110 protein-coding genes and 11 pseudogenes (2 of these 121 only partly in view) are annotated in these 113,288 nt (G+C 51.8%); 69 read left to right on the top strand and 52 right to left on the bottom strand.

All coding sequences use genetic code 11. The features are described from left to right. Positions 1–844, bottom strand: partial view of a lysylphosphatidylglycerol synthase transmembrane domain-containing protein gene (locus ACYJL1_RS21130; RefSeq protein ID WP_460899083.1) — the 5' portion only. It extends 83 nt beyond the left edge of the window; 844 of the gene's 927 nt are visible here — the first part of the coding sequence; it begins with the start codon at positions 842–844; its stop codon lies beyond the left edge, outside the window. Positions 845–1,004: 160 nt separating this feature from the next. On the opposite strand from ACYJL1_RS21130, the gene ACYJL1_RS21125 reads away from it, so the two are divergent. Then, on the top strand, positions 1,005–2,618 hold the full coding sequence (locus ACYJL1_RS21125) for a sulfatase-like hydrolase/transferase (protein WP_460899082.1): 1,614 nt from the start codon (positions 1,005–1,007) through the stop codon (positions 2,616–2,618). Positions 2,619–2,644: 26 nt separating this feature from the next. Here ACYJL1_RS21125 and ACYJL1_RS21120 read toward each other — a convergent pair whose 3' ends face one another. The 8 genes from ACYJL1_RS21120 to ACYJL1_RS21085 all read right to left on the bottom strand — a co-directional run bounded on the left by ACYJL1_RS21120 (position 2,645) and on the right by ACYJL1_RS21085 (position 10,965). Beyond that, positions 2,645–2,800 carry a hypothetical protein gene (locus ACYJL1_RS21120; RefSeq protein ID WP_460899081.1) on the bottom strand — a complete coding sequence of 52 codons (156 nt, stop codon included), beginning with the start codon at positions 2,798–2,800 and terminating at the stop codon, positions 2,645–2,647. A 135-nt stretch (positions 2,801–2,935) separates the two neighbouring features. Continuing rightward, positions 2,936–4,162 carry a phenylacetate--CoA ligase family protein gene (locus ACYJL1_RS21115; RefSeq protein ID WP_460899080.1) on the bottom strand — a complete coding sequence of 409 codons (1,227 nt, stop codon included), beginning with the start codon at positions 4,160–4,162 and terminating at the stop codon, positions 2,936–2,938. A gap of 23 nt (positions 4,163–4,185) precedes the next feature. Beyond that, on the bottom strand, positions 4,186–4,977 hold the full coding sequence (locus tag ACYJL1_RS21110) for an ABC transporter ATP-binding protein (RefSeq protein ID WP_460899079.1): 792 nt from the start codon (positions 4,975–4,977) through the stop codon (positions 4,186–4,188). A gap of 2 nt (positions 4,978–4,979) precedes the next feature. Then, entirely contained in the window at positions 4,980–6,221 is a 1,242-nt protein-coding gene (locus tag ACYJL1_RS21105) for an ABC transporter substrate-binding protein (protein WP_460899078.1), read from the bottom strand. A 40-nt stretch (positions 6,222–6,261) separates the two neighbouring features. Further along, positions 6,262–7,335 carry a branched-chain amino acid ABC transporter permease gene (locus ACYJL1_RS21100; protein WP_460899077.1) on the bottom strand — a complete coding sequence of 358 codons (1,074 nt, stop codon included), beginning with the start codon at positions 7,333–7,335 and terminating at the stop codon, positions 6,262–6,264. A 1-nt stretch (position 7,336) separates the two neighbouring features. Then, the gene (locus ACYJL1_RS21095) at positions 7,337–8,215 is read right to left on the bottom strand and encodes a branched-chain amino acid ABC transporter permease (RefSeq protein ID WP_460899076.1); all 879 of its coding nucleotides are present in this window, start codon (positions 8,213–8,215) and stop codon (positions 7,337–7,339) included. A 4-nt stretch (positions 8,216–8,219) separates the two neighbouring features. Beyond that, positions 8,220–10,178: an AMP-dependent synthetase/ligase gene (locus ACYJL1_RS21090; protein WP_460899075.1), complete on the bottom strand. Its 1,959-nt coding sequence runs from the start codon at positions 10,176–10,178 to the stop codon at positions 8,220–8,222. Continuing rightward, entirely contained in the window at positions 10,168–10,965 is a 798-nt protein-coding gene (locus ACYJL1_RS21085) for an ABC transporter ATP-binding protein (RefSeq protein ID WP_460899074.1), read from the bottom strand. The genes ACYJL1_RS21090 and ACYJL1_RS21085 overlap by 11 nt, the downstream gene beginning before the upstream one ends. Before the next feature lie 246 nt (positions 10,966–11,211). Between ACYJL1_RS21085 and ACYJL1_RS21080 the strand changes: the two genes are divergently transcribed. Beyond that, positions 11,212–12,117: a LysR family transcriptional regulator gene (locus tag ACYJL1_RS21080; RefSeq protein ID WP_460899073.1), complete on the top strand. Its 906-nt coding sequence runs from the start codon at positions 11,212–11,214 to the stop codon at positions 12,115–12,117. Between the two features lie 42 nt (positions 12,118–12,159). Here ACYJL1_RS21080 and ACYJL1_RS21075 read toward each other — a convergent pair. Together ACYJL1_RS21075 and ACYJL1_RS21070 are read right to left on the bottom strand one after the other, a co-directional pair. Further along, positions 12,160–12,243, bottom strand: a pseudogene (locus tag ACYJL1_RS21075) (dehydratase); the annotation flags it as partial. Between the two features lie 181 nt (positions 12,244–12,424). Beyond that, a pseudogene (locus tag ACYJL1_RS21070) lies at positions 12,425–12,652 on the bottom strand (tyrosine-type recombinase/integrase); the annotation flags it as partial. A gap of 163 nt (positions 12,653–12,815) precedes the next feature. On the opposite strand from ACYJL1_RS21070, the gene ACYJL1_RS21065 reads away from it, so the two are divergent. Continuing rightward, the gene (locus ACYJL1_RS21065; protein ID WP_460899072.1) at positions 12,816–13,442 is read left to right on the top strand and encodes a hypothetical protein; all 627 of its coding nucleotides are present in this window, start codon (positions 12,816–12,818) and stop codon (positions 13,440–13,442) included. A gap of 256 nt (positions 13,443–13,698) precedes the next feature. After that, on the top strand, positions 13,699–13,902 hold the full coding sequence (locus ACYJL1_RS21060; protein ID WP_460899071.1) for a KTSC domain-containing protein: 204 nt from the start codon (positions 13,699–13,701) through the stop codon (positions 13,900–13,902). Between the two features lie 82 nt (positions 13,903–13,984). Here the strand turns inward: ACYJL1_RS21060 and ACYJL1_RS21055 are convergent, their stop codons facing one another. Continuing rightward, on the bottom strand, positions 13,985–14,833 hold the full coding sequence (locus ACYJL1_RS21055; RefSeq protein ID WP_460899070.1) for a hypothetical protein: 849 nt from the start codon (positions 14,831–14,833) through the stop codon (positions 13,985–13,987). A gap of 2 nt (positions 14,834–14,835) precedes the next feature. After that, positions 14,836–15,033: a hypothetical protein gene (locus ACYJL1_RS21050; RefSeq protein WP_460899069.1), complete on the bottom strand. Its 198-nt coding sequence runs from the start codon at positions 15,031–15,033 to the stop codon at positions 14,836–14,838. Between the two features lie 381 nt (positions 15,034–15,414). On the opposite strand from ACYJL1_RS21050, the gene ACYJL1_RS21045 reads away from it, so the two are divergent. Further along, complete coding sequence (locus ACYJL1_RS21045; protein ID WP_460899068.1) at positions 15,415–15,552, top strand: hypothetical protein; 138 nt, start codon at positions 15,415–15,417, stop codon at positions 15,550–15,552. Between the two features lie 1,563 nt (positions 15,553–17,115). Here ACYJL1_RS21045 and ACYJL1_RS21040 read toward each other — a convergent pair. The 7 genes from ACYJL1_RS21040 to ACYJL1_RS21010 form a co-directional block, all read right to left on the bottom strand. Then, a complete protein-coding gene (locus ACYJL1_RS21040; protein ID WP_460899067.1) occupies positions 17,116–17,565 on the bottom strand; it encodes a MaoC/PaaZ C-terminal domain-containing protein in 450 nt (149 codons plus the stop codon). Positions 17,566–17,575: 10 nt separating this feature from the next. Further along, positions 17,576–18,646, bottom strand: coding sequence for a Gfo/Idh/MocA family protein (locus tag ACYJL1_RS21035; protein ID WP_460899066.1), 1,071 nt, complete (start codon positions 18,644–18,646; stop codon positions 17,576–17,578). Further along, the gene (locus ACYJL1_RS21030; protein WP_460899065.1) at positions 18,639–18,968 is read right to left on the bottom strand and encodes an L-rhamnose mutarotase; all 330 of its coding nucleotides are present in this window, start codon (positions 18,966–18,968) and stop codon (positions 18,639–18,641) included. The genes ACYJL1_RS21035 and ACYJL1_RS21030 overlap by 8 nt, the downstream gene beginning before the upstream one ends. A gap of 10 nt (positions 18,969–18,978) precedes the next feature. Further along, positions 18,979–20,076, bottom strand: coding sequence for an ABC transporter ATP-binding protein (locus ACYJL1_RS21025; RefSeq protein WP_460899064.1), 1,098 nt, complete (start codon positions 20,074–20,076; stop codon positions 18,979–18,981). 3 nt (positions 20,077–20,079) lie between these two features. Further along, positions 20,080–20,946 (bottom strand): carbohydrate ABC transporter permease, encoded by an 867-nt coding sequence (locus tag ACYJL1_RS21020; protein WP_460899063.1) that lies wholly within the window; start codon positions 20,944–20,946, stop codon positions 20,080–20,082. 1 nt (position 20,947) lies between these two features. Continuing rightward, entirely contained in the window at positions 20,948–21,844 is an 897-nt protein-coding gene (locus ACYJL1_RS21015; protein ID WP_460899062.1) for a carbohydrate ABC transporter permease, read from the bottom strand. 68 nt (positions 21,845–21,912) lie between these two features. Then, a complete protein-coding gene (locus ACYJL1_RS21010) occupies positions 21,913–23,226 on the bottom strand; it encodes an ABC transporter substrate-binding protein (RefSeq protein ID WP_460899061.1) in 1,314 nt (437 codons plus the stop codon). A 167-nt stretch (positions 23,227–23,393) separates the two neighbouring features. Here ACYJL1_RS21010 and ACYJL1_RS21005 point away from each other — a divergent pair, with 167 nt between their 5' ends. Further along, positions 23,394–24,173, top strand: coding sequence for an IclR family transcriptional regulator (locus ACYJL1_RS21005; protein WP_460899060.1), 780 nt, complete (start codon positions 23,394–23,396; stop codon positions 24,171–24,173). Here ACYJL1_RS21005 and ACYJL1_RS21000 read toward each other — a convergent pair. Both ACYJL1_RS21000 and ACYJL1_RS20995 read right to left on the bottom strand, forming a co-directional pair. After that, complete coding sequence (locus tag ACYJL1_RS21000; protein ID WP_460899059.1) at positions 24,170–25,306, bottom strand: extracellular solute-binding protein; 1,137 nt, start codon at positions 25,304–25,306, stop codon at positions 24,170–24,172. The two genes, ACYJL1_RS21005 and ACYJL1_RS21000, sit on opposite strands and share 4 nt — an antisense overlap. Beyond that, positions 25,303–26,457, bottom strand: a complete 1,155-nt coding sequence (locus ACYJL1_RS20995) for a CaiB/BaiF CoA transferase family protein (RefSeq protein WP_460899058.1) — start codon at positions 26,455–26,457, stop codon at positions 25,303–25,305. The genes ACYJL1_RS21000 and ACYJL1_RS20995 overlap by 4 nt, the downstream gene beginning before the upstream one ends. Here ACYJL1_RS20995 and ACYJL1_RS20990 point away from each other — a divergent pair. The 10 genes and pseudogenes from ACYJL1_RS20990 to ACYJL1_RS20945 all read left to right on the top strand — a co-directional run bounded on the left by ACYJL1_RS20990 (position 26,449) and on the right by ACYJL1_RS20945 (position 35,325). Beyond that, on the top strand, positions 26,449–26,640 hold the full coding sequence (locus ACYJL1_RS20990) for a hypothetical protein (protein WP_460899057.1): 192 nt from the start codon (positions 26,449–26,451) through the stop codon (positions 26,638–26,640). The genes ACYJL1_RS20995 and ACYJL1_RS20990 overlap by 9 nt on opposite strands. 27 nt (positions 26,641–26,667) lie before the next feature. After that, complete coding sequence (locus ACYJL1_RS20985; RefSeq protein WP_460899056.1) at positions 26,668–27,582, top strand: PfkB family carbohydrate kinase; 915 nt, start codon at positions 26,668–26,670, stop codon at positions 27,580–27,582. A 96-nt stretch (positions 27,583–27,678) separates the two neighbouring features. After that, positions 27,679–28,569, top strand: coding sequence for a dihydrodipicolinate synthase family protein (locus tag ACYJL1_RS20980; protein ID WP_460899055.1), 891 nt, complete (start codon positions 27,679–27,681; stop codon positions 28,567–28,569). A 16-nt stretch (positions 28,570–28,585) separates the two neighbouring features. Then, positions 28,586–29,245: a GntR family transcriptional regulator gene (locus ACYJL1_RS20975; protein WP_460899054.1), complete on the top strand. Its 660-nt coding sequence runs from the start codon at positions 28,586–28,588 to the stop codon at positions 29,243–29,245. 54 nt (positions 29,246–29,299) lie between these two features. Then, the gene (locus ACYJL1_RS20970) at positions 29,300–30,628 is read left to right on the top strand and encodes an ABC transporter substrate-binding protein (RefSeq protein WP_460899053.1); all 1,329 of its coding nucleotides are present in this window, start codon (positions 29,300–29,302) and stop codon (positions 30,626–30,628) included. A gap of 5 nt (positions 30,629–30,633) precedes the next feature. Continuing rightward, positions 30,634–31,548 (top strand): carbohydrate ABC transporter permease, encoded by a 915-nt coding sequence (locus ACYJL1_RS20965; RefSeq protein ID WP_460899052.1) that lies wholly within the window; start codon positions 30,634–30,636, stop codon positions 31,546–31,548. Between the two features lie 9 nt (positions 31,549–31,557). After that, the gene (locus tag ACYJL1_RS20960; RefSeq protein WP_460899051.1) at positions 31,558–32,382 is read left to right on the top strand and encodes a carbohydrate ABC transporter permease; all 825 of its coding nucleotides are present in this window, start codon (positions 31,558–31,560) and stop codon (positions 32,380–32,382) included. A 19-nt stretch (positions 32,383–32,401) separates the two neighbouring features. Next, a complete protein-coding gene (locus ACYJL1_RS20955) occupies positions 32,402–33,472 on the top strand; it encodes an ABC transporter ATP-binding protein (protein ID WP_460899050.1) in 1,071 nt (356 codons plus the stop codon). 235 nt (positions 33,473–33,707) lie between these two features. Further along, positions 33,708–34,070: pseudogene (locus ACYJL1_RS20950) on the top strand (IS110 family transposase); the annotation flags it as partial. A 589-nt stretch (positions 34,071–34,659) separates the two neighbouring features. Continuing rightward, positions 34,660–35,325 (top strand): GntR family transcriptional regulator, encoded by a 666-nt coding sequence (locus ACYJL1_RS20945; RefSeq protein WP_460899049.1) that lies wholly within the window; start codon positions 34,660–34,662, stop codon positions 35,323–35,325. Positions 35,326–35,327: 2 nt separating this feature from the next. On the opposite strand, the gene ACYJL1_RS20940 is transcribed toward ACYJL1_RS20945, so the two are convergent. From ACYJL1_RS20940 to rfbA, 8 genes are all read right to left on the bottom strand, one after another. After that, on the bottom strand, positions 35,328–35,660 hold the full coding sequence (locus ACYJL1_RS20940) for a hypothetical protein (RefSeq protein ID WP_460899048.1): 333 nt from the start codon (positions 35,658–35,660) through the stop codon (positions 35,328–35,330). A 52-nt stretch (positions 35,661–35,712) separates the two neighbouring features. After that, positions 35,713–35,967 (bottom strand): DUF4167 domain-containing protein, encoded by a 255-nt coding sequence (locus ACYJL1_RS20935; protein ID WP_460899047.1) that lies wholly within the window; start codon positions 35,965–35,967, stop codon positions 35,713–35,715. Positions 35,968–35,998: 31 nt separating this feature from the next. Further along, positions 35,999–36,163: a hypothetical protein gene (locus ACYJL1_RS20930; RefSeq protein ID WP_460899046.1), complete on the bottom strand. Its 165-nt coding sequence runs from the start codon at positions 36,161–36,163 to the stop codon at positions 35,999–36,001. A 263-nt stretch (positions 36,164–36,426) separates the two neighbouring features. After that, the gene (locus ACYJL1_RS20925; RefSeq protein WP_460899045.1) at positions 36,427–40,032 is read right to left on the bottom strand and encodes a hydantoinase B/oxoprolinase family protein; all 3,606 of its coding nucleotides are present in this window, start codon (positions 40,030–40,032) and stop codon (positions 36,427–36,429) included. A gap of 351 nt (positions 40,033–40,383) precedes the next feature. Continuing rightward, on the bottom strand, positions 40,384–41,277 hold the full coding sequence (rfbD, locus tag ACYJL1_RS20920; protein ID WP_460899044.1) for a dTDP-4-dehydrorhamnose reductase: 894 nt from the start codon (positions 41,275–41,277) through the stop codon (positions 40,384–40,386). Next, positions 41,274–42,347, bottom strand: a complete 1,074-nt coding sequence (rfbB, locus tag ACYJL1_RS20915) for a dTDP-glucose 4,6-dehydratase (protein ID WP_460899043.1) — start codon at positions 42,345–42,347, stop codon at positions 41,274–41,276. Before rfbB ends, rfbD begins: the two co-directional genes overlap by 4 nt. A gap of 15 nt (positions 42,348–42,362) precedes the next feature. Next, positions 42,363–42,917, bottom strand: a complete 555-nt coding sequence (gene rfbC, locus ACYJL1_RS20910) for a dTDP-4-dehydrorhamnose 3,5-epimerase (protein WP_460899042.1) — start codon at positions 42,915–42,917, stop codon at positions 42,363–42,365. Then, entirely contained in the window at positions 42,917–43,795 is an 879-nt protein-coding gene (gene rfbA, locus ACYJL1_RS20905; protein ID WP_460899041.1) for a glucose-1-phosphate thymidylyltransferase RfbA, read from the bottom strand. Before rfbA ends, rfbC begins: the two co-directional genes overlap by 1 nt. 153 nt (positions 43,796–43,948) lie before the next feature. Between rfbA and ACYJL1_RS20900 the strand changes: the two genes are divergently transcribed. The 5 genes and pseudogenes from ACYJL1_RS20900 to ACYJL1_RS20880 all read left to right on the top strand — a co-directional run. Next, positions 43,949–44,872 (top strand): glycosyltransferase family 2 protein, encoded by a 924-nt coding sequence (locus ACYJL1_RS20900; RefSeq protein ID WP_460899039.1) that lies wholly within the window; start codon positions 43,949–43,951, stop codon positions 44,870–44,872. Continuing rightward, complete coding sequence (locus ACYJL1_RS20895; protein WP_460899037.1) at positions 44,872–45,696, top strand: glycosyltransferase; 825 nt, start codon at positions 44,872–44,874, stop codon at positions 45,694–45,696. The genes ACYJL1_RS20900 and ACYJL1_RS20895 overlap by 1 nt, the downstream gene beginning before the upstream one ends. A 320-nt stretch (positions 45,697–46,016) precedes the next feature. Continuing rightward, positions 46,017–49,568: a glycosyltransferase gene (locus ACYJL1_RS20890; RefSeq protein ID WP_460899035.1), complete on the top strand. Its 3,552-nt coding sequence runs from the start codon at positions 46,017–46,019 to the stop codon at positions 49,566–49,568. Between the two features lie 90 nt (positions 49,569–49,658). Next, positions 49,659–50,402: an O-methyltransferase gene (locus ACYJL1_RS20885; RefSeq protein ID WP_460899033.1), complete on the top strand. Its 744-nt coding sequence runs from the start codon at positions 49,659–49,661 to the stop codon at positions 50,400–50,402. 189 nt (positions 50,403–50,591) lie between these two features. Continuing rightward, positions 50,592–50,771 (top strand): annotated as a pseudogene (locus tag ACYJL1_RS20880) (IS3 family transposase); the annotation flags it as partial. A 5-nt stretch (positions 50,772–50,776) separates the two neighbouring features. Here the strand turns inward: ACYJL1_RS20880 and ACYJL1_RS20875 are convergent. The 3 genes and pseudogenes from ACYJL1_RS20875 to ACYJL1_RS20865 form a co-directional block, all read right to left on the bottom strand. After that, on the bottom strand, positions 50,777–51,880 hold the full coding sequence (locus ACYJL1_RS20875) for an acyltransferase family protein (protein ID WP_460899030.1): 1,104 nt from the start codon (positions 51,878–51,880) through the stop codon (positions 50,777–50,779). A gap of 647 nt (positions 51,881–52,527) precedes the next feature. After that, positions 52,528–52,872 carry a hypothetical protein gene (locus ACYJL1_RS20870; RefSeq protein ID WP_460899028.1) on the bottom strand — a complete coding sequence of 115 codons (345 nt, stop codon included), beginning with the start codon at positions 52,870–52,872 and terminating at the stop codon, positions 52,528–52,530. Then, positions 52,869–53,928 (bottom strand): annotated as a pseudogene (locus tag ACYJL1_RS20865) (IS5 family transposase). Before ACYJL1_RS20865 ends, ACYJL1_RS20870 begins: the two are co-directional and overlap by 4 nt. 305 nt (positions 53,929–54,233) lie before the next feature. Between ACYJL1_RS20865 and ACYJL1_RS20860 the strand changes: the two are divergent. The 6 genes from ACYJL1_RS20860 (at position 54,234) to ACYJL1_RS20835 (ending at position 60,701) form a co-directional block, all read left to right on the top strand. Further along, positions 54,234–54,605 carry a hypothetical protein gene (locus tag ACYJL1_RS20860; protein ID WP_460899026.1) on the top strand — a complete coding sequence of 124 codons (372 nt, stop codon included), beginning with the start codon at positions 54,234–54,236 and terminating at the stop codon, positions 54,603–54,605. 201 nt (positions 54,606–54,806) lie between these two features. After that, complete coding sequence (locus ACYJL1_RS20855; RefSeq protein ID WP_460899024.1) at positions 54,807–56,522, top strand: type I secretion system permease/ATPase; 1,716 nt, start codon at positions 54,807–54,809, stop codon at positions 56,520–56,522. 65 nt (positions 56,523–56,587) lie between these two features. Beyond that, positions 56,588–57,832 carry an HlyD family type I secretion periplasmic adaptor subunit gene (locus ACYJL1_RS20850; protein WP_460899022.1) on the top strand — a complete coding sequence of 415 codons (1,245 nt, stop codon included), beginning with the start codon at positions 56,588–56,590 and terminating at the stop codon, positions 57,830–57,832. A gap of 10 nt (positions 57,833–57,842) precedes the next feature. Then, positions 57,843–59,333: a collagen-like triple helix repeat-containing protein gene (locus ACYJL1_RS20845; protein ID WP_460899019.1), complete on the top strand. Its 1,491-nt coding sequence runs from the start codon at positions 57,843–57,845 to the stop codon at positions 59,331–59,333. A gap of 164 nt (positions 59,334–59,497) precedes the next feature. Then, a complete protein-coding gene (locus ACYJL1_RS20840) occupies positions 59,498–60,397 on the top strand; it encodes a polysaccharide pyruvyl transferase family protein (protein ID WP_460899017.1) in 900 nt (299 codons plus the stop codon). A 178-nt stretch (positions 60,398–60,575) separates the two neighbouring features. Beyond that, entirely contained in the window at positions 60,576–60,701 is a 126-nt protein-coding gene (locus ACYJL1_RS20835; protein ID WP_460899015.1) for a hypothetical protein, read from the top strand. Positions 60,702–60,880: 179 nt separating this feature from the next. On the opposite strand, the pseudogene ACYJL1_RS20830 reads toward ACYJL1_RS20835, so the two are convergent. Further along, a pseudogene (locus tag ACYJL1_RS20830) lies at positions 60,881–61,000 on the bottom strand (IS3 family transposase); the annotation flags it as partial. 268 nt (positions 61,001–61,268) lie between these two features. Here ACYJL1_RS20830 and ACYJL1_RS20825 point away from each other — a divergent pair. Next, positions 61,269–61,928 carry a glycosyltransferase family 29 protein gene (locus ACYJL1_RS20825; protein ID WP_460899189.1) on the top strand — a complete coding sequence of 220 codons (660 nt, stop codon included), beginning with the start codon at positions 61,269–61,271 and terminating at the stop codon, positions 61,926–61,928. 160 nt (positions 61,929–62,088) lie between these two features. On the opposite strand, the gene ACYJL1_RS20820 is transcribed toward ACYJL1_RS20825, so the two are convergent. Together ACYJL1_RS20820 and ACYJL1_RS20815 are read right to left on the bottom strand one after the other, a co-directional pair. Continuing rightward, a complete protein-coding gene (locus ACYJL1_RS20820; RefSeq protein ID WP_460899012.1) occupies positions 62,089–63,711 on the bottom strand; it encodes a polysaccharide pyruvyl transferase family protein in 1,623 nt (540 codons plus the stop codon). A 141-nt stretch (positions 63,712–63,852) separates the two neighbouring features. Beyond that, complete coding sequence (locus tag ACYJL1_RS20815; protein ID WP_460899010.1) at positions 63,853–65,163, bottom strand: UDP-glucose dehydrogenase family protein; 1,311 nt, start codon at positions 65,161–65,163, stop codon at positions 63,853–63,855. A gap of 119 nt (positions 65,164–65,282) precedes the next feature. Here ACYJL1_RS20815 and ACYJL1_RS20810 point away from each other — a divergent pair, with 119 nt between their 5' ends. Both ACYJL1_RS20810 and ACYJL1_RS20805 read left to right on the top strand, forming a co-directional pair. Continuing rightward, positions 65,283–66,083: an ABC transporter permease gene (locus ACYJL1_RS20810; protein ID WP_460899008.1), complete on the top strand. Its 801-nt coding sequence runs from the start codon at positions 65,283–65,285 to the stop codon at positions 66,081–66,083. Next, positions 66,083–66,820 (top strand): ABC transporter ATP-binding protein, encoded by a 738-nt coding sequence (locus tag ACYJL1_RS20805; protein WP_460899005.1) that lies wholly within the window; start codon positions 66,083–66,085, stop codon positions 66,818–66,820. Before ACYJL1_RS20810 ends, ACYJL1_RS20805 begins: the two co-directional genes overlap by 1 nt. A gap of 23 nt (positions 66,821–66,843) precedes the next feature. On the opposite strand, the gene ACYJL1_RS20800 is transcribed toward ACYJL1_RS20805, so the two are convergent. After that, a complete protein-coding gene (locus ACYJL1_RS20800) occupies positions 66,844–69,048 on the bottom strand; it encodes a glycosyltransferase family 2 protein (RefSeq protein WP_460899003.1) in 2,205 nt (734 codons plus the stop codon). 222 nt (positions 69,049–69,270) lie between these two features. On the opposite strand from ACYJL1_RS20800, the pseudogene ACYJL1_RS20795 reads away from it, so the two are divergent. Beyond that, positions 69,271–70,022 (top strand): annotated as a pseudogene (locus ACYJL1_RS20795) (IS5 family transposase). 446 nt (positions 70,023–70,468) lie between these two features. On the opposite strand, the gene ACYJL1_RS20790 reads toward ACYJL1_RS20795, so the two are convergent. The 4 genes from ACYJL1_RS20790 to ACYJL1_RS20775 all read right to left on the bottom strand — a co-directional run bounded on the left by ACYJL1_RS20790 (position 70,469) and on the right by ACYJL1_RS20775 (position 73,980). Next, positions 70,469–71,380 (bottom strand): nucleotidyltransferase and HEPN domain-containing protein, encoded by a 912-nt coding sequence (locus ACYJL1_RS20790; RefSeq protein ID WP_460899188.1) that lies wholly within the window; start codon positions 71,378–71,380, stop codon positions 70,469–70,471. Between the two features lie 990 nt (positions 71,381–72,370). Continuing rightward, positions 72,371–72,997, bottom strand: coding sequence for a hypothetical protein (locus tag ACYJL1_RS20785; protein ID WP_460899187.1), 627 nt, complete (start codon positions 72,995–72,997; stop codon positions 72,371–72,373). A 69-nt stretch (positions 72,998–73,066) separates the two neighbouring features. Further along, positions 73,067–73,426, bottom strand: coding sequence for a DUF4158 domain-containing protein (locus ACYJL1_RS20780; RefSeq protein ID WP_460899000.1), 360 nt, complete (start codon positions 73,424–73,426; stop codon positions 73,067–73,069). 371 nt (positions 73,427–73,797) lie between these two features. Next, positions 73,798–73,980, bottom strand: coding sequence for a hypothetical protein (locus ACYJL1_RS20775; protein WP_460898998.1), 183 nt, complete (start codon positions 73,978–73,980; stop codon positions 73,798–73,800). A gap of 372 nt (positions 73,981–74,352) precedes the next feature. Between ACYJL1_RS20775 and ACYJL1_RS20770 the strand changes: the two genes are divergently transcribed. Then, positions 74,353–75,627 (top strand): ATP-binding protein, encoded by a 1,275-nt coding sequence (locus tag ACYJL1_RS20770; RefSeq protein ID WP_460898996.1) that lies wholly within the window; start codon positions 74,353–74,355, stop codon positions 75,625–75,627. A gap of 444 nt (positions 75,628–76,071) precedes the next feature. Here the strand turns inward: ACYJL1_RS20770 and ACYJL1_RS20765 are convergent, their stop codons facing one another. Further along, a complete protein-coding gene (locus ACYJL1_RS20765) occupies positions 76,072–76,350 on the bottom strand; it encodes a hypothetical protein (RefSeq protein ID WP_460898994.1) in 279 nt (92 codons plus the stop codon). Here ACYJL1_RS20765 and ACYJL1_RS20760 point away from each other — a divergent pair. Continuing rightward, positions 76,335–76,736, top strand: a complete 402-nt coding sequence (locus ACYJL1_RS20760) for a hypothetical protein (protein ID WP_460898992.1) — start codon at positions 76,335–76,337, stop codon at positions 76,734–76,736. The genes ACYJL1_RS20765 and ACYJL1_RS20760 overlap by 16 nt on opposite strands. Here the strand turns inward: ACYJL1_RS20760 and ACYJL1_RS20755 are convergent. After that, complete coding sequence (locus ACYJL1_RS20755; RefSeq protein WP_460898990.1) at positions 76,679–77,032, bottom strand: MarR family transcriptional regulator; 354 nt, start codon at positions 77,030–77,032, stop codon at positions 76,679–76,681. The two genes, ACYJL1_RS20760 and ACYJL1_RS20755, sit on opposite strands and share 58 nt — an antisense overlap. 97 nt (positions 77,033–77,129) lie before the next feature. Between ACYJL1_RS20755 and ACYJL1_RS20750 the strand changes: the two genes are divergently transcribed. The 15 genes from ACYJL1_RS20750 to ACYJL1_RS20680 all read left to right on the top strand — a co-directional run bounded on the left by ACYJL1_RS20750 (position 77,130) and on the right by ACYJL1_RS20680 (position 88,157). Beyond that, a complete protein-coding gene (locus ACYJL1_RS20750) occupies positions 77,130–77,666 on the top strand; it encodes a hypothetical protein (RefSeq protein WP_460898988.1) in 537 nt (178 codons plus the stop codon). Positions 77,667–77,669: 3 nt separating this feature from the next. Continuing rightward, positions 77,670–78,332, top strand: a complete 663-nt coding sequence (locus ACYJL1_RS20745) for a lysozyme family protein (RefSeq protein WP_460898986.1) — start codon at positions 77,670–77,672, stop codon at positions 78,330–78,332. Next, on the top strand, positions 78,329–78,625 hold the full coding sequence (locus ACYJL1_RS20740) for a TrbC/VirB2 family protein (RefSeq protein ID WP_460898984.1): 297 nt from the start codon (positions 78,329–78,331) through the stop codon (positions 78,623–78,625). The genes ACYJL1_RS20745 and ACYJL1_RS20740 overlap by 4 nt, the downstream gene beginning before the upstream one ends. Positions 78,626–78,630: 5 nt before the next feature. Next, entirely contained in the window at positions 78,631–78,969 is a 339-nt protein-coding gene (locus tag ACYJL1_RS20735) for a VirB3 family type IV secretion system protein (RefSeq protein ID WP_460898982.1), read from the top strand. Further along, a complete protein-coding gene (locus tag ACYJL1_RS20730; protein WP_460898980.1) occupies positions 78,962–81,328 on the top strand; it encodes a VirB4 family type IV secretion/conjugal transfer ATPase in 2,367 nt (788 codons plus the stop codon). Before ACYJL1_RS20735 ends, ACYJL1_RS20730 begins: the two co-directional genes overlap by 8 nt. Then, the gene (gene virB5, locus ACYJL1_RS20725; protein ID WP_460898978.1) at positions 81,325–82,026 is read left to right on the top strand and encodes a P-type DNA transfer protein VirB5; all 702 of its coding nucleotides are present in this window, start codon (positions 81,325–81,327) and stop codon (positions 82,024–82,026) included. Before ACYJL1_RS20730 ends, virB5 begins: the two co-directional genes overlap by 4 nt. Further along, entirely contained in the window at positions 82,023–82,256 is a 234-nt protein-coding gene (locus ACYJL1_RS20720) for an EexN family lipoprotein (RefSeq protein ID WP_460898976.1), read from the top strand. The genes virB5 and ACYJL1_RS20720 overlap by 4 nt, the downstream gene beginning before the upstream one ends. 3 nt (positions 82,257–82,259) lie before the next feature. After that, positions 82,260–83,192, top strand: coding sequence for a TrbL/VirB6 family protein (locus ACYJL1_RS20715; protein WP_460898974.1), 933 nt, complete (start codon positions 82,260–82,262; stop codon positions 83,190–83,192). 38 nt (positions 83,193–83,230) lie between these two features. After that, a complete protein-coding gene (locus ACYJL1_RS20710) occupies positions 83,231–83,515 on the top strand; it encodes a hypothetical protein (protein WP_460899186.1) in 285 nt (94 codons plus the stop codon). Between the two features lies 1 nt (position 83,516). Next, a complete protein-coding gene (locus tag ACYJL1_RS20705) occupies positions 83,517–84,188 on the top strand; it encodes a VirB8 family type IV secretion system protein (RefSeq protein WP_460898972.1) in 672 nt (223 codons plus the stop codon). Further along, positions 84,185–85,042: a P-type conjugative transfer protein VirB9 gene (gene virB9, locus ACYJL1_RS20700; protein ID WP_460898970.1), complete on the top strand. Its 858-nt coding sequence runs from the start codon at positions 84,185–84,187 to the stop codon at positions 85,040–85,042. The genes ACYJL1_RS20705 and virB9 overlap by 4 nt, the downstream gene beginning before the upstream one ends. A gap of 9 nt (positions 85,043–85,051) precedes the next feature. Beyond that, on the top strand, positions 85,052–86,230 hold the full coding sequence (virB10, locus tag ACYJL1_RS20695) for a type IV secretion system protein VirB10 (protein WP_460898967.1): 1,179 nt from the start codon (positions 85,052–85,054) through the stop codon (positions 86,228–86,230). A gap of 8 nt (positions 86,231–86,238) precedes the next feature. After that, the gene (gene virB11 / locus ACYJL1_RS20690) at positions 86,239–87,264 is read left to right on the top strand and encodes a P-type DNA transfer ATPase VirB11 (protein ID WP_460898965.1); all 1,026 of its coding nucleotides are present in this window, start codon (positions 86,239–86,241) and stop codon (positions 87,262–87,264) included. Between the two features lie 199 nt (positions 87,265–87,463). Further along, the gene (locus tag ACYJL1_RS20685) at positions 87,464–87,841 is read left to right on the top strand and encodes a type II toxin-antitoxin system RelE/ParE family toxin (RefSeq protein WP_460898963.1); all 378 of its coding nucleotides are present in this window, start codon (positions 87,464–87,466) and stop codon (positions 87,839–87,841) included. Next, positions 87,822–88,157, top strand: a complete 336-nt coding sequence (locus ACYJL1_RS20680) for a helix-turn-helix domain-containing protein (protein ID WP_460898961.1) — start codon at positions 87,822–87,824, stop codon at positions 88,155–88,157. The genes ACYJL1_RS20685 and ACYJL1_RS20680 overlap by 20 nt, the downstream gene beginning before the upstream one ends. A gap of 89 nt (positions 88,158–88,246) precedes the next feature. On the opposite strand, the gene ACYJL1_RS20675 is transcribed toward ACYJL1_RS20680, so the two are convergent. Beyond that, entirely contained in the window at positions 88,247–88,543 is a 297-nt protein-coding gene (locus tag ACYJL1_RS20675; RefSeq protein WP_460898959.1) for a helix-turn-helix domain-containing protein, read from the bottom strand. 119 nt (positions 88,544–88,662) lie between these two features. Here ACYJL1_RS20675 and ACYJL1_RS20670 point away from each other — a divergent pair, with 119 nt between their 5' ends. Next, positions 88,663–88,833 carry a hypothetical protein gene (locus ACYJL1_RS20670; protein WP_460898957.1) on the top strand — a complete coding sequence of 57 codons (171 nt, stop codon included), beginning with the start codon at positions 88,663–88,665 and terminating at the stop codon, positions 88,831–88,833. 781 nt (positions 88,834–89,614) lie between these two features. Further along, on the top strand, positions 89,615–89,938 hold the full coding sequence (locus tag ACYJL1_RS20665; RefSeq protein WP_460898955.1) for a DUF736 domain-containing protein: 324 nt from the start codon (positions 89,615–89,617) through the stop codon (positions 89,936–89,938). Positions 89,939–90,191: 253 nt separating this feature from the next. Here ACYJL1_RS20665 and ACYJL1_RS20660 read toward each other — a convergent pair. Continuing rightward, positions 90,192–90,902: pseudogene (locus tag ACYJL1_RS20660) on the bottom strand (type IV secretory system conjugative DNA transfer family protein); the annotation flags it as partial. Here ACYJL1_RS20660 and ACYJL1_RS20655 point away from each other — a divergent pair. From ACYJL1_RS20655 to ACYJL1_RS20635, 5 genes and pseudogenes are all read left to right on the top strand, one after another. Next, positions 90,819–91,727, top strand: a pseudogene (locus tag ACYJL1_RS20655) (thiamine pyrophosphate-dependent enzyme); the annotation flags it as partial. The pseudogenes ACYJL1_RS20660 and ACYJL1_RS20655 overlap by 84 nt on opposite strands. Continuing rightward, positions 91,724–92,500 carry a 3-oxoacyl-ACP reductase FabG gene (fabG, locus tag ACYJL1_RS20650; RefSeq protein ID WP_460898953.1) on the top strand — a complete coding sequence of 259 codons (777 nt, stop codon included), beginning with the start codon at positions 91,724–91,726 and terminating at the stop codon, positions 92,498–92,500. The pseudogene ACYJL1_RS20655 and the gene fabG, both read left to right, overlap by 4 nt. 86 nt (positions 92,501–92,586) lie before the next feature. Then, the gene (locus ACYJL1_RS20645) at positions 92,587–93,306 is read left to right on the top strand and encodes a winged helix-turn-helix transcriptional regulator (RefSeq protein WP_460898951.1); all 720 of its coding nucleotides are present in this window, start codon (positions 92,587–92,589) and stop codon (positions 93,304–93,306) included. 189 nt (positions 93,307–93,495) lie between these two features. After that, entirely contained in the window at positions 93,496–93,780 is a 285-nt protein-coding gene (locus ACYJL1_RS20640; protein WP_460898949.1) for a GNAT family N-acetyltransferase, read from the top strand. After that, a complete protein-coding gene (locus tag ACYJL1_RS20635) occupies positions 93,693–93,998 on the top strand; it encodes a GNAT family N-acetyltransferase (RefSeq protein WP_460899185.1) in 306 nt (101 codons plus the stop codon). Before ACYJL1_RS20640 ends, ACYJL1_RS20635 begins: the two co-directional genes overlap by 88 nt. Positions 93,999–94,117: 119 nt before the next feature. Here the strand turns inward: ACYJL1_RS20635 and ACYJL1_RS20630 are convergent, their stop codons facing one another. Continuing rightward, entirely contained in the window at positions 94,118–94,522 is a 405-nt protein-coding gene (locus ACYJL1_RS20630) for a winged helix-turn-helix transcriptional regulator (RefSeq protein ID WP_460898947.1), read from the bottom strand. 99 nt (positions 94,523–94,621) lie between these two features. On the opposite strand from ACYJL1_RS20630, the gene ACYJL1_RS20625 reads away from it, so the two are divergent. The 4 genes from ACYJL1_RS20625 (at position 94,622) to ACYJL1_RS20610 (ending at position 97,680) form a co-directional block, all read left to right on the top strand. Further along, entirely contained in the window at positions 94,622–95,515 is an 894-nt protein-coding gene (locus ACYJL1_RS20625; protein ID WP_460898945.1) for an NmrA/HSCARG family protein, read from the top strand. 193 nt (positions 95,516–95,708) lie between these two features. Beyond that, positions 95,709–96,074, top strand: coding sequence for a hypothetical protein (locus ACYJL1_RS20620; RefSeq protein ID WP_460898942.1), 366 nt, complete (start codon positions 95,709–95,711; stop codon positions 96,072–96,074). A 542-nt stretch (positions 96,075–96,616) separates the two neighbouring features. Next, positions 96,617–97,075, top strand: coding sequence for a hypothetical protein (locus tag ACYJL1_RS20615; protein WP_460898940.1), 459 nt, complete (start codon positions 96,617–96,619; stop codon positions 97,073–97,075). A gap of 161 nt (positions 97,076–97,236) precedes the next feature. Continuing rightward, the gene (locus tag ACYJL1_RS20610) at positions 97,237–97,680 is read left to right on the top strand and encodes a DUF5655 domain-containing protein (RefSeq protein WP_460898938.1); all 444 of its coding nucleotides are present in this window, start codon (positions 97,237–97,239) and stop codon (positions 97,678–97,680) included. A 52-nt stretch (positions 97,681–97,732) separates the two neighbouring features. On the opposite strand, the pseudogene ACYJL1_RS20605 reads toward ACYJL1_RS20610, so the two are convergent. Beyond that, positions 97,733–98,482: pseudogene (locus ACYJL1_RS20605) on the bottom strand (IS5 family transposase). A gap of 518 nt (positions 98,483–99,000) precedes the next feature. On the opposite strand from ACYJL1_RS20605, the gene ACYJL1_RS20600 reads away from it, so the two are divergent. Together ACYJL1_RS20600 and ACYJL1_RS20595 are read left to right on the top strand one after the other, a co-directional pair. Next, positions 99,001–99,522, top strand: coding sequence for a DUF992 domain-containing protein (locus tag ACYJL1_RS20600; protein ID WP_460898936.1), 522 nt, complete (start codon positions 99,001–99,003; stop codon positions 99,520–99,522). Between the two features lie 113 nt (positions 99,523–99,635). Beyond that, entirely contained in the window at positions 99,636–100,241 is a 606-nt protein-coding gene (locus tag ACYJL1_RS20595; RefSeq protein ID WP_460898934.1) for a DUF922 domain-containing Zn-dependent protease, read from the top strand. Positions 100,242–100,371: 130 nt separating this feature from the next. On the opposite strand, the gene ACYJL1_RS20590 is transcribed toward ACYJL1_RS20595, so the two are convergent. From ACYJL1_RS20590 to ACYJL1_RS20580, 3 genes and pseudogenes are all read right to left on the bottom strand, one after another. Further along, positions 100,372–101,004 (bottom strand): pyridoxamine 5'-phosphate oxidase family protein, encoded by a 633-nt coding sequence (locus ACYJL1_RS20590; RefSeq protein WP_460898932.1) that lies wholly within the window; start codon positions 101,002–101,004, stop codon positions 100,372–100,374. 451 nt (positions 101,005–101,455) lie between these two features. Continuing rightward, a pseudogene (locus ACYJL1_RS20585) lies at positions 101,456–101,642 on the bottom strand (VOC family protein); the annotation flags it as partial. Between the two features lie 206 nt (positions 101,643–101,848). Next, positions 101,849–102,607, bottom strand: coding sequence for an ABC transporter substrate-binding protein (locus tag ACYJL1_RS20580; protein ID WP_460898930.1), 759 nt, complete (start codon positions 102,605–102,607; stop codon positions 101,849–101,851). A 240-nt stretch (positions 102,608–102,847) separates the two neighbouring features. Between ACYJL1_RS20580 and ACYJL1_RS20575 the strand changes: the two genes are divergently transcribed. Both ACYJL1_RS20575 and ACYJL1_RS20570 read left to right on the top strand, forming a co-directional pair. Beyond that, on the top strand, positions 102,848–103,750 hold the full coding sequence (locus ACYJL1_RS20575; protein ID WP_460898928.1) for a DUF930 domain-containing protein: 903 nt from the start codon (positions 102,848–102,850) through the stop codon (positions 103,748–103,750). 31 nt (positions 103,751–103,781) lie between these two features. Next, positions 103,782–104,375 (top strand): YdeI/OmpD-associated family protein, encoded by a 594-nt coding sequence (locus ACYJL1_RS20570; RefSeq protein ID WP_460898926.1) that lies wholly within the window; start codon positions 103,782–103,784, stop codon positions 104,373–104,375. Between the two features lie 42 nt (positions 104,376–104,417). Here ACYJL1_RS20570 and ACYJL1_RS20565 read toward each other — a convergent pair whose 3' ends face one another. Continuing rightward, on the bottom strand, positions 104,418–104,876 hold the full coding sequence (locus tag ACYJL1_RS20565; protein ID WP_460898924.1) for a GNAT family N-acetyltransferase: 459 nt from the start codon (positions 104,874–104,876) through the stop codon (positions 104,418–104,420). Between the two features lie 471 nt (positions 104,877–105,347). Between ACYJL1_RS20565 and ACYJL1_RS20560 the strand changes: the two genes are divergently transcribed. From ACYJL1_RS20560 to ACYJL1_RS20550, 3 genes are all read left to right on the top strand, one after another. Beyond that, complete coding sequence (locus ACYJL1_RS20560) at positions 105,348–106,994, top strand: acetolactate synthase large subunit (protein WP_460898922.1); 1,647 nt, start codon at positions 105,348–105,350, stop codon at positions 106,992–106,994. Position 106,995: 1 nt separating this feature from the next. After that, on the top strand, positions 106,996–108,387 hold the full coding sequence (locus tag ACYJL1_RS20555) for an aldehyde dehydrogenase family protein (protein WP_460898920.1): 1,392 nt from the start codon (positions 106,996–106,998) through the stop codon (positions 108,385–108,387). A gap of 91 nt (positions 108,388–108,478) precedes the next feature. Then, entirely contained in the window at positions 108,479–109,312 is an 834-nt protein-coding gene (locus ACYJL1_RS20550) for a bifunctional allantoicase/(S)-ureidoglycine aminohydrolase (RefSeq protein ID WP_460898918.1), read from the top strand. A gap of 30 nt (positions 109,313–109,342) precedes the next feature. Here the strand turns inward: ACYJL1_RS20550 and ACYJL1_RS20545 are convergent, their stop codons facing one another. Next, on the bottom strand, positions 109,343–109,813 hold the full coding sequence (locus ACYJL1_RS20545; RefSeq protein WP_460898916.1) for a hypothetical protein: 471 nt from the start codon (positions 109,811–109,813) through the stop codon (positions 109,343–109,345). 285 nt (positions 109,814–110,098) lie between these two features. Between ACYJL1_RS20545 and ACYJL1_RS20540 the strand changes: the two genes are divergently transcribed. From ACYJL1_RS20540 to ACYJL1_RS20530, 3 genes are all read left to right on the top strand, one after another. After that, the gene (locus tag ACYJL1_RS20540) at positions 110,099–110,725 is read left to right on the top strand and encodes a nitroreductase family protein (protein ID WP_460898913.1); all 627 of its coding nucleotides are present in this window, start codon (positions 110,099–110,101) and stop codon (positions 110,723–110,725) included. 123 nt (positions 110,726–110,848) lie between these two features. Beyond that, the gene (locus tag ACYJL1_RS20535) at positions 110,849–112,906 is read left to right on the top strand and encodes a TonB-dependent receptor (protein WP_460898911.1); all 2,058 of its coding nucleotides are present in this window, start codon (positions 110,849–110,851) and stop codon (positions 112,904–112,906) included. Next, positions 112,906–113,288: the beginning of an ABC transporter ATP-binding protein gene (locus ACYJL1_RS20530; RefSeq protein ID WP_460898909.1), read on the top strand. It continues 469 nt past the right edge of the window; the window shows 383 of its 852 coding nt (coding positions 1–383); the start codon lies at positions 112,906–112,908; its stop codon lies beyond the right edge, outside the window. Before ACYJL1_RS20535 ends, ACYJL1_RS20530 begins: the two co-directional genes overlap by 1 nt.

Raw genomic sequence — 113,288 nt, 5'->3', positions numbered from 1 at the left:
TGGCGGCAATACCTTGATCTGCCGTTAGTCCGAATAGCGGCCATAGGGCAGCTGCAGCCGCCTCGCGTGTTCCCCATCCGCCGACAGTTATGGGAATAGCCATGGTTAAAAGACATACAGGTACGGCTGTTACCAGACCAATAATTGGCAGTGGAGCGCCGACAGCGGCAGACGCCATCGCGAAGACGGCAATGTAGCTAATGACGATTGTCAGGCTAAGAATGCCCTGAACCAGCCATGCATAGGGAAGACCATAACAAACGGAGATGCTTTGGCCAATTTTGCGAATGAACTTACGCCACCATAATGACCCGGAAAACCATATCAGCAAGGTCACGACAGTTGTGACAATTAAGGCGCCGACCGCCACAAGCATCAATGCCAACGCCTCGGATGGCCTCAATTCGCCATCGAAGAAAGGCCATAAAATAAACCCCGTCCCGCCTACGAGGAACAGTGCGATTTGTCCTGCAAATCGTTCCAACAGGACTGCCAAAACCGGAAGGCTCCACCTGCGGTCTGCAGAACGGCTGCGCGCGGCGCGCATCGCGTCACCGACAATACCGCTTGGCAGCACCATGTTTAAAAAAGACCCAAGGTAGTAATTGGCAATGGCGCTGGCGGGTTGAATTGGGTGTTCCAGTCGGGCAGCCGTATAGGACCAACGGAGCGCGGATAATATAATCTGGATTTGTACGAGCAAGAGCCCGAGGAAAATGAGTTCCAGCCTTGCATTGCTCAAACTGGTCAGAATCGCCTTCCTGTCTGACAGGGAAAAGACCAGCACGAACAAGATGACGCCAAATATGGGTGTGATAAGATTTCTATACTTGCCGGAAGTCATGAGCCTGTCTTGCCTTCGGTACAAAGAAACTAAAGCATAGGACCGAAAAGTGGATTCTGATTTTCGGATAATCCGATGCTAAAACAAAAAGATAGGTCGCCGCTTGTATCCGTAAGGGCGTCCGGCGATTTCGCTGGCGGGAAATACTGGTATCACGTCTATGACGCATCGCACACGCAAGATCGCTGAATCTCTGTACAATGCTGCGAAGCGGCTACGGATAGTTTTTGCTATTGTCACTCTCCTGCTCATTCTTAACCTGCCAGGCAATCCAGCGGATTTTCGCTTTGCATATTTTATCCGGCTGCCAGTTGAATTATTGGCAATTGTCCTGCTTCTGGCGCTTGCGCGGGGCAGGGCTTTTCAAGCTGCGCGCCTGGCGATTTCGATCGCCCTAATGTTGGTGCTTTTGCTGAAACTGGCTGATATTGGCACCTATACTGCATTTTCGCGCGCATTTAACCCATTATTCGACGCGAAAATCCTGTTTGACGGCTGGAATATTCTGGCGGGAACCCTTGGCACGATTGAGGCCTCTTTCATCGTGATTGCCATAGTGCTTGGCCTCATATCGGTTGCTGCTTTCATCTATTGGACTTTGGGGGTACTCCAGTCGATCCATACCAGCCGCCCTTTGGCGGTGGTGTCAGGGATAGGCTTGCTCATAATTCCCGTCATTGCCTCGTATCATCCGAATAACCGCTTCGTGCAGATGCGCACAACAAACATGGTCATTGAGCGTGTCGCGCTCGTTGAGGGATCGTTGAGGGATAAACACGCATTTATGGCATTGCTTGATAGCAACCTCATAGCGGATGTTCCGCCCGAACAACGCTTTGATGCACTCAAAGGCAAGGACGTCATCGTGATTTTCATTGAGTCCTACGGTGAAAGTGCGATCCGCGACTCAAACTATTCGAACCGGACAGAAGGCCGATTGGCAAAGGTCGAGCAGCAAATCTCGGGCGCAGGATTGGCGTCGAAGAGCAGTTGGCTCGTATCACCCACCTCGGGGGGATTGAGCTGGCTCGCTCATGCGACCCTGCTGTCTGGAGTTTGGGTCGACAGCCAGCAACGCTATGATCAACTGATTGGCAGTAAAAGGCCAAGTTTGAATTCGCTCTTTCGACAAGCAGGCTGGCGCAGCGTGGCCGTTATGCCAGCTATCACAATGGAATGGCCGGAAAGCAGTTATTTCGGCTACGATACTGTCTATGCTGCGAATAATCTCGGCTATCGCGGCAAGCCATTCAATTGGGTGACCATGCCAGATCAGTACACGCTTTCAGCTTTTCAGAAGTTCGAGCGTGCCGGTCCACACAAACCCGTTATGGCTGAGATTGCGCTTATTTCCAGCCATGCGCCCTGGACCCCTGTTCCAAGGCTGATTGATTGGTCGGCAATCGGCAATGGAACGATCTTCGATGAGCAGGCAGTTGCCGGTGATGCCCCGCAAGTAGTCTGGCAGGATCAAGAACGGGTCCGGATACAGTATGCGAGTTCAATCGACTATGCGCTGGAAACATTGGGATCTTACATGGTAAACCATGGAAGCAATACGGTTTTCATAGTGCTCGGCGATCACCAGCCGGCTCCGATTATTACGGGGAATAACGCTTCTCGCGCAGTTCCTGTCCACATTGTTTCAGACGATCCGGCTTTGCTGGAAAGGCTTGATCCAAACCAATGGAGCCCGGGCATGATACCGGGAACGCAGCAAGCAAAGCCTATGGATGGATTTCGTCAGGAGCTGGTGCGCAGATTCAGCGATTGAGCTTAATGCGCGAGTTACGCGAAACCTCAGAATGTATTGCAGATATTTGCAAGCAGTACCGCAAGGGCGACACCAACGCCCAAAACCGTCAGATATCTGATTGGGCATGAGTTGCATGACCAAGCGGATTCATCATCCTCGTTCAGGTCTTCATATTCCGAGATATTGCTCGCTTTTTCCATTCTGCGTTCCCCGTGCAGTTCTGGCGTGGCTCTAGCCTAGCTTCACAACAGGTTTATGACGAGAGGCCCTGTTCCATTTTTCTGTGCTGAATAGATTTGCATTCCAATCTGTTGCTGTAAAGCGACAGCTTGCTTTTAATCGTAGTTCCGTTCGTCGGAGATAACCCTCCCATCATTGGGCAATGTGCCGATTGGTACGATTTTTACGTCGCCGCGCAGCTTGGTCGCCTCAAACAGTGCCTTCGCAATATAATCAGTATTATCCGCGCTCATCTGTTCAACCATCAAAGTCATTGCGTCCTGTTCATTGGCGCGGGTTACTACCAACCTTAATCGCCCTGATGCGGAAATGCTTTTGCCAATTGCAGCGATCTGCTCTGGACGCACAAACATGCCTTTGACCTTGGTTGTTTGATCGGCGCGGCCAAGCCAGCCTTTGATACGCAGATTTGTGCGTCCGTCCGGGCTAGGTTCATCGATAATGCAGGAGAGATCACCCGTGGCAAACCTGAACAGCGGATAATCCTGATTGGTCCGGGTAATCACGATTTCTCCCACTTCTCCATGGGGAACGATCTCGCCCGTGCCGGGCTGTACAATTTCCAGTAGAATGCCCTCGTTAATGACCATTCCAGGAACGTCACTTTCGTAGGCAATAATACCAAGATCCGCTGTACCGTAACACTGCCTGACCACTATCCCACGGTCTTCCAGTTCATTGCGGAGAGACGCAGGGAGTGCGGCCCCTGATACAAGTGCTCGTTTGAGCGAGCTGATATTCCGGCCAGTTTCATCTGCCTTGTCGAGCAGTATTTTCAGGAAATCCGGGGTGCCGATGTAAGTGCTTGGTCGATATTGCGCGATCGCCATAAGCTGGTCGGCAGTGTTTCCCGGACCGGCAGGAATGACCGCACATCCCAATGCATGAGCACCACTTTCAAACATCGCACCTGCAGGAGTCAGGTGATATGAAAAGGTATTGAGGACGATCTCTCCTTTGCGCACCCCCGCAGCATACAAGGCACGCGCAGACCCCCACCAGTCGCTGCCATGCCCTTCGGGATCGAATATAGGGCCGGGCGATAGGAAAAGACGAGCCAGATCGCCGGGAGCGCTCGCATTAAAGCCGCCAAAAGGCGGATATTCCTTTTGCAGGGATGGCAGTGCCGATTTTCGCAAGAGCGGGAGCTTGGAAAGCTCTGCCCGGTTTGTCACAGTCGACAGGTCTGTACCTGCCAGGCGCTCGGCCCAGACCGGCTGATCCTGGACTGCCCGGCCAAGAGCTCTTTGCAGATCAGTGAAGAGCGCCGCTTCGCGTGTCGCTGGCTCAGTATTGTCAAGGGCATCATAGAAATCGGCCATCTGGGTGCCTCCGGTGATAGATTTCAAGCCAGCCAACGCTTGCGTCTGCGGTAATGTTTGACGTCCTGATAATTAACTTTGCCCGCACCGCCGAGATAAAACTCCTGCACGTCCGGGTTTTGTTTCAGAACATCTGCGCTACCGCTCATAACGATATGCCCGTTCTCAATGAGGTATGCATGGCTGACGATTTCCAACGCCGCCGCTGCGTTTTGCTCGACAAGCAAAACACTTGTGCCTTCGGTCGCGTTGATCTCACGAATGATCGTGAATATTTCTTCGACCAGAAGCGGTGACAGGCCGAGGCTTGGCTCATCCAGCATGATGAGGCGAGGTTCGGTCATCAGCGCCCGCCCGATAGCCAGCATCTGTTGTTCGCCGCCTGACAAATATCCGGCTTTACTGCGGAAACGTTCTTTCAGGCGGGGAAAATAGGTGTAGACGCGCTCGCGCAGTTCATTCAGCCTGGCTGTCGTTCCCCCGGTTCGAAAGGCGGCGATGAGATTTTCATCTGGCGTCAGATGCCCGAAAACGCGCCGCCCTTCAAGCACATGAACCAGCCCGCTGGCCACGCGCTCCGGGGCACCGAGGGAAAGGATATTCTTTCCCTCCCAGGAGATTTCCCCGCGGGTAACGAGGCCGCGCTCTGGCCCAAGCAACCCGCTGATCGTTTTCAACGTCGTGCTTTTCCCCGCACCATTGGCGCCCAGAAGCGCTACGACATCGCCCTGCGCAACCTCCAATGAGACACCTTTAATGGCGAGGAAAACCTTGTCATAGATAACTTCGACGTTTGAAAGCGAAAGACCTGCCACGGCTACTTACCTTCCTTGAAGGCTTGAGATCCTTTGGTGATCTCCTTTTGAACAAGCTCCTGATAGGCCGATCCCCATTCGGATATCGGCTCCCAAGCCTCGCCATTCCACTGGGATACCCGGCCGGCACCGCCGCCTTGATGATCCTTCGCCGTGATGGTGATGGCCGGCATAAGGCCTTCAGCACTGAAATCCTTGATCTGTTCAAATCCAGCTTTGAGTTTTTCGCCTGTCAGTGGCGCACCCTCCGACTTCAGTGCATTGCGTGCGGCCTCCACCGCGACTGCCATGGTTGCGACACCGATATTGTAATAGGAGGTGCCTACCTGTGCAGCATCGCCTGCACCCAGACCCGGGTCTATCACTTTGGCCTTGATACGTTGAAGGATCGGCGTGTCAGTTCCGGTTGATACCGCTTCAAAGCGTTTTACGCCCTTCATAATATCTGCGCCGACATTCTTGGCATCGGTCTCTGCGAGCCAGACAACAGAGAGAATGTTTTCTGCCGGAATACCATTGCGAATGGCTTCACGTACGGACACAGGTTGACCGCCGCCAGCGCCCCAGATGAGAACATTGTCTGGACGGAAGCGGCGAACTTCACTCCACACGGCCGATTGCTCATTGCCGGGGCTGGGATAGCCGAATGCCTTCAGCTCGAACTTCTTTTCCGTAGCGAGGTCTTGCAAGACCGGCAAAGGCTCACGGCCAAAAGGCGAGTCGATATGAACAAGCGCAATCTTCTTTCCTTCCAAACCACCATTATCTTCGATGTATTTTGCAAGGACTGTGGCCTGTGACCAATAGGTTGCCATGGTCGGAAACACATAGGTGAAGACTTCGCCGTCACTTGCATCGCCGCGTCCGTGGACAGGCGTTATCATTACGACCTTATCCTTGATAACGCTGTCGACCAGCGCACGAGAAACAGGCGTACTCAAAAAGTCGAACAGGATCGCACCTTCCTCTTTGGCCCGATTATAAGCCTCAATGCCACGTTGAGGTTGATTACCTGTATCCCGGACGATGGCCTCAAACTTGTGGCCATCAATCCCGCCCTCCTGATTGACGAGCGTGAGATAGTCGCGTTGTCCTTGATTATATTCGCCGCTGACGAACGTGTAGACTGCAGTAAAGTCCTGAAGCAGGCCGAACTTGATCGGTTGTTCCTGAGCATTTGCAGTTCCCAGAGACACTGCTCCAAGCAGCGTGGCGGCAAATAGACGTTGTGTAATCCATTTCATGACATTTCCTCCGCTTGCGTATTTTGGTTTTTCGTTACCCTCAACTCCTCGAATGGCGGAAAGGCCATACGAGGAAGTATTTGCGTATGTTGTCGTAGATTTTTGCGAGGCCAAGTGGCTCAAACACCAAAAAGCCGATGATCAATGCGCCGTAAATCATCAAGGGCAGATGGGCGAGAAGATTGGATGATACGGTCAGGAAGCCAGAGGCTGCGAGGCTGGCCACGAGGTTGGTGAGTATGATCGGAACCAGGAGCACAAATCCTGCTCCGAGAAATCCGCCGATAACGGAGCCCAGTCCGCCAACAAGCACCATTGCAACAAGTTGAATTGATACATTGAAGCCGAATTGCTCCGGAGTAACAGCGCGGTAGTAGCAAAACGCCAGCAAGGCTCCTGTTACGCCACCTACAAATGACGATGTGAAGAAGGCGAGAAGTTTGTAGCGGAACGGATCAATTCCAATGACAGCAGCTGCAAAGTCCTTGTCGCGGATAGCAACCAGTGCACGGCCGAAACTTGAGCGTTTGATATTCATGAAGAAAATCGCAAGCAGAACAGCCCAGGCCAGTGCTACATAATAGCGAACTTCCAGACTTTCGAGCGACACAAGGAATAAGCTGGCGGCTGGTGTGCGCAGCGTTGCTTGAGCACCACCGGAAATTGCCGGTACATTATTGATAACCCAATCTACCAGATACTGCATGGCAAGTGTCGCCATGACCAGGTAAAGCCCTTTAACGCGAAGTGCCGCCGCGCCGAAGAGCGCACCAATTGCGGCAGATGCAATTCCTGCTCCCAGAAGAGCCAGTTCAAAAGGAACTCCAAATCGGGCCAGGTGAATGGATGTATAAGCACCAATGGCCATGACGGCAGCAAAGCCGAAATGCAACTGCCCCGCCAAGCCCATCAAAAGGGTAAGCGAGAGAGTGGCAGCGCTCCATATCAGCCATGGCAGGGCATAGCTGCCGAGATAAAGGTCTGACAAAAGAAAGGGAGCTGCAAGCGCCAGTGCAAAAATGAACCCGATCTGCCAACGATCGGCGGGAACCGGCCATAGCGCCCGGGCCTTGTCGTAGCGCGTGTAATAGACGCCTGCCATACGATAAAACATGTCAGATCCTTTCGATGTCTTCGCGCCCGAATATACCGTAGGGCCGGATCATGATTGTCAGAAGTATGATGAGAGATGTCACGACGTCCCGCGTGCCGCCGCCGACTATGGCATCTAGATAACCCGGTATGACACTTCCGAGAATTCCGACAAGAAGACCGCCGATCAGTACGCCCCAAATGGAATCGATGCCGCCAAGGATTGCCACTGCCACGGCTGGAAATAAAAGTGTCGATAGTGTCCAGTCGACACCTTGGACAGACCCCCATAACACGCCGGCAGCAACGGCTGATATGCCGGAAATCCCCCAGGAAATTCCAACAGCCCGCTCGACAGATATGCCGACAGCCCAGCTTGATACGTGATCATCCGATACGGCACGTAGCTTGATGCCGAGCCGCGTTTTGAAAAAGAGTAACGCCGCACCGATCATGGCAAGCGCCACAATTCCTCCAACCAGATATGCGCGGTTGATAAAGACGTCGCCAATAATGACCGGGCTGAGACCGATACCAAGATCCAGCGATTTTGGTGCAGCTCCGAGGAGCCCTGGACCAATGCCACGCAAAAGGATTTCCAGCCCCAGCGTCAACATGACGATCATGATGATTGGCTGTCCCACCATCCGCCGAAGCAATAATCGCTCGGTCAAAAGACCGAAGCCAAACATAAGAACTGTTCCAAGGATAATCGCAGCGACAATCGGCAAGCCCAGCGCGGCCAGAAGCCAGACCACATAGGCCGCCGTCATGACGACTGCCCCCTGGGCAAGATTGGGAACACCTGCCGACTTATAAATAAGCACGAAACCGATAGCCACCAGGCTGTACATTAAACCGGTAAGCGCACCATTGATAACGAGTTCTACGAAATAGGACATCCGCCTAGTTCCTCCGCTCTGTGAGGCTGCGAATAACCAGCGTGCGGGCAATCATCCCGGTTTGGCCGGTTTCATAGGTGATTGGCGCTTCAAAATTGATGCTGTCTTCACCTGTATAAATGGCGCTGATGATCTTCGCGTAGCGCTGATCGATAACATCCCGGCGCAATTTACGGGTTCGGGTCATTTCCCCGTCATCAGGGTCGAACTGTTTGTGCAAGTTCACAAACCGCTCGATTGCCTGGCCTTCCGGCAGGAGGGCGTTCAATTTTGTTATAAGAGTCTGGGCAAGGTCATAGACTGCCGGGCTTTGCGACAGCTCGGCATATGAGGTGTAGGATATGCCGTTTTCCTGCGCCCATTGACCGACGGCATCGATATCGACGCAAAGAATGGCCGATAGATAGTCTCTGCCATCGCCAATAACACAGACATCTTTGACGAACCGGCTGAATTTGAGCCTGTTCTCAATATAGGTTGGAATGTAGCGAACATTTGCCGCCGTGTGGACGATTTCCGAAACGCGTCCCAGAACCACTATCTGCCCGTCTTTTTCGATCTGTCCTGCATCGCCGGTGTGGAGCCATCCATCTTGAAGCGTTTTTTCCGTTGCTTCCGGATCTGCGTAATAGCCATCGAAGATATTGTCCCCGCGAAGAAGAATTTCGCCATTGTCACTGAGTTTTACCTCCACGCCGGGGAAGGGGCGGCCTACGCTGGTAAGGCTGACGTCTTCGGGTGATTGCGCAATTGCGAGTGCGCAATTTTCGGTTTGCCCATAGAACTGCCTTAAATTGAGACCGAGCGCCCGGAAGAAAAGAAAGACATCCTCGCCAATTGCTTCACCAGCCGTATAGGCGCGTTCAACCCGGCTTAATCCCAATTGATCCTTTACGGGTCGATAAATCAGAAACTCCCCGCATTTCAGAATAAAGCGCTGGTATAGAGACGGAGTACGTCCCTCCAATCGTCTGCGCTCGACCTGCACTGCAAACTGGATGCACCGCTCGTACAACCAGCGCTTGAACGGTGTGGATTCGGCAATGCCAACCTGAATGCGTGTCAGCATTCCTGACCAGGCGCGGGGCGATGAGAAGTAAAGAGTGGGTGCAATTTCGCGAAGGTCATGGAGGGCCGTTTCTTGAGCCTCCGGAATATTGATCGTGAAGGAGAGTTCGAGTGCAGCGGCAACAGAGAAAGTGAAATCTCCGACCCATGCAATCGGAAGATAGGCCATGTGGACTTCGCCTCGATGAAAATACCCGGCAGCAGCAGCATTTCGGACACCCGAAAGAACATGGCCATGCTTTAAGGGGATGCCCTTGGGGGTGCCCGTTGTGCCGGATGAATGAAGCAGGATGGCCACATCATGGACGCTCGGACGGGCAATAAGCTCTTTTTGCAGGTCGGGCCGCGTCTTCAGTTTCTCCCGGCCACGATTCAAAATCGCTTCGAATGCCACCGTGCCGGGAATGGCCATACCATCCAATCCTCGTGGATCATCATAGATGATCAGTTCGAGATCGGGATATGTCTCGCGAATCCCCAGAAGTTTGTCCACCTGTTCCTGATCTTCCGCTATCGCGATCCTGATGCGTTCGCGGCGCAATTGATCGAGCAGCTCCTGCGGCGGTGTGTCAGGATAGGCAGGTGAGGGGATCGCACGCAGACAGATTGCGCCCAGCATGGAGAAGTAAAGATTGGGTCTGTTGTCTCCTGCAATCAGAATAATATCGCCCGGATGGATACCGTATTCTTCCAGTCCGGCTGCGAAACCGATGACATGCTCCAGATAGGCGGCCCAGTTATATTCTTGCCAAATACCCTGATCTCTCTCTCGCATTGCAATGATCTCTGGCTGCTCGCGCGCATTGCGGGCGAGCACTGTGATGAGGTGGTCATCATCCTGCCAGTTGGAATGGAGGGGGGCGTTTAAGCCGAGGTTGGAAGAGTCATGCCGCATTGCGTGCCTTTCCCAAATATGCTTCGACGACATGAGGATCGGCGATTGCTTCCAGGGCGGGACCTTCAGCAATTTTGGAGCCATTATTGAGGACAAGAATCCGGTCACAAATTGCCGTGACCACATCCATATGATGCTCAATGATCAGGACCGAAAGACCGAGAGCTTTCTGCGCATCCAGGATGAAGCGCACCATATACTCCTTCTCCTCCTGGTTCATCCCTGCCATCGGCTCGTCAAGGACCAGCAGTTGCGGTTCGGCAGACAATGCGCGCGCAAGTTCAACACGCTTCTGCAGACCGAGAGGAATGGTATCGACGTGTTCGTCGCGGACACTTTCAAGCTGTAGAAGGTCAATAACCTCTTCCACCTTGTGCCGGTGCCTGTTCTCTTCCTTTCTGGCCCACCACCAATAGAATAATGAGGCTAGCGGGTTGGGGTTCATGTAGATGTGGCGGCCAAGCAGGATGTTATCGAGAACACTCATGCCGCGGAACAATGCAACATTCTGGAATGTGCGGGCTATGCCGCGCTCGGCAATCCGATATGGCTTCAGGCCGTTTATCTTTTCGCCCTTGAAGTGAATGCTGCCTTCCTGCGGCGGATAGAAACCGGTGACAGCATTGACCAGTGTGGTTTTCCCCGAACCGTTCGGGCCAACCAGTCCAAAAATCTCGCCGCTTCCGATTGAGACGGAAACATTCTTGAGCGCATGCACGCCTTGAAACCAGCGACTTACATTGTCACATACGAGGACAGGCTGAGATGAATTTGTCACTGCTGTCATCGTGCCCGGCATCCCATACATAATGGACGCAGACAATCCGCTGTTCTCGACCAGGCGGAAATCATCGGGCCTTTATACAGGCCATGGACGAACGAATACTCATATCTCAAACGCCTGCCTCCTCCCAAAAGCTAGCGAAGCACCCTTCGGTGCGGGACTGATAATTCCGTCAGTTTGATTAAGCTAGCAGGCATTGAGCTTTCTGGTAATATGAAAAGAGTTGAAGAGTTTGTTCGAAAGATCCGAATGCATCCAAATCTCGTCGATCACCTGACAGCATTCGTGCTGGTAGCTGAAACCGGTAGTTTCTCCGCGGCGGCCCGCCTTTTAAACCGTGCGGTATCGTCGGTCAGTTATTCTCTTACTCAGTTGGAGGCCCATTGCGGGTTTGCCTTGCTGGAACGGGGAAGCAAGGTTTCGGAGCTTACCGAGCAGGGACGTGCCCTTTTTGCGGAAGCCAAATCGGTCGTGGAACGCGCGCAACGATTTTCTACGCATGCCGCTTCATTGGAAAAGGGGCAGGAAACCCGCATTCGCATTGCCGTTGATGTACTCTTTCCCTCTGGCCCGCTATACCGCGCGCTTCAGGACTTCGCGGCCATCAATCAGCGCGTGCGGCTACAGATATTTACAAGTTCGCTCAACAGTCTTTGGGATGATCTGAGAACGGGCGTCATTGATTTCAGTTTCGCTCTGTTGCCGGCAATTCCATTGGATATGGAGGGACGCACATTTGATCAGGTCAGCCTGCGCCCGGTAGCAGCGTCAAATCACCCTCTCGCAAAAAAAACCGAGCCGCTTGTGATGGCTGATTTTCAGCGCGAGCGGCAGATTTATTATATCGGGTCTTATGGGCTCGACATGGAACGCAGCGGGCGTGTGTTCAGTTCGGACGTTTGGACTTCAAATGACTTGCAACATATCAGAGATATGGTTGGGCACGGACTTGGATGGTGCTTTGCAACGGATGAATTTTTTGAAGCAGAAGTCGATGCCGGTTGTATCTGCCGTCTCCATAGCGACGACGTTCAGTTGAATCCTACGCGCACCATCGGTGCGGTGTGGCCGATTGATCGTCAGCCTGGTCCACTGGGGCGCGCGCTTATCGATATGATTGCGGACAAGCTGAACACCGCCGATGACGGAGCATGAAGCCTTTCCGATCACCGCTGATGAAGAACCTTACATCGCTCGATTAATCAGCGATGCCGTCAGGCCAATACCAATTGAGAAAACCATCGTGCTGCGCGCAATGGCGATTTGTTGGCCACCGGGAAGAGGTGGATTCCGCGTCTGGGCGCCATTTTTTCCTTAAATCTTTATTTTTCAATATCTTAGTGGTCGGTTTTGTCTCGCCGCTTTTCTCCGTTTCCAAAAGTGGGACAATTATTTCAGTTTCTCCTTCTTTTTTGAATCGATCAAAGACCTGTTCCGCGAGAACTTTCTGACGGCTCGCCTTCGTATATCGGCTAACCTCTTTGCTCGTGGTATGGCCAGTTATTGCCATGATCTTGTGTTCGCTTGCGCCAGCTTCCGCTAGACGTGTAGCGGCGGCTTTGCGAAGACCATGTGCAGAACAGTGAGGAAGGCCAGCTTCATCACCGCGCCTGCGGAACCAGTTGCCAAATCCATTGGACGTATACGGCTTACCAAAGTCTGTTTGAAGGAGTAATTGCCTTCCTCCCATCCTCATGGCAGCGTGCTCTGGATTACTTCGCACACAATGAATTCGAGAATGGATTTTTGCCGTTTGCGCTCCAATGCTCACGCCACATTACGCATTGTAACATTCTGCTTGCTAACCGCCTCACGCCGTGATCTGAATATGGCAAAAATGGGGCGGGGAAATAATGAAGTATAAGTTGTTCTACGCGGTGCTTGCCACGGCCTTGGCCGGTTGCGCCTATAAGGCAGAACCATTGGCCGTGGGATCCTACAATGTATATTCGTCCTATGACAATAAACTCCCAGGTAAGTACTTGCTGTTTGTAGAGGGCAACGCGCTTAACAAAACCATTAAGCCGTCTGACATGAACTGCGCCGCACATTCCTTTCCACTTGCGCTTTCAGGTGGATTTACTGGCTCCGTTAGGAAAACCTTTGAAAACCTAGTCACCTCGCTTGAGGTCGTGGATAGTCCTGTCGATCGTGGCGAACTTGCCGCTAAGGGTGCAAAGGGAATGATCATCGTCAAAGGCGAGGAAGTAAACGCTCGTCTGCGTGTCGTTCCTGGCTTTTGGGTTATGGGTATGGAGACAGACGTAGAAGTTGTTGCATCCATCACTGTCGACGGTCAAAGCGGCAGGCTTCTTGGAACCACGGTATCTGGATCAGGGAATGCTCAAGGTGATGCCGGAGGCTTCTGTGAAGGCGGAGCAAAAGTGCTCACTGACTCAGCAGAGAAATCCATGAAGCAGGTCGTCACAAAGCTCGGTGAAGCGCTTACGAACTCGGAAAGAGTGCGCGGTGGGAAGTAGTTTATTGCAATAACAAAATGCCACAAAACATGGCAAAGGAGGGGAATTCATGCCTGATTACTGCGTTAACAATAATGCTCAAGCCAACGGCGATCACGAAGTCCATACGCTTCAATGTACATTCGTTCCATCAAACAAGATAAACTTGGGATGGCATGCGGTTTGCCAGTCGGCAGTTGTCGAAGCAAAAAAGTATTATCGTCAGTCGAATGGTTGCTACTGGTGCTCCAACGCCTGCCATACGAGTTAAGTACATATGCCAATAGTTAAATCATCGGCAATTCGACGTATTGAACACAACCCTGCCAGTGGCACGCTCTCTATCTGGTTTGTCGAAAGTGGTGGCCCATATGATTATTATGGAGTGCCGGGAAGCGTGTACTTGGCATTCTTAGCAGCGCGCTCCAAGGGATCGTTCTTCAACGATTACATTCGAGATCGTTACAGTTCCAATCGGTAAACTTCATATGGGAAAGGATATGCAGAGAACCACTTGGCTGGTGAATCGCAGTTGCGGTGTGAGGGGATAGAGGAAGGCGGAATTATTTGTTTTTCTTTTCGAAAATTCTTTTTCTCTGAATGGTGCGGCTTTCACTAATCAAAATCTTTTCAGAAATTCTCGACAAGATAGGCCGAAGAATTTTTTCTCTCCATCTCTCATCCAATCTCTCATCACTCATTCGGGGTTGAAGGATAGCAACCAAGTCAAGTTCTTTCCCGAATTCTAGATGAGAGATTTTTCCTATGTGCTGATTTACAGCAACGTATTCCAACTGCTGTAGGATTTCTGTAACTGTTTTAACTGCGGGTTTTGTGTTGAATCCCAACTCAGACTCGAGATAGAGGTCAAGGATTCTAAGACTTGCCATAGCTTGGCGGATTGAATGATCAGAAGTCCGTTTCAGTTCATTAATATTGGCTAAACGACTTTTCACGCAATCCAATGGCCCCATAAGGTTAATTGACACTGGATTAGTGCCCTCAGTATCCATTATGGTCATAGAGTTTTTATAAAGAGAGGAATCTGACACACCCTTTATGGCTGACATGAAGTCGATAACGATCTTCTTTTCACCGATGTAACCAGTCACAACTGCCGCACTTGGAGTATGGTCGTCCCCGTCCGGAAGTCGTAGCTCACCCTTTTCCAGGCCTTCGACTAAGGCTTTTTGAGCTTTTTTATTGTGGAAGAAATCAACGTCAACGCTTGTAACGGGACCCAAAGCTTCTAATTGCTCATCGTCAGTCCCAAGCATAGTAGCCCAGATGCTTATAGCCTGACCACCCACCAAAATAGGTTTGCTGCTAGCAACAAATTGTAAAATTTGAACAACCTCTTCGGCCGTCAGGTGCGGTTGGTCAACATCCGATTGCTCGCTATCCTTATTCACAACTAGCGGTAAATTGCCTTACCGCCAACCGCAACTATCCTAAAGCGATCCAATGGAAGAGCAGAAAAGAAGCTGTTGTTTTTTTTAAGCTCAACGCGGCTTGCAGAATTCGATTGCAGGCGTGACTCATCTCTATCACGCATAACCTGCTTCTCTCTAGCGCGAACCTGAGGATTATAATATGCAATTTGCATAGCCATTACATAGCCTATTCGTTCATTGCACTCGATGCCTGTATATACATCTAGAGTGTGTCAGTCTGTATATACATGGCATGTCGTGTATGAAGTTTCAATTAAAATCGCGATGGTCGCGTGATTGTGTCGCGATGGTCGTTGCAAGAAAAATGCACAACGTCGCGATGAAATTTCCGTTCGTGCGTCGACACTACAGGTCATGTAGAACACGTTGCATAGGATGACAAGTATGCGTGTTATTCAACTTGTCGTACTTTCAGTTTCACCATCCCTTAACCAACTTCACGCACCCTGCCTGCGCCGATCTCCTATCGTCGGCATAATAGCCCGCCTGCATGTTTGTACTGAGTAGTTTGTAGGCGGGCAGTTATCGGAGGTTCCCCAATGTACAGATCTGTTTACGATTGGGAGGGCGAAGAATCTCGTCGCCAGAAACGCAGGCAGGTGATCATTCGCGCAGTACTTACCGTCCTGTCGATCTGTGTGACCGTAGGTATCGCCATCCTGGCCATCGATGTGTAGCCGACGGATGCCTTGCAACGAAGATTTACAATTTGTGAATCCGCAGCATCCAAATATTGCAGTAAAAAATCCTTAGCCCTACCCACGGGCAGAGCGAGTCCCGGCACCCCAAGCAAATGCCCCGTCGGGACTCGTTTATGCTGTCTGGATCCCAAATCACATGGTCACAGGTGCGGCAATGACAAACCGACCAAACTGGCACCACTCAATGCGTAGCAAACTTCGGCTCGACGACGAGAATACGCAAGAGGATTATGCTCCGTACCTTTCGCGTCTATGGCCGTACATAGTTTTCTTTCTAATATGGATCCCGGTCGTCTTGGCAAGCGGGCGAATTTACGGCAGGTAGCCAGCATCTGCACCAGTGGAGATTGCCTTACTCCAGTCGCCATGCGAGCTTGCTGAAAACAACGGGAGGGGATCACGCGCCGTTCTGCATGGAGACATAGTGCTGATGGATATCTGGATTTATGTTGTAGCGATGCTTGGGGCGATAACGCTCGGCTTGTTTATCTATCGTGGCCGCGACTAGGGGAAATATTCTAGACGAGAATATTTCCCCTGCCACCAAGCTAAATTCCCGCAGCGGCTAATCGTTGGCGCGTCACTTTCATTTCGTGAAGCAGGGGCGGCACGAATTTGGAGTAGTCTACACACCAGGGCATGTACACGCGCCCGGGGCCATCCTCTTGAAATTGTTCGCCCGTTTCGTCCATCCAGTAGCCAGCCTTGGTTACGACGCAAGGATGCGCGCCCGCGCTCTTAAAGGCGGGTTGGCTGATTTTTCAGGGGAGGGTGCAATGGGACAATCAGGCTGAAAAGCCTAATGAAAGTATGGAAAGAAAATTTGTCCCGACATCGTCTAAGTGCTTGAATTACGGGTTCTTTTTGCCCCGCGTCTGACTAGCGGATTGTGCCTTCGTATCGATTGCGGAGCTTCGTGCCCCGTTAATCACAACAAGGAAATCACCATGAAAGCGAAGTTGCCCGCTGCGCTCGCGGCCGCGTGAGCACTATTGGGTAAGGGTGAAAGGGGCGCCAATTGCGCTGACCCGATATCCCGGCTCATGTTCGACCGAACAATAGCGACCCCAAGCTATCGACACCGCAGCCAAGATCACGATGGCCAGAAGATAAGGCCATGTTCGACTGAGGTAAGGTTTGTCTTCCGGGTCCATGCTTTGTGATCCCTGGCTGACCAACTTTGCATCAGGACATCTGGTTCAGCAGTAAGCAAGTTGTTCTGCAGTCACCGAGGATCATTAGCCAGTGAGGGCAAAGAGCGCGTCGACATCTCCGACAGCCAAATAGAAGATCAGCAGCGAAACTACAATGATGATTCCGACAAGGACTGAATTACTGAACCGCATTTGATCTTAATATACAGCGAAGTCTGTAGAGGCAAGTGATCTCTGGCAGCCCGCCAGCCACGCCGCACGAATGGGTCAAGAAGACCGAGGTCGACAGCTGTAAACGAGCAGTGTGGCCGATTAATCGTCAACCTGGTCCGTTGGGTCGCGCGCTTATCGATAAGATAGGAGCAGAGTTGAGTTCGAACGGGGATTAAGGCTTTTTTCGCTCCACTATAAGGATGTGGTCCGCTGCCAGAACAACTTCATCCCGCTGGTTCAGAACCTCACATTGCTCGATTACGCGACCAGAATGCGGGCGCTTCGGGTCATCTTCTTTTGTGCTGATAGTTACGCGCGTGCGTATCGTGTCTCCAATATGTACTGGTCGCACAAAACGAAGCCGGTCGTAGCCATATGAAAACGCCACGGGATTGATAAGCGATGCAGTTAGGCCAACACCGATCGAAAAAACCATTGTGCCATGGGCAATGCGTTGGCCGCCTGGAAGTGATTTGGCGAATTCCGCATCCATATGGTGTGGAAAAAAGTCACCGGTATGTCCCGCATGAACGACGAAATCAGTCTCTGTAATCGTCCGCCCGGTCGTGACACGAACGTCGCCCGTCTGATAATCATCAAAATATATGGTTTGTTCGGCCATGCCAGAACCCCTAAGGCTTTTGAGAAAGTGTTGTGCCTGATGCAGCAGATGAAGCATAAGCGGCTTCTACCAAAGCCATTGTGTGCCATGCATCCTCAACAGAACTCACCAGTTCGGAATCTTCGCCGCTCGCAAAGCGCTGCAGGTTTGCCATTCTGTTCATAAATGCATCGGGAAACCACGCGCCTTGAAGTGGAACATTGATCCAATGGTCGCCGCCATTGGGAAATATTTCGAGCACATCAGGCTCACCGCGCGGATAGTCGAGGTTTACGCCCAGTTTAAGATAGGCTGCACCTTCGCTCCCCGAGATACGGAATTCACATGCCTGATATTTGCGACCGAACCGATGATCATGATTGACCGACACGGCGCACCTTATCCGTTCTCCATAATCAAGAATGGCACTGGTGCGTGTCTGTGCAACATCGTGCGAGGGATGGCCCAATGTCTTGGCATGGACACCAAGAGGATTGCCAAGAAGATCACGAATGAAATCCAGATAATGAATGGAATGCATAGCAATTTCGATACGTGGCAAACCCTTGAGAAACGGCCATAGGTTCCACGGCGTATCAAGGGCGAGCCAAGCGTCGAAATCAATAATATCACCCAGATAGCCTTGGCTTATTGCGTCCTTCAGCGCCAGCATCATCGGAGCAAAACGCAGCTGGAAATTCACAGCCGCAGCAATGTTTTTGGTTCTGCAAAGCTCGAGAATCTCTGTCGCTTGGGTAAGGTCAGCGCCCATCGGTTTCTGGATCAGTGCAAATGAACCTGCTGGTAGTGATTTGAGAACAGCGGCATGCTGTCCAGGCGGCGTAGCCAGATCGAAAATCGCGCCGGGTATCGCAGCCGCTTCCTGAATCGTCGCGAACACAGAAACATCCCAGGAATCGGCAATTTTGCGGGCCTTTTCCACGTCAGGATCATATAGCCCGGCAACAGGGAACCCGGCCTTGCGGTATGCCGGAAAATGCGCGTCATTGACGATGCTTCCTGCACCAAAAATGACGATGGGCCGAGCGTCTGCCGGCTTTGGCCAAAATTGGCGGAGCTTTGCCGGGTCGAAATCAGTCAAGGTGAAATACCTCTTCCATCATTGCCCACCACTCACCTTCCTTGCGGGTCATGAGTGGTTGCTGGCAGGGCATGCACACTGCCCACCATTTCTTATTGTCGATATCTGCGGCCATTCTCGACATATCAGCATCGAAATCATTGCCGTGATATTCCCACGAGCCGAAAAGCAGGTTTTCGGGCTCCCGAAGATAGATCGAATAATTGCGGATGTTGCAGCTTGATATTAGCGCCAAAATTTCGGGCCAGACAGCAGCATGCAATCGCTTGTACTCTTCTACTTTGTCGGCCTTCAGCCCTATTATCATTCCCATTCGTTGCATGGCTTGTTCCTCAGTCGCGCAGGGTATGACCTGTTTCGGCGTGGAAAAGGTGAGCACGCGACAGATCAAAGCTAAGTTTGACCATTTCGCCCGTCTCCAATTTGCGCGGATTGAGCATGCGTGAAACCCATTCTCTGCCATTGAAGTTGATAAAAACCAGCGTTTCGTTGCCGAGTGGCTCGGTTATTGCGACTGGCAGTTCAATCTCGTGCACATTATCGACAGTTCCTGCATGAAGCCCGTGGCCGGTGGGATAGATGTCATCCGGACGTATGCCGAAGGTAACGTTTTGGCCTACTTGGAGCTTGCTGCGGAATTGCGTCGGAATTGGCAGGCTTTGGCCACTCTTAAAGACCAGTTTGCCGTCGTCGACAGTCGCGTCATCGAGGTTCATGGGTGGAGAGCCAATGAACCCGGCAACAAATTTCGTATTGGGACGTTGGAAGACTTCTTCTGGAGTGCCAACTTGCTCGATATAGCCATCACGCATGATGACGATTCGATCAGAAAGTGTCATCGCTTCGACCTGATCATGCGTGACATAGATCATTGTCGATTGCACTTTTGCGTGTAGCTTTTTGATCTCAGTGCGGACTTGTGTCCGAAGTTTAGCGTCAAGATTGGAAAGCGGCTCGTCAAACAGGAAAACATCGGGATTGCGTACGATGGCGCGACCCATGGCAACACGTTGCCGTTGACCACCTGAGAGTTGGGACGGGCGCCGTTCCAGATAAGGGGTGAGATCCAGAATAGAAGCTGCTTCTGCAACACGTGCCTTTATCTCATCCTGGCTCTTGCCAGCAATTTTCAGGGAGAAGCCCATGTTTTCGCCGACAGTCATATGCGGATAAAGAGCATACGACTGGAAGACCATGGATATATTGCGCGCCCTGGGAGGAAGATCATTGACAGGCTTGCCACCGATCTCGATGACGCCTTCACTGATATCTTCCAGTCCGGCAATCATCCGTAGTGTCGTGGACTTTCCACAACCGGAAGGTCCGACAAGCGCGATGAATTCGCGATCCTTCACCTCAAGATCGATGCTATGCACCACTTCGTGCGTGCCATATCGTTTGACGAGTTTTTTGAGCGTAACAGGAGCCATGTATTACCCTTTGACCGCGCCGAAGGTTAGTCCGCCGACAAGGTGTTTTTGAATGATGAAAGTGAGTGTCAGCGCTGGCACGATCATGACCACTGCGAGGGCACACATGCCGCGCCAATCAATCGTGAACTCGGCGGTGTAGTCGAGCAAGCCAACCGGCAGCGTCTTTGAATTTACCGAACGCGTAATCTGCGAGGCGAGGGCGTATTCGTTCCACGACGTTAGAAAAGCAAAGATACCCGCTGAAGCGATGCCGGGACCCGCAAGAGGGAATTCGACCTGCCAGAATGCCTGCCAGCGTGTGCAACCATCAATTTGGGCTGCCTCGGCTAAGTCTTTAGGCACTTGTCTAAAAAAGCCATCGATGAGCCAGATTGTGAAAGGGACGTTGAGTGCCACATAGGTCAGGATCATCGCAAAATGCGTGTCGATAATTCCTGTACGGGCATAAAGCATAAACAAGGGTAGTGACAGGGCGATGCCCGGGACGGCCCGTGTGAGCATGAAGCCGAGAAAAATTGCGGATTTTGCCTTGAAGCGATAGCGCGCAAACGCATAACCACCTGACATGCCGATGGCGACTGCGATTATGGTGGATGTCACGGAGATGATCAGCGAGTTCCGGAAATAATTCCATACCGGGATTCCGCCTTCGCCGACACCGGAGAACATTGCGCGATAGGCATCCAGCGAGACGTCCTGTGGAATCCAGATCGCGGGTTTCGCCATAATCTCCACTGTCGGCCGCAACGAGCTCAGAACGATCCACAGCCCGGGTAGACAGATGATCAGCATGGCAATGAAGAGGCCCAGAATGTGTGCTCCGCTGAGTAAGCGCTTCTTGACGCGATGAAGTGTGTTGGTGTCCATATTACCACTCCGCTCCGATTTGCTGGCGCGCGGCGGCGAGCTTGCGAAAGAAATAAACCGTGAAGAGGATCGACAATAAAATAGCGATATAGCCCATGGCATTGGCCATACCCATGCGCGCATCGCTATAGGCAGTTCGGCCGATCAGCGTCCACAAAAGTTCCGTACGCTTGGCTGGTCCGCCATCGGTCATGATTTTCACTATGTCGTAGGCGCGGGCAACGTCCAATGATCGGATGGTCATTGCAATAAACGCAAATGGCATGATGTATGGCCAGACGACGTAGCGGAAGGTCTGCCATGGTGTACAGCCGTCGACATTTGCCGCCTCAATAGGGTCTTTCGGCATCGCCATCAGGCCAGCCAGAATAAGGATGGCGAATACCGAAGTCGATGACCAAACCTCGGCAATGATGATCGACATCAGCGCAAGATTACCGTCAATCAGCCACGGAATAGCGCGGTCAGTCAACCCCAGTGACTGGAGGGCATTGTTTACGAAGCCGATATTGTCGTTGAACAGAAACTTAAACTGAAACCCAACCAGTACTGGCGAAAACATCATTGGAAACATCATCATGGTACGCAAAACACGCTGGCCGTGCGTTGCTTTGTTTACCAGCATTGCCAGACCAAGACCCAGGAACATTTCGGCATTAAGTGCAATCGTAAGAAGAAGAACCGTGCGACCAAAGGCAATCCAGAACTCCCAATTGGTGAGCACGGCGACGTAATTGCGAACACCTATAAATATCCAGAGTGAGTCGGGCTTTGTCAGTCGAAAAGGCGTGAAGCTTGAGTAGAAGGAGAATAAAAGCGGCACGACAATTACCGCCGCCAGCACGATAATGGCCGGAAGCAGAAGCAATACCGGTGCTGACAGCTTGGGAAACTTCATGAGAAACCTGATGATAGAATGATAAAATGAGGCGATGCAGCGGCATTGCCGCTACATCGCCCAGAAGCTTAGAGCTTGCCTGCGTCTTCAAGGATGCCGGTTGCCTTTGCAGCCGCATCATCCAGCGCTTGCTTGGATGTCTTGTCACCAAGAATTGCTGCTTGCAGTTCCGGATAAACCGAGTTGGAAATTTCGATCCATTCGGCCAGCGGCGGAACGGGGAAAGCATTCTTCGCGGCTTCCTGGAACGCGCTCAAAACCTCTGTCTTATAAGCATCGCCCTTGGCCGCATTGATGTTGTATTCCCATACTGCCGAGCGGCTCGGCAATGGTCCGGCTGCCGACTCCAGCTTCTGGCTGTCCTCATTGGTCAGCCACCAGACAAGAGATGCAGCGGCTTCCTTGTTGGCACACGACTCAGTGACAGAGAAACCATGAAAGCCGGACCAGCCAGTGCGTTTGCCAGATGATCCCGCTGGCTGCACTTTCACGCCGACATTTCCTGCAACTTTGGAAGATTTCGGGTCGTTGAAGAATGTGGCCCAACCTGGCCAGTCAAGATTGAGTGCAACCGACCCAGAGGCAAAGCCCTGGCCAAGATCGTCCCACAGATAGTTGGTCGTACCTGCCGGAACTGCCTTGTCCTTGTAAAGCTTGACGAACCAATCGAGTGCGCGAACGCCTGCCTCTGAGTTAAAGGCCGGCTTGCCCTCGGCGTCGATATATTCCCCACCTTCTGCAATAAGCATTTCATAGAAGCGGCCATTGATGGCTTCTTCCTTGCCGGCAAATTGCGTGCCGTAGAAATTTGGCGGATCAGCAAAGAATTCTGCCTGGTCGGTAACCTGCGCCCATGTATCGGGAGGGGTGAGATCATAGCCATATTTTGCTTTGAACGCAGTTTTCTTGGCTTCATCCTGGTAAAGGCTCTTTTGATAGTACAGAGCCGAAACGTCAAATTGAGCGCGGGGCAGCATGACCAGTTTGCCGTCCAACGTCGACGCCTTGATTAGCGATGGCACAAAAGCCGCAAGTTCCTCTGTGGGAACCAGGGGTGTTAGATCGGTATAGATATCCGGATATTGCGGTGCGAATGAGGAATGGTTTGACCCAACGCACCAGGAGATGCTCCCCGTTGCGATATCGGACTTGATTTCCTTGTCCAGTTCAAAATGGTTTTTCTTCGACAGGACGTTGACCTTGGCGCCCGTCAGTTTTTCCCATTCACCGATACGTTCATACAGCTTTTCGTATTGCTGTCCTCCGATGAGCTTGGCGTCGATGGTTACGCCATCGAACTTGCCGGATAGCTCGGCACTGAATCCCATCGTGGGCAACATCAAGGCGATTATGCCGGCTGAAACGCCGGTGACCAGTTTCATCAAAGGAACCTCCCAGTTCGATAGACGCGCAGAAGCGGTCCAATTTATGTTATCTCATATATAAGATATCAATTTATATACAAACATTGACGAGATGGGGTGTCAACATCCAAAAGAGAGTTATCTGAATCGAAAATTCATCAATGAGAGTGTTGAGGGAGAAAAAGGTGGACGAGGATGACGAACGGTATCGCGCACCAGCGCTGGACAAAGGCCTTGATATTCTTGAATTGTTAGCTGGAATTGACGGCGGCTTAACGCAGACGGAAATCGCAAAATCGCTGGGACGCACGCCAAACGAATTTTACCGCATGCTTGATCGTTTGGTCCGACGTGGTTACGTGACGCGGCTGGATGGGGATCGTTATTCATTGACGCTCAAGCTATTTGGCCTGGCTCAGTTGCATGCGCCTGTGCGGCGTCTCGCTTCCTACGCCACTCCACTGATGCGGGAACTTGCACAGAGATCGAAACAAGCCAATCAGCTTTCAGTTTTTGATCGTGGTTCGGTTGTTGTAATCGCTCAACAGGAAGCGCCGGATTATTGGGGTATATCTATCCGGGTTGGTTCCCATATCAGTCTTTACAATACAGGATCGGGTCATATTCTTCTGGCATTTTCCTCACCCGAAGAGCGCAAGCTGATGATTGCTGAAAACAATCGCTCAGTGGAGGAAGCAGAGCCTTCAGCCGAATTGCTCACCCGGCTCGATCTCATTCGCGGGCGCGGTTATGAGATCATGACCAGTATGCAGACTGCGGGCGTGCACAATTTATCGGCGCCTGTACGCGGTTCAGACGGCCGTGTCATCGCTGCCCTGACCTGTCCATATATAACGTTGTTGACGCCCAACGCTCCCGACATCAGTCAAACGATAACGCTCCTTATGGAGACAGCGGGTCAATTGTCCATGCTTGCCGGTTTTGAAAAGGCTCCAAGAGATTAGCCGTTAAAGCTGTTCCTGAATAATCGATTGAGGTCCTCAACAACGGCCAGGGATTTTTCCATAGCCTTCAAACCTTGGTTGATACGGATTGAGGCTGCTTTTTGAAAGCCCATATAGCCGTCATGCCGGGGGCGAAGCCATGCGCCTTCCAGCGTTGCGCGGGTAGCTTTGTAGAAATCTGTCGATAATGCATTCACGTGCGGATCTTCCCATGCCGCTGCATGGCCCGGCTGGCCGCCTGCGCTGGCATATAGGCCGCGTTGCATTTCTCCCCCTGCAATCCAGTAAGCAAAATCGATGGCTTCTGCCGGGTGTTGTGAGAATGCTGAGACAGCGATGCCAGTTCCGCCGAGTGCTGAGCCATCAAGGTTTGCACCCTGCGTTGAAGGAATATCGCTGAAGGCAATAAGATGCGGGCGAAATCCTTTTATGGCGTAGTTTACATAACCGTAAATCAACGGCGCGCAGCTTTCAACAGAACCTTCGGAAAGTCGCTCAAGGACCGCGATCGGGTCCATTTCGAAACAGGCCGGATCTATCAAATCTACAATCTCTTTCATGAAGTCGAAGGCAGCGCCTCCGGCAGCCACGTCTATCAAAATATGACTGCCATCATTCGCGCAGGGATGTCCCAGATTTCCCGCCAGAGTGAAAAACGTCATAAGGCTATGTGGGGGGAGAAGAGGCAGTAAGACTCGCCCTTTTCGCGCATGTTCAACAACTTCCCGCCAGGTTCGAGGGGCGACGCCGATGAGGTCGGGGCGGCAGGCTTGGACCTGCGTAGCGGCATCGATGGGGAAAGCCCACTGGCGCTCATGCCAATTATAACTCGGGAAAGACTGACCCACACTGCCTTTTGACAGTTCCTGGAATTGCCTTTTCCTGTCTTCCAGATCAAGCGGAAGCAGGCAGTTTTCCTTGGTAATCTGGCCCACATGCGGATGATCGATAACGATCAGATCATAAGTTTTGGCAAGCTCCTCTACGGGGAAACTTTCGAAATCCTGCAGCGAGCGTTTATCCCATTCTATGTTGTTGCCCGTTTGCTTAAGCCAGAGCTTTGAACAGGCCACCATCGGATCAAATCCACGTGGATGACTCCACGTCATTCCTCTCAGCGATATGTTCTTCATAGCGCGAACTCCTTGCGGAGCGCAGCACTATGCTCGCCGATCTTGGGAGCGGCGTGGCTTGATCGTGGTCTTGCACCATTTACTCTGATCGGCGAGCGAGTGGTTGTGATCGATACGTCTTCGCGCGTTACTGTCTGCAGCATATCAAGAACCTTGAAGCCCTCGCTGTTTAGCAATTCCTCCCAGTTAAGCACCGAAGAGCACCAAATGTCGGCCGGTTCAAGAATGGACAGCCAATGGTCCGTTGCCGCGCTCGCGAAGTGTTGGGCGATGATCTTTTTGATGTCATCCCGGGCAGTAAACCAGGACGACTTATCATCCGCATAGGGTGCAAGCTCGGAGATGCCAAGCAGCGACGCTAGCGTGGGAATGGGTGTCATTGCGATGGCGATGAAACCATCTTTTGTGGGGTAGACGCCATAAGGCGCTGAGAGATAGGCATGGGCGCTACGGTAACTGGAGCGCTTCGGCAGTCGTCTGCCATCATTCAAATGCGTTGTCAGTACCTCGAATTGGAAATCGATCAGAACCTCAAGCAAGCTTGTTTCGACATGGCTGCCTTTGCCGCTAATGCCGCGACGCACCAAAGCCGCGAGAATGCCTTGTACAAGCGCGGCTCCGGCAAGCATGTCGGCCACAGCCAAACCAAACGGCACCGGCCCATGATCTTCATCGCCATTCAACCACATAAGGCCAGAGCGAGCTTGAGCGAGCAAATCCTGCCCGGGCCGTGCAACCCAAGGGCCGTCCTCGCCGTAACCGCTGATCCCCGCATAAACGATCCGGGGATTAATCGCTTGAACTTGCTCGTAACTTAGGCCAAGGCGTTGAATAACACCCGGCCTGAAATTTTGAATCACAACATCAGCCTTGCTAATCAAGGTCCTGAGAGCTGCCATATCAGCAGGATCTTTCATATCGATAGCGAGACTTTCCTTGCCGCGATTGATCGCGTGGAAAATCGTGGAATCCCCACCAATTTCCGTGTCGCTGAGGTAAAGGCGACGAGAAAGATCGCCGCCATCGGGTCGTTCAATTTTAACCACTCGCGCGCCCAGATCCATCAGCCGCAGCGCAGCATAGGGACCCGAAAGGAATTGACTCATGTCAAGGACAAGTAATCCATCAAGTGGTGGAACATCTTGGATCATGCCGGTTTTCCTGAAATGCATGAGATTTCTTATGTAAAAGAATATTTCATATATGAGAAATTGGCGCAAGGCGTAGAATTTGCGGAAAATGAAGTTTTACCTCTACGCTTCAGTTCAGTGGGTGCCGGACAGCGGCTGATTACTCACTTGACGAAGGCGGCGTTTCCTTTGCAGATCACTTAAACGCTCAATCAGCATGGTGATGAAGAAATGACGGGAATACTTTGTGTCGGTGCTCTGACTTTGGATACGATTTTCCAGTTGGAGCAACTACCCCCTGGTCCCGGCAAATATATTCCGACCCAGGCAGTTGAAGTGGCTGCCGGCATGGCATCAAGTGCCGCCGCAAGCATTGCCCGGCTTGGAGGCAAAGTCTCACTCTGGGCATCAGCAGGACAAGATGCTGTTGGTGATCGCATTATCGCTGAACTTATGTCCGAGGAGGTGGATTGCACCCATGTTCGTCGAATTGCCGGCGCACGCTCAGCCTTTTCGACGATTTTTGTGGATCAGGCGGGGGAGAGAATGATTGTGCCATTTTACGATCCGGCTTTGCTGGTGATGCCGGATCTGTTGCCTCCTATTTCCCGCGATACATTCGATGTCGTCATGACAGATGTGCGTTGGCCCCTGGGTGCGGCCATGGCATTAAAAGCTGCGCGATCGGCTGGCGTTCACGCCGTCCTTGATGCCGATACTGCCTCACTCGAAACGCTGGAAATGCTTCTTCCCTTGGCTTCTCATGTTGTCGCCTCAGAACCGGCGGCAGAAAAGGTCACGGGCGAAAGTGATTTGGAACGCGCAGTGATAGCGCTTGCTGCACGCTATGGTCGAGCCGGAGCCTTTATTGCCGTTACAGGCGGACATAAAGGCTCATTCTGGTTTGACAATGCAACGGGAACAGTCTGCAACATGCCAGCCTTTAACGTGCCGGTTGTCGATACGTTGGCGGCAGGTGATGTTTTCCACGGTGCCTTCGCCTGGGGGCTGGCTCACGGCTGGGAAATCGAGGCGATCATGCGGTTTGCAAGCGCTGCCGCCGCAATCAAATGCACGCGTTTTGGCGGGAGACAGGGCGCCCCCACATATGCGGAAGTTCAGGCCTTTTTGTCTCATTCAGAGTGAATCAATCGGAACAGGCAGCTAATCTTGTTGGTGACTACATGTTGACTATCAACTGACATGTTAGTATGTATGCACTCCTGTTTTGGGAGAAGGTGTGTGGCTAAACACGAGAGATTTGGACTTTCAGCAGCATTGGCAACGCCATTTGATGCGGACATGAATATCGATACGCAGGCAGCGATCGATCATGCCAAGAGCTGTTTGGTAAACGGATGCAGCAGTGTCACATTATTCGGCACAACCGGCGAAGGATCATCGATCAGCAATGATGAAAGAACGACGGTGCTTGGCGCCTTTCTCAAGGCGGGAATCCCGCCTGAGCAGATCGTCGTCGGCGTCATGGCAAATTCCTACATTGATGCCGCCCTGCAATCACGTGAAGCTCTGGATGCAGGCTGCCGCAATGTACTCCTCGCGCCTCCATCCTATTTCAAGAATATCAGCGATGACGGCCTGTTTGATTGGTTCTCCGCAGTTTTTGCCGAGATTGGCAGTTCTGCAAGGGGCGTTATCCTGTACAATATCCCGTCGGTAACGGCAGTAGAGATTTCTGTCGATCTGGTCTCGCGTTTGCGTGAGGCTTTCCCGGCTGTGATTGCTGGCGTCAAAGATTCATCGGGAAACTGGCCATTCACTGAATCCTTGCTGGCAAAACATAATGATCTGGCCATCTTGATCGGAGATGAACGGGGACTGGCTGCGGGCGTCCGATTGGGTGGACAGGGAGCCATTTCCGGTCTTGCCAATATCTATGCCCACCGGCTTCTGCCCATGGTGTTTGAGGGGCGGGATGACGCTGATGTGGTCGAGGCTGTAAACCAGATTGTGGCATTTCCGGTTATTCCTGCTGTAAAGGCGCTCGTTGCACATCAAAGCGGGGACGAAAGTTGGCGCAGGGCGCGGGCTCCGCTTCGCAGTTTATCCGACTCAGACTATGGACGTTTGATCTTAACATTGGATCGATTGTTTAAATCTGCAGCAGCATAATAGGGGAGTAGTCCAGATGGATGATGGCGACGAGCCGGTAAGATTGCGGGAGAAGGCTTATGTCAGCTTTACAGAGCATCTGCTGGCGCGCGACATCAGTCCGGGGCAGTTCGTTTCACAGCGCCAGCTTGTCGCAATGACTGGCATGCCTTTGGGCGCTATCCGCGAACTTGTTCCCCGTCTTGAAGCGGAAGGTCTGGTCAAGACCATCCCGCAGCGCGGCATTCAGATCGCACATATCGATCTTAATCTGATCCGCGAAGCATTTCAGTTTCGTCTTTTCATGGAAAAGGAAGCTGTCGCCATTTTCGCGGCTACCGCACCGGATGAACTTTTGGCGCGCCTGAGGAAAGAACACGAGGATACGCTTGGGGAAGCGCTGCAAGGTCAGGAAACGCCAGAGCTTGAACTACGGGCGCAAGCCATTGATTGGAATTTGCATGAGACGATCATCGACTCACTCGGCAATGGCATTATCGGGCGGGCTTACCGGATCAATGCAATCAAGATGCGGCTGATCAATCAGGAGCGTTTTCGGATTGCAGGGCGCGTTATACCGGTCATGCGAGAGCATCTTGCGGTTCTGACAGCAATTGAGACCCGAGACCCGCAAACTGCAATGGATGCAATTGCGGTTCATATCAACAATGCAAGAAATCTGGCTCTTAAAATCTAAGACCGGCTTCGCAATGGGAGTTGCACTGCCGGAAACACAAAAGGGAGGAAAACCATGAGCATGAATTTTGTTAAACCGACACGTCGGCAGTTTTTGGCGGGTTCGGCAGCACTTGGTGCTGCGAGTTTTACCGGCCTCAAGCTTGCATTTGCCAATGTGGACTGGAAGAAATATGCGGGCACAACGCTTGAAGTTAATCTGATCAAGAGCCCGCGTGGCGATATCCTGCAAAAATATCAGAAAGAATTTGAAGAATTGACCGGTATCAAGGTCAATTCGGAACAGACACCAGAGCAGCAGCAGCGCCAGAAAGCGGTTATCGAACTGACGTCAGGCAAGCCAAGCTTCGACGTTATCCATATCAGCTACCACGTTCAGAAACGGCAGTTCGAAAAGGGCGGCTGGCTTGCCGATCTCACGCCATTCCTGAAAGATCCAGGTCTCACCGAGCCTTCCCTTACCGAAAGCGATTTTGCAGAAGCTGGTCTTGCCTTCGCCAAGGACAAGAATGGCCGCTTCGGCGGACTTCCGTTCTCGGTCGATTATTGGATGATTTACTGGAACAAAGAACTCTTCGCGGCCAAGGGCGTCGAATATCCGACAACATTCGAAGAACTGGCTACGGCAGCCGAAACGCTTACCGACCGTGATAATGGCATTTACGGCTTTGTTGCCCGCGGAATGAAGAACGCCAATACGCCAGTGTGGGCCAGCCTGATGCTGGGCTATGGCAAAAGCACGGTCGAAGACGGCAAGCTGGAAACAGCCACGCAGGAATCGATTGATGCGGCAACGCTCTATCAGCGCTTGATGACAAAATCAGCCCCTCCTGGCGTTACCGGCTTTAACTGGGCTGAATGCCAATCGAGTTTCCTCCAGGGCAAAGTTGCCATGTGGCTTGATGGCATTGGTTTTGCTCCACCGCTGGAAGACCCGAAAAAGTCCCGCGTGGTTGGTAAAGTGGGTTATGGCCTCATGCCCAAGGGCCCGGTGGCGCAGGCTGCGGCAACTTTCGGTGATGGTATCGGTGTGACAGAGGGGTCGGCGAACAAGGAAGCAGCCTATCTTTATTGCCAATGGGCCATATCAAAAGAAATGGGTGCACGGTTGTTGCAGTCCGGCTCAGGCGTTCCGTTCCGCAATTCCATCGTCAATGATCCGGAAGTGATCAAGGGCGTTACAATGCCTCAGGAATGGGCAAAGGTCCTGTCCGAGTCCGCAAAAGTCAGCCAGCTCTGCCTTCCTGTTATCGTTCCTGTGACGGAGTTCCGCGATGTCATGGGTGTCGGGCTGACCAATATTATCGGGGGCGCCGATCCCGCGGAAGAAATGAAGCGGGTAACAGCAGAGTTTGAACCTATCCTCGCACGTAGCGAAGGCTGAGTATTATGAATGCGACCGTCCCGATCAGCGACATAGCGAAGCCGAAAGCCGGCAAAAACCGGCTGACGCCCAGTTATTGGCCATTCGTCATTCCGGCATTGGTCATAGTCGGGGCGGTCATCATATTCCCATGGGCGTTCACTTTGTGGATGAGCGTCAATGAATGGCATCTTGGCGGCGAGAAGAGTTACGTCGGCATGGCAAACTTCGTTCGCCTTGCCGGTGATACCCGGTTCTGGCAATCAATGAGCAACACTGTGCTCTATACGGTCTTGTCGGTTGTCGCTCCGCTTTTCCTTGGCACCATCGCTGCCTTGGTTTTTGACAGCAAGCTCCCCATGCGGGGGCTGTTACGCGGCATATTCGTCATGCCCATGATGGCCACTCCGGTGGCGGTCGCACTGGTTTGGACGATGATGTATCATCCGCAACTTGGCGTTCTGAATTACCTTCTGTCTCTTGTTGGAATCGGCCCGCAGGAATGGATATTCAACCAGAACACGGTCATACCGTCCCTTGTGCTGGTTGAAACCTGGCAGTGGACACCATTGGTCATGCTTATTGTTCTTGGCGGGCTTGCAGCCATGCCGCGCGATCCATTTGAGAGTGCCGAGATTGATGGCGCCAATGGCTGGCAGAAGTTTCGCTATATAACGCTGCCGATGATCCTGCCATTCATGATGGTCGCCGTGATCATCCGCTCCATTGATGCCCTGAAAAGCTTCGACATCATCTTCGCCATGACGCAGGGCGGACCGGGTACAGCCTCAGAGACGATCAACATCTATCTCTATAATGTTGCATTTGCCTATTACGATATAGGTTATGGCTCTGCGATAGCCGTCGTTTTCTTCATTGTAATCATCACCATGTCGCTCGCGCTGCTCTATCTGCGCCAGCGGACAAAGTGGAATAGTTGAGGAACGAAGATGGCACGTCGCAATCCTTTGAAAATACTCGGAACGGCCTTCGTCGTTTTCGTGATCGTATCGCCGGCAATCTTCTTCTTCCTGTGGATGCTTTCCTTGTCGCTGAAATATGAAATCGACAATGGAGCCTATCCACCGATCTTCATTCCGGAGCAATTTGCGTGGTCGAACTATACGGATATTTTCGCCACGAATGATTTCCTGAACTACTTCTGGAACAGCTTGCTGGTGACAGGCACTGCAACATTGCTTGCGCTGCTCGTCGGCGTACCTGCCGGTTATGGTATTGCCAGATTGCGCGCTGACAAATCTGCAATCGTCATCATGATTGCGCGCATGACGCCGGGTCTTTCCTACCTCATTCCACTTTTTCTTTTGTTCCAGACACTTGGTTTGCTTGGAACATTGTGGCCGCAGATCATCATTCATCTCGTCGTGACGGTGCCAATCGTTATCTGGATCATGATCGGCTATTTCGAAACGACGCCAATGGAGCTTGAAGAGGCTGCCATGATCGATGGGGCCACCTCGTGGCAAGTGTTCCGTATGGTCGCCCTGCCGATCGCCAGGCCCGGAGTGGTCGTAGCATTGATTTTGGCGGTTATCTTCTCCTGGAACAATTTCGTTTTCGGCATTGTGCTGGCAAGCCGGGAAACGAGAACCTTGCCTGTGGCCGTCTACAACATGTTGTCTTTTGAACAGGTCAGTTGGGGTCCGCTTGCCGCTGCCGCTTTCGTGGTGACGCTGCCTGTCTTGTTGCTGACGGTGTTTGCGCAACGTCAAATTATTGCCGGTCTGACTGCTGGTGCCGTCAAGGGCGGTTAACACATTAACGGAGTATCAAATGGCCACGGTTTCCATCAGGGACGTTAAGAAAACCTATGGCAATGTCGATGTTATGCACGGTGTCTCCGTTGATATCGATGATGGCGAGTTTGTCATTCTGGTTGGCCCATCAGGATGCGGTAAATCGACATTGCTGCGTATGATTGCCGGCCTTGAAGAAATTACAAGCGGTGAGATTTCCATTGGATCGCGCGTGGTCAATGACCTGCCTGCAAAGGAACGTGATATCGCAATGGTCTTTCAGAATTATGCGCTCTATCCGCATATGACCGTTGCCGATAATATGGGTTTCGCGTTGATGCTGAAGAAAGCGCCCAAAGAGGAAAAGGCCAGCCGCGTTGGCCGTGCGGCCGAAATCCTTGGGCTTGAAAAGCTGCTGGATCGCTTCCCACGTCAGCTTTCCGGTGGCCAACGCCAGCGTGTCGCCATGGGCCGCGCTATTGTACGTGATCCGCAGGTGTTCCTCTTCGATGAACCTCTGTCCAATCTCGATGCAAAGCTGCGTGTTCAGATGCGCAGTGAAATCAAAGGGCTGCATCAACGGCTGGGAACGACCATTGTTTATGTGACCCATGACCAGATCGAAGCCATGACAATGGCCGACAAGATTGTTGTGATGAAGGATGGATTGGTCGAGCAGGTGGGAACACCGCTGGATCTTTACGACTATCCCGCAAATCTTTTCGTTGCTGGTTTCATTGGTTCGCCCGCGATGAATTTCATCAAAGGCAATGTGAAAGAGGCCATCTTTCACACGCCAGATGGCATCCAATTGCCGCTGCCAAAAGGTGTATCATCCGGTCTGGAAACTGCCGCAATCTATGGTATCCGGCCCGAGCACATGAAGATCGCGGATCAGGGCATCAAGATCCATGTCGAGGTGGTCGAGCCAACCGGTTCCGAGATCATGGTCGTGGGCAAGCTTGGTGATCAGGAAATTTCCTGCCTCTTCCGGGATCGTTTGTCGATAAAGCGGGGTGATACTATTCAAGTATCAATCGATCCGAAAACCAGCCATTTGTTTGATGAGGTGAACGGCGTAAGGATGGACAACAGTCGCAAAAATTAGAGTCTGGACTTCTATGGACCACTCACGCCTTGGTGGCCCGATAGAGCGATGTACGACGGATTACACAGCGCCCGGAACGACGAGGACGAGCCAGGCAATTATAGTGCCGATAATGGCAATGAGAGCGCTGTAGATCAGAAGTTTCCGGAATTAGATCCCATGGGAAGTGAACAGCGGCCGGCGCTCTGGCAGAGTGGGGCTGCTTTAACCCACTCACTTCACAGGAGCCGCCGTCATGGAAACTGTAACTTCCCAAGCGCAAACACCGACCGCTATCCGAACTGATCTTGGCGCAATTTTCATTTCATTGGAACTCAGCCGCTCAACCTGGCGGATCACATCGCTGTCGCCGGGAAACGGCGAGAAGATGTCGAAGTACCCGGTGAGTGGCGGTGATGTGCCCGCATTGCTCGACCGTTTTGCTCAGCTCCAGGAGAAGGTGCGATCTCGTACGGGCAGTCAGTTTCCGATCGTGACAATCCAGGAAGCCGGGCTTGACGGCTTCTGGATCGATCGTGTGCTGAAGGCGAACGGGGTTGAAAGTTACGTCGTCGATCCAGCTTCGATTGCAATCTCGCGAAGGCGCCGGCGAGCGAAAAAAAGGGCATATTCTCTCCTAAGTTCTGCGCATAAGCCGTTTTTGTCCGTGAGGATCGCATAAGAGGCGATTTCGTCCGTGACGATTGCGTAAGAGCACCGTCGGAGAATTTGCTCCACATCTGGTATTCACAAGCGGCATCTCCCAAAGAGTAAGCACTTAGTCTTGTGTCCACCTGGGGGAAACGGAATAAGCCAGTTTCCCTTAGGATTTCAAGAACCGCACTGGTGGGTTCAATCGTGCCTAGAAGCGTATCGATCTCGGTCGCCTCGGGTGACTTTTGCCGCTTCTTGCGAGGACTCTTGTCTCCCAGCCGGCCTGTATTCAGATTCATAGATTGAGATGACCTGAACGAACACAGCCATTTGGGCCTCAAGGCTCGAAGGATGTGCCACTCATTGGAATTTCCATTGATCGGATTTGTCGTGTTCCAACTCAGATGATCGCATTTGCGTTGCCATCCTTGTCGATGAAGATCGTTTATTTTCATCTCATTGGCGCGGTGCTATATATATACCTATTAATCTTGTACGAAATGTCAATATTCTTGTATACAAGATAATAATTCTTGCATTTTATAGGGGCAGGCATGGCCGGGAACATCGTGCAAAGACTGAGAGATGAGATCGAAAATGGAATTGTAACCAACCAGTACTCGCCAGGTGAAAGGCTGGATGAAATGCAACTGGCCAAGCGTTTTGGCGTATCCAGAACTCCTGTGCGGGAGGCGTTAATGCAGTTGAGCGCCATTGGTCTGATTGAGATCAGAGCGCGCCGTGGTGCAGTCGTCATTGATCCTGCCCCCCACCGCATTTATGAAATGTTCGAAGTTATGGCGGAGCTGGAAGGTATGGCCGGGTCTTTGGCCGCACGCCGTCATACGGATGCGGATCGTGCAGAGTTGTTGGCCGCGCATGCAAAATGCGAACGATCAGCTAGTGCAGAAGACAGCGATACCTATTATTATGACAATGAGCTTTTTCATCATGCTGTCTATGCGGCCAGCCATAGTGGTTTCCTGATTGAACAATGCACGGCACTTCATCGCCGTCTCCGTCCTTACCGCCGTCTGCAACTGCGGGTACGTAACCGTATGAAGACTTCTTTTAATGAACACTCAGCTATCGTGGATGCCATCTTGTCGGGTGAAACGGAAATCGCACGCAACCTTTTACGCCAGCATATTGCTGTGCAAGGTGATCGTTTCAGCGATCTTGTTGCAACCCTTGCTCAACGTGAGGCGGAACGGCAATAGCGTCAGGCTTCTGAATTTGATCTTTTTGACGAAAGCTCGGCAGCGACCTTCAATACCAATTCTTCAGGAATCGCAACTGTAATATCTTCCACATCGTCTACGGTCTCGGTATCGGCAATACGGATCGGGTTATGCGTTCTGGACAATGTTGTGATCAGGCGCCGCGGAATCGCGGGGATCAAGTATCGTTTGACGCACTCGACCAGCACAGCGCGCTTGTCTGGAGCAAACTTGCCCAGCTTTTCCCGTAAGAGATGGCCGAACATATTGCCATCCGCAAATCCATACCGGCTGGCAAGGTCAAAAGCGTGAAGTCTGTATTCAATGTGAGTCATTGGATTTTCCTTCAAACGTGTTGCACAACCATAATGGCATAAAGGCATGACTTCAATGCGACGGAACCGTGTGATTGTTGAGAATCCGGAAATAATGTTCAGCGTGCTGATAAAAATTCTCGGCCTCAACGAGATTTCCGGAACGCGCTGCTGCCTGGGCTTGACCAAGATAGCTCTCATAATTCAGTTTTGAACTTCGATTGCCGGCGAGCGGCAATTGCGAACGGTTTTTCCGTAGTGATCTAATGTTGTTGTTCTTGTCTATTTTATTGCTGAGCCGTTTTGCGGCTCCCTCCTGATTGTACATTTCTCTGTGGTCTTTCGCGGTCCTCGAGCGATCAGTCGATCTGCTCGGCGACAATCCGGCGAAGCTCATCCCGGGTGAATCCCGACGATTGTTGCTCGCATTCACGATCCTGCGATTTTGAGTTTGTATGATTGCGATAAAGATGGGGCCCTTTGAGTAGGGCGGAACCGTCGTTGTTTTCGATAATAATGTGCATTCTAAATCCATTGGCCGCGCAGAAAACCGCGCAGCGTTGTTTGTTGAAATATGTCGATGTAAACAGAACTCTGGACAGCTATTGCAGATGAACGAAGGTCATCGAAGCTTCCGAGAATTACCCGCGCTCCGTTGAGCTGCGGTATTGCCCGGTTAACCGGGTCGACGAAGCGTATATGGGGTGTACTTAAAGTTTATCAAGAGGCGCGACAGAAGGCAGCTCCAGCGAACGCGGCGCTGGAGCATTGTCAGTCGTTTCCTGCGTTACTTCTTTCCGTATCCGCCGCCGGTCGGCGTCGTGACGATAAAAGCCTCTCCGGGCTCCAGAACTGTATGGGCGCAACCGCCGAGCTGTTCGATTGTTCCGTCATTCCGACGCACGGCATTTTCGCCCAACTGTCCCGGTTCGCCGCCATTCAAGCCAAAAGGGGCAATGCGCCGGTGTCCGGAAAGTATCGCAAAGTCGAGTTTTCTTTGCGCTCGAATAGTTCGTTTTGTACCATTGCCAGCAGACCATTTTCCTTTGCCGCCTGAATCTGCACGGATGTGAAAATCCTCTAGCACAACGGGGAAGCGGGTTTCCAGAATTTCCGGGTCTGTCAGGCGCGAATTTGTCATGTGGGTGTGAATTGCATCCGCACCATTGTAACCTGGACCGGCCGGCGCTCCGGAACATATGGTCTCGTAATACTGATACTCGTCATTGCCAAAGGTGAGATTGTTCATTGTGCCTTGTGCCGCCGCCTGCGCGCCCACAGCTCCAAACAGGCAATTGGTCACGGCTTGGCTGACCTCCACATTGCCTGCAACAACTGCCGCGGGGTATTCGGGAGAAAGCATCGTGCCGTCCGGAACGATAATGCGGATCGGACGCAGACAGCCGGCATTCATGGGGATATTGCTTTGTACGAGCGTGCGAAAAACATAGAGCACAGCAGCGCGTGTAACAGGGCGGGGGGCGTTGAAATTGTCGGCCCTCTGACTTGAGGTGCCGGTAAAATCAACCGTTACTTCACGCGCTGATTTGTCGACAGAGATGTTGACGACAATGCTGCACCCTTGATCCATCTCATAGGTAAAGCTGCCGTCCTGAAGCTGGTCGAGAACCCGCCGCACGCTTTCAGCGGCATTGTCCTGAACATGGCCCATATAGGCCTCAACAACATCTTCACCAAAATGGGCGATCATTTTGCGAAGCTCGGCCACGCCCTTTTCATTGGCGGCTACCTGAGCCTTCAGATCATTGACGTTTTGCACGAGCGTACGCACCGGATATGTGGCGCCGGTCAATAGAGCCGCCAGTTCATCCTCGCAAAAACGCCCCCGATCCAGTAGCTTGAAGTTGTCAATATAGACACCTTCCTCTTCGATCGTCGTCGCCAAGGGCGACATGGAGCCCGGTGCAATGCCGCCAATATCGGCATGGTGTCCCCGACTTGCCACCCAGAAGCGGATCGTCTGCCCAGCGTCATCAAAGACCGGTGTGCACACAGTCAGATCGGGAAGGTGCGTGCCGCCATTATAGGGCGCGTTTATCAGGAAAACATCGCCCGGATGGATTGTGGGATTTTCACGGATTGCTGCGGCCACCGACGCATCCATTGAACCAAGGTGCACCGGCATATGCGGAGCATTGGCCACAAGATTGCCTTCGGCATCGAAAACCGCGCAGGAAAAATCCAGCCGCTCCTTGATATTGACGGAATAAGCGGTGTTCTGCAGTGTCACACCCATCTGCTCGGCAATCGACATGAACAGATTGTTGAATATTTCCAGCATCACCGGGTCGGCTTTCGTCCCGATGGCAACCTGACTGGGCAATGCTTTGATGCGCTTGAGAACAATATGGTTCTTTGCTGTCAGTTCAGCCTGCCAGCCATCTTCAATGATTACGGTTTGGTTCGGTTCGATGATAATAGCGGGACCCGTCAGTCGTTGGCCCGGTTTCATCTCGTCGCGTAAAATCACGGGCGCATCGTAAGCCTTGCCCTGTGAAAATATGCGATTGTGCCTGTTGGCCTGTGGCTCGCCTGTTGTTTGAGTCTCGACGGCCCTCTCGGATTGTTCGCTGCCACCGCCGACGGTTTCAACCTCGACTGCTTCGATAACCAGAGCCTTGTTTTCAGCGACGAAACCGAAGCGACGTTTGTGCAGAATCTCAAATTCCTGGCGCAATCGTGCCGCACTGTCGTGTGCTGGAAAAGTTGCCTCTACACTGAGCACTGTATCCGTACCCGCATAGCGAATATGCGCGCGGACAAAACTGGTGACCGCTTCGCGTGCAATTCCTTGTGTTTCAAGCTCCGCGATACACTCGCGCTCCAGTTCCTCGCCCATCATGGCAAGTTGGGCAGGAGCATCATCATCCAATGGAATGCCAAGTGCCTTTTGGCGCGTTGCTCTTATATCCGCAAGGCCCATCCCATAGGCCGAGAGCAGACCTGACATGGGGTGAACGAGAATGCTCTTCATACCGAGCGCGTCGGCGACAAGACAGGCATGCTGACCACCCGCGCCGCCAAAGCAACTCAAGGCATAGCGGGTTACATCATATCCACGCTGCACTGAAATCTTCTTGATGGCTTCGACCATATTGGCAACGGCAATACGTATGAAGCCGTCGGCCACGTCTTCGGCGCTTCGGCCATCGCCAATTCTTTCGGCAAGCTGCGTAAAGCGGTCATGCACGACGTCGATATCGAGAGGTTCATCTTGACCCGGACCAAAGATGGGCGGGAAGAATTCAGGGATCAGCTTGCCCACCATGACGTTTGCATCTGTGACGGCGAGCGGCCCGCCATTGCGATAGCAGGCGGGGCCGGGATTAGCACCGGCCGAATCCGGTCCGACGCTGAACCGGCCATTATCGAAATGCAGGATGGAGCCACCACCGGCAGCCACAGTGTGGATGAGCATCATTGGGGCCCGCACCCTCACGCCCGCAACTTCCGTTTCGAATGCTCTTTCATATATGCCATCAAAATGGGCCACATCGGTTGACGTGCCGCCCATGTCAAAGCCGATGACATTATCGAAACCCGCCTCCATGCCCGTCTTGGCAAGACCGACAACGCCTCCGGCGGGACCTGACAGTATGGCGTCCTTGCCCTGAAACATGTCAGCAGCAGTCAATCCGCCGGATGACATCATAAACATGACGCGTGCTCCGGTACGGGCCACATCAAGCTCCCGGGAAACCTGCTCCACATAACGGCGCAAGACAGGAGAAAGATAAGCATCGATGACCGTGGTATCGCCGCGTCCAACCAGTTTGATCAAGGGCGAGACTTCGTGACTGACGGAGACCTGCGAGAAGCCGATGTCCCGGGCAATGACGGCAATTGCAGCTTCATGTTCTGGAAATTTATAGGCATGCATGAAGGCAATGGCGAGCGCGTCATATCCTTCATCCTTCAATGCTTTCAGAGCGTTATAGACTTCATCTGTGCTGAGGGGAATTTCGATTGTCCCGTCGGCGAGCACGCGTTCATTGATCTCCAAAACCTGATCATACAGGGCTTCTGCCTTGATGATCTCGGTTGCAAAGATATTTTTTCGTTCTTGATAGCCAATGCGCAACGCGTCTCTGAAACCTTTGGTCGTGACAAGTGCCAGACGCTCACCCTTGCGTTCGAGCAGAGCATTCGTTGCGACGGTCGTGCCCATGCGAACTTCGCCGATAAGGCCCGTTGGAATAGCGTTGTCCGGCTTTAACCCCAGGTGCTGTCGAATGCCATGCACAGCCGCATCGCTATAAGCTTGCGGATTCTCGGACAGGACTTTCCGGGCATGTAACGTTCCTGCCGGGTCACGACCGATTACGTCGGTAAAAGTGCCGCCACGATCTACCCAGAAATCCCAGCTTCCCATGCTCTTTTCCCCTCTATCGGCTCGCCACACTCGCAAACGCAGCTCACTACACTGATAATATATCGATAAAATGATGATATAAAATTGTTAAGGTGGAGGCAAGCAGAATGAAGCTTGAGCCGCAGGTACAAGCTAGGTCTCCAAAGAAAGACGACAGATAGGGGATCATAGGCCTGTTCGCGCGATGCACAGATACACGAGCGGTTGTTGTCTTTACATCAACGACCAATGCGCGCCCCGCAGAGCACTCATTTTAATACCGCTGCGTTTATTCTCAGGCGCCAGCATGCGCTGCAACTACGCTTTGAGGCCCATATGGCACGTATTGCAGCGCTCAATCGCTATTATTGCTCAGGTTTGGCTGTCTGCCAGAATTCTATCGACAACGTGTTCGAGCGACTGCTGCCACTCGGGAGCGCGCCACCCAAAAGTGTCAAATAAGCGATCAGTCGATAATTGAGAGTTTAAAGGTCGTGTTGCTTTTGTAGGATAGTCGGCAGTCGATATCCCCGTTACCTCTGCATACGGCCCATTGCGTGCTTGGCTATCTTTGAAAATTTGCTCCGCAAAACCGCTCCAATTTGTGCTTCCTGTTCCCGTCAGATGATAGATACCAAAATTGTTAAATGAGGGATCAGCTTGGAGCCGTTCTGCTATATGCAATATTGCATCGGCTATATCCAATGCTGAAGTGGGATTCCCCCATTGATCCGAAACGACTGACAACTGATCTCGTGTTTCAGCGAGGCGCAGCATTGTCTTGACGAAATTCTTGCCAAACGGACTATAGACCCATGCTGTTCTTAAGATAAAATGGCGCTCGTTTGCTTGGATAACACCCAACTCACCGTCAAGCTTGGTTTGCCCATAAACGCTTCTTGGCCCAGTTGCGTCTTCTTCTTTGTAAGGCTTGTCGCCTTCACCTGAAAACACATAGTCAGTGGAAAGGTGGATAATCGGAGCATTAACCTTTGCTGCCGCCTTCGAAACGGCGGCGGCTCCGGCTGTATTTATTGCTGATGCCAGTTCAGGTTCGTCTTCGGCTTGATCGACGGCAGTATAAGCGGCGGCAGAAACCACGAGATCTGGCGATGCATCCGCAATCGCTTCGAATATCGTGTCTGGTTGCGCAAGATCGAGTTTTGGACGTCCCAGCGTAATAAGCTCGATAGAGGGATGTAAAGCCGCTCTCTCCATCAGGCTGAGGACGACCTGTCCCTCGTGCCCGGTAACAACGACTTTCATACCGCACTCTTTACTGGTGTTGAACCGAGCCGCTCACCTGCATAGCGTTCGCCGCGAATAGGCTGCCACCACCAATCATTGTCCAGATACCATTGAATGGTTCGCTCGAGTCCTGTCTGGAACGTTTCTGACGGCGACCAGCCAAGTTCCCGCTCGATCTTTGTTGCGTCGATGGCATAGCGGCGATCATGGCCCGGCCGGTCGCTTACAAAGCTGATCAAGTCTCGATATCGTCCGCCATTGGCACGTGGTCGTTTCTTGTCGAGTATGTCGCAGATTGTTTCAACAACGCTTAAGTTTGTCTGTTCGGCCCGGCCACCAATATTATAGCTCTCTCCTGGTTTGCCTTTTGTGACGACCAGTTCCAGCGCACGTGCATGATCCTCGACGTAAAGCCAATCGCGGACATTTGCTCCGGTGCCGTAAACCGGAAGAGGCCTACCGTCCAGGGCGTTGAGGATCACAAGCGGGATCAGCTTTTCCGGGAAATGGAACGGACCGTAATTGTTTGAACAATTGGATAGGACGACCGGCAGGCCATACGTCTCATGCCAAGCGCGGACCAAATGGTCTGATGCAGCTTTTGATGCCGAGTAGGGCGAAGAAGGGGCGTAGGGTGTTTCTTCAGTAAAGATCCCACTGTCGAAAGGCAGATCGCCAAAGACCTCATCGGTAGAAATATGGTGGAACCGAAATGCGGACTTTACCGGCTCCGGCAATTCGCGCCAATAGGTCAGCGCTGCATTGAGCATGCGGAACGTACCGATAATGTTTGTTTCAATAAAGGCTGCTGGCCCATCTATAGAACGATCGACGTGACTTTCCGCAGCAAGATGCATGATAGCATCTATTTTTTCGTCACGTAGAATACTGAGGATCGTTGCATCATCGCAGATGTCTGCCTGGACAAAGCTGTAATTCGGATAATTCTCGATCTGGCGCAGTGAAGTAAGATTTCCGGCATAGGTCAGCTTGTCGACATTCACGACCCGGTTTTGCGGGTTGGCTGCAAGTTGCCTGCACACTGCAGAGCCAATAAAGCCGGCGCCGCCGGTAACAAGAATATTCATCAACCAAATTGCTCCTTAAGGGAAAATGTCAGCGCTATCGAGCATGGGGGCGTTACGGTCTTTATCGGACAGCTGTAGGGCAGACTTTTCGAAAGGCCATGTCACACCAATTGACGGATCATCAAATCGTAGCGATCTGTCATGATCGGGAGAATAATAATCTGTCACCTTGTAGACCACCTCAGTGTTCTCTTCCAACGTCACAAAACCGTGGGCAAAGCCCTTTGGAACCAATATCTGGTTCCATTTCTTCGCAGAGACTTCCAAAGATAGCCACTTCATGAATGTCGGGGAGCTTTTTCGAATATCAACCACGACATCCAGAATAGAGCCTTTGACAACACGTACGAGTTTGTCTTGAGCACGGGGCGGTAACTGGTAATGCAAGCCGCGCAGTACACCCTTAGCGGCTGATAAGGAATGGTTGTCTTGGACGAATTGCAAGGGAATGCCTGCTTCAGCAAAACTTTGCGCGTTGTATGTTTCCGAGAAAAATCCGCGATCATCACCGAATTTTTTGGGCAGAATTTCCAGAACGCCTTCAAGTGCCAGAGGCTTTACTTCGATCATTATTTGCCGACCTCTTCAGCTCTACGGCGCAGATAGGTTGCATATTCGGTTTTGCCCATCCTTGTTGCTCTCTCGAGAACTTGATCGGCGCTGACCCATCCCCATTCCAAACCTATTTCTTCCGGACATGCAATCTTGATGCCTTGCCGATGTTCAATCGTTCTCACAAATGACGATGCTTCATGCAGGCTGTCATGGGTACCGGTATCAAGCCAAGCATATCCTCGGCCCAATTGCTGCACGCGTAAATCGCCACGTTCGAGATAAATATTATTAACACTCGTGATCTCAAGCTCGCCTCGTTCGGACGGCTTGATGGAACGGGCGATGTCGACGACTTCATTGTCGTAAAAGTAAAGGCCAGTGACTGCCCAGCTGGATTTTGGCTTTGCCGGTTTTTCCTCGATAGAGAGGGCCCTGCCGGTCGCCTTGTCAAACTCTACAACGCCATATCGCTGAGGATCCTCTACGTGATAAGCAAAAACGGTGCCTCCCTTTTCACCAGCCGATGCGATCTGGCAAAGCTTCGACAGGCCATCGCCAAAATAAATATTATCGCCGAGAATCATGGCAACGCTGTCATTGCCGATAAACTCACGTCCGATAATAAATGCCTCTGCCAAACCGTTTGGCTGCGGCTGTTCGGCATAAGAAAAGCTGACACCAAAATCCGACCCATCGCCTAACAATTTTTGAAATAGCGGCAGATCATGTGGCGTCGAGATGATGAGAATTTCCCGTATTCCGGCGAGCATTAATACGCTTAACGGATAATAGATCATGGGTTTGTCATAGATCGGCAACATTTGCTTGGAGACGGCAATCGTCAGCGGATAAAGGCGAGTACCGCTTCCGCCTGCCAGAATAATACCCTTCATTCAATGCTTCCTTATTACCATCATGACAACCGCCATTCGATTGGAATTGCTGCAGACATTTGGCGGCAACAGCGATACATGTCAATCTTTAGTCCTATTTCGGTTTCCTTTGCACAGCGCCATCTGATAGCTAACCCTTTAGTGCAACTTTAAGTGAAAATTATCAAAATGCGGGTTGATAGTCAGTCTGTCACGGGAATTATCGTAACCTATAATCCTGATCTGGATGGCTTGAAAAGTCTGCTCGAGGCGGTAATTCCCCAAGTGGGAAAGCTCATCATCGTCGATAATGGAAGTAAGCAGGACCTGAACAACTGGATAGCTTCCCGGTATTCAACTGTTGATTTTGAGGAGCTTGATAAAAATTTCGGAATAGCCAAGGCCCAGAATGTTGGTATCGCAAAAGCTGAAACCCATGGCGCCGAATATGTGCTTCTGCTTGATCAGGATAGCATGCCTGCGGAAGATATGGTCTCCATGCTTTTGAGTGCCGCCAAGGCACAGATGGCAAAAGGCATTCGACTGGCCTGTGTAGGTCCTCGATATGAGGACCCCCGGCAGAAAAATCCACCGCCTTTCATCAAAGTTACAGGTCTGCGACTCGAACGTCAGATCTGTACAGAAGCTGATTCGATAGTGGAGGTGGACTACCTGATCGCTTCGGGTTGCCTCATTCCTCTGTCGACACTTGATGATGTTGGCGGGATGCGAGAAGAACTTTTCATTGACTATGTTGATATTGAATGGGGATTGCGAGCAAGACAGATGGGCTACCAGTCTTATGGTGTATGCAGCGCCCGCATGAAGCATGATTTGGGGGACAATCCCAAACTTTTCCTGGGCAGGTACATACCCGTACACAGCCCACTGCGGCATTACTATCATTTCAGAAATGCAGTCTGGCTTTATCGTCAGCAATGGCTGCACTTAAATTGGAAAATGGTTGATATGGCCCGTTTGGTAAGAAAATTTGTATTCTATAGTTTGATCACAGCCCCCAGGGCTGAGCATGCAAAGATGATGACTCTTGGTATCTGGCATGGTTTGACAGGGAAAATGGGAAAGAAAACCGGTTAATGGCTGTGAGTGAACTTCCCAACGCTGAGACATATGAACTGACCGTTGCCATTGTCATATTCAAGCCTGACCAGGAAACGGTCCTGAAAACCATCCGAAGCTTGCAGCAAGCGCTTCAATTTATTGGCTTGACGAGGGTCAAGATATTCCTGATCGATAACACTCCGGTGGTTTCCAGCTATGGCTGGTTGTTGGAAGCAATGGAGGGGTTGTCCTTCAAGATCATAAACGGACAGGGAAATGTTGGGTTTGGCAGGGCAAACAACATTGTAGCAAATGCCGTTGGAAAATATCATTTAATACTGAACCCTGATGTTGAAATGGAACGGGAGGCACTCGCAAATGCAATTACGTTCATGGAAGCTCACAACAATTGTGGGCTTCTGACTCCACAAGCATTCAATTCCGACGGAACGAGACAATATCTTTGCAAAAGATATCCGTCGGTGCTTGATATTTTGCTTCGCGGGTTTGCCCCGCGTGGCGTCAAGCAGCTATTCGCAACACGCTTGGACCGTTACGAAATGCGTGATCAGATTGGCGATGTCGTTTTTTGGGACCCTCCAATAGTGAGTGGTTGCTTCATGTTTTTCCGTGGCGATGTTTTTAAAAAGCTAGGCGGTTTTGATCCTCGTTATCTGCTCTACTTCGAAGATTTTGATATATCGTTGCGAGCGGCAAAATTTGCCCGAATCGCTTATGTGCCGGAAGTTCGAATCATTCATGAAGGCGGGAATGCATCGCGGAAGGGATGGTGGCACATTTGGCAATTTGCCCGCTCTGCGCGCGTGTTTTTTTGGGCCCATCTATTAAAGCTTACTTAGCTCAATTAGCACCGCACTTCACTGATCACAGTATTATGGATGGCCGATCTTGGCTGCTATAGAGGAAACCGATTGCCATCGCTGCGAATGTTCGGCTTCAGGATCCAAAACTATTTGGACGGCGTGGCCTTCAGGGGAGAATTTGTTCGTTGTCTAGCTTGTCATGGTGCCACTTTCTCAAAAGCTGATAGCCTTTGGCAAACTCGACGCGGTTCAGTCCATGTAAGCACAATCCCCGTAGATGAGTGACATTGCAACAATTGCCTAGAAGGTCTAGTTCGTTTATGACGACCTGCAAGACCAACCGGATTGAAATATGTATGTCGAGCTTATCAGCGAAGCTAACAACGTCGCCTGAGACCATGCCGGCGGGGCCAAGGGTTTTTAATAATGTCGACCCCTCGATAAATTGGGACGATTTGATTAAGAATTCCCAGTTTAATGATGTGGCGCTGGTATCAATTGTCATCTGCGTGTATGGCAGGATGGATCTAACAGAACAGTGTTTGAATTCGCTTTATGCGAATGATGAGCGTATTTCGTTCGAAATTATAGTTGTGAATAACGGCAGTGACCCTGATACCAAAGAAAGACTGGATTGGTGGGCATTCCAACACAATAATCTAAGCGTTATTCATAACACGAAGAACCTTAATTTTGCGCTGGGATGTAATGTCGGTTTTTCGTTCAGTCGTGGCGCTTACGTTGTCTTTTTGAACAACGACACGCAAGTTTGTCCGGGCTGGTTGGACGCTCTTATTGCCCCCCTTGACGACCCTTTTATAAAGGGGGCACAGCCGAAGCTACTGTATCCTGATGGGACTATACAAGGGGCAGGATTGGTATTCCAACAGCACTCTCCGCTGGCCTATCCAATCTATGCCAATAAGGACGGCGATTATCCACCAGCCAATAAATCTCGGACGTTTAAAGCTATAACAGCGGCTTGCATCGCAATCCGCGCTCAAGACTTTGCAACTGCACGCGGCTTTGACACTGAATTTATTAACGGGCAAGAAGATGTAGATCTTTGTCTGCGGTTGGGTCAGGGGGCTGCATGTTACCAGTATGTTCCTCAGTCTGTCGTCATACATCACGAAGGCAAAACGGTCGGGAGAGGAAACAATGTCGAACGCAACAGAAAGATATTCTTAGCGCGGTGGGGAGAAACTGCCCTCGCGGATGATACGAAATATTATTCGGAAGATCGAATTGTCGCTTCCAATTATGAACCTGACGTACAGAAATGGGTGGAAAAAGGTTATGCGAACTGGCTGCCCAAGTCACTTGATGCGCCTGTGCCAGATAAAATATTGGCGGCAATGCGCAGAGTATTCTCAAATGATTCAACTGAACTTGATCCGGTAATTGCTCAGCTGTTGAATGAAATTAGTGACTTAAATACGCTGCTTCTCAAGGAGAAAAAGCAAGCAAGTAACAATGAGAAAAAGCCGAATTCTGCTGTGGAGGCGGTATCATTACCAAGCACTGATAAGAGGATCGAGGAATTAAGGCAGGCCAATCTCGCTCTACTACAGTCCACCTCTTGGCGGATTACAAAGCCGCTTAGAGATTCTCATGCTTTGGCGGCAAGGCTCGTAAGATTATGCAAAAAAATTGGGTACTGGGCTTCAACACCTGAACTTACGAGAGCACGGATACGCATTGTAATTAACAAGTTGCGCAACCGCCTGGCGAAAACAACAACTCCGGGGGGGGGTATTATACCTGAAGCGTCCGCTGTCTCTGTAGTGAAGGCGCAATTTTCTTCTTATAAGAATCGTCCAATTCAGCCAAATGTTTCGACTGCGATAATTATTCCAATTTACAACGCCGCTGATGAACTCAGGACATGTATCGATTCCGTTATTCGGCATACACATCGATCCCTGAATCTGATCTTGATAAATGATTGTAGTCCGGACCCTGCGGTGACGGAAGTTCTTTCCCTGTATCAGGATACACAGGGCATCACCATTATTCATAATGAGACCAATCTGGGTTTCACACGTACGGTCAATAGAGGCATCGAAGAGGCTGGTAGCGCTGATGTTGTCTTGCTCAATTCGGACACGATCGTTACACCGCATTGGCTGAGAAACTTAAAGCTGGCGGCCTATTCGGAAGACAAAATTGCGACAGCAACACCTTTCTCAAACAACGCCGGTGCGTTTTCAGCACCTGTGGTTGGCAAGGAAAATTTTATTCCGAGTTCGATGAGTTTGGACGATTGCGCGCGACTTATTTCGAATCTGAGTGAGCGGGCTTATCCAAAGGTTCCAACAGGACACGGATTTTGCATGTATGTCCGTCGTGATTGCCTTAATCAGATCGGTGCACTCGATTTCGAAGCCTTCCCGCGAGGATATGGTGAGGAAAATGATCTTTGCATGAGAGCTGGACGGGCCGGATGGAAACATGTGGTCGACGACGCCACTCTTGTATATCATGTGCGATCAGCAAGCTTTGGTACTGAGAAAAATCAACTAATGATAAATGGGCGAGCCAAGCTTGACGAGCGCTATCCCGAGTACGACCAAGCAATACGGGTTTTCCATGGCAGTGCACTAAAAAGGGCTAGGGCTCGGGTCCAAGATGCTTTTAACACACCAAATGAATTACTACCTGTGCGCCCCAGAGTCCTTTTTGTCATTTCCACTGTTAGCGGAGGGACCCCGCAGACTAACAAAGATTTGATGTCAGCATTAAGTGATCGCTACGAACCTTTTTTGTTGCGATGTGATTCACGGGTAATAGAACTTTCTCAAATTACCGGAGAGGGTGTAGTATCACTTGAGAAGATACCCCTCAAGAATAGAATGAGGCCGTTTCCTCACACCTCGGATGAATATGACGAAATTGTCCGGAACTTGCTCATTCAAAAAAATATAGAGATGGTCCACATTCGGCATATTGGGTGGCACGGTTTGGGGTTAACTTCTGTTTGCCAAAGTCTGTCCATACCTACTGTATTTTCATTCCACGACTTTTATACGATATGCCCGAATGTCAAGCTTCTTGATGAAAACTTGAAGCATTGTGGTGGAGTTTGCACAGCCACACCTGGGCAATGTCACGCAGAACTATGGGACCAAGACACCATTCCACCACTGAAGAATGAAGCTATTTTTGAGTGGCAAAATTCTATGAATAGAATGTTGGCAATGTGTGATGCGTATATTACCACCTCAAAAGGCGCCCGGGATCAGATTGCCAATATTTATCCAGAAACCATGCAGAAGCCATTTTATGTAATTCCGCACGGAAGAGATTTGCAGTTTCATGACTTGGCGCAATGGCCAACTAGTGGTGATCCAAAGGTAAGAATTCTTGTTCCAGGAAATATTGTCCCATCAAAAGGTTCCTATCTGATCGAAGCAGTAAGGGACTTAGACGTTGAGAATTTGTTTGAGTTTCATATTCTCGGGTATACCACTATTCCGAGAGGTCGAAACATTGTCCGACACGGCCGTTATCTTCGAGAAGATTTTATGGAGAAGGTCAGTAGAATCAAGCCTCATCTTGGCGCTATATTTTCTATCTGGCCGGAGACGTTTTGTCATACTCTTACGGAAATGTGGTCGTGCGGAATTCCTGTTGTCGCGCTTGATTTTGGGGCAGTTGGGGAGCGATTAAAAGACAGTGGCGCCGGCTGGACCTTTGACAGGCAAGACCCGGCCTACGTTTATCGCAGATTGCTAGAAATCGTTGATAACAGGAATGCATATGCGGATAAGCACGACGCTGTAATAAACTGGCAGAACGACACCGGCCGAACGAATACAACGAAAGCCATGGCGACACCTTACGATCAAGTATATCGCGCTGCCATGACGGGTTCCCGGTTGACCAATGAGATTTTCAAACTGTGATCCGTAGACCCCGTGGACATTAAGGCAAAAACCGCTCATTTTAGCCCAGCTTAGTAAATCTACTATAGTAGTTTGACTCGGGGGGATACAGTGAAAGATAGTTTGTCCAAAAGACCAGATTCGGAACCGACATTTTATCATAGCGATAGAATTGTGAAAGTTGGATCCACGCAAGTCGTCACCAGCTATCTTCCCAATTATCAATTCGCCGGATCGTACATTAATAACTTTCACGAGTATCTCGGTAATTGTAAGATGAACGGAAGTATCATCGACATTGGGGTGCCCGGCTGGCTCCGAAAACAAGATGCGCTGAAATTGTATGAACTCGGGTACTTTGCTCACGGTGACATTTTAGAGTTTGGAACAAATAGAGGCTTGTCTGCTTATATACTTGCGAAGTCGATTATTGCGTCAGGCCGCGACGCAAAGGTGCTGACGATGGAGCTTTCCTCGGAACTTTCACAAGTATCCAAAGATAATCTACGGCGCGAAAATGTGGTGGACCAAGTGGAATTCAGAGTGGGTGATGCAAATGCCACTTGCCTTCACCTCTTTGAAGAGGGGAGGCGCTTTGGAATGGCGTTTGTGGATCACTCGCATGCTTATGAACATGTGGCAAGCGCTTGTAGGCGTGTGAATGAACTTCTAACCGTTGGTTCATTTTGTGTATTTCATGATTATGCCGATAGTAGGAATAGTGGCCGACGAGGCATTGGTGAAAGCCCTGAGGAATATGGAGTTATAGCTGGTATAGAAGATGGGCTTGATCCATTGTTTTTCGACTTTATTGGGACGTATGGCTGCTGTGGGGTATTTAGAAAAGTTAAATGATTTGTGACTCTATCGAGTGCAGGGACGCGCTGCAACCGGGTTTGCCGGAGATTCAAACTTATGAGAGATTAGAGAGCCAATATGAGCAAGACAACGAACAAGTTTTCACTTGAAGTCCGTGATTGAGCTGTTCGTGTGGTGCTGGATCACGAAGCCGAAACCCATCCCGAGGGCTGGAGTATCATCATATTTCGTAATGGCGGAGCTCACCCACTTCTTCAAACGATGATCACCGCGAGATGTTTCGGGCCGAGCTGCGGGCTGGTACCGATTGCCCGTCAACCTACTACGAAAACGCTGCTAAACGCCTGGATGTGGATCCTGTTGATCCGCACCCGCAGCGATATCGGCCTGAAGATAGAGATCCAATATCATCAGAAATATGCTAATAAGGCGATAGATATGTAGATTACTATGAACGAGCATGATGTTACTATCCAAACAACCGAGCGATCGGGTCTAAAAAGCGCTTTCGATTTATTGTGCATGTATATATCGAGCCGACCCAAGATCGCAGATGCTGCGATAGCTGCTATCACCGCAATGGGAAACAGAATGTAGTGCGATATCTCGGGCGGGCGTGCTTTGAGCAGCTCTAGTATAACGGTCACATGGATTAAATAGAGCGAATAGCTCCAATCACCGAGGTTTTCTAGGAAATGGTCAAGGTGACGTGGCAAATTGATGCGAACATTTAATAATGCAGCAACCAAACAGGCAGAACCCAACCCAGCGGTGACGCGGATGAAGTTAGTTGGTAGGATATACAGGCACGCCACTACGGATACAGCGAACAAACAGAAGTAAATAGTTTTGTTATTATAACGCCGGATTAATTCAGGGATCAGTAGGCCTGATGAAAAGCCAGCATTGGCAAGCATCAGAGGAACGTCAGCAATATACGCTTTTCCTATAGATATAAAGCTGGATGCAAACAGGGCGTTACATATTATCAGAACGGTCCAGATGACGGCCAGAGTAGGGATGAAGCGCTTAAGACCGGCTATCGCAATAATAAACAGTAGCCCGTAAAAGAACACTTCGCTTATCAAGGTCCACTCAACTGCGAGCGTATATGTCGTAGGTCCGATTGGCACCATGGTAACGCTCCGGAACTGCCAAGTATCCAGATAAGCTGCCGACCTGAATGAAAGTGCGATTGCGGTTGCAACTATTAATGTCGGGTAGATGCGAACAATCCGGCGTATTAAGAACTCTCCGGGCGGCTGCCTATGTATTAGTTCAGCCATAAGGTATCCCGATATAGCGAAGAAGATCGCTACGCCAAAAAGACCGTAGATTTCGGGAAATATCCTGAGATATCCACCAACGCCAGAGACCACATTGAAGTAGTGAGCGGTGTGATAGAGGACCACCGCAAGGGCAGCGATCCCTCGCAGCCTCTGTATATTGGCGCTGTATGTCAATAAAGAGTTTGTCGGCGCCGCTGCGATTGGTTTGTCCAAGGTTAATGTCACAGAGCTTCCATCGGGGTTGTCTCACTCGGGCCGTCTCTAACTGATCTCTGACGTAAAATCCACGGGTTTTACATCGGAATCTCCCTGCACTTCGTACACCGCTAACCCACAGCGAGGAAATTGCCATGAAACTAAGGGTAGACTTGCTGTATCGCATCGCGAAGACGTGGCAACCCCCCGTGAACTAATTTGTTCAAAGTAGAATTTTTATCAGCGGTATGGTCGAGGAGATTTGGCGAGTCCCAAATCGTTGCGATCCTGTGCTAGGTGGGCACGGTCTCGTTATACAAATGGCGAGCGAAGTATGACAGTATGAATGTATTAATGATCAGTCAAATGAAGCCTCTCACGGCCTGAATCGCACCGGGAGCCGTACAAGCATGACGCCACCATGGGGCAGACTGGAGCGCCTGATGCAGCAGTGTTTCACTCGGTCATGTTGGTTACTGCACGCACTGAGGTCTCGGCTGGATGACACCTGCCGAGACCGTCAGGCCATCAACCCGCGACGTGAGGCGGTGGCGTGCGGTCGAAATGGTTCCGCCCCGCAACCTCCATCGCGGACCTAAACACTTCAATCCAAAAGTGAGCGACCTCAGAATTAAAAAAAGCTGAAGGAAGGTCACAGTTCATAAAACTTCAGCTTTCTAGCAGGCTGTTGAAGAAGTCTCAGGTTTGGCCTTGAGGATAGCTTCGTCGCCATTGTGATAAGCGAACGCGATTTCGATTGCGCCATCGTCGGTTAATTCAGCATGACCGTCGCCCGATACTTCGTCCATTTCGTCAAATCCGAACCATGTGAATGATATGGTGGACTGGCTGTAGCCGAGATCGAGCGTGGCTTGCATTGCACCGAAAGCTATCTCGCCATGGCCATTCGCCCCGATATCGATCGCGGCAGGCTGGACCAGATCGAGATAGTCTCGATCCCAAAGATCGGCCTCGACGATCCGCCAGCGGCCGATCAGGCGACAGTTGGAGGCGGCGTTCATGATGGCACAGCCAACAGTTTCGGCAGCCGCACCAAATTATAAGCGGCGGCCGCAAAGGTGAATGCCCATCCGACGCGGTCGCGACCGCGCAATTTCGTCTTCTCCTGCCCAGCCACCGTCTTGATCCAGCCGAAGGCCTCTTCGATCCGCTTGCGGATGCGCAAACTGACCCCATAACCTGAGTGGCGCGTCGTGCGCCCGTCGATCGCCGAGCGGCGACCCTTGGCATTCTGAGCCACATGCGGCGTCACCCTCATCGAACGCAATTCATTGACGAAGTCATGGGTGTCATAGGCCTTATCGGCACCCAACGTGAGGGACCGCGGCCGGTCGGCGAGCGGCTCGATCATATGCAATGCAGCGACCCTTTCAGCATGTCCGCTCGCATCCGTCAGACAGGCATCGACCAGCAGGCCATGGCGGTTTTCCATTAGCCCGTGCCCCATGAAGCACAACTTCGCCTCTTTGCCTTTGCCCTTCTTGTAGAGCCGTGCTTCCGGGTCGGTGGTCGATGCATGCGTATCGTTGGAGCGCCGTTCATCATGGAAGTCTGCTTCTGCATTCCGCCCGCCGCCATCCGCTGGAGGATCGCCCGAGCCATCCTTCGGCTTGAAGCTCTTCATTGACGCCCAGGCTTGGATCAGTGTGCCGTCGACAGAGAAGTGGTCCGTTGACAGCAGCCGCTTTATCTTGGGCTGCGACAGGATTGCGCCGAGAAACTTCGCAGCGACGTCGCCCTCGAGCAATCGGTCGCGGTTCTTTGAGAACACCGAATGGTTCCAGGCACCATCATCGATCCCGATGCCGACGAACCAACGGAACAGAAGGTCATATTCTAAACGCTCCATCAAAAGCCGCTCAGAACGGATCGAGTAAAAGGCTTGCAATAGCATAGCGCGCAACAGCTTCTCAGGCGGGATAGAGGGCCCGTTCCAGCAAAACGAGCGCGTCATTCACAATCTGCCGGATTGTCCGCAGCGGATGATCGCTGCGAACACGATCCTCAAGATCGACATAGCTAAAGAGGTTACCAGATCTCACGTCGCCGCCGCGCATCCATCAACTCCAAATCTCGACAGAGACAATGAATCACGACTAGAGCGCACAGGCTAGGCCTTTTTCAACGGCCTGTTAGAGCCTGTAGTGTCTGTCGCAATATGTCTGATAAATTCGTATTTTGTACAATGGTATAATAATAATAAAATTTTAACTACCCTGAATTGATTAATTATAAAAATGATATCTACTTATTTGTATTGCAAAAGCTAATATTATGGGCGTAATTATATTTATGGCTGCATTAGCCATATTCTCGCCTCACTCGTGAAGAGCGAGGTTCAACACATGATCGGAGGTTCATAATGTTAGGTGGATTGGGAAGTTTGTTCGGTGGTATTGCTCCTGTTCTCTCGGGAGCAAACAATGCCGTGAAAGACGTATTGGATGCGGTAGCGCCTGGATCGCTGCACGGCGGGACATTGACCGGTAACATCGTTGGCAACAACGGTATTACCGACGATCTTATCAATGGAATACAGACCGGCGACGTCACTGGTGCGATTGGCGACATTTATGCCGACGTCATTGGTCACGGCGGTATCGTAGAAAATCTTGCCGATGGCTATGGGCTGGGAGTCGAAGGCCTTCTGGGCAATGTACTTGGCACCGCTGATGGCCTTTTAGGAACAAGCGGCGGCTTGCTAGATGGCATCGATGGGGGCCTTCTTGGCTAATTCAAGCCTGCCGGTACTGTCCTCGCAGTAGCGCATTTACCCCGCCAGCTCAGGTTTGGCGGGGTCTCAAAGGATAATCACAGCGGAGCTAAAGCACGCAAATATAGCTGCGCTGCCTTCCGACGAAGATAAAGTGAAGGCTCATTTTCCGTCCCGGTAATAAGGGTCCAATATTGTTGCTAACCTTACGGTGATCTACATATGACAGACATGACGGCGATGGCTCTGCCGGTCGAGAAGACAGCAGAGAACGAAGTCGATAAAGCCCTAAAATCGCTCCGCATGCACTTCATTGTCGTGGGTGGTTTTTCAAGCGCTATCAATCTTCTTTATCTTAGCTCGCCGCTCTACCTTATGCAGGTTTATAACCGCGTTTTGGTCAGTGAAAGCCTTGCGACACTTGTGTTGCTGACGCTGATACTCGCTGGCGCACTATTGCTGATGGCCATCTTGGATGCTGCACGCTCGCAGATGCTCATTCGATGCGGCATTGTCCTTGACCAGAAACTGGCAGGTCGGCTGTTCTCAGCTCTCGTCCAAAGGTCGTCTAGGCAGGGGCATTCATTGGGTGCGCAGCCACTTCGTGATCTTGACGATTTTCGAACTTTCGTTACGGGTCCCGGAGTTTATTTTGCGTTTGATCTTCCGTGGATACCGCTTTATCTCGGCCTTCTTTATCTTATTCACCCGATCCTTGGTTTGGTAGCGACGATTGGCGCTGTTCTGCTGTTAGGTCTCGCTTTCGTCAACGAGTTCGCCACCAGAAAGCCAATGGATACAGCTCAGACGGCTGCACGGCGGTCCTTTATCTTCACCGAGAATGTCATGCAGCATGCCGATGTCATTCGAGCCATGGGAATGCAGTCATCTGTAGAGCGCCATTGGCAAGGCAGTCGAACCAAGATGTTGTTACAGCAAGCGTTTGCCAGTGACAGGAACTCGGTTATTTCGGCAACCATTAGATTCGCCCGCCTTTTGCTCCAATCATTGATGTTGGGAGCCGGTGCTTGGCTGGCTATCGATCACGCCATCCAACCGGCAACCATTTTCGCCGCCAGCATCGTCATGGGAAGGGCGCTCGTTCCAGTGGAACAATCCGTAGTTGCTTGGAAACAAACGGCGGCTGCACGCAACGGTTATCGTCGGGTGCGCGAAATTTTGAAAGAGAATCCTAGTCCTGATCTGAAGACAGTCGTGCCAATTAGCCAAGTTGCTTTGGAAGTCAACGAACTGTCCTACTATATCTCAGGCAGGCAAAAGCCGGTTATCAATAATCTTACGTTCAAGATAGAAGAGGGAGAGGTCCTCGGAATAATCGGTTCAAGCGGCTCTGGAAAAAGCACGCTGGCCAAACTGTTAATTGGGGCACTACAACCGGCTTCCGGGGAAATTTCATTTGGCGGTCTAAATTATGCCCACTGGGATACTGACGAGTTCGGCCGCATAACTGGATATTTGCCTCAAGATGTGGGACTTTTTGCCGGCACGGTACGGGAAAACATTTCTCGATTTAGCGATGCCTCTGTGGCGCAGGTGATTGAGGCTGCGACACTTGCGGGGATTCATCAGATGATACTGGGTCTGCCGAAGCAGTATGACACCATGCTTGGGCCCAGCGGACTTGGTCTATCTGGAGGGCAACGTCAACGCCTCGGTCTGGCAAGAGCATTGCTCGGCCGGCCCAAACTACTTGTTCTCGACGAACCTAATGCACATTTGGACATTGAGGGAGAGAAGGCATTGAGTGAAGCCTTGATTGTCATGAAGGCGCAAGGCACGGCAATTGTTGTAGTTACTCATCAGCCGACCGTTTTGAGTGTTGTGGACACCGTCATGGTCCTCAGCTCCGGTAAAATCGAAAAATACGGCGCCCCTGACATTCTTGGCGCACCGGTACTGTTGTCGGAGGCGCAGTGATGGCCGTCTTCAGCGTCAAAGATCATTCTGCATACGAGGATGCATTTGCACCGGCTTTATGGGGTTTGGCGGCAATTCTGGTCTTCATATTGCTGTTCGTCTTCTGGGGATATCTTGCGCCACTGTCTACGGCAGCGATAGCGGAGGGCAGCCTGCAAGTACAATCACAACGACAATCGGTGCAGCATCCATACGGCGGCGTGGTTTCACGACTTCTTATCACAGAAAGCCAGCATGTTGAACGCGGACAGCCCTTAATTGAACTTGATGATACGGACACAAGAGCGAAGCTGGATGTGACGAAAGCAACTTTTGTAGCCCTTCTGGCCGAGGAGGCCCGGTTGCTATGTGAGCGCGATGGCGTTGGTACAGAATGTCTTGATGCATTCGCCGAGCATGAAAACCGCGAAGGCCTGGCGAATGCGATTGCCAATGAGCGTGCCGTAATGCTTGCAAGGAGGCAACAGTACTTAGCCGAAAAGGCTATGCTTTCATCCAAGGTTTCGCAGCTTAAAGAGAAAATTTTCGGCTTGGACGCACAGGTTGAAGGGCTGACAAAACAGGGCGAATTGCTGGACAGGGAACTGAAAGGAGCTAAGGAGCTCCAGGTTTCCGGATTTACGCCAATGACACGAGTACTTGCGTTGGAGCGGAGTAGCGCCGAACTACTGGCCAACAAAGGCTCCCGTATAGCGGAAACTGCTACGTCTAAACAGGAGATCGATGGAGCTGAGCTTGCAGTCGCAAGATTGGAACGTGAGCGCATTAGCGAAATCACGGAACAGATTCGAAAGGTACAAAGCGCATTGGCAGAGGCGGGCCCGAAACTTGATGCTGCCAATGATGTCATGAAAAGGACCGTGATTAAGGCGCCGATGAGTGGTTCTATTGTTGGGCTGACCGTTTTTACCGAGGGCGGAGTGGTTCAGGCGGGCGCAAGATTGATGGACATTGTACCGGACGACAGCCCCTTCATCGTTGAAGCTCGGTTGCCGCTCTCAGACATCAATGAAATTAAACCTGGCCTAGACGCTGACGTTAAGCTGACAGGTATTCCGCGCAACGATCGTCCGCACATTGGCGGAACGGTGATCAGTGTGTCAGCTGATAAGATTACTGATACGCAATCCGGCGCAAGCTATTTTGCTTTGCGGGTAGAATTGAACCAGAGCGATCTTCAAAATTCAAACATAAAGTTGCAGGCTGGGATGCCGGTTGAAGTCGTTATAGCAACCCGCTCGCGTACGCTCGCGAGCTATCTCTTCGGCCCGCTTCTTGATGAAATCGGGCATGCATTTCGGGAACAGTGAGGGTGGTCACATGGCTAACATAACAGGAAAATTTGGTGGGCAGGGCAGGCTGGCCAGTAAATCTAAGGCCGAGTCCAATCCTGGTAAGTCAGCGTCGCGGTCGAGTGAGAATGCAGCGTTTGCACTCGCTGCTGGCTCAATTGGTCTTGCGGTTACACTTCTCGATCAGGACAGAACCGAGGCCGCAGCCAAAGCCATTCATGAAAGTTCGGTTGGGCATACTAGTGCAGATGATATAGTGGCATCAGGTGACCCTTCCTCGAGTATCGATTATATCGCTACCTCAAGCACGCAAATCCACGAGGGACTGCACACTTCCAGTTCCGATGCTATTTCGCCCGCGGCAAAGAGCGGCGGTGAGGTAGCCGTCGGTCTGGGATTGCCCGGAGAACAGGTCGCGGATTACAAAGTCCATCAAGACGCAAATGGGGCTCCCGCTACAGTACAGGACAACATTGCAATGTCGTCCTCAAAAATCTCCCACGAGGCTTCTTTAGATCACACAAGCGAACACCTCACGTTGTTACAGGTTAACACTGTTGAAGGTATCAACCACGATCCGCAATCCCATGTTGATGGTTTGCAATTTCCAGCAGTGTCAGCACCCAGTGACAACGGCATATCACAAGATGTCGATTCGGCGGCTGATGGCGTCTTGGGTACAGTAGGTGATGTGGTAGACGGCGTTGGTGGACTGGTCGAGAACCTCCTGGATGGTGATGGAAAAGGCGTTCTAGCTGGCGTAGGCTCCACCGTGGGCTCCGTATTAGATACAGTCGGCAACGTCATTTCAGGTGTTGGCGGGATTGTCGAGAACCTCCTGGGCGGTGATGGAAAAGGCGTTCTGGCTGGCGTAGGCTCCACTGTAGATTCTGTATTGGATACAGTCAGCAACGTCATTTCAGGTGTTGGAGGGATTGTCGATAACGTCCTTAATACAGTTGGGGGCGTCGTTTCTAGTGTTGGCGATATTGTTCCTAATCTGTTAGGTGACGTGAAGGAAGGAGTTGTCCATACCGTAGGCAATGTTGTCGATACGGTTGCTGACGTGACTTCCAGTATTGGAGGGATTGTCAACGGCTTGATTGGTGGAGATAGCAAAGATACTCTGTCCGATGCTGGCTCAACGATTATCGAGGCTGTAGATACTGTAGCGGGTGCCGTTTCCGGTGCCGGAGGAACTGTCAGCAATTTGCTTGGTGGCGATGGCAAGGAATCCCTGACGGATGTTGGCTCTACAATAGACAATGCCTTGGATTCTGTTGGCGGCGCCCTCACTGGCGCAGGAGAGGTAGTTGGAGGACTTCTGGGAGGATCTGCATCCGCGCCAACAAATATGCTTGACGCGGCAACAGGGCTACTGAACTTCTCAGACGAGCTTTTTGGAGTTCTTACTCCCACGCTCTCGTTTCTGGGACAATCCATTTTCGTTCCGAACGATCCAGTTGACTTGTCCAATCACCACGGCACAACTATGCACGGCCTGACCTGGGAGGGTTGATAAAGGAGCATGGTAACAGTAAAAATAGGCTACATCTCATACAGAGTACCTCACTTATATTCGGCATAGCTTAAGGGGCTGTTCCAATAACTTTCAGCTTCACTACTATTGCTAGTGTGATAGTTATGGCCAATGGATGCTGTCGTCGAAGTTATGGAGGCCCTATGAAGTTTGGTGTTCTTACATTTGGGTATAATACAATTACGAGTTTTAGTGAAAACTTGAAGAAAAACGGCTACTACGACACCAATCTTGGCGATAATGCTCAATCCATAGCGATCCGGAATCTATACAGGCACCTTGGATTTAGCGATGAGCAAATGGTGTCGATCAATAGAGAGCTTCTCCCGCATTATCACGGAGACGATGTCATTTTGATCATGAACGGAGTATTCTTTAGATCGTCGTTTCCGATACCAGACAGCATCAAACCAATATTTATCGGGTTTCATGCGGCTGAAGAAGTGATCTCGGAACAAGCGGCATTTTTAAGAAAGCATGAGCCAATTGGCTGCAGAGATGATTGGACCACATCTGCGGTTCAAAAATTCGGAATTAAAGCGTACACCACAGGATGTGTTACACTTACCTTGCCACGGCGAAATCAGGAGCCAGAAAACAAGAAACTTTTAATAGTTTATGGGAGAGGAGCTGGCCGTCTGCCCATTTCTTCCTTTAAATGGATCCCGGATCATCTGGCTGAGAATGCGGAGCTAGTTTATCATCGTATGCATCAGAACAAGTTCCCCATGACGGATTCAATGATCGAAGCGGCCGAGCAATATGAGGCAGCGCTTTTTTCCAAGTATTGCAATGAAGCCACGTTGGTTCTGACTTCACTTCATCACGTTGCAACGCCCTGTATGGCTTTTGGCATCCCTGTCATTATTTGCAGGGAGAGTAATAATGTTCGCTTCAGTACAATTGAAAAGTTGACCAGAATACATACGCCAGCAACTCTATCCGAAATTGATTGGGCCCCCGCGCCTGTTGACATAACACCCTTACGATCGTCGCTTTTTGAAGTTGTTCGTGCCGGGGTGGAGAGTGCCCTAAGGCATTGATTGGGTTACGGAGAAAATACTGTCGATTGCGCCAACCCATAAATGCTCCACTTGCCTAAATCGGCTATAACTTGCCACGACCAGCGTAAGATCATCTAGTTGACCTGCTCATTTCAACTAGCCATTCTCAACTGAAATTTTCCAATAATGCCCCGATGACGGGCTGAGGAGAATTCGAATGAAAAACGAAGCTCACAAGGTGCGGATCGCTTTCATTCTGAAGCAGGTAGAAGATGGCGCGGCAGCGGCAGAAGTCTGTCACAGGGCGAGAATTTTCGACGCAACAATTTTACGATTGGCGTAAGAAATATGTGGGTCTAGTGCCGTGGGAGATGCGGCGGCTACAGCCGCTTGAGGAAGAGATGCCAAGCTGAACGGATCGTTGAGGATCCGGCGCTGGACAAGGCCATGTTGCGCACCTGTCCAATTGCTAAAGTTCGGTTATGGATGCATCATGGCTACACGTCTTGCCGCGGTGAGTCCGCGGCGAACCTTCGCCTTTACAAGGAGATAGGCCAGCAGCTGCGCAACGGCAACGCCACGCTCTTTCATTAGCTTCATCGCTTCAAGCTTGTGCTCGCGGCTGAACTTTCGTCGTTGCATTTATACTTTTCAGTTTCATACAGAACACCCGACCCAGCGCCTATAAAACCGGTAAAGGGCTAGGATCAGTTGTCCTAGGTGAGGCTAAAAAGTATGTCGATTGACAGCAATGCCAAAAGATTCGAGAAATTCGGCGAATGAGAAGGATTGAGCTTTGTCAGCCAAGGAATTTTTACATAGGCTACTTAAGGGCCGAAATAATGTTATAGATCATACCGCTGCTCGATCAGCGTCATTGAATCTGATAACTCCATTTGATCTAATTTCGATGTTTCCAGAAGGCCAACGTATAGCAATAGTTGGCAATGCACCGAGCCTCAGAGGTAGTGGCAGGGGCGAATGGATAGATTCACATGACGTTGTAGTGCGATTTAATGAGTGTGCCTTGTTGGGCCACGAGACAGATGTCGGACATCGCACGGACATACTGATCAGTAACCCTTACGCAGAAAAGAGAACGAGGCAAATTTTGGACGGCACAAGCCATCCAAAGGTTGTGCTGATACTCAATCCTCAGACGCGCCGGGGTGAAAAACAGATATTTGCGCAATGGATAGGCTCGCTGCCCGTATTGTTCTCTTATACGCCCGATTTAAAGATGATCTCGCGTCCGCGTTCTAATTTGTCACTCACCACAGGGACTTATTCATTGTCCTTGCTTGACAACCTTTTGAGGCCACGCGACCTGTCTATTTTAGGATTTACGATGTTTCTGCCAAGCGCCAACTACCATTATTGGACTAATGAGGTACCTTCGGGGCTTGCTGCTCACCAGCCTGTCGAGGAAGCAAAGATATTTATTGATATTATTAATTCGCTTAGAGCAAATGTAACGGTAGGGTCGGATGTTGGATGGGCTTCCGATCGAGTGGCGCAAAAATTAAAGTCAACTATTGCAGTTGTAGATCTCCAAGCAAATGCCCATTAGCGTAGCCCATCTCCAAACTCCATTTGGTATCAGATTTTAGCGTTCTCATGCCATATTAGGGATGCCAATTTATCGTGCCATCTGAAGGTAAAACGTTTATGATCAAACTTTCAAGTCGATATACCCGCCTTTGGAGCGGGATGAAAGCTTGTGAGCTCAGTCATTTGGAAGGCGGCTTGTTCCAGAGACTCTTGACCTTCCGGATGGGAGCTGTAATGCGCCATGATGTAGATGCAAGCATATCGTCTATCTTTTGGCGTTTTATGTGAAGTTCCGTTTCTAAGTGTCGGATACGCATAGTAGACTTTGACTGCTCTGCTGCATAAGCTTGCTGAGTAGCGCGCATGCTGCTTTCCGTGTTTACAATCAAAGTTTTCAGCTCTGAAATCTGTTTGGAACTATTGATGATTTCATTATTTCTAAGTATCTGCAGCTCCTCCAATTGGCGCTTTTGATCTGCAATTAAATGTTCCATTTTTTGAAAATCTTCATCGTGGCCTGCCTGCAATTCTGCAATTTTCTGACTTGCTTTTCTCTGTTGGCCAAGTAACTCCTTAGCACGGAGTTCTAAAATACTCTCTTTAAATCGAACTGAGCGAGGTTTTGCTGATGGCCGGAGTTTTTTCTCATTCCGCCCATCTGGAAAAGATCTAGTACTTGCTTCTTTGCTGAATAAGTCAGCAATGGTGGACCAATGTTTATCCAATGCAGTCTTTGAAGAGTTGCTCAAAAATTGTTGCTGTCCCGATAGGATGATGTCCGAAAAATGCTCCAGAGCGTTGATCCATGACTGGTGAAGCAATTGAGGCCCCTCGATGCTCTCAAGTAGACCAGTAAATTTATTCATGGATTTAGCGGCCACAATGACTGCAGGCTTCTTAAATGCGGAAGCTGTTATAAATCCGTGCATCGAAGATCCGACATAACCCATAGATCTCGATATGCATGCTGCCACTTGCAACAAACTAGCTGGTTGATCAATGATGAGCGGGTGAGATTGCATAAACTTGCCAATGACGTTTGCAAAGTTGTCGTCACCATGACAAGGGCCAATTGCGATAAGAATGACTGTCGCGTTCAGCCTTTCAGAAATGCGATCTAGATGGTTTGCCAAGGTCTCTGGCGTCAGTCCGCTAACATATCTTGAATTGGCATGAACTGCTATCGAGCGCTCGGGTGTAGACCGTTCGGAGAAAGTTTTTTTGTATTCAGTATCAAGTTCACCCTTGGTCCATAGTTCGTCTATGTCCCACGCTGTATCCGGTACAATCGTCACATCTCTGCCGGGCACCAGCTCTTTCAAAATCTGATGGCTGGGCTCATCCCTAACCGACAAATAATCGGTGAGATTCAGGCAACTAGTAAGAGGGGTTTTTAACATTGAAGGAAAGGTTGCAGGCACTCCTGGTGCGTTCCAGCATATCGGGCGGCGAAAATCGTTCTCTTCCGAAATACCAGCCCATAAATTGGAATATCCCAAAAGAGGGGTAAGACCATTCTTATAGGCTTCGAGATCAGTTGGATTAAGTCGGATTATATTGCCCCCGCCAATAAGAAATCCATCATAGCTATCCATTTTGGCAGAAAAGTCGTCGTATGAAAGGCTAGCGACCGTGTCACTCCAAACAGATGGACCTCCTGCAGGGGAAACAAAGTCAACGACTAATTGGGGGAAGTACTGGCTCAATCTTCTACGTGCGATAACTGGAAATAAAAGATCCCCATAGTTCTCCACATCAAAAGTTCCGAGATGAGCAATTCTCATCGTGCGATCATGAACCATTTTTGGCTTTCGTTTACTGATTTAATTGTAAAACTGGAGTAACAATGCAACCTTTTCGGCGATTTCTACGGCGATTGAGTGGCCACTTGGTGACATAAACTGCGTCTGAGAAGTAGTGGGGTTTTGACTTTTCACAAGACCCTACCCAATGAGCGGTCTACCGACTGAGTGATATTCGAGTCCTGCGCCTACGAGTTCTTGTTGGTTGAAGACATTACGCAGATCAAACAGAATATTGCCGCTCATCAGTTCTGAAACCTTTTTCAGATCGAGCGAGCGATAGGCATTCCATTCAGTCAGCAATACGGTGATGCCGGCACCTTCAATGGCCTCATAAGCAGAGGTGCACCAGATAACGCCCGGCAGTACCGGTTCGGCAGCGCTACGCGCTTCCGGGTCATGCGCCCGCACAGTCAGGCCTGCATTCTGTAGGGCTGGAATAATGTCCAAGGCCGGAGACTCACGGATATCATCCGTATTTGGTTTGAATGCGATGCCGAGAACAGCAATAGTCTTGGCACCGCTCTTGTTTGCGGCTGCCACAATCCGTTCAGCCATCGAACGCTTGCGCTGCTCATTGACTGTAACAACCTGTTCAATCAGCGTCTGAGGTGCATTCATCTTGCGTCCGGTTGCAGCGTAAGCTCGTGTATCCTTGGGGAAACACGAACCACCGAACCCCGGACCGGCATGCAGGAACTTCGAACCAATGCGATTATCCATGCCAATGGCACGCGCAACGTCCTGCACATTACCGCCACTCTTCTCGCAAAGGTCCGCCACTTCGTTGATGAAAGTCACTTTCATCGCCAGAAAGGCATTGGCGGCATATTTGATGATCTCGGCGTTTTCCAGTGTCGTTACAATCATCGGCGTTTCGCGCAGATAAAGCGGGCGATAAACGCGCTTCATGGCAGCGGCACCGGCATCATCATGCACCCCGACCACAACGCGATCGGGCCGGAGGAAGTCCTCTACCGCCGAGCCTTCACGCAGGAATTCCGGGTTGGAAACCATCGAGAATGGCACGCCCGGCCGCGCCTTGGCGATGCGATCACGTACATCGGCATTGGTGCCGACAACCACCGTCGATTTGATGACAATCACGGCATTCGGCTTCATGGCGGCAGCAATCTCTTCCGCCGCCGCATGAATATATTGCAGATCAGCCTCGCCATCACCGCGTCTTGACGGTGTACCGACCGCGACGAATATCACGTCGGCATCTGCAACTGTCTCGGCGAGTTCGGTCGTGAATGTCAGCCGACCGTCGCGCGCATTGCGCGCAAGCAGTTCATCAAGGCCGGGTTCAAAAATGGTGACTTCACCCGCCTGCAATCGTTTGACGATAGCCGGGTTTTTATCAACGCATGTTACCGAAAAGCCGAACTCGGCAAAGCACACTCCCGATACCAGACCGACATACCCGGTCCCGATCATTGCAATCTTCATCGAAAAGTTCCATTCCAAGGTTGCTTTGCTACCCGACGTGTTGCCGAGGACTAAGCATGCGATACCATTCGTTCTCATGGCTTTGCAATACTCAATGCTTGTGTTAGGAAGCCGCCAACATGCGAAACCACAAAATGTTTAAAATAATAAAAAGTGCGTTAGAAGACATTAAAGCAACAGCAAAACTACGTGCGCTTTGGGTCGCTTTTGCGCGAGAAGATATTGGAGATCAGCATAAGCGGACGTTATTGGGGCCGCTATGGCTTTTAATCAACTATCTATCATTTGCTGCAACGTTTATTTTTGTGTTCGAACGGGGTTGGACATCCAACTATGCGGCACACGTTGGCATAGGACTCTTGGTTTGGTTCTATATCATGGAGGTAATCACACAAAGTGTGACGCTATTTGTGCGGGAACAAAGTTTTATCAAAGGAACTACGCTACCCATCTCAATGTATGTAATGCGGCTCACAATGCAATCAGTAATGCGAGCTGGATATGCATTAGTCGGGTGTCTAGCCATCCTCTTTTTAAGTGGGACTGGATTGTCGATTGGGTGGCTGTGGGCTTCCGCGTCACTCTTGCTAATTATCTTAGTTACTCCTGCTGTTGTCACAGTCTTTGCATTTGCTGGCGCTTACTTTCCTGATAGTCAATTCTTAGTGAGTAACCTGATGCGCATAGGAATGTTTCTCACCCCAGTTTTTTGGTCATATGATGGATCGGGTGGCATAAGACACGCTTTGTACTATTGGAATCCATTTACCTACTTTTTGGAAATTGTTCGCGTTCCCATTCTAACGGATTCTATTCCGGTATATTCCTTCGTCCTTTGCATTTTGATGGGTCTTTTTTTCTGGACACTAGCAAGCCTTTTACTAGGAAAATTTCGAAAGAAAGTGGTGTTTGTCCTATAATGGTTCATATAAAGTCCGATAACGTAAGTTTGTGGTACAAGTTACCGCGTCGTTTCACCTTGGAACGCCAAGTTTCGCGGCCTTCAGTCGTTGGTGGCCGGATATCGCCAGAAGGCACAAACCGCAAAGTCATCGCGCTGGAAAATGTTAGTTTTGAACTTCGATCTGGAGATCGTCTAGGTTTGGTTGGGACGAATGGTGCAGGGAAAACAACCTTGCTCAAGGTTCTATATGGAATATTTGAGCCTACGAGCGGCTTAGTAGACATTACCGGTAAAGTGGACGCGCTTTTCAATATCAACTTGGGATTTCGGCCGGAGGCGTCAGGGCGCAGGAACATTGAGCTGAGAGGGCTCATTAACGGCTGGACTCTGAAGCAGATTGAAGAACGGATGGATGCAATCATAGAGTTCAGTGAGCTCGACGATTTCATCGATATGCCATTTAAAGCCTATAGTCAGGGTATGGCCGCACGACTCGCTTTCTCGATAGCTACAAGTTTCGACCCTGAAATTCTACTTATGGATGAATGGATCGGAGCCGGCGATCCAAACTTTCAGGAGAAAGCTCGAACAAGAATGAACTCCATGGCGGAGAAAGCACGAATAATAGTGCTCGCGTCCCATAGCCACGCCCTCCTAAAGCGAACCTGCAACAAGATTCTTGAGCTTGAAAAAGGACGCTTGGCCTATTTTGGCGATGCCGATAAATGGTTCGCCGATGCAGGTTCGAAGTAGTACCGAACCTGTTTGAGATATTACTATCCGAGCGATAGGTCTTCACTTGCTCTAGTCAAGTTTGGTGAATAATAGGGATCTCGATCAAAATTCCATTTTTCTTGCATGAATCGGGATTCTTGTTTGAAACGGGCCTTTTTTTCCAAGCTGTCGTCTTGTCCGCGCGACACGCTTTCATGATGGTAAAGTTCTGAGTAAGGCGTCCAAACATTCTCGTAACCAGCGAGCCTCGTTTTTAAACACAAATCTACGTCATTGAACGCCACGGCAAGATGCGTCTCGTCTAATCCTCCGACTTCTTCGTAAACGCTTTTCCGGATTAACAAGCATGCGCCAGTTACAGCCGACATGTTTTGATGAATTTTCAATCGATAAAAATACCCCGGATGTTGACCAGGGAAATGCTTATGCGCATGGCCGGCGATTCCCCCAACACCGAGAAGAATTCCGCCATGCTGGATGGTTCCGTCCCCATAATACAGCTTGGCTCCAACACAACCAACAGTTGGCTGGGTAGCCCAACTCACCATCTCGGAAAGCCAATCTGGTGATATTATCTCGATGTCATTATTTATCAGGCCAATGATTGAGCCGGAGCATTTTGCAACAGCAAAATTATTCAGTGCAGAATAATTAAACGGACCGCGATAGGTGTGTATGTGGATATTTTTCCTCTGTATCAGATAATCGAAGTATTCAAGTGTTTCGACTTCTTCTGAATCGTTGTCGACAATAATTATTTCATAGTTTGAGTATGTCGTCTTTTCGAGGATGGATTCGACAGCTGTCCGCAAGATTTCTACTTTATCCCGAGTGGGTATTATTAAGCTAACCATAGGTTCCGGTTGCGGGATGACGTAGCGGACGCGATAGCACGGAGTCTCCGGAGCACGGCTAATTCTCGCTGGCAGTTTTAATCTGTCCCGATGTGCTGTTAATGCCGCGAGTGCGCATTCTCCATTGGCGGAGAAAACCTCTGCGCGTGAATGATATAAAACTTTTGGTATATGGCGTATGCGCTTAGGCGACAATCTTTCTGCGATCCTAAGAGCTAGGTCGTAATCCTCGCTACCGCCGAATTCTCTCCACCCGCCGATCTCGGCGATAGTTGAATAGCGATATAGCGCTAGTTGTCCGAGAAAATTGTGAGTTTGGAGGAGCAGTAAGGAATAATCTGATTTGAAATATGGATCGTGCCGTTTGCCCGATGCATCAATTTGGTCTTCGTCACTGTATATGATTTCAGCTGTCGGAGAATCCGAGATGGCTGAGGTAATTTCGGCAATTGCGCTGTGATGCAGAAGGTCATTTTCGGCAATTACCGTGCACCATGCGCCAGAGGCGAGGCTAAAAGCGATGTTGCGTGCATTGGCAGCACTTGGTCGTTGAGTAAGATACTTAATCTTTATGCGGATTTCGCGTTTGCTGTATCCATCCAAGGCGTCTCGAACGGATGGCTCCACTGAGTGAGCGCATACAATAAGTAACTCCCAGTTATCGTGAACCTGTCCAAGAACGCTGTTGATTGTGTCTTGTAAGCCATTCGTCGAAGTGGCGAAGATAGGCAAGAGAATGGTAATCAGCGGTTTTTGATTATCGGCGTATGACTTAACGTCACGGGGTTCTTGGGCAGGGTACGATGCTGTTTCATTCGTCGCGATCCATCGTTCATAATTGTCGCGGTAGGTGCCCCGAGGATAAAGCGCCCGTTGTACGAAGACCCTAAATCCATGTTTTCGTATCAGACGAAATGCATGTCTTGCGATAGGCACGATTTCACTTCGGTTAACATAGACTGCAAATAGAATTCGCTTGAGTTGGGCGAAGCGTCGAGCGACATGCCCAACATGCTGTAGCATCCCAGTGGGGCACTCAAATAACGAAAACCTTGGTGAAAACCGTAATAACTTGGCTCCGTGGCTTAGTGCGATATCTGCGCAATTCTTATTCGTCTGGTCCCGGCTGAAGTGAACATACAGAGTTTCCCAATTGCCAAGCCCATTCTCGATAAAAAAGCGCTCACTTCCCAGCTTTTGTCGGTAACCATCATCTAGAGTTATCCGATAAATGCCCGGAATGATGGGGCTATCTGGACGCCAATCATAATCTTTCCCAGGCGTTTCTCGTTTGGGTGATTCATCGCCATCCTGAACGCTGTTTGTGAAGGCCGCCTTATATCTTGCGCGCGATGAGATAGCGCTTATTGCCCTACGAATTATTTCAATCAAAACGTCAACCCCATGCGAACCAGCCTACCGCATGCTCATTGTATCATGAATTGTCAACCGAGCTTCCCCGAGTGTTTTCCTAATTATCGCGCATCTTTTGTGCCACATATTGCTCCACGCAAGGGCAATGCGTACAAATAGATTAGGGCGCGAACTCATAAACGGGGCTTCCCGAAATAGCGTTGTTGTGATTCAAGTTCGGCAGCGTTTGGGAGCCTTGCTATGACGCGTCGCCGCTTTGATCTTACGGATTTTGAATGGGTATCATCGAGCCTTTGTTACCCAACAAGCCCCGGGGAGTGCCGCGTGTTAATGACCGGCGCATCATCAATGGGATTTTATGGCGGTTTCGCACGGACTCGCCCTGGGCAGATGGTCCTGAACGCTATGGTCCGCCCACAACCTGCTACAAACGGTTTGTCCGATGGCGCAAGAAAGGCGTCTGGGATCATATACTGCGGGGGCCTTCGATGGCGAGATCCTTATGATCGATAGTTCCTGTGTCCGGGTGCATCAGCACGCTGCCACAGAAAAAAGGGGATGTTGACGATGGCTCCATGGGACGTTCCCGCGGCGGCCTGACTACAAAGATACATGCTGTCGTCGATGCTGAAGGCAGGCCTGTCGAACTAATGCTCACCGCCGGCCAAGCTTATGACAGCAAGATGGCCGAGCCGATGCACGGCAACATCGGTCGTGGAACGATCCTGCTGGCAGAATGTGCCTATGATATCGATGCGTTGAGCGCTTTGGCAAAAGCTAAAGGAGCCTAGGCAAACATTCCGGCGGAAAGAACCCCTAAGGACACCTTTTCCTTCAGCCCGTGGGTCTATCGCCAACGCAATTTGGTGGAGCGGTTCTTAAACAAACTCAAACAATTCAGAGCCATCGCTACACGTTACGACAAAGACCCGCTTAACTTCCTTGCAGCCATCAAACTTGCCGCAGCACGTATCTGGATCAATGCGTTATGAGTCCGCACCCTAATAAAAACAATGTTGATGCCAAACGCAGACGCCTCTCGACCGCACCATCACTTTTCACGCTTCCCCTCACCCTTTGATCAGGACCCAAATTCATAAACGGGGTTTCGCGAGCGAAAAGATGATTATTCATCTGAGGCGTTGATTTTTAAGCCTTTGTGACGCGTCGACATTTCGATCTCAGCGATTTTGATCGGGCGACGGTTCAGCTTTGTTTCCACACAAGCCCCCGGTGTGCCGTGTTGATGATCCGCAGTTAATCATCCCCCGCATAAAGTTTCCCGAATCAACTGGCGTGTCGCTGTTGCAAAAGATGATGCAAAAATGTGGACTAGTTCGATTATCTCCTCGAGGTTTCAAGCATAGCATGACGGCATATCGCGACTGTTTCCCAACAGCGATTTATCTTTGCTGACCTGCCACCGGGTTTTCGACAATCACACGCCGACCCTTCGTTTGAGCCGCTCCAAATGCTCTCTGCAGATACTCTCGACAAGTTTATGCAGGGTTGCAGTTTGCTGGCCAAGCCAGTTGAGTGCTTCCTCGCCGATTTCGTAGTGCTCTGAATAGCGGGCCTTAACATAGGCTTCATTGATTGCGTGAAACCAGGCGCGATAGCGTTGTTGGTCGCGGGGCCAAGCCTCGGTCAAGCGCCGGTCACGCCCTTCCGCCATCGTTCGCAGGAAATTCAAGTTGTGGGAAGGAGGACTGTAGTTTGCGAGAGTAAGAAGTATGGTCGAGTAAGCTTGTTCGATAGCCTGATGGAGTAAAAATGCCGCGTGATTGTTGTCTTGCTCTTCTCGATAAAATGCAGCTCCTTTGTTGAAGACAGTACTTCGCTGAAAGGCAACCTCAAAATGCTGCTTTGCCACCTTGTACTCTTCGAGGGGTGTCAATGGCTTTGGCTCGGTTAATGGTTCGTCATCAAGCTCGTAAAGGACAATGCCTTCGCGGCGGATATCAGAGAAAAAATACTGGCCCTTTCGCAACGCAGTATTCACCTCCCGGCGTGAATGGACAATGAAACCGACCTGCGTGTTGACACCCTTGTCATGCAAAAGCCTGTCGGCAAACTTGTACCAATAGGTGGCAAAGTCGGTGAGCTTTCGGTTGTTGACAATGATCAGCAAATCGTAGTCCGAGCGATAGCCTTTCATGGTATGCGGTTCATCGACCCAATCGTTGCGGGCGTAGGAGCCAAACAGGATGGTTTTGAGAATACGGCCCTTCTTCTTGAAATCAGCCGTTGAATCTTTCAACGCATCTTCAAACTCCTCCAGCATGATTTCGACAATTCGGCCAAGCTCACGTTGTTTGCGTTCGGGCAAATGATCAATGCTGGATTTCATCATGACGCGCCGCGTCTCCTTGCAGATTTCTCATACCCAGGGGCAGAGCCGGACATCAACCGGTCTGCCATGTTTGCAGGATGCATTCAAGAGTCCTGGCCGAAGGGCAGTTGTCATATCCATAGTCAAAACGCAGCAAATTTTTATCCAGTCTTTGAACACTGTGTGTCCCGAAGAGTACATATAGCGTCTCTGTTCTTTCACCAGGTAAACGCGCTGTACTTCCCTGAAATCTACGTCATCTTCATGCAACGGTTGATGCGCAGGGAATGTGTGATCAGGCTTGCTGCTCCCAAGGTTTGATTGCTGTCTTCATTCACTCCGATGGCTTGTTGGAATTTGGACTTGGCTGGACGATAAAGATAGGCCGCGAAACGGTTTCAAAAGTTGTGGAGACCGTGGTCGCCTATTGCTTTGAAAGGTTCGTGCTTTTCGGATGCTATTTGATCGCGCTGGCGACCAGGCACTTATACGCCCTGCATGATCTGCTCTTCGAAGCTCGATTTACTCATATCGCTGACCTCGGATATTTCTCTGCAATTCCTCTGTGTCTTCGCCGTGCTGTCAGGCGTAGTCGATCAGCTCGCCTAAGGTAAATCGCTGCCCCGAGCAATGCGATGATCACAATTGGCAATGCCGGGCCACAGGCGTTTTGGTGAAACGATGCCTTCTCGCCGCCAGGAAGCCACTGGCGAAAAGGGATAATGCCCCCGAATAAACACAGGCTGAAGTGAAGCCAGAAATCAGGGCACTGCCGGGATTCTGACCTGCTGACAGGGTTGAGCCAACCGGTTCGCAATACGATTGGCGGGCGCGATAGCGTTCGCATCGATCTCTTTGATCAGAACCGCGGCACTTCAGCTGAGCCATGCAGAAAGCCAATCCCCAAATCAGTCTGATAGATCAGAAAAGCACCTAGCGACGGGGTGCGCGGGCTGGCAATGCACCGCCTGCGGTCTCGACTTGCGGTAAAATTCCCGGATTGTCAGATCAGCGCAGAAAGCCATCGCGATCGAATTCCTCCCAGCCAACCAGTTTCGCGCTCGCTTCGTGGGAGGCCGTTTTTGATGCTGGAGATTTCAAACCCTTTCGCAGCGACCGAGTCAGTTTCGCCTTGTAGGCAGCCCGCCGTCGGTTTTCGGCTGCCGCTGCCACGTCTTCCTCCCGCCACTGATCTACCAGGCCGCTGTCGAGGAGGTCTTCGACAACCCGGGGATCAAACACGTGGAAAGTGATCTGCCTTGCGCGCCCCGCTAGCCGTACGGTCCTTGTCCCTGCGCTGGGGAGGCGGCCGTCGGCGAGCCAACGATGCCTTTCTCCCGGCTTGATCGCCAGAATATCCTGAATTTCACGGGGGATCACCGGCAGGTTTTCGATATCCTTCATTGCCGTGGAGACAATGGCTGCTGCGGTTTTGAATTCGGTCTTGGCATTGGCGGGCATCGACAGCAGGAGCTCCGCGCCTTCGAGTATCAGCGATTTTCGTGACGACGCAGGGAGCCTTGCGCGCATCTCAAGAAGAATTCCTTTCGCGCGGACAGCGGAACCGAGGGTCGCTGCTGGCGGCAAGGCCCATGTTTTGAGGAACTCGATATTATTGTTGTCTTGCTTTGGCACGAAGCATAGATGGGTTTTCGGAACGGCTATGTCAACGTGGCCAAGACGTGCCACTTCTGGAAACAAACCTCACTCGGGTGCTGGTGCCTGAAGTCCACGTTCCAGTTTGAGTATGGCGTGTGCATGATCGCGCCGGGTTTCGTCACGGCGTGCATAATCACCGAACACAACTGGATTTAGATCGAGCTGCTGTGCGACAAATCCCAGCATGGCAGGGGGGATTTCAGATGGACCAAGAGTGCGACCTGGGTAGCGCATCAGGCAGCGTTGAACGGCAAACCCAAGCTGATTGTTTTCACCTCGCCGGACAAGCACACGGTCCATATCCTCACCACTCAACGTGAAGTGCCGGATCAACCCTTCTTCATCAGATGGAATATCCACCAGGTCCGACCATTGGGATGTTTTCAGCAAAGGACGATAACGCATCAACACGAACTCCGGATAAACACTGCTGCGCAGTTTATCGGCCAACACTGGGTTGTAAATCGAAACTGGTTCCTGGGAGTGGTGCCGTCAAATGTTTTGCGTCCAACGCCGTATACGGTGGAAATCTATCGGCCAGTACCTAGATCGGTTTATCTGAAAGTGCCATTGTCACTTCTCGACTAACGACATGGGTGGCCTTGCCGATGCAGCCAAAGAATCTGAACAGAAACCGCTCAAGACACGGCATTGCTTAGCATTCGCCGTGACTATGCTATTCGTCCTACTACTTGGAATAGCATGTGCGGGCTTCTATTTCTTCATTGCAAACCCTTATTACTTTTCGTCACCCGCACTGTGAACGATTATTTATGTCACGTCAGTTTTAGCTTCATGGTGTTTGATTCAATTTCCTGCCGGAGTTTCATACAATCATCAGATTCTAATCCAGCTTCATCAATGCAATTCACGTATGCCAGCTGAAGCTTTTGCCGTTTGGCGAAGAGTTTGACCCCATGACCTCCATCGTGTCTGCTAGTGCCAACGCGTTTTTGCATGCGAAGCCTCCTTGTAATTAGCCGCTTGCTTTCCCAGTGAGTAATATATGGATCAGTAGAATCCGTGGCTGATACAAACCATGCCTGTTCATGCCGCATTGCCCAAAGAATGACTATTGTGCACACGAGAAGTGACGCAGCTTGTAACGAACATTTTTCTGCCAACCAACATACATTCCGCTGATTACCAAAAATACGTTTCGCTTGATGTCAAACGAACCTAACGCTTTACTTGAAGCGAACATTTCGCTGAAATACTAACAAACATTTCGCGTCACATATAACATACATACCGCTGAATTTCGATTGACCTATCCATAAGCAATAAGCTATTGTACATATTAACGATTTTTGATCGAGGATGATCGTGCGATGGCCGAAACCCTGTATCAACGCCATTTGAAGTCAGAACTGAATGAGGCACTGGAGAGCGCCCGCGTTGTCAACCTCATAGGACCAAGGCAAGTCGGCAAGACGACGCTGGTCCGTGATATGTTCGAGTACGGCGTATTCGTAACGCTGGACGACCACAACGTTCTTCAGGCATTCGAAACGGAGGCGCAAGGCCAAGTCCAACTCCTGTTCGACAGAGCCGCAGGAAAACCGGTTATCATCGATGAAGTTCAGCGATCCAAACAGATTGCCCTCGCCATAAAGAGGATTGTCGACACGAATCGGCAAATGGGACAATTCATCTTGACTGGCTCTTCGAATATCTTCGTATCGGCAGACGTTATGGATTCTCTCGCTGGAAGAGTTCAGACATTAAGAATGCTTCCACTAAGTTCTGCGGAAATCCGCTCGTCAGGGCCTTGTCGTCTACTTGATTGGGCGAAAGAAAGCGGCGAAGTGAAAGCTCTGCCCGAGTGTATATCGGTTTCCAGGGAAGAAATGATCGATCGGATCATTCGGGGTGGCTTTCCGGAAATTCGACCATTGGGCGAAAGGCCACGGCAACGGCGCTATAGGGAATATGTCGATGCTATCGTCGACAAAGATGTCGCTGATGTCACGAAGATCAGACGTCCAGATTCTTTGCGGCGACTGATCAATCAATTGGCTGCTAGGACCAGCAACGAACTGAACACGGTTGAGCTTGGTGAGAAGGTGGGAATTCAGCGACAGACAGTCAGCGAGTATCTCGATATTCTGGAACGCCTGTCGATTGTGTATCGATTGCCCGCTTGGACATCGGGCGAGGCGGGCCGAGACGTTCGACACCCTAAGTACCACCTTATTGATACAGGGATTGCAGCAGCCTTGCGTGGAATAACCGCTGACGACTATACGCTTGGAAAAGACCAGACATCATTGGGTTCATTGTTCGAGAACTACATCTTCACCGAACTCTTGAAATCTCTTCCGCTTCAGCGCCAAGAGTGGCGTCCATTCCATTGGCGAGATCGCAACGGACCAGAAATCGACATTCTCGTAGAAAATGGAAATCTATTGGTAGGCTTCGAAATGAAAGCCTCATCGGCGGTGTCGTCCAGCGATTTCAAAAATTTCCAGACTTTCAAAGCTGGACCTGGAAAAAACTGGGATGTTATTGGCTTAGTGATCTATACGGGCGACCAAATCTTAGTGTTTGGAGACAAGCTTTTCGCCCTGCCGGCATCGATCTTCCAGTCGTTTCCGGTAAATTGAGCAGTCGGGCTGGAAAAAGCTTTTCCTTCCGTTCCTCCGCTTGCTGACGTCGGATTTCATCTGCTTCCGCCGGAAGGCGTGAGCTGCGCGGGTTTTCCCAAGGTATAGTATCTGGTCATCGTCCTCGCGAAGCCGTGATGTGGAGCCACAATCCATAGATCGCTGGTAACTCCGCGCTTAGTAAATCCCAATTCTGGATGACCCGAAATCTCACCCGTCAAACACGGGACGTCCGATAGCCAACAGACCAGTTTTCGATTCACGGGGATCCAGCCAAGGAACGCCTGCCTGGAAGCTGTCCGGACCTAATGTTTTCAAGGTCTTGAACAAGTTTCTTTAAGGCTTGAATCTCCATGGCGTGAGCAGGCGAGGTCGAGCCGGATTTTTGTACAACGATCATGATTTTTACTCCAAAAAATAGGGGCTTCAATATTTGACTTGTAGTCAGGCGAGAGAATCTTTGTCGGCTTCCGCATCCGATGCCGACAGCCCAGGCGGGCCTTTGAGGATTTCAGTGATTTCGCTGCCGCTTAAGCTGCCGCGATTGATTAAAGCGGCTGTCAGCGCATCTACCTCTCGGCGGCGGCTTTCAACGATGCCTTTGGCGATTTCGTATTGCTGAGCCAGTAGTTTCTCCGTTCGTATACGGACTTCGGGGTCGAACCGATAGGTGACGAGAATTTCCGCCTCGTCATGTGATGAAACATATGGTCGTGATCGCAAAATATGACGCGGACATACAGCTGATGGCGGTTTACCTGACGCAGACCGACCGCACCATGCTCAAGGCCAAGCGCCGAATGGCACCCTTGCCCAAGCAGAAGATCATGCCTGGCAATATCGGCAAAGTCGAAGCATTGCGGGTCCAGATACCGACCCCACGCTGGCGGGAGTCCATGGTCGAGGGAGACGAGCTTTTCAACGTGGCCGATATCGCTACGGCTGAAACGGCGCTGAATGCGTTCGTCGACTCGGTGAAGGCCGCAAACCTGTATCGGAACGCCGTCGGCACCATCACAGTACTGAAAAAAAATCAGTTAAAATCCGTTTATTATTGCGGTGCAAAGGAGCTTAATTTCTCCAGAAGTGTCTCGGAAATCTTGAACTGACGCGCCGTTCCACGCCCCATAGAGTTCTTCACAATCGTCTCCTGCAACATTCCTCGCTTCACCAGAAGGTCAACAGTCTCCTTCACGCCGCCGCGCGTTAAAGCCGTAATTTCCATGATGTTGGAAAGGGTTAGCTGCTGATGGGCCTGGTTCATGCTGTACAGAATTGTCATCATGCCAACCTGCTTCAACCTTGCCTGGGGCGTTTCGTCCTCAATCGGATGATCGAGAATTTCATGCAGGATCAGCCCTGAAAAGGCGAGATTGTGCCATTGCGATTTAAGTGCTCTTGCCATCTGATTTTACTGTGTTATATAAGTTAGTATAAACGAGCGTGATCGGAATGGAATCTCCGGTCTGTATTGTCTTCTACCGCTTGGGAGGAAGCTTTGCATGAAAAACCTTCTGTTCAGTTCATTGCTTGCGACTTGCAGCATAACACCACTCTATCTCGTCCCTGTTGTCAAAGCCCAGGCAAGTGACTGGGGATGCCAGGTTGTCCTGTGCCTCTCCAATCCCGGTGGTCCGACACAATATGGGCAATGCCGGCCGCCGGTCCAGAAACTCTGGCGGGAACTGGCAAAAGGCCATGCCTTCCCGACATGCAGCGGCGTTGGCTTTCATAGTTCCCGTCCAGGCTATGAGCCCTACTACTGTGAAACGGCATACCAACTGAGAAACGATTACGATGCGCGCGGACGCAAGGCAACCTGCGTATCAACTTCCTTGCAGCCCGTGCGCAGTGAAGTCTGCTCAAGCAGGAGTGATTCTGCGATCGATGCGGGTTCGGTTGTGTCGCCGCATTGGCGGCGGCAGGGCCAACGTTACCAGTGCGTCGGTTATCCGACCAGGCGTCCAAATGTGCGATCGCAACCGCACTATATCGATGTGAAGATTGATGGCGTCGGTGCGCAAAGGGTCTGGTACTGACCGATGGCCGCCGCTTTCATAGACATTGCGCAAAGCTGCGCGCCAATGATCGAAGTGCAGACGCTTGCGGGTGTCATCAGCCTGGAAAGTGGTTTTCACCCCTTCGCCATCCGCATCAACAGCGGCAAACCTCTTGCCGCACAGCCGACATCGAAAGCCGAGGCAATTGAACTTGCGACGTCTCTCGTCGCCGATCACCAGGATATCCAGATCGGTCTTGGCGCTATCAGCGTGGAGGAACTCGGCAAGCTGAAGCTCTCGATTTCCCAAGCCTTCGAACCCTGCCTCAACCTCAAGGCAACGGCCACTCTTCTCGATGGCTATTACCGGCTTGCCCTTCGGGGCGGCGCCAGGGCCGCACAGGCCGAAACAGTGATGCTCCAGTCCTACTATTCCCGCAATGATCCCTCCCTCGGCGCCATGGTCAGGTATGATGAACAGGTTCGCCAGGAGATGAAGCATTTGGCTCCAACGCTGGGTGCACTGGCCATTGCGGAGCCGCAGGAACAGGCCAAATCCATTCCTCAGTCCCCCAATCATGTTGCGCTGCCAGCGACCAAATCTCTTTCGCAAGCCACTGAAGCCACCTCATGGGATGTTTTCGGCTCCCAACGGCGAACATCGGTGCTTGTCTTTCCCAACAATCAGCCGGAGCAAAGTGAATGAATTCGAAAGCCAGTATTCGCCCCGTTGCAGCTGTTGTCACGGCGATCACAATTGTCGCCTGCCTGGTTGAACCGGCATTTGCTCAAGCAGCCGGTATCGAAACGGTTTTGCAGAACATCGTCGACATGTTGACCGGCAACATCGCCCGACTGCTGGCGGTCATAGCCGTGATCATCATCTGCATAGCATGGATGTTTGGCTACATGGATCTGCGCCGCGCCGGCTTCTGGATCATCGGCATTGGTGGAATTTTCGGTGCCACCGAGCTGGTCAACACCATCGTCGGGGGTTGAGCGATATGGAGAACGTTTCTCACCTTGAAGAAGATATGCTGTTTCTTGCCTGCACCCGGCCAGCGATGATCGCGGGCGTGACGATGGAGGCGATGGGCGTGAATATCATGCTGACCACGATCCTTTACATCACCGCCGGCTCCATCGCTTACGCGCTTGTCGGCATTGTCTTCCATTTCGTCTTTCGGGCCCTGCTCAAACACGATCACAACATGTTCAGGATTCTCGTCGCGTGGGTCGAAACCCGGGGGCGATCGCGCAATACATCCTACTGGCGTGGGTCCACGCTTTCGCCGCTGAAACTCACCAGACATTATGATGAAAGGGATTTGAACCTTGCCTAGTATCGCAACCTTGCGGTCTCGCGAGCTTGGGCCGGAGACCTTTATTCCCTATATCCGCCATGTCGACGAGACGATCATTGCGCTCGATTCCGGAGCGATGATGGTGATGATCGGTATGGATGGCGTCTCTTTTGAGACGGCTGATGTCCTGGATCTCAACGGTTTTCACCGCAGTCTGAATACGCTCTATCGCAATATCGCCGATGAGCGGCTGGCACTGTGGACGCACGTCATTCGCCGCCGCGACAACACCTATCCCGAGGGCCATTTCACTACCTCATTTTCCAATGCCTTGAACACTAAATATCGCGAACGGATGGTTGGTGAGGATCTGTTTCGCAACGATCTTTACCTGTCGTTGATATGGCACCCTGCTCGGTATTCAGCCAGGAAAGCCGCTGATTTTTTTTCCCGTCTGCGAAAGGCTCGGGGTTTCGAAACAGAACGCGACGAAGATGCGTTGAAGCTGTTGAGTGACAAAGTCGCCGATGTCACTGCAGGTCTGAAACGCTTCGAACCTCGCATTCTGTCGCTTTATGAGCAGGATGGAGTTGTGTTCTCCGAGCCAAGCGAAGTGCTGCACCAGATCGTTGGCGGACGGCGCGAGCCGGTTCCGCTGACAGAGGGAAAAATCTCCTCGGCAATCTATTCGGATCGGGTAATTTTTGGCCGCGAAACCGCCGAAATCCGTCATGAGGCTGACAGCCGATATGCCGGATTGTTCGGGTTCAAGGAATATCCGGCCACCACCCGCAGTGGTTTGCTGGACGGCATTTTGACCGCGCCGTTCGAGCTCATTTTGACGCAATCCTTCGCATTCGCCTCGAAAGCCGATGCCCGGTTGATCATGGGGCGCAAGCAAAACCAGATGGTCAGCAGCGGTGACAAAGCAGCGTCGCAGATCGACGAGCTTGGTGATGCGATGGACGATCTGGAATCAAACCGGTTTGTTCTTGGCGAGCATCACCTGGCCTTGTCCGTCTTTGCCCCATCTGTGAAGGCTCTCACTGACCATATGGCAAAGGCGCGAGCCTACCTCACCAGTGGCGGTGCGGTAGTCGCCCGAGAGGACCTGGGGCTTGAGGCGGGATGGTGGGGTCAGTTGCCGGGCAATTTCCGGTATCGGGCGCGTTCAGGCGCCATCACGTCAAGGAATTTTGCCGCATTATCTCCCTATCACTCCTATCCGACCGGCCAGAAGGACGGCAATGAGTGGGGCTCGGCAGTCGCCATCCTCAAAACCGCGTCCGGGTCACCATTTTATTTCAATTTTCATCACAGCGATCTTGGCAACACCTTCATGTGCGGCCCTTCGGGCGCCGGCAAGACTGTATTGTTGAACTTCATGCTCTCCCAACTCGAAAAGCACGATCCACATATGGTGTTTTTCGACAAGGATCGCGGGGCAGATCTCTTCGTGCGCGCTGTCGGCGGCACATACATGCCGCTGCGCAACGGCACTCCAACCGGGTGCGCGCCGCTGAAGGCACTCGAGCTTACTGCGCACAATAAAGTGTTTCTGGCGCAGTGGATCGGCAAACTGGCTGGATCTGCAAAGCGTGAGCCAACCGTTATGGAATTACGAGACATCGCTGCGGCGGTCGACGGTTTGGCTGATCTGCCGATGGAGCGACGCTCCATCGGCGCCTTGCGCACGTTCCTCAACAACACAGATCCTGAAGGCATTGCCTCGCGGTTACGGCGGTGGGAAAGGGAAGGGCCACTTGGCTGGGTCTTTGACAACGACACCGATGACATCGGGATCGGTGCCAAATTCATCGGTTATGATATGACCGATTTCCTCGATAACGAGGAAATCCGCACCCCGTTGATGGCCTATCTGTTCTTCCGCATCGAGCAGTTGATCGACGGCCGCCGTATCATCATTGTCATCGACGAGTTCTGGAAGGCGCTCCAGGATGAAAGTTTTCGTGATCTGGCGCAAAACAAGCTCAAGACGATCCGCAAGCAGAACGGCCTCATGCTGTTTGCCACGCAGAGCCCGCGAGACGCCATTGTCTCGCCCATCGCTCATACCATCATCGAGCAATGCCCCACGCAGATATTTCTCCCCAACCCGCGCGGCGATCACGCAGACTACGTTGAAGGCTTCAAACTGACCGCACGCGAATTCGAACTTGTTTCACGCGAACTCCCGGTCGAAAGTCGGCGCTTCATCGTTAAGCAGGGGCATAACAGTGTTGTCGCCGAGCTCAACCTTGGAGGCTTTGGCGACGAGCTTGCCATATTGTCCGGCCGCACCGCCAACGTCGAACTTGCCGATGCAATCCGTCGCGAAGTCGGCGAACGGCCCGAGGACTGGATGCCAGTGTTTCAACAAAGAAGGAGGGCTGAATGATCACCCTAAAGGCAAAACTGGCGGCGCTTGCGATGGCCGCTGTCATGCTCCCGGCAGATATGACGCTTGCGCAGGGCATTCCTGTCATTGATCAGACCGCAATTGCCAAACATATCGAGAGTATCACCCAGCTGAAATCTCAGCTCGACGCACTCAACCGGCAAATCAAACAGGCTCAGCAACTTTACGGAGCGCTAAACAAGATTACCAATATGGCCGATGTTGCGAGCCTGCTGAACGATCCTTCGATCCGCAAGGCATTACCACAGGATTTCAATGCTATCGAAGGCTTGTTTAAAGGATCGGGTGAGGGCGTTTTGCGTCAATCCGCCTCGAAGTTCCTTGAGGAGAATTCGACCTATCGCACGGGTGCCAATGATTTCTATGCTCAGGAATTATCGCGTTTGCAGAAGCAGAATGCAGGGCAGTTGAGCCTTGGTCAGCAGATTTACGATACAGCCACCAGGCGCATTGACGGCATCGATCAACTGCGCCAGCAAATTTCCCGTGCTGCCGATGCCAAGGATATTGCTGATCTGCAGGCGCGGCTGCAGGCGGAAACGGCTTTCCTGCAAACAGACGCGCTGCGCATGCAGGGCTTGCAGATGGTCCAGCAGGCACACATGCGGGTCGATGACCAGCGTAAAGCCGAAGACTGGCGCAAACGCATGGACGCAATGGGGGCAGCGCTCAAATGAATCGTGCAATTTATGCGGCAATGGTGCTGGCTCTGGCCGGCTGTTCAGGCCAGACAGAAAAAACCTATACCGTTGATGAACTGATGGCCGACGATGCTTTGCTGACAAAGATTCTTGGCAAATGCCGCAACAATCCAGGCGGGCTGCAAGCCACTCCCAACTGCATCAATGCACAGGCCGCTGATGGCAAAATGCGTCTTGAGCGCATGCGCAAATCGCTCGGAGGCTAGGCAATGTATCAAGTCTTCAGCTTCGTGGATGGTCAGTTCAAGGCGCCTTTGGAAAACTTCATCTCCTCTGGCACCGCGAACATCGCCGATTGGGTGAGTGGTCCACTCACTGCGGCGTTGACCCTTTACGTCGTCCTTTATGGCTACGTTGTCCTGCGTGGATCCGTGCAAGAGCCCATCCTCGAGTTTGCGTTTCGGGCAATCAAGCTTGCGATCATCGTCATGCTGGTGAGGAACGCCGGCCAATACCAGACCTATGTAACCAATCTGTTCTTCGAGACGCTGCCACAAGAGATTTCCCAGGCTCTGAACGCCGGTACCGCGCCAAGTGCCTCGACTTTCGACGCTCTGCTCGATAAAGGCCAGAAGTGCGCCTATGAGGTCTGGGCCCGTGCATCGTGGCCAGTCGATATTGTCACCGGAATCGGCGGGATGATGGTCATTGGCGCAAGTTTCATCGTCGCTGCCATTGGCTACATTGTCTCGCTCTATGCAAGGCTGGCGCTTGCCATCGTCCTTGCGATCGGCCCGATCTTCATCGCTCTTGCGATGTTCCGGTCTACTCGCCGTTTCACCGAATCCTGGATTGGTCAGCTTGCCAATTTCGTTATACTTCAAGTTTTGGTCATCGCGATTGGTTCGCTGTTGATTACATGTATCGATACAACCTTCACGGCGATCGAGAGCTATAGCGACGTTATGATGCGCCCCATCGCGCTCTGCGCCATCTGCCTTGCAGCACTTTACGTCTTTTATCAGTTGCCCGGTATTGCGTCAGCGCTCGCGGCAGGCGGGGCATCTTTGACCTACGGGTATGGTGCTGCCCGCGACGCTCACGAAGGTACCCTTGCCCGGACAATATCGCATAGCACGCGTGCGGTCCGGCGTGGTGCCCGCTCCGTGGGGCGGCGCTTTCGTGCGGGAAGGAGCCAATGATGCTGCTCGCTTCAAGATATCGGACAGGTTATCTGCACATGTGCCGTATCGTTTTATGGATTCTGCTTGCCGGGATACTATCCGCCTGCAGCTCCTTGACGCATCCTTTGCCCAAATGTGATGGCTATTCACGGCGACCGCTGAATCGCTCCATGTGGCAGTGGGAGGGGACTGGTCAGCTGAAACAGCCGACGTCGAAGGCCATTCCCGCGGACCCGGCAAGCCATGCTGCTTCCTATGCAGCCCAACCGTCTTTTGTGCCTCCAGCCGCCATTGCGCGTTTCCAGGCCGCAGCATCATACCTGCCATGCGAGGACGGGTGACATGATTACGCCGGATAATCTCAAAAGCTATTTCGACAGGGCGCGCCGGTTCGATCAGGATCGGTTGACCCAGGTGGAACGCTCGGCCCGTATTGCCTGGTTTATTGCCGGTTGTGCCGGCATTGCCGCGATTGTATCCGTCTTCGCCATTGCAGGGCTCACGCCCTTGAAAACGGTGGAGCCGTTCGTGGTTCGCGTCGATAATTCGACCGGGATCGTCGATGTTGTCTCCGCGCTGACGTCGAACCCCGGCACCTATGACGAGGCCGTCACCAAATATTTCGCGGCAAGGTATGTTCGCGCTCGCGAAAGTTACATCTGGAGCGAGGCCAGGGAAAATTTCCGCACAGTTGCCTTGCTGTCGGCGCAGCCCGAACAGACACGTTTCGCGGCGCTCTATCGGGGCAGCAATCCGGATTCGCCGCAAAATATTTACGGCCGCAGCGTCATGTCGCGCATCAACATCGCGTCCATTTCGCTGATCAATGCCAATGTCGCTTCCGTCCGCTACATGCGCACGATCACGCGGGGAGAGGATGTCCGCACCACGCACTGGGTGGCAACACTCACGTTTTCTTATGTCAATGCGCCGATGTCATCCACCGACAGGCTGGTCAATCCTTTAGGGTTTGCCGTTAGTGAATATCGGGCTGATCCGGAGGCCGTAAATTGAGACAGGGATTCCTGATCGTTTCTGTTTTGACACTTGGTCTATCCTCAGCCGGGCTGGCGCTGGAAATTCCCCGCGGCGCACCACAAGACAGCCGCGTCCGTTTCGTAGACTATCAGCCATACAATATTACAAGGATCGTCGCGACACTGCGATCCTCGGTTCAGGTCGAATTTGCAACAGGCGAGGAGATCGCTCATGTCGCACTTGGCAACAGCGTTGCATGGGAGGTGGCGCCGGCCGGCAACATCCTTTTCCTCAAGCCGCGGGAAAACCAGCCGGTCACAAATATTTCGGTTGTGACGAGCAGACGCGACGGTTCTACCCGAAGCTATCAGATGGAACTGACCGTGCGCAACGGCACCGTTGAAGCCGGACAGAACACCTATTTCTATGTGAAATATCGCTATCCGGCCGATGAGGCGGAGCGTCGCCGTTTGGAGGCTGCGGCGCGCAGGCAAGCAACCAATGCGGGCAAAGCAGATGAGGTGCTGGCACTTCATGAGACCTTTGGTCCGCGAAACTGGCGCTATTCCGTACAAGGCCCCGCCGCACTCGAACCGCAGACGGTCTACGACAACGGCAAGATCACCACTTTCGCCTTCACCGGCAACCAGGAAATCCCGGCAATCTACATGGAAAACTCCGACGGCACAGAAAGCGTCGTCCCGAAAACCACGGATGGCAACCTGGTGCTGGTCCATGCCATCAGCCGCAAGTTCATTTTACGCAAGGGTGGCGACGTGCTGTGCGTGTTTAACGAGGCCTATGATCGCCTTGGCATTAATCCGGATACCAATACGACGTCGCCCTCCGTCGAACGTGTCGTCAAGGCGCAACCATTCAGTCCACAATAGGGAAATTTCATGGTCGAGGAAGACGACACCCGGATCCCGGGAGAGCGCGCGGAAATATCGACCGGCGGCCCCAGGAGTAACAACCCGATCTTGAAGCGTGGCGCGGTTGCCATGGCGGTTGTCGCCTTCGTCGCTTTTGCATTTTGGTCGATGCGCGGCCAGAACAGGCCGGACGAGACAACCCGGCCGGAGCGGATTGTTATCCGCCAAACGTCGGATTTCGAACCGGCCAGAGAGCCAGCCCAACCGGTCCTCAAGCCGGCCGAAGTTCAGTTACCGACACCAGGCGTAAGTGAAAAAGAACCAGATGATGAGGATGACAAGCTCCTCGATGCTGCTCGGCGGTCGCCGGTTATAGCCTATGGCGGCGAAAAGACGCCGGCTACCCGGGGCCAGAATGATGAACAGGGCTCGGATCCGCCGTCAACCTACCTTCCATTCGACGCTGATCGCGGTGCTCTTGGTTCGAATGGAGAAAACGAAGATCAGCGGTTCAACAGGATGCTGACACCGACGCAGTTGGAAGGCTCGCGTGCGGGTATGCTCGGCAACCGAAACTTCATCGTGGCGTTGGGAACCTCGATCCCTTGCGTTCTGGAGACAGCGCTTTCCTCAGATCAGCCGGGCTTTGTAAGCTGTGTCATCAACCGCGATGTGATGTCGGACAATGGCCGTGTCGTTTTGATGGAGAAGGGCACTCAGATCGTGGGCGAATACCGGGGAGGTCTTCGCCGCGGCCAGAAACGCCTGTTTGTGTTGTGGAACCGTGCAAAGACGCCCAGGGGCGTGATTATTACGCTCGCCTCGCCGACGACCGATGCTCTTGGACGCGCCGGCATCGACGGCTACGTCGATACCCATTGGTGGGAGCGCTTTGGTAGCGCCATCTTGCTTTCGATTGTTGGTGATGCGACGTCCTATGCGAACAATAGACTGCGCGAAAGTGATGTCGAAGCACAAAACGCCACGAGTGCTGGTCAGCAGGCAGCTGCAATCGCCGTGGAACAGTCGATCAATATCCCGCCTACGCTTTTGAAGCACCAGGGTGAACTGGTTTCGGTGTTCGTGGCAAGAGATCTCGACTTCTCACAGGTCTACCGGCTTCGTGTCACGGAGCCGAGAAATCGGATTTACGATCGTGCCGTGCTCGGGGATTTCAGCTCGCCTTCAACTCTGGTCACCAAATAGATATGCCGATGACAGAAGGGGCAGATACCAATGTCGTGCGGACGCTTCTGGCGCCATTCTCGCCTTATCTTCGGGACGAATCGCTCTTTGAGATCATTGTCAATAGACCAGGACAGATCCTGACCGAGGGGACAGCGGGGTGGCAGAACCACGATCTGCCGGAATTGACGTTTGGTAAACTCATGCGTCTTGCACGCGCTGTTGCGAGCTGTTCCAACCAGTCGATCAACGAAACGTGGCCGATCCTGTCTGCCACCCTGCCAGGCGATGAGCGCATCCAGATTGTGATACCGCCAGCAACGGCCAGCGGAACCGTCAGTGTCACGATCCGAAAGCCATCATCCATATCGCTGAGTTTGGACGATCTTGATCACGGCGGCCTGTTTGACGATACGGTGAAAGCCGAAAGAGGCGTCGATGTGTCGGATCGCAAGCTTTTGGAACTCTACAGCAACAGAGCTTACAAGGCGTTCCTGCGGGAGGCAGTTTATGCAAGGAAGAACATTATCATCTCCGGTGCGACGGGATCCGGCAAGACAACGTTGTCCAAGGCGCTGATCCGTCATATTCCCTCAACTGAGCGGATTATTGCGATCGAAGATACAGCCGAGCTGATTATCCCTCAATCGAACCACGTACGTCTGTTTTACTCCAAAGGTGGTCAGGGTGTGGCGAAGATTGGCGCCAAGGATCTGCTGGAATCCTGCCTGCGCATGAGGCCAGATCGTATCCTGTTGCAGGAACTGCGCGATGGAACGGCATTCTACTACATCCGCAATGTAAATTCGGGCCATCCAGGGTCGATCACAACAGTTCATGCCGACTCCGCGCGCCTTGCCTTCGAACAGCTGACACTGCTGGTCAAGGAATCGGAAGGCGGACATGATCTTGAAAGGCATGATGTCCGCGCGCTTTTGAAAGTTGCCATCGATGTCGTCATACAGTGCAAACGCGCTGATGGTCGGTTTCGCGTGAGCGAAATCTATTATCGCCACGACGACGTGGGGAAAACCGGCAGCTCTGCAGCGCCGTGAATATCAACACGGCAAGGGTTCGAGTCTCTGCGCCGATTCACAACTTTTATCCCGCACATCATCGTGCGCTTGCCGCAATCTTTGGCCTGCCGCTTCTATAAGGGCAGCGCCAGATTACTCAAATGAGTTTTTGAGCGTATTAGCGTTTGCCCTGTCCGATTATGATTGCGATTTATACCTGTTCTGGTATATTTCCCGAATGAAGCAGGAAGAGCGCCCGCTTGAATGGATTGGCAGCAGCCACAAAGACCTGATGCAGCTCCCGGCAGATGTGCGGAAGTCGGTCGGGTTCGCGCTGCATTTCGCGCAGCACGGCGAACAGCATCCAGCGTCAAAGGTCCTCAAGGGCTTTGGCGGCGCTGGCGTACTGGAAGTAGTTGAGAACGATGTGGGCGGCACCTACCGAGCCGTTTACACCGTCAGGTTCGAGGAAGCGGTGTTCGTGCTGCATTGCTTCCAGAAGAAGAGCAAAAGCGGCATTGCCACGCCGAAAGCGGACATGGACGTTGTTCGGGCAAGGCTCAAGATGGCTGAGGCTCTAGCGAAGGAGATGAGAGATGCAAACCCGCGTCGTTAATGGGATCGAGGTTACGACCAGCTCCGGCAATGTTTTTACCGATCTTGGTCTACCTGACGCCGACAAGCTCAAGGTCAAATCGGGCCTTATGATCGAAATCACCAAGGCCGTGCGTAGGCTTGGGCTGACGCAGGAGGAAGCCGGGCGGCGCATGGGCCTTCGTCAGCCGAAGGTCTCGGCGTTGTTGCGTGGCGATCTCGCCAACCTGTCAGAGCGCAAGTTGATGGATGCCCTGAATCGCCTTGGTTACGATATCGAGATCACGGTGCGGCCTACGGCCGATCCGGTCGGCCACCTGACACTTGCCGTTGCGTAATTGAGCATCCGAGTGTTTAAGTTTTTGAGTGCTTGAGTATATGAGCGCGAGGAGCCGTGAGGCATGGCGGAAACCTGTTGTTGACATGCTCAGCGACGTGTTCCTCTCTGGCGTGTTGGCTTCGCGATGACGTCATCAATCGTGAGCTTCGATGGTGCAGGAAATAGCAGGGAGAACTCTTCTTCACAGCTGAGAGCGAATGCGATTTTCAATAGGGTTTCGAACGAGATTTTTCCTGTTCTCTCAAAAAGTTTCAGAGTGCCGAGAGGCACTCCGGACCGATCGGCCAGCCCTTGTTGTGTTAAATTGGCATCGAGGCGACGCTGCTTTTCCTTTCTGGCAACATCCTTCAAAATGCGATCTGGAGAGAGGAGACTAATGGTCAATATGTTATCCACTAGGAATGATATTGGCACACAGTAGATAATATTATACCCACTATGTAGTGTCCAATGAATCGTCGTTCATGTGCGAATAGGCGCACCATTGCATCTGACCATGACCCTTGGCACTCTTCGGCAGCCAAGGCTACGGACAGCGCGTTGGAAAGGCCACCGCTATTCGTTTGGCTGCAGCCGCCACTGCGCCATCCGTGGGCGCATTTCTCATGCAGCATGTGGGATCAACACTGGCCTTTATAATTGCCTCTGGCCTTGCTCTTGCAGCGGTCGAATGATCCGCAGCGATCAAACGTCCCACGACAGGAAACTGGTTCCGACAAACCTGACGTCTTTGAGGAACGAGTAACATTTTACCTCCGCGACCATTCCTAAAGTAACAGCCTCGCCGTAGTGTCCTGAAAGATATGGTGCTATACTATCGTGTATACATGAGTAAAACTCATTCTGTTTTTTGCTTCTTTGTTGGCAAATGTCGTTTGAGGCTCATGTCGGAGCGGGTCCGAGGGCGACATGGGGAGGGCAAGTGAGCCGGTAAGGGTGGCTGGCGGGAAAAAACCGGATCGGCAGATCATTGCTCTGGGATAAGGTCCATCATTAATATGGACTCATCCCTGGCAACCACCGTTGCCGCCCCCTTCTTTTGCCCAGGTCACCAGCCTTGCGGCCGCTATCAAATCCGCCAATGAATTGTTCCGTCCTGCGTGGGCAGCGATCGAAACTCAGATCTGCGAGGGATCACGATAGTCCCCCTTTGAAGGCAGCGGCGTGGGTCGCTTGTGGAACTGGAAGGGGTGCCCACAAAGCCTGCAAGGCGAGGCAGCACTGCTGCCGTTATCTTCCCTCTGGCGGTAATCGGATGGCCATGCGATTCCATCTCCTGCATCCGGCCGCTTCAATACCATTCCCTTTTTCTCGTGTCGCCTAAGGTGCCGGCCGCGATCAGCGTCAACCCCGCAAGGGGGTTCCCCTTCGCTTTCGCTTCGGTGACGCCTGCGGCGCGGCCCCTTCTTTGGGCGCCATCGGGAATGGTCCCGAGCAACCAAAGGAGTAAGTCACATGGCCACCACGATCGCAACGCTGACACAGAAGACTGACGGCAGTTTCGAAGGCGTATTCGCCACCATCCGGGTCAATGCCCCGATCGCCATCGTCCCAAACGCCAACAAGGCCACCGAGGAAGCCCCGGATTACCGCATCATCCACCGCAAGACAGGCTTCGAGATCGGCGCGGGCTGGAACCGTGTCGCCCGCCAGACCGGTGAAGAATACCTCTCCGTCAAGCTGGAGGCGCCAGAAATCGGCGTGATCTTCGGCAACCTTGCATCCGCCCCCGGCGGTGAGCCGAATCGAAAGGTCATCCTCTGGAACAATCCAGCCTGACCTGATGATTGCCGGCCCTGGAAACAGGGTCGGCATCATTTCCCACTCCAGGTCTGGCCACACTGCCGCTCGCGTCTCCAATAACAACCTCGCCCGTAGCGGCGATAGCAACGCAAGCTAGCCCGGCATTTGCCAGTTACGACTTTGGACGTAATGATATCACCCGTCCGTTTGTCCAGTACGACCCATAGTCTTTGACCGCAACATTCGACCACGACGACATGGACAGGGTCACCGAGCGTGAAGTTGCTTATCAAATCCGCACGAAACGATTGACTTTTGCTGCCATATCCATGTCCTTGCGCCGGAAATAGATCGCCCGGCCACAACGGATCGGGCTATGTCCCTGCACGATGATGATCTGCTCATCCGTGCGCATCGACTGGGTGATCTCGTGCGGCATAATCAGGGGCCGACGATGAAAACTGACGCTTTCCGATTTGCGCGTGCCGCCATTTCCTCTATTCCAGCCGATGTTACGAGATCGGCCCGGCACCTCTATGGTCATTTCCCCGCATTGGGCCGAGACATTGCGGGCCGTGTCGAACGCCTTGATCGCGGCATAGGAAGCAAACGCGCAACCATCGATCCAGGAAGTTGCCCCATCCTTCCCGAAATGCCGCTCCAGCTGACCGACCGATTGATACATCAGCATCATGCTGATGCCGTATTTCCGGCCGCGGTCACGTGCTTCCTCCAGCACGCGCATATAGCCAAGCAAATCGACCTCATCCAGCGCAAAAAGTGCGCGGCGCTCAAAACCACCGTCGGCCTGAATCATGGCGTTGACGAGTGAACCGATGATGACGCGGCCAACGCCCGGATAGGAGCGCAAGACCGAAGCAGGGATGTTGAGAAATACATCTTTTCGGCCGGTGGCGATATCACACGGCTTGAAGGCATTGCCGCAAACCAGCGCGGCATAACCGTCCAGCGACAGCCATTGCGTGTTGATAGTTGGCGTCAATTGTCGAAAGGCACAAAAATTATCCACATCGACATTGATCCTGCCGAGATCGGACGAACCTATGAAGCGTTGCGTCTTACAGGTGACGTTCGCGAGACATTGTCATTGCTTCGTACAGCTCTTCTGCAGAGTGATCTGACATTACGTGTTTTGTCACGGCAAGATGCGATCAACCGTATTGCGTCTTATTGGGACGGTTTTGAAATGGATAATCGGTCGAATGCTCTTTCTTCTTCGTCCCCGATACGTCCCGAACGCATCATGTCTGAATTGCAGGCGCTGCTCACGCCGCAAACCGTGGTCGTCGCTGACGCCAGTTATTCGTCGATGTGGGTGGCGGGACAATTGCGGGCCTTGGCGCCAGGGATGAGGTTCATAACGCCGCGCGGTCTGGCGGGGCTTGGCTGGGGTTTACCACTTGCCCTTGGCGCGAAAGCCGCACGACCAAATGATCCGGTCATCTGTATTGTCGGCGACGGGGGCTTTGGCCACAGTTGGGCTGAGCTCGAAACGATGGTACGGGAACGACTTCCCGTGACAATTATCGTGCTCAATAATGGAATTTTGGGGTTTCAGCGCGATGCGGAGACAGTCAAATTTGGCAAATACACCACGGCCTGCCATCTGGGCAACGTTGACCACACGCTTATTGCACAAGCATGCGGTTGCCCTTCAATACGCATCAGCGATCCTTCGGATCTGGCCTTGCAACTGCAACGTGGATTGCAAGGCAAAAGCCCGCTTTTGCTGGAAGTTATGACGGATCCAGAGGCTCACCCGCCGCTTTCGTTGTTTGCGTCGATGAACAGGGCAGCAGCATGATCGACCGGATGCAGTCCCGTGTTGCAGTTGTCACGGGTGGAACCACTGGCATCGGCTTCGAAACGGCCCGGTCGCTGCTGCGTTCGGGACATCGTGTTGGTATTTTCAGCCAAAGCGAGGAAAATGTCGTCTCCGCGGGTGCACACCTCAGCCGTGAATTCGGACCGGAGAATATTCTTGCCCGCACAACTGATATCGCAGATCCCGAAGCGATCGCGGCTTTTTTTGCCGAACTAAAAACAATATGGGCTGCGCCCACGGTCCTTGTGTGCAATGCCGGGATTTCGCCAAAGGGTGCAAATGGCGCCCTGCCGTTTTCTGATATTTCGCTCAGTGAATGGAATGGAGTGATCACCATCAATTTGACCGGTGCAATGCTATGCTGCCAAGCTGTGCTACGAGACATGGTGGAAGCGGGATTTGGCCGCATCGTCCTGGTCGGTTCTGTTGCAGCCCGTGGGCGTCCGAAGATTGCTGGTGCAAGTTATGTAACCTCGAAAGCAGCCTTGTCGGGGTTGGCAAGAGCGCTGATCGAACCGTACGCAAATCACGGAATTACAGTCAATCTTGTAGCACCCGGGCGTATCCTGACTGACATGTCAGGGCCTGTCGATCGTCCGTCGAACAAAGCGGCTCTTGAGCGAATTCCGTCCCGACGTTTTGGAAAACCGGAGGAGGTTGCAGCGCTTGTCGCGTTTCTTGCCGGTGAAGCTGCGGGTTTCATCAACGGAGCAACAATCGATATCAATGGTGGTGAAGTTGTCGCTCCCTAGAAAACAGCGATCATGCTCCCATCAACGTCCCTGGAAATAATATGTGGAACCTTAAATAGTAGCGTTAACGGAAAGAGAGCAATTCGATGGTCAAGCCAAAGGTCGCAGTTTGTTCCCACGATTCTGAGCTCTATGTGCTTTTAAAATACATTCTTGAAGCTGAGGGGTATGCAAGCGCCGTGGCCACTGAATTGCCGGAGATGAGACGCATTTCTTGCGAAGAAAGGCTCCACGCAATCATCGTGGACTGTTGCGACAATTATGATGCTGCTATCCAATTATGCGGGCAATTCAAATCTGATGATGCGACCAAGGACGTCCGGATTGCCGCGCTTCTAAGTCCTGGCGATGCACATCGGTTCGTCAAATTGATAAAGGCCGGTGTCGAAGATGGCTTTGTCCGTCCGCTTATGCCTGATAGATTACTGCACTTTCTTCGCGGTATCGCCCCAGCTGACGACGATGTTGCGCCCAGCAATCCAAAGCGCACCGTTCGAATTTTGCAGAAGGGTGATTTCGAGTTAAATCTGGACGCGCATTGTGCGACGTTCAAGCGACGCAGGCTCGATCTCGGCCCTATCGGTTTTCGGCTGCTTTTTCATTTGCTGCAATATCCCAATTGCGTCCACAGCCGGGAAGAGTTGGTGGATGTTGCTTGGCCCGACAATGAAAGCGCCGATCCAAGAGCGGTGGACGTTCATCTTAGCCGGTTGAGAAAAGCCTTGAAAACCGGTCTAGGCCGGCGTTGTCCGATAAAAACGGTGCGCTCATGCGGATACCTCCTTGAGATATCAAGCGTTCCTTGACGACATATCGGGCTTTTTCCAAACAGCGAGTTTATCTTTATTGACTTGCTTGGACGTTTTGAAGGGCCATAAGCCATACTATTTGCGCCTCATACTGGCTAAAGTAAGGCTCAAACGATTCAGCCGAAGAATGCTGATCTGAAGGAGCTGTAACTACAGCCTGAAGATGTGAAAGAAGTAGAGAACGGCATGGACGACACGATCACTGTTCAAACGAAACAATTCATCCTCCGCGAGTTTTGCGAAGCAGACAGGGCCGCCTTTGTAGCTTGCCAGTTGGATGAAAACTTTCGACGCTTTCTAGCTGCTGAGGAGCGCGGCCGGGCTCATGCGGAGCGGGTTTTCGATCTTTTTATCGCTGGCAGTCGCATCGGCCCCGCCGCAACATTCAACTTGCAGTCAGCACCAAAACTTGTCCTGAGCAGTATGTTGGAACAGTGGGTATCAGAACTGAGAACCTTTCTCCTTCAGTAGGTGACGTTGGTATCGAGTTAATCCCGGAATTGTGGGGTCACGGGGCGGCGCGAGAGATTGTTCTGGCCTTTGTTGCGTGGGCGCGAGAACATATGGGAATAATCACACTGTCCGCAGAAACGGCTTATGGAAACCGGGCCGCCGAACGGCTTGCCTTGACCGCCGGGCTGCGACTGGTGATGGAAAACAAGAAGCGTCATTGGCAAACTCCGGTGTAGTAAGGCGAACCCATCACCAGTTCATAACGATGGCTGTGCCCCTCAGTTCAATAAAACAGCAGCAACAGAAGGACTTGAGGAATGTGTGAGACAGTCGCCATCCGGAGCGATATTGCGGCTTACTGTTTGGAGCTGTCGTAAGCGCGACGATACTCCTGGATGGTGTACAGATTATTCCGAACCCAAAAATTGAACCCCTCAAGGGCGCGTAAAGCTCCACCACCCATTTCGGTCAGCTCATACTCGACACGCGGCGGCACTTCGGGAAAATAATGGCGCACGACGAGCCCGTCACGCTCAAGATTGCGCAGCGTAAGTGTCAGCATCCGCTGGGTGACCCCATCAAGCTCTTTTTTGAGCGTTGAAAAGCGGAGCCGATACTTCTGCGCGAGCGAAAGGCGCCAAAGGACCGGGACAGTCCATTTGTCGCTCATTAGCGTGCAAACGCCGTTTGACGGGATAGGTCTGAACAGCCGATCACCCTTTGAGCCTCTCAGCGTGTCGGCAGGGATATGTTTGTCCATGGGTATCATCCTTGTGCGTGATGCTGAAAAATGTGCCGTCTTCCGGCGGTCCTCCAAACGTATATATGGATACCCCATAGTTCAATGCGAGGGTTTCCAATGACAGTTGCCAAACGTCCAATTTTGATTTTCGGCGCTACCGGCCGCCAGGGAGGATCTGTTGCCAAAGCCTTATTGCAGGCGGGGTGGCCGGTTCGCGCCCTTGTTTTAAATGCCGCGGATGCCGCACCTTTAGCGCTGCGGAATGCAGGCGTTGAGCTTGTGCAGGGCTCCTTTGAAGACACGGATGTGATGCGTGTTGCCATGAAAGACACCTATGGTGTTTTCAGCGTATTGCCGGCCAACCTGACTGCAGAGGACGAAGTCCGCTATGGAATCTCGATTGCGGATGTTGCAGCCGAAATCGGCGTCGACCATCTCGTTTATTCTTCAGGCGCCAGCGTTGGGGATGAGCTAACGGGGGTCGCGCGTTTCGATGCCAAGCCTCGCATCGAAACGCATGTTCGAAAACTCCCCATCACCACGACCATCGTCCGGCCGATGATCTTCATGGAAATGCTCGTGCAACCTGGTTTCGGTTTGGATGAGGGACGATTGGTATCCCTGATCAAACCGGATCATTCAATTCAACTGACCGCCGTGGAAGACATCGGCAAATTCGTTGCTGCGATGTTTGCCGACAAGCTCCGCTTCGGAGACATGACTTTGAAGATCGCAAGCGACCGCGTGACGGGGCACGAGCTTGAAGCCACATTTACCGAAGTCGCCGGTCGCCCGATCGCCTACTCACGCTTTTCCGATGACGTTCTCGCAGCGAATGCTGACCTCGCGCACATGGCGAAGAGCCTGGAAGATGGCCCGCTTGCAGAACGTGTCGATCTGAACGCCATGCGTGAGATCAACCCGGAGCTATTATCTCTCAGGTCTTGGCTTGCCGGGAACGGACGCAGGGCACTCGACGAAGCCCTGGGAACAACCAACCCCTCGGCGTAACCCCGGCTTCAATTACACGGGACAGTGGGCGCGCAGGAAACCACCAAGCGGACGTCCCAGCCGGCAGACCGATTAAGTCAGTTACCTTGCCGGACCCAGCCCGCTTATGACGGATATAGGCCACCGCCGTGTATTGCACGCCATGCTCCCGCTACGATCCAAACTTGTTGAACCAGCCTTATTCTGGACTTTGTTGATCATTCCCGATCCCGAGGACCATCTGTTGCGTCCCTCCGAGATGGGGGACGACATGGCCTCCACTCACCAGAGGCAGGAAGCGCTTCAGCGCTGGCCGTGCCGGTCGCGCACCGCGCTGTTCGGCCCGGTCATAGCGTGGTTTCTGGAAGATTCCGCCATCGTCGAGGTGGTGCTAAATTCCGATATCCGGGTGGATCGCCTTCGCAGATGGACCGCATTCAATCTGACTGATGAACAACCCAGGCCCGATCGAAACGACGTGCCAGCAGTCGTCGCGGCGCATCAAGACATAGTAGGCCCCGCCACGCAGACCAACGGCTTCATCAGCGCCCACCTGCAAAACGAGCTTCCAGTCCGCTAATGGCACCGTGATGATGATCGAGGAAACCGGCTATGGCACAGCAAAGCGGCTAATTGCTGATCTTCCAAAGAAGCAACGATGAAACTTGGGTGATGCGTGAGTGGATAGAGCGAATTTGAGCATAGGGGGCGCGTGCCAGCCCCAGATAGCAACGATTTGCATAACTGCAGCAGCAGTTATGAAGCGTCCGGCATTCTGTGCCGATCTCCTGCGATAGACGACAATCAGCGCCAAGTGCAATGACGTTCATCAGCAGGATGTGGATTGTCATGTGCCCAGCGATTGGCCCCGAGTCATTCTCCCTCAACGGCTGCGTAGGTCAGCCGCTTCTGAATTATGGTTGTAACTTAACTCTTACCAAACAAACGAAAGGCTGATTTTGTTTCAAAAGATATGAAAAGTTTCATTTCGAGCTGACAACCCCGTCAGCATCAGACTACTCTGCGTCATCGAGCATGCAAAAAAGTTTCTTAGGTTACGTTGAGTCAGGGAACCAAAGCTTTCCCCGGGCGGTTCGGATGAACAACTTAAGGAGGTTCCAAATGTCAAATGGCGATAAATCCGATGGTAGTCGAGCTTTCGACAAAAGCAGCCCCACGACCTTTGGTCAATCAATGGAAAGCGAAGCACAGATTGCCGATGCCGCGAGCCGCTCGTCTGGTCTCGTGGGGCAAGATGAAACACTTCATGTCTATAGGCTTGTACCCACCGCATCGCCTGACGATCCCAGATGGGAGAATTCACCGTTTCAAGGTGAAGTCGTCGTCGTTGCCAGAACAACTGGCGACGCTAGAATTGTGGCTGCCGGTCGCGAACTCGATTTTATGGAAGTTGATGCAGCACCGGCCGATGATGTCACCACGTTCAATGCAAGTGCATTCCGCGACGACAAGCTTTATACAGTCATCAAGATTGAAAGCGACCGAACTGATCTAACGCGAGGCGTGATAATTGGTGATATTAACGTTGATAATATCCGGCCCCTGCAGTCTTTAAGTTAGCGTTCCATCTGCAAAGAAACACGACCTTACGTGCGCCTTAGCCCTAAAATTGATGACGGCGCGGAGACTTGCACCTTTCCGTTGCAATGACGCACAACCGCCTTCTGCGGTGAGCGAGACTACGCTTTGGGGTTTGTCTCGGTGACCAAAACCAGCACAAAATGGGGCTGCAGCCGAGTTCGCCTGTGTCGCAGCACTCAAGGGGGTCGATGGTCGCTAGCAAGTATGTGTTATTAATCAACTGGAGCAAACCGCGCTCTGCCAACGAACTGAGCGGGAGAGTGGCAAGGTCTTTTTGCGTGAATGAGAACGACTACCTTGGATCGGACGTGGACTCCCGCGCGATATTCTCCCCAATCGACTCTGCGGTGACAGCAGTTGGCGAGGCGGAATGGCGCGTATCCAAAAGTCAGATTGGGTTCTATCGGAAGCACCCATTTGCCGCGGTTTGGCGGCCGAACCAATATCTCAGTGGAACCCATCCACCACTGGTTTTGAGCGTTTTCCTCCAGCGAAGAGACCGATCTCCGCGCTGGAAGGAAGTAATCGAGCCCAAGCCTGGTCGCTTCACACATCACCTGGAGATCAATGGCGCCAGAAGTTGACCACCAAGTTCGGGAGTGGCTGCGGGAGGCATGGGCATCTGCTGCGTGAGTATCAGAGCCAGAAGATGACGGTCGCAGCTATGCAGATGGCGGACATGAAGGTTTGGGCGCATTGGTCGTAGCGGGTGTGGATGCGACGCCAGTCCTTGGGTTTGCCGAGTATGTTCTCGATCCTGTGTCGCTGGCGGTAGAGCACAGTGTCGTGTGGAACCGGGGCCTTACGGTTGACCTTTGACGGGATGCAGGGAGCAATGCCACGCGCGGTCAGAGCGGCACGGAACCAGTCGGCATCGTAGCCCCGATCGGCCAGCCGCGCCTTGGCCCTGGGCAAGGCATCGATCATCAGCGCCGCGCCTTGTAGTCGCTCATCTGCCCTTCGCTGAGCAGCATGACCAATGGTCGGCTCTTGCCATCGCAGACGGCATGGAGCTTGGAGTTTAGGCCGCCTTCGGTGTGTTCGATACGTCGGGGAACCCCTTTTTGAGCAGGCTGGCCGCTGTGCGGTGCACCTTGAGATGGGTAGCATCGATCATCAGTCGATCTGGCTTGCTGCCCTTGGCTGCCAGCGCCGCGAATATCCTGTTGAAGACACCCATGCGGCTCGAGCGGATGAACTGGTTGCAGTTAGTCTTCGGTGGCCCGTACTGCGCAGGCGCGTCACGCCATCGCGAACCATTACGGATCACGAAGATGATGCCGCTGATGATCCGACGATCATCGACCCGCGGCACCCCGTGCGACAGTGAAAATATGGCTCGATGCTGCGCATCTGCGCTTCGGACAACCAAATCAAGTTACTCATAGCAACGCCTCCTCGCGTCACCATTGAATCAACCGTCCACCGCCTCCGCAAGCAAATTGATAGGTCCTGAGCCTAGGATCATAGACCACCGTTTCTCGAAAACATTTTGAAGAACCGCGGTGCATTTATGACTTCTCAGCGCGCCTGCTCGCGGAAGAATTACTGCTGAAGGTCCCTGATCGAAAACCAAAACGGCTCGCAGCGGCTCTGCACTACTACGGAGCCGCGCATCAGATCCTGGTGTATTTCCGCCGCCGGCTAAAGCGTTTCCGGATTTTCGCAGGTACTTTGCCGATCAGTAGCGTTGACGAAAAGCACAGCCCGCTGCACACAATGCCTTTAAAATGTCCTAATGCCCGTTGAACTGTGGGCGGTCCGTTGTCGCGCCTTCACCTATGGATCTGTTTTCTTGCAACCTTTTCCGGACTGGAATCGTTGCACCAACGTTCTATCGCTGAATTTGCGGACGGGACAATCCGGCATTTTGTGTCGGTCAGGATTCTATTAAGGAGAGAAGCATGAACAAGACTCTTGCAATGGCGCTTGCCGTAGGGTCGCTGGCATTGGCCGGTACAACAGTGGCTAAAGCAGCCGATATACAAACCCGCACATATGAAGAGCAAGATGTACGCAATGGCGTGAAGATCGGCTATCTCGATTGCTCAATCGGCGGTGGCGTCGGCTATGTGATTGGTTCAGCCAAGGAAGTTGAATGTTCGTTCCGATCCACAATGGGCGGAGAGCGCATCGACAATTATACCGGTGCAATCAAAAAGCTTGGCGTTGACCTTGGCTTTACCACTCGCAGCCGTCTGATCTGGGCAGTGTTTGCACCAACCGCTGGCTATCATCATGGTTCATTGAGCGGCCTTTATCGCGGTGCGACAGCTGAAGCCACAGTTGGTGCCGGTATTGGCACGAATGTGCTGTTCGGCGGCACATCAGGCTCCATTCACCTTCAGGCAGTGAGCATCACCGGCCAGATTGGCCTCAATATTGCCGCTACCGGAACTTCCATGACGCTGGCGTCGGTTAATTAGTTAAGACATCCGGCTCCGTCCGCAAAAGCGGGCGGAGTCATTCCTCGATCAGGGTGGCCGAATCGCTGCAACTGTGAACATGTTCGAGTTCATTCAGCGTCAGCGAGGCCAGATTGAAACGACCCATTTTATTCTCTTTCCTGCTGACTGGCTTTCTTTGCGTATTGCCCGGCTTGGCCACGGCTCAGTGGGTCGCAGTTGAAAAGGTGGAACCTTATACAATTGCCGGAAAGTCGGGTGCGTCGCTCTATGCGTCCATGGGCGAAAGAGGCCCGCAATTGGGTGGTAGGGTCCGAGCCATTGCCCACACGAATTTCAAACTGACATGGACCAGAAAATATGAACGGCAGGCTGACAATGCCTGTAAATTGGTTTCTGCGCGACCCAAGCTGATAATCACCTATACGCTTCCCAAACCATCTGATCGCTTGCCGGATGCGGTCAAACAAAGTTGGGATGAATTCATCACGGGTGTCAAAAATCACGAACTGGTGCATGGCGAGATGATCAAGGACATGGTGCGCGCGATAGAGGCGGCGACAGTCGGCTTATCTGTCCCTGACGATCCCGCCTGTCAAAAAATCCGGTCCGAGATGCAGCCTCGACTTTCCGCTCTTTCAATAGCTCAGCGCCAGAAAAGCAGGGACTTTGACCGCGATGAAATGAGCAGGGGAGGCAATATCCAGCAACTTATTCTCAAGCTGGTCAACGGACCCTGATCACCCATTACCTGACTCTTGCCGTCAATAATAATCGGTGTTTTGCCGCCATGTTTTGTTTGGTAATCCTCCCGTTTTTAGTACGCGACAAGCTGCTACATCCGTTGATGGGATCCGCAGTCAGACGCCTTTAGTACATCGTCTGTTTGTAATCCTCTTCCAATCCTGCATCGATCTTTTGCATCTCTTCCTCCCCCGGTGCACCGGTCGTTTCATCCAGTATCATCTTGATCAACGACGGCATCTGTTTGCGATCCTGATGGTGAGCTGTATCCCAAATATGCGAGCGTCTAAGAGCTTTTGCGCAATGCAGGAAGACCTCCCGGACCTGCACTATTATCGCGAGAGTGGGTACGCGATTATTGACCATCATGGTTTCAAGAAGAGTTGGGTCATTGACTATGCGTGCCACTCCATTGACGCGCAGGGTGTCGTCGAAGCCGGGGATCATGAACATTAGCCCCACAGCAGGATTTGCTATGATGTTAGAAAGGCTGTCCAACCGGTTGTTCCCTGGACGGTCAGGGATAGCCAGCGTTCTGTTGTCCAAAATACTTACGAACCCGGGAGGGTCGCCGCGTGGGCTTACATCTGCCCGGCCGTCTAAATCTTGCGTGCCCAAACAAAGGAACGGCGAACGCCGGATAAACGCTTGCGCGTGTATTCCAAGACTTTCCTGAAACTTTTGAATAGCGAGGTCATGCGTGGCCGGGTAAAGTTCGCGCAACGCTTCCTCGCTGTCGATGACGAATTTGGGATCCATATCTCTCCTCCCAGAGACTTTGCACTTCTGAATGCCTCAAGATGAGGTGCGCACATCAATTTTGTCAAGCATCGATCTGTTAAGCGCGACTGCCCGACCCATGACGCATGAAAAGGTTTTCGCTCTCGCCGGATCACCGGCAGTCGGTGCCGCTGGATCGTTTTAGGCCGACATATGCGGATAAGTGGGAACAACCAGAGGTTTCCGGATGAGATGGATTCCTGCGATTGTGACTTTTCTAATGCGGAGCCATTAACAACGTAGGAAAAATGCTCTGAAATCAGCCCAGTTTTTTCTTTATCTTCTTGAGTGCTTAGAGCCGCCTTAGGCAGCAGAATGATCGAATGCGATCTGGGCCAAGCGGGAAGAGATGCCGTCAACCCCACAAGGAGAAAGTTGTCGCGATATATGATGGACCCGGATAGTCAACTTTCCTGGTCCTGAATGGCGCTCAGATTAATTGGCCCACATCGATGCGGTTACCTTCCGGGTCTTCAAATACGAAGGCACGTAGACCATAGTCCTTGTCTTGCAGCCCCTTTTATAATCCGTACGCCATGCTGCTTGCATCGCAAGTGTAGTGCGTCAACTTCATCCACGAGAATGTGAGCTATGTTAAAGCGCGCCACCGGACGATGCCGAGGAATGCAATACACTTTCGATGTTGTATCAGGAAGTACGGTGCCGACAGCGATGGCTTTACGGCAAAGCAAATCGGACCGCAACCCCATGAAAGCGATGTTCGCTGACCACCGCTTTGGCGCAAAGCTGTCATCTCATCACGCTGAAAATCTTCGACATCAATCCATTCCGATGGTCAGGTTGCGAGGGGCATCGCTGACTTCTAATAAATGTCGAAGGGGAAATATTTGGCAACGATTTTCTTGTGCGTCCCATTTGCCACGATAGCATCGATTGCTTTGTTGAACTTTTCCCTCAGTGCATCGTCGCCTTTGCGGATACCGATACCTGCTTCGGTCTCGGTTCCGGGGACGTCGCCAAGCATTTTGCAGCAGTCTTTTCCCGCGTTGTTGAGCCAATCCACGACGACGAATTTGTCCGAGATAAGCGCATCGATACGACCGTTTGTCATATCCGCTGCAGCCTCGTCCTGCGTGGGATAAAGTTTCACATCCACACCCGCCTTGCCGTAAACATCTGTGGCGTAGTTTGCTTGCGTCGTGCCTGCCTGTGCGCCAACGGTCTTGTCTTTCATGTCAGCGATAGCGACGCCTGCCAGAGTACTGTCGTTTGGAACGGCGACTGCCAAGGGTGTTGTGTAGTACTTGTTCGTGAAATCGATCTGTTTTTTTCGGTCCTCGGTGATGCTCATTGATGCAATGATTGCGTCATATTTGCTGGCCATGAGTCCGGGAATGATGCCATCCCAATCCTGAGCAACTATCGTACATTTGGCTTTCATCTCTTCGCAAAGAGCATTCGCCATATCAACGTCCAGCCCGGTTAAGGTCCCGTCAGAGTTCAAAGTGTTGAACGGCGGGTAAGCGCCTTCGGTAGCTATCCGTATGACGGGGGCGTCCTGTGCGCCTGCAGCCGATGTGTATGCAACGATAATAGCAGTGAATAAAAGCAGTTTCTTCATGTTCCATCCTCTGATTTGGCGGGAATTCTACTTCCGCAGGATCAGAGTAATGCAATCGCGAAAATTACAAAGCGCTTTCTCTACGTTGCGTCAAAAATCCAGCAGCACTTTGATTCTTGTTATCACTCGACCAAGAATGTACATCAGACATTCGGTTGCAAATGCTTATGGGTTTCGGAAATCTGTCTTGACATGTCCATCTTCCGGAACAGCCCGATGAGTTGAACGCTGGCCGCACATATGGGTTTTGGACGCGTGATCGCTAATCTTTCGAGCATTTTCGAGTATGCTGCAAAGCCCTGGAAAAGGCTGAAGTTTGGCTTGCCATTCTCACTCGCTTTGCATCTTTTGATAGGATTATTGCTGTGGAACGGGCTTTCTTTTGAAACAATGCCAGCACCGAAGGAAACAATTGACGTCAAGCTTGTTCCCCCTCCAGCCCCATCGTCGGAACCTGTAGAAAAATCTCAACTCAAACCACCGTCAGCTCCTGCACAACCGCCTGCGGGAGGCAGCCCTGCATTCGCGGCAGCCACCGCAAAAACCGAGCCGAAAACAGCAGAAAAAGAATTGCCCCCAATTGCTGCTCAAGAGTCGTCGGAACCGGACAATGCAGACGACGAGACCAAGCCGGAAAAACCCGCTAAAGCTGAAAAGTCGCAGGAACAAGAAAAATCACCGGAAGGCCTGAAACCTGCCTCGGAAGAAAAACCGCGCCCTGAAGCAAAGGAAGCAATAACTGCCGAACCCGCAAAACCCAAAGCAAATGAAAAGGTGAACAATCCCACTCCGGTCAAGGAGCTTTTCTCGCAAGAGGCACTCGCAAGCTTTCGGGTAAGGCAGTCTGCGCGTAAAATGTCGGCCAGAGATCGAATTATGCAGCTTTGTACGATCGAAGCATTGGAGCAGGTGAGGCGTCAACGACCCGGTTCTTTCCCCGACCTTCTCGTTCCAGGCGGGCGAATTTCGGAATATTCGTTTAACACCAGTGACGGAGCTTTTCGCAGCAGGGGAGATTGGTACAATATCAACTTCAAGTGCACCGTTGACAATAACAGGAGCAAGGTTGTCTCGTTCAGTTTTGCAGTGGGAGATTCTGTTCCCAGAAGTGACTGGAGTAGCCGCAGTCTATTGATAGACTAGCGAAAAAAGCAATCGTTTTGGGAGAAACGCCATGACAAAGAGTGAGACGAACCCGAAGGTCGATGCTTTTTTAAGCAGGGCGAAAAGTTGGAAAGAGGAGTTTGCGGAGCTGAGGTCTATTGCATTGGAATGCGAACTGACTGAAGAGCTGAAATGGGGCGTCCCTTGCTACACGTTTCAAAACAGCAATATCGTTCTGATACACGGGTTCAAGGCATATTGCGCAATGCTCTTTATCCAGGGCGCTTTGTTGAAGGATTCAAAGAACGTTCTGATCCAGCAGACGGAGAATGTGCAGTCTGCACGCCAAATCCGGTTTACCGGTCTGCCGGAAATAACTGGGATGAAAGCTATCCTGAAAGACTATATTCAGGAGGCCATCGAGGTTCAGAAGGCCGGTTTGAAGGTAGACTTCAAGACGACAAAAGAGTTTGCCGTTCCTGAGGAATTTCAAGCCAAACTCAATAATTTACCTGCGGTGAAAACAGCCTTTTACGCGCTGACTCCCGGAAGGCAGCGAGCTTATCTTCTTCATTTTTCGTCGGCAAAGCAGTCCAAAACCCGTGAGGCCAGAATTGAAAAATCTTTGCCAAGAATTTTAGAAGGAAAAGGTCTGGATGATTAAAACAACTCAAGGAAAACATAGCAGTTTCCCCTGCAAGGATCGCTACAGCGCAAGCTTGAAACCTTCATGAGTTGGCGTGAATCCAAGCGCGCTATAAAATCGGAGCGCATCCGGTCGCGTCTTGTCCGAAGTCAACTGCACGAGCCCGCAGCCGCGCTCTCTGAAATTTGCAATAGCCCATTCGATCATGCGGTGGCCGATACCTTGTCCCCGATGGCTTGGCGCAATTCTCACGCTCTCGATCTGACCGCGCCACATCCCGCTGCGTGATAATCCAGGTATATAGGAAAGCTGCATGCAACCGATGATTTTGCCGTGCTCCACGACAGCAACCAGCAGTTGGTTCTGGTCTTCTTCGACAGCTTTAAAAGCCCGAATATAGCAATCAGCTATAGGGTCCGATACAATTTCACGGCTTTGTCCGAGCTCATCATCCGCCAGCAGAAGGATAAGGTTATGCAAGTCCCTTTGTACTGCTTTGCGAAACTCGAGTGCTGGCATCAAATATCTCCTGTTTGCCCGTAAAGTTAGGTCGACGAGAATTTCAACAATTGGCCTTCCTCGCAACCCGTTGCAATTGAGCTATGCGGGATAGCTCGTAAATCAACAAGTTCCGCTTCTCATAGAAGATGGCGTGTTTGTTCCCAAGGCCGATTGTCATGTCGACATACCAAGCAGGACCATGGACTGAAAAGAACTGTCCATTGTCCGCAAGTTCTAGCCAAACTGTGTCAGACTATCGGAAATGCTGCCCTTACACGGTCCAGCTGCCATTGGGGGTAATGTTGCAGACTTAAGCACCGCCGTTTTAAGCATTTGTGTGAATGGGCTGAGGCGTGATGCTTGTTTCACTATTGGTTGATGGGTCGTTTGGGTGGACAGCTGGAGAAAACGGCCTATCTTGCCAGTATGTACGCAACATTCGGGGATTCCCTCGATCGCTCCATCACTAATCAGCACGAGCACAAATTCATGACAAAAGGTTCCGATCTACTTGTTGCAGCGCTTGAGAACGAAGGCGTTGATCGTATCTTCGGCATTCCGGGTGAAGAGAACCTGGATGTCGTCGAGTCAATCCGAAAATCTTCCATACAGCTTGTGCTGACCAGGCACGAGCAGGCAGCCGCATTCATGGCGGCTACTTATGGTCGCCTGACAGGCAAGCCCGGAGTCTGCCTGACGACATTGGGCCCGGGTGCCTTGAATCTTTCGACGGGCGCGGCCTATGCCCTGCTTGGTGCAATGCCCATGATCATGATTACCGGCCAGAAGGGAATATTGTCCTCCAGACAGGCCCGGTTTCAGGTGGTCGATGTGGTGGCCTCTATGAGGCCCTTGACCAAACTGTCGCGGCAGATCGTGTCACCGCAAATGATTCCAACCACAGTACGCGAAGCCTTCAGAATTGCACAGGAAGAACGGCCAGGACCAGTGCATCTGGAACTTCCTGAAGATATTGCAGCGGAGGAATGCCAGCCGGTTCCGCTCATTGCACCACATCCTGTGGAACTGCCGACGGCCAGTGATGTTTCGCTTGATCGCGCTGCTTCGCTCATAGTGGCGGCGAAGCGTCCCTTGTTGATGTTTGGCGCTGCCGCATCGCGCCCGCGTTCCACATCAGACATCGCGCAATTCGTGCTTCGTACGCGGATTCCGTTTTTCACAACGCAGATGGGGAAGGGCACTGTTCCCGGCGGCACTGAATTGTATATGGGAACAGCGGCACTTTCAGAGCGGGATTATGTGCATGAGGCTATAGAACAGGCTGACCTGATCGTTACCATAGGTCATGATACGATTGAAAAGCCTCCCTTCATCATGGGAGCGGATGGTCCGAACGTGGTGCATGTTGGCTATATGCCTGCAACAGTCGAGCAGGTCTATTTCCCGCAATCGGAAGTCATCGGCGATATAGGTCCCTCGCTCAAGGCGTTGGCTGACCGTATCGAAGGCAAACTCCCCAATGCCCAGGCTCTGCTTCATCTGAGAGAAGGCATCCTCAACAGGATTGCTGCACGCGCCACCGAGGACCGGTTCACGCCTCAGCGGCTCGTCCATGACATTCGCGAAGCCATGCCGCATGACGGTATCCTCGCACTCGACAATGGAATGTACAAGATCTGGTTTGCAAGGAATTACCGCACCAAAATGGCCAATACCCTGCTTCTCGACAATGCCCTGGCGACAATGGGTGCCGGTCTGCCCTCGGCTATGACAGCAGCAATGCTTTATCCCGAACGCCGCGTCATGGCTGTTTGCGGGGATGGTGGTTTCATGATGAACAGTCAGGAACTTGAGACAGCCGTTCGCATGAAGCTCAATCTGGTTGTTCTTGTCATCGAGGATGGCGCCTATGGCATGATACGCTGGAAGCAGGCGGTTGACGATTTTCCGGATTTTGGAATGACGTTTGGTAATCCTGATTTCGTGAAGTATGCGCAGTCTTATGGAGCCAGGGGAATACGGGTTACGGAAATCGGGCAGTTCAAACAGGTAATAGCGACAGCTTTTGCCGAAGGTGGTGTCCATCTGATCAATGTACCGATCGACTATTCGGAGAACGAGCGTGTTCTCGTGAAAGAGCTGCGTGAGCGGCTGCCTACAATACTGGAGTCATGAAATGAGGCTTGCGATGAAAGTGTATCAGGCGTTTGACCGCGCAATCATTCAGGAGATCCCAGCCGACGACGGTAATGCCCTGGAGCGCAAGCTGCAGATGGCTGCGCAAGCATTTGCTGATAAGGCAGGCTGGCTGCCAACGCATGAGCGGATGGCTGTTTTGCGCAAAGCCTCGGCGCTGCTTGAGGCAAATCGCGACCGCTTTGCCATAATGATTGCCCGTGAAGGCGGCAAGCCGCTGCCCGACGCCATCGTTGAAGTAACGCGGGCAATTGATGGGCTTTTGAACGCAGCCGATGAATTGCGCAATTTTGGCGGCAAGGAAATCCCGATGGGGCTTACTGCTGCGAGCGCCAATAGGTGGGCATTCACGACAAAAGAGCCGATTGGTGTTGTCGCGGCAATTTCCGCATTCAATCATCCGCTCAATCTGATCGTTCACCAGATTGCACCCGCGATTGCTGTTGGCTGTCCGGTTATCATCAAGCCTGCCTCCACAACGCCTGTTTCCTGTATCGAACTCGTGAAGCTTTTTCGGGAAGCCGGACTTGAAGAGCGCTGGTGCCAGACTTTTCTTACCGAGGACAATGCGCTGGCAGAGCAACTGGCAACGGACTCCCGCATTGCCTTCATGAGTTTCATTGGTTCTGCCAAGGTTGGCTGGTATCTGAAAAGCAAGCTTCCGCCCGGTACGCGTTGCGCGCTGGAGCATGGCGGTGCCGCTCCTGTCATTATCGACCGCGGCGTGGACGTCGACAGGATTGCCGCCAGCGTCGTTAAAGGCGGCTATTATCATGCCGGACAGGTGTGCGTTTCATCGCAGCGGCTTTTCGTGCATGAAGACGTACTGGCCAGTTTTACCGAAGCTTTCGCCGCTAAAGTCATCGCTTTACGTGTTGGTGATCCCGCCTTGAAGGATACAGAAGTCGGGCCATTAATTTTGCCTAAAGAGGTGGATCGCGTAGAAGCTTGGATCAAGGAAGCTGTGGATCAAGGAGCAACACAAATCGGTGGCGGCCGTCTGTCTGAAACAACCTTGCTTCCATCTATCCTGCTCAATCCGGGTCCTGATACGAAAGTATCCAGGTTGGAAGTGTTTGGGCCCTTAACCTGCATCTACGGATACAGCGATCTTGATGTAGCGATCAGTATCGCCAATTCACTGCCTTTTGCCTTTCAGGCAAGTGTCTTCGCTTCGGATATAGCGGTTGCATTGAAAGCTGCCAGACATCTTGATGCATCAGCTGTGCTCGTTAACGACCACACCGCGTTCCGAACCGACTGGATGCCATTTTCCGGTCGTCGCCAATCAGGTTATGGCGTTGGCGGAATTCCGTGGACAATGGAAGAAATGGCGGACGATAAAATGGTCGTGTTCAACCATGTAAGCTGAGTGCGTTAAATACTTCCCATAGTTCCGCTTGACATGCGAAGTCCTGTGCAAGATTGAGCACAAGGTTTCTTACCAGACTCTGGAGTCCACCATGTCCCAAAATCCATATTATGCGCCGCAAGGCGGGCATCCTGCGCAAAGTCAGCTTCTCACGGGGCGTGCGGTGTTTACCACGGCCTATGCGGTAATCCCGAAAGGGGTGATGCAGGATATCGTTACGAGTTCTCTGCCGTTTTGGGAAAAAACGCGGTGCTGGATCATTGCCAGGCCGCTATCCGGTTTTGCTGAAACTTTTTCACAATACATAATGGAAGTTGCACCCGGAGGGGGCAGCACACGCCCCGAAATCGACCCGCAAGCCGAAGGCGTTCTCTTTGTCGTAGAGGGGGAATTGCAACTGACAATTGAAGGCCAAGGGCACACCTTGCAGCCCGGCGGCTATGCCTTCATCCCGCCTTCGACCAATTGGCAGGTGTTAAACATATCGAACGCACACGTTCGTTTCCACTGGGTACGCAAGGCCTATGAGGCGGTGAATGGCATTGAAACACCGCCGCCGCTTCTTCTTAATGATAACGATATTGCCCCGACTGTCATGCCCGATACCGATGGACGGTGGGCAACGACGCGTTTCGTCGATCCTTCGGACATGCGTCACGACATGCATGTCACTATCGTCACATTGCAACCGGGGGCTGTTATCCCTTTTGCTGAGACACATGTCATGGAACACGGGCTTTATGTCCTTCAAGGCAAGGCGGTCTATCGCCTCAATCAGGATTGGGTGGAGGTCGAAGCGGGTGATTTCATGTGGCTGCGTGCCTTCTGCCCACAGGCTTGCTACGCCGGTGGTCCTGAGCCGTTTCGCTATCTGCTATATAAGGATGTCAACAGGCATATGAAGCTTGGTGGCGTGAGGCTCTGATTTCAAAAGAGCCTCGAGCCACCTGCCCGGTTAGTTCTGGTCGGACGTTCCCGGCATCCGGGGCAAAATGCGCTTGGTTCCGCCGACACCCTGCTGTTCGCGGATGGATTTTTGGGCATCAGAAGACAGGCTGCGCTCTTTAGTAAGCCGAGGACGCTCTGGTTTGCTTGGTCGATCAGATCGATCCGGACGCTCTACGACTGGCGGGCGCGGCCTGGGATTGTTATTATCACTCCAATTGGGTCGGCTAGGCCTGTCATCCCGGTCAGGGCGTTCACGCCGCGGGCGATCTCTCCAGTGGCGATCGCGTCTGCTTTCGCGCGAATACCTGTCACGGCGGTCATAACGATCCCTACCATAGTACCCATTATCGGGATAGCTGGAGATGTATCCTCCAGAACCACCATAATAACCGGTGCCTCCGTCATCTGCGACGCACCCGGACAGAACAATTCCAGAAAGACCAATAAGTGTAGCGACGGCGAGAGACTTTATGAACATCGCAATTCCTCCATGCTCATGAACTGGTAGCGCGCCTGAATGTTCCGCGCGTTACCTGAATTAATCTGTAAGGGCCTATTCATTCCAGCTCAAGAATCCCTGCAACTGTATACAGGATTTCTATCAGGCCACATTCCCAGGTCCCGCCCAGTCCCGGCTAAATTGCGCCGATTCCACAAGGGAGACTGACTGAGAGAAACCTGTGATTTTAATAGGACTTTTTTACTCATATTTATTGACGCACTTGATGGCCATGGTTTATACGGCGGGCATAAGGAACAGAATATGACATCATCGTTGCACGAGCCTCTACCCAAGTTATGGCATAATGACCTGCGTAGCGCGGCTTTGGAGACAATGAATCATCGCCGTTCTGTTCCACCCGCCCTCTTGAAGGCCCCCGCACCCAACGATCAGGAGCTGGCTGATATTCTTGCAATAGCCTCGCGTGTTCCGGACCACGGCATGCTGGTTCCTTGGCGGTTTGTGCTTGTGAGAGACCATCAGGCCGAAGAACTGCTCGAGGAACTTTTGCGCGCACACGCCCTTGAAGAAGAGGATGAGAAAGCCAGGCTCGCTATGGCTTCTCGCCTTCGCGCTTGGCTGATAGGGCCACCGCTCATCGTATTTCTAATATGGTGTCCCAAACCCACATCAAATTTTCCGGAACTTGACCAGCTTCTGTGTGCCGGGGCAGTTGCTACGACCTTTCTTCATGCCGCTTATGCCAGCGGATACGGATCAATATGGTTGACCGGATGGCCATCTGTTTCCGAAAGAGTGCGTCAAATTTTCGGTTTGGCAACAGAAGAAAGAATCCTTGGTTTGTTCCCAGTCGGAACGCCAATCAAGTGGCCAGCCGACCGAGCGCGACCGGATGTCAAACATCTCATCAGCACATGGGGCAATTAATTTTTAACAACACGGGGGCGTGCTATGCGATTAAAAAATAGTTTTTTTGTAACTTCAATATCTACACTTGCGTTAAGCTTAAGCTTGCAGTCTTCCCTCGCTCAGGATGCTTCTGAATCGGTGATGCTGGACACCATCACAATCAAAGCTGATCGCTTGGCGTCGTCTCCGGAAAGCATGACCCGCAATGTGACGGTTCTGGACAAAGACGAGATTGAGAAGCTACAAGCGAACTCCCGAGATATTACTGACCTGCTAGGCAAGGTCGTGCCGGGTTTTGGCCTCTCGACCGGTGCATTCACTACATTTGGTCAAGGTCTTCGTGGACGCAGCGCTCTGGTCGTGATTGATGGCGTTCCACAAAAGCTCAACCGTGATACGTCCCGTGATCTTTTCAATGTCGATATCTCTGCCATTGAAAAGATCGAGGTCGTTCACGGCGGCTCGGCACTTTACGGCAACGGCGCGACTGGTGGCATCATTTATATTACGACCTTGCAAGGCGGAGGAGAGCCTCGCTTCAAGACGCGTTTCGAGGTCGGCAATAGCCTTACCAACTTTGGTAGCGAAGGCATCAAAGGACGGCTTTCGCAATCTGTGCAAGGCAGTGTTAATGACACTGATTACGCCCTTTCTTTTTCTGGGGACATCAACAGGGGATTATTTGATGCCAATGGTGATCGGATTGCTCCTGAACCTAGCCAAGGCGATCTCTTTGATACTCTGTCGGGCAGTTTCTTTGGCCGGGTACGGCATCATTTTGATGATCAAAGCATCGGCGCTTCGCTAATTGTCAAAAAGATAAAGCAAGATAGCGACTATGCTGCGGATATCAGCGTTACCAGTGCGCCGCCAGGTGCGGTGCCAGCGCGTGCAATTGACGGGCTGGCACTTGATAAGCAAGGAGGCTTGCTTAACATTCAAGGAACGCTCGACTACAAACATGAGGACATTCTTGGCGGAACCCTGGACGCACAGGTCTTTGCACGGCGTGCGGAATCAAGGTTCTATCCTGCGGACGCCCGCAGAATCTCCAATCGTGCTGCAATCATCCAGTCATATTTCGAGAGCGATGTTTATGGTGGCAGTATCGTTCTCAATACACCTATTCCCCTTAGTGATGATCTTCCGATCAGCCTTATGTGGGGATTGGATACTCAGTTGGAAAAGTCGGTCGGACCCGCAGATCTTTTTGATGGAGAAGCTTTCGACAACAGTAACGGGCGAGTCTTTGATCGCACACGTACAACAATCTGGACGCCGCCTTTCAAACTTGACCAGTACGCTGTTTTCGCTCAATTGGAGGTGAAACCAACGGATCGGATCACAGTCCGAGGCGGCGTCCGCCAACAATGGGCGGATCTTTCGGTGGATCCTTACACGACAATTACCGGTACCCCCATCACAGGCGGCAATCTGGACTTTTCCAGTGCTCTTTATAACATTGGAGTCAATTACGAATTCGTGGATGGCATAAGCCTGTTTGCCGACTTTTCACAATCCTATGATCTTTCAGATATAGGCATTCAGCTTCGCCAGGCTCCGCTTGGTTTCAACCTGAGCGGTAGCAATATCAAGCCGCTGAGCTATGACAACTACGAAGCGGGTATTCGTGCGTCATACGGGGACTTCACCGGAAGTGCAGCTGTGTTCTTAAGCAAGTCGGAGCTAGGTGCGTTGCGTACGGTGGACTTCATTCTTGTTCAAAACCGCGATCCTGAAGAAATCAAAGGTTTCGAGCTGGCTGCCAATTATCGCTTCAATGATCAATGGGCTGTAGGCGGAACAGCGACATTCACGACCGGCGAACGTACAACGGCACAGGGCAAGCAGATTGCACTTGATGGTTTCCGAATCCCGCCAGTCAAACTGACGGGCTACGTCGAGTACATGCCAAAGGAATGGTGGACACTGCGTCTTGAGGGAATCTACAGCGGATCAAGGGATGACGCCTTCAAAGACGGCGTTGCTTTCGGTGGAAGAGAGGTCGATGATTTTGCTGTCTTTAATCTTTCAAGTGAGTTCAAGCTGGAGCGCGGCAAACTGCAACTTGGCGTAGATAATATCTTCAATGAGAATTATTATAATGTTTATGCGCAATTGTTGCGTAACTCCAACAACACCAGTCATATCAAATCACCCGGCACGACGTTCAAGATAGCCTACGAAACTGAATGGTAATGATCCCCAACACCGCAAAAACTGCCTCGTCCATGAATGGCGAGGCGGCTCTTGCCGGAGAAAATCTTTCATTTTCAGTTGGTGGCCGTCTTATTATTGATGCAGTCAGTTGCCGCATTCAACGCGGCCGGATCACTGCGTTGATTGGGCCAAACGGATCAGGGAAAAGCACATTGATGCGGCTTCTGATGCGGTTGGAGAAGCCGTCATCGGGCCGTGTCATGCTGTCCGGACATGATGCCTCGGGCATTGGTAATCGGGACTTTGCTCGATCCGTCGCCTTTCTTCCGCAGGACATGCAGACGCCGCCAGCAATGCTGGTACGTGATCTTGTTGCTTGTGGACGTCACCCTCATCGGTCGCTATGGCGGATGGAGACTGC

The organism is Phyllobacterium sp. K27, assembly GCF_054796155.1.
The sequence above is the reverse complement of the archived record's forward strand: the minus strand, read 5'-3'. Positions and strand labels throughout refer to the sequence as shown.

Bases quoted from the DNA above. Each gene is read 5' to 3' on its own strand.
- virB5 (WP_460898978.1), top strand. From the start codon at position 81,325: ATGATCACCCTAAAGGCAAAACTGGCGGCGCTTGCGATGGCCGCTGTC.
- ACYJL1_RS20630 (WP_460898947.1), bottom strand. From the start codon at position 94,522: ATGGACAAACATATCCCTGCCGACACGCTGAGAGGCTCAAAGGGTGAT.
- ACYJL1_RS21060 (WP_460899071.1), top strand. From the start codon at position 13,699: ATGCCAATAGTTAAATCATCGGCAATTCGACGTATTGAACACAACCCT.
- ACYJL1_RS21085 (WP_460899074.1), bottom strand. From the start codon at position 10,965: ATGACAGCAGTGACAAATTCATCTCAGCCTGTCCTCGTATGTGACAAT.
- ACYJL1_RS20580 (WP_460898930.1), bottom strand. From the start codon at position 102,607: ATGAAGAAACTGCTTTTATTCACTGCTATTATCGTTGCATACACATCG.
- ACYJL1_RS20570 (WP_460898926.1), top strand. From the start codon at position 103,782: ATGACAAAGAGTGAGACGAACCCGAAGGTCGATGCTTTTTTAAGCAGG.
- ACYJL1_RS20665 (WP_460898955.1), top strand. From the start codon at position 89,615: ATGGCCACCACGATCGCAACGCTGACACAGAAGACTGACGGCAGTTTC.
- ACYJL1_RS20860 (WP_460899026.1), top strand. From the start codon at position 54,234: ATGTTAGGTGGATTGGGAAGTTTGTTCGGTGGTATTGCTCCTGTTCTC.
- ACYJL1_RS20845 (WP_460899019.1), top strand. From the start codon at position 57,843: ATGGCTAACATAACAGGAAAATTTGGTGGGCAGGGCAGGCTGGCCAGT.
- ACYJL1_RS20710 (WP_460899186.1), top strand. From the start codon at position 83,231: ATGTGCCGTATCGTTTTATGGATTCTGCTTGCCGGGATACTATCCGCC.
- rfbD (WP_460899044.1), bottom strand. From the start codon at position 41,277: ATGAAAGTCGTTGTTACCGGGCACGAGGGACAGGTCGTCCTCAGCCTG.
- ACYJL1_RS21125 (WP_460899082.1), top strand. From the start codon at position 1,005: ATGACGCATCGCACACGCAAGATCGCTGAATCTCTGTACAATGCTGCG.
- ACYJL1_RS21090 (WP_460899075.1), bottom strand. From the start codon at position 10,178: ATGCGGCATGACTCTTCCAACCTCGGCTTAAACGCCCCCCTCCATTCC.
- ACYJL1_RS20615 (WP_460898940.1), top strand. From the start codon at position 96,617: ATGTCAAATGGCGATAAATCCGATGGTAGTCGAGCTTTCGACAAAAGC.
- ACYJL1_RS20705 (WP_460898972.1), top strand. From the start codon at position 83,517: ATGATTACGCCGGATAATCTCAAAAGCTATTTCGACAGGGCGCGCCGG.
- rfbA (WP_460899041.1), bottom strand. From the start codon at position 43,795: ATGAAGGGTATTATTCTGGCAGGCGGAAGCGGTACTCGCCTTTATCCG.
- ACYJL1_RS20740 (WP_460898984.1), top strand. From the start codon at position 78,329: ATGAATTCGAAAGCCAGTATTCGCCCCGTTGCAGCTGTTGTCACGGCG.
- ACYJL1_RS20930 (WP_460899046.1), bottom strand. From the start codon at position 36,163: ATGCACATTATTATCGAAAACAACGACGGTTCCGCCCTACTCAAAGGG.
- ACYJL1_RS20780 (WP_460899000.1), bottom strand. From the start codon at position 73,426: ATGCGTTATCGTCCTTTGCTGAAAACATCCCAATGGTCGGACCTGGTG.
- ACYJL1_RS21050 (WP_460899069.1), bottom strand. From the start codon at position 15,033: ATGGCTATGCAAATTGCATATTATAATCCTCAGGTTCGCGCTAGAGAG.
- ACYJL1_RS21080 (WP_460899073.1), top strand. From the start codon at position 11,212: ATGCATCCAAATCTCGTCGATCACCTGACAGCATTCGTGCTGGTAGCT.
- ACYJL1_RS20540 (WP_460898913.1), top strand. From the start codon at position 110,099: ATGACATCATCGTTGCACGAGCCTCTACCCAAGTTATGGCATAATGAC.
- ACYJL1_RS20995 (WP_460899058.1), bottom strand. From the start codon at position 26,457: ATGATCCAAGATGTTCCACCACTTGATGGATTACTTGTCCTTGACATG.
- virB10 (WP_460898967.1), top strand. From the start codon at position 85,052: ATGGTCGAGGAAGACGACACCCGGATCCCGGGAGAGCGCGCGGAAATA.
- ACYJL1_RS20760 (WP_460898992.1), top strand. From the start codon at position 76,335: ATGGTCGTGATCGCAAAATATGACGCGGACATACAGCTGATGGCGGTT.
- ACYJL1_RS20965 (WP_460899052.1), top strand. From the start codon at position 30,634: ATGAATGCGACCGTCCCGATCAGCGACATAGCGAAGCCGAAAGCCGGC.
- ACYJL1_RS20960 (WP_460899051.1), top strand. From the start codon at position 31,558: ATGGCACGTCGCAATCCTTTGAAAATACTCGGAACGGCCTTCGTCGTT.
- ACYJL1_RS20575 (WP_460898928.1), top strand. From the start codon at position 102,848: ATGGGTTTTGGACGCGTGATCGCTAATCTTTCGAGCATTTTCGAGTAT.
- ACYJL1_RS20545 (WP_460898916.1), bottom strand. From the start codon at position 109,813: ATGTTCATAAAGTCTCTCGCCGTCGCTACACTTATTGGTCTTTCTGGA.
- ACYJL1_RS20590 (WP_460898932.1), bottom strand. From the start codon at position 101,004: ATGGATCCCAAATTCGTCATCGACAGCGAGGAAGCGTTGCGCGAACTT.
- ACYJL1_RS20715 (WP_460898974.1), top strand. From the start codon at position 82,260: ATGTATCAAGTCTTCAGCTTCGTGGATGGTCAGTTCAAGGCGCCTTTG.
- ACYJL1_RS20815 (WP_460899010.1), bottom strand. From the start codon at position 65,163: ATGAAGATTGCAATGATCGGGACCGGGTATGTCGGTCTGGTATCGGGA.
- ACYJL1_RS20970 (WP_460899053.1), top strand. From the start codon at position 29,300: ATGAGCATGAATTTTGTTAAACCGACACGTCGGCAGTTTTTGGCGGGT.
- ACYJL1_RS21065 (WP_460899072.1), top strand. From the start codon at position 12,816: ATGAAGTATAAGTTGTTCTACGCGGTGCTTGCCACGGCCTTGGCCGGT.
- ACYJL1_RS21120 (WP_460899081.1), bottom strand. From the start codon at position 2,800: ATGGAAAAAGCGAGCAATATCTCGGAATATGAAGACCTGAACGAGGAT.
- ACYJL1_RS20775 (WP_460898998.1), bottom strand. From the start codon at position 73,980: ATGCAAAAACGCGTTGGCACTAGCAGACACGATGGAGGTCATGGGGTC.
- ACYJL1_RS20985 (WP_460899056.1), top strand. From the start codon at position 26,668: ATGACGGGAATACTTTGTGTCGGTGCTCTGACTTTGGATACGATTTTC.
- ACYJL1_RS20550 (WP_460898918.1), top strand. From the start codon at position 108,479: ATGTCCCAAAATCCATATTATGCGCCGCAAGGCGGGCATCCTGCGCAA.
- ACYJL1_RS21030 (WP_460899065.1), bottom strand. From the start codon at position 18,968: ATGCAACGAATGGGAATGATAATAGGGCTGAAGGCCGACAAAGTAGAA.
- ACYJL1_RS20955 (WP_460899050.1), top strand. From the start codon at position 32,402: ATGGCCACGGTTTCCATCAGGGACGTTAAGAAAACCTATGGCAATGTC.
- ACYJL1_RS20565 (WP_460898924.1), bottom strand. From the start codon at position 104,876: ATGCCAGCACTCGAGTTTCGCAAAGCAGTACAAAGGGACTTGCATAAC.
- rfbB (WP_460899043.1), bottom strand. From the start codon at position 42,347: ATGAATATTCTTGTTACCGGCGGCGCCGGCTTTATTGGCTCTGCAGTG.
- ACYJL1_RS20555 (WP_460898920.1), top strand. From the start codon at position 106,996: ATGAGGCTTGCGATGAAAGTGTATCAGGCGTTTGACCGCGCAATCATT.
- rfbC (WP_460899042.1), bottom strand. From the start codon at position 42,917: ATGATCGAAGTAAAGCCTCTGGCACTTGAAGGCGTTCTGGAAATTCTG.
- ACYJL1_RS21045 (WP_460899068.1), top strand. From the start codon at position 15,415: ATGTACAGATCTGTTTACGATTGGGAGGGCGAAGAATCTCGTCGCCAG.
- ACYJL1_RS20840 (WP_460899017.1), top strand. From the start codon at position 59,498: ATGAAGTTTGGTGTTCTTACATTTGGGTATAATACAATTACGAGTTTT.
- ACYJL1_RS21105 (WP_460899078.1), bottom strand. From the start codon at position 6,221: ATGAAATGGATTACACAACGTCTATTTGCCGCCACGCTGCTTGGAGCA.
- ACYJL1_RS21100 (WP_460899077.1), bottom strand. From the start codon at position 7,335: ATGTTTTATCGTATGGCAGGCGTCTATTACACGCGCTACGACAAGGCC.
- ACYJL1_RS20685 (WP_460898963.1), top strand. From the start codon at position 87,464: ATGAAGCAGGAAGAGCGCCCGCTTGAATGGATTGGCAGCAGCCACAAA.
- ACYJL1_RS21000 (WP_460899059.1), bottom strand. From the start codon at position 25,306: ATGAAGAACATATCGCTGAGAGGAATGACGTGGAGTCATCCACGTGGA.
- ACYJL1_RS20560 (WP_460898922.1), top strand. From the start codon at position 105,348: ATGACAAAAGGTTCCGATCTACTTGTTGCAGCGCTTGAGAACGAAGGC.
- ACYJL1_RS20945 (WP_460899049.1), top strand. From the start codon at position 34,660: ATGGCCGGGAACATCGTGCAAAGACTGAGAGATGAGATCGAAAATGGA.
- ACYJL1_RS20610 (WP_460898938.1), top strand. From the start codon at position 97,237: ATGGGGCTGCAGCCGAGTTCGCCTGTGTCGCAGCACTCAAGGGGGTCG.
- ACYJL1_RS20790 (WP_460899188.1), bottom strand. From the start codon at position 71,380: ATGAAATCCAGCATTGATCATTTGCCCGAACGCAAACAACGTGAGCTT.
- ACYJL1_RS20855 (WP_460899024.1), top strand. From the start codon at position 54,807: ATGACAGACATGACGGCGATGGCTCTGCCGGTCGAGAAGACAGCAGAG.
- ACYJL1_RS20720 (WP_460898976.1), top strand. From the start codon at position 82,023: ATGAATCGTGCAATTTATGCGGCAATGGTGCTGGCTCTGGCCGGCTGT.
- ACYJL1_RS21020 (WP_460899063.1), bottom strand. From the start codon at position 20,946: ATGGACACCAACACACTTCATCGCGTCAAGAAGCGCTTACTCAGCGGA.
- ACYJL1_RS20940 (WP_460899048.1), bottom strand. From the start codon at position 35,660: ATGACTCACATTGAATACAGACTTCACGCTTTTGACCTTGCCAGCCGG.
- ACYJL1_RS20745 (WP_460898986.1), top strand. From the start codon at position 77,670: ATGGCCGCCGCTTTCATAGACATTGCGCAAAGCTGCGCGCCAATGATC.
- ACYJL1_RS21010 (WP_460899061.1), bottom strand. From the start codon at position 23,226: ATGAAACTGGTCACCGGCGTTTCAGCCGGCATAATCGCCTTGATGTTG.
- ACYJL1_RS20600 (WP_460898936.1), top strand. From the start codon at position 99,001: ATGAACAAGACTCTTGCAATGGCGCTTGCCGTAGGGTCGCTGGCATTG.
- ACYJL1_RS21040 (WP_460899067.1), bottom strand. From the start codon at position 17,565: ATGGCCGAACAAACCATATATTTTGATGATTATCAGACGGGCGACGTT.
- ACYJL1_RS20535 (WP_460898911.1), top strand. From the start codon at position 110,849: ATGCTGGACACCATCACAATCAAAGCTGATCGCTTGGCGTCGTCTCCG.
- ACYJL1_RS20810 (WP_460899008.1), top strand. From the start codon at position 65,283: ATGCGAAACCACAAAATGTTTAAAATAATAAAAAGTGCGTTAGAAGAC.
- ACYJL1_RS20755 (WP_460898990.1), bottom strand. From the start codon at position 77,032: ATGGCAAGAGCACTTAAATCGCAATGGCACAATCTCGCCTTTTCAGGG.
- ACYJL1_RS21115 (WP_460899080.1), bottom strand. From the start codon at position 4,162: ATGGCCGATTTCTATGATGCCCTTGACAATACTGAGCCAGCGACACGC.
- ACYJL1_RS20625 (WP_460898945.1), top strand. From the start codon at position 94,622: ATGACAGTTGCCAAACGTCCAATTTTGATTTTCGGCGCTACCGGCCGC.
- ACYJL1_RS20750 (WP_460898988.1), top strand. From the start codon at position 77,130: ATGAAAAACCTTCTGTTCAGTTCATTGCTTGCGACTTGCAGCATAACA.
- ACYJL1_RS20895 (WP_460899037.1), top strand. From the start codon at position 44,872: ATGGCTGTGAGTGAACTTCCCAACGCTGAGACATATGAACTGACCGTT.
- ACYJL1_RS21025 (WP_460899064.1), bottom strand. From the start codon at position 20,076: ATGGCTCCTGTTACGCTCAAAAAACTCGTCAAACGATATGGCACGCAC.
- ACYJL1_RS20805 (WP_460899005.1), top strand. From the start codon at position 66,083: ATGGTTCATATAAAGTCCGATAACGTAAGTTTGTGGTACAAGTTACCG.
- ACYJL1_RS20835 (WP_460899015.1), top strand. From the start codon at position 60,576: ATGAAAAACGAAGCTCACAAGGTGCGGATCGCTTTCATTCTGAAGCAG.
- ACYJL1_RS20820 (WP_460899012.1), bottom strand. From the start codon at position 63,711: ATGGTTCATGATCGCACGATGAGAATTGCTCATCTCGGAACTTTTGAT.
- ACYJL1_RS20825 (WP_460899189.1), top strand. From the start codon at position 61,269: ATGTTTCCAGAAGGCCAACGTATAGCAATAGTTGGCAATGCACCGAGC.
- ACYJL1_RS21095 (WP_460899076.1), bottom strand. From the start codon at position 8,215: ATGTCCTATTTCGTAGAACTCGTTATCAATGGTGCGCTTACCGGTTTA.
- ACYJL1_RS20890 (WP_460899035.1), top strand. From the start codon at position 46,017: ATGTCGAGCTTATCAGCGAAGCTAACAACGTCGCCTGAGACCATGCCG.
- ACYJL1_RS20640 (WP_460898949.1), top strand. From the start codon at position 93,496: ATGGACGACACGATCACTGTTCAAACGAAACAATTCATCCTCCGCGAG.
- ACYJL1_RS20680 (WP_460898961.1), top strand. From the start codon at position 87,822: ATGCAAACCCGCGTCGTTAATGGGATCGAGGTTACGACCAGCTCCGGC.
- virB11 (WP_460898965.1), top strand. From the start codon at position 86,239: ATGACAGAAGGGGCAGATACCAATGTCGTGCGGACGCTTCTGGCGCCA.
- fabG (WP_460898953.1), top strand. From the start codon at position 91,724: ATGATCGACCGGATGCAGTCCCGTGTTGCAGTTGTCACGGGTGGAACC.
- ACYJL1_RS20770 (WP_460898996.1), top strand. From the start codon at position 74,353: ATGGCCGAAACCCTGTATCAACGCCATTTGAAGTCAGAACTGAATGAG.
- ACYJL1_RS20645 (WP_460898951.1), top strand. From the start codon at position 92,587: ATGGTCAAGCCAAAGGTCGCAGTTTGTTCCCACGATTCTGAGCTCTAT.
- ACYJL1_RS20735 (WP_460898982.1), top strand. From the start codon at position 78,631: ATGGAGAACGTTTCTCACCTTGAAGAAGATATGCTGTTTCTTGCCTGC.
- ACYJL1_RS20975 (WP_460899054.1), top strand. From the start codon at position 28,586: ATGGATGATGGCGACGAGCCGGTAAGATTGCGGGAGAAGGCTTATGTC.
- ACYJL1_RS20935 (WP_460899047.1), bottom strand. From the start codon at position 35,967: ATGTACAATCAGGAGGGAGCCGCAAAACGGCTCAGCAATAAAATAGAC.
- ACYJL1_RS20870 (WP_460899028.1), bottom strand. From the start codon at position 52,872: ATGAACGCCGCCTCCAACTGTCGCCTGATCGGCCGCTGGCGGATCGTC.
- ACYJL1_RS20925 (WP_460899045.1), bottom strand. From the start codon at position 40,032: ATGGGAAGCTGGGATTTCTGGGTAGATCGTGGCGGCACTTTTACCGAC.
- ACYJL1_RS21015 (WP_460899062.1), bottom strand. From the start codon at position 21,844: ATGAAGTTTCCCAAGCTGTCAGCACCGGTATTGCTTCTGCTTCCGGCC.